Annotated in this window: 115 protein-coding genes and 1 riboswitch (1 of these 116 only partly in view); of the genes, 47 read left to right on the top strand and 68 right to left on the bottom strand. The window is 67.4% G+C overall.

The features are described from left to right. From I8J34_RS13665 to I8J34_RS13640, 6 genes are all read right to left on the bottom strand, one after another. On the bottom strand, positions 1–196 hold the 5' portion of the coding sequence (locus I8J34_RS13665; protein WP_214362168.1) for a HEAT repeat domain-containing protein. Its footprint begins 752 nt before the window's first position; only the first 196 of its 948 coding nucleotides appear in the window; it begins with the start codon at positions 194–196; its stop codon lies beyond the left edge, outside the window. A 10-nt stretch (positions 197–206) separates the two neighbouring features. After that, positions 207–440, bottom strand: a complete 234-nt coding sequence (locus I8J34_RS13660) for a 4Fe-4S dicluster domain-containing protein (protein WP_214362167.1) — start codon at positions 438–440, stop codon at positions 207–209. 19 nt (positions 441–459) lie between these two features. Continuing rightward, positions 460–2,190: a fumarate reductase/succinate dehydrogenase flavoprotein subunit gene (locus tag I8J34_RS13655; protein WP_214362166.1), complete on the bottom strand. Its 1,731-nt coding sequence runs from the start codon at positions 2,188–2,190 to the stop codon at positions 460–462. A gap of 68 nt (positions 2,191–2,258) precedes the next feature. Continuing rightward, complete coding sequence (locus I8J34_RS13650) at positions 2,259–3,038, bottom strand: GntR family transcriptional regulator (RefSeq protein ID WP_214362165.1); 780 nt, start codon at positions 3,036–3,038, stop codon at positions 2,259–2,261. Positions 3,039–3,091: 53 nt separating this feature from the next. Then, a complete protein-coding gene (locus I8J34_RS13645; protein WP_214362164.1) occupies positions 3,092–4,384 on the bottom strand; it encodes a sulfite exporter TauE/SafE family protein in 1,293 nt (430 codons plus the stop codon). Then, the gene (locus tag I8J34_RS13640; RefSeq protein ID WP_214362163.1) at positions 4,303–5,310 is read right to left on the bottom strand and encodes a YeiH family protein; all 1,008 of its coding nucleotides are present in this window, start codon (positions 5,308–5,310) and stop codon (positions 4,303–4,305) included. Before I8J34_RS13640 ends, I8J34_RS13645 begins: the two co-directional genes overlap by 82 nt. Before the next feature lie 97 nt (positions 5,311–5,407). Between I8J34_RS13640 and I8J34_RS13635 the strand changes: the two genes are divergently transcribed. Continuing rightward, complete coding sequence (locus tag I8J34_RS13635) at positions 5,408–6,283, top strand: LysR substrate-binding domain-containing protein (RefSeq protein WP_214362162.1); 876 nt, start codon at positions 5,408–5,410, stop codon at positions 6,281–6,283. A 104-nt stretch (positions 6,284–6,387) separates the two neighbouring features. Here I8J34_RS13635 and I8J34_RS13630 read toward each other — a convergent pair whose 3' ends face one another. After that, positions 6,388–6,975, bottom strand: coding sequence for a LuxR family transcriptional regulator (locus I8J34_RS13630; protein WP_230411829.1), 588 nt, complete (start codon positions 6,973–6,975; stop codon positions 6,388–6,390). 136 nt (positions 6,976–7,111) lie between these two features. Between I8J34_RS13630 and I8J34_RS13625 the strand changes: the two genes are divergently transcribed. From I8J34_RS13625 to I8J34_RS13615, 3 genes are all read left to right on the top strand, one after another. Beyond that, positions 7,112–8,287 (top strand): acetyl-CoA acetyltransferase, encoded by a 1,176-nt coding sequence (locus I8J34_RS13625; protein WP_214362161.1) that lies wholly within the window; start codon positions 7,112–7,114, stop codon positions 8,285–8,287. Between the two features lie 8 nt (positions 8,288–8,295). Then, on the top strand, positions 8,296–9,816 hold the full coding sequence (locus I8J34_RS13620; protein ID WP_214362160.1) for a class I adenylate-forming enzyme family protein: 1,521 nt from the start codon (positions 8,296–8,298) through the stop codon (positions 9,814–9,816). 179 nt (positions 9,817–9,995) lie between these two features. After that, positions 9,996–10,595: a 2-hydroxychromene-2-carboxylate isomerase gene (locus I8J34_RS13615; RefSeq protein ID WP_214362159.1), complete on the top strand. Its 600-nt coding sequence runs from the start codon at positions 9,996–9,998 to the stop codon at positions 10,593–10,595. Positions 10,596–10,611: 16 nt separating this feature from the next. On the opposite strand, the gene I8J34_RS13610 is transcribed toward I8J34_RS13615, so the two are convergent. Continuing rightward, positions 10,612–12,621: a C13 family peptidase gene (locus I8J34_RS13610; RefSeq protein WP_214362158.1), complete on the bottom strand. Its 2,010-nt coding sequence runs from the start codon at positions 12,619–12,621 to the stop codon at positions 10,612–10,614. A 143-nt stretch (positions 12,622–12,764) separates the two neighbouring features. On the opposite strand from I8J34_RS13610, the gene I8J34_RS13605 reads away from it, so the two are divergent. From I8J34_RS13605 to I8J34_RS24680, 9 genes are all read left to right on the top strand, one after another. Beyond that, the gene (locus I8J34_RS13605; RefSeq protein WP_214362157.1) at positions 12,765–13,841 is read left to right on the top strand and encodes a calcium/sodium antiporter; all 1,077 of its coding nucleotides are present in this window, start codon (positions 12,765–12,767) and stop codon (positions 13,839–13,841) included. A 67-nt stretch (positions 13,842–13,908) separates the two neighbouring features. Then, positions 13,909–14,784, top strand: coding sequence for an NAD(P)-dependent oxidoreductase (locus I8J34_RS13600; protein ID WP_214362156.1), 876 nt, complete (start codon positions 13,909–13,911; stop codon positions 14,782–14,784). A 57-nt stretch (positions 14,785–14,841) separates the two neighbouring features. Continuing rightward, positions 14,842–14,939: riboswitch (S-adenosyl-L-homocysteine riboswitch) on the top strand. Between the two features lie 81 nt (positions 14,940–15,020). Next, a complete protein-coding gene (ahcY, locus tag I8J34_RS13595) occupies positions 15,021–16,430 on the top strand; it encodes an adenosylhomocysteinase (protein WP_214362155.1) in 1,410 nt (469 codons plus the stop codon). 73 nt (positions 16,431–16,503) lie between these two features. Continuing rightward, complete coding sequence (locus I8J34_RS13590) at positions 16,504–17,160, top strand: GNAT family N-acetyltransferase (RefSeq protein ID WP_214362154.1); 657 nt, start codon at positions 16,504–16,506, stop codon at positions 17,158–17,160. Then, positions 17,157–18,032: a carbon-nitrogen hydrolase family protein gene (locus I8J34_RS13585; protein ID WP_214362152.1), complete on the top strand. Its 876-nt coding sequence runs from the start codon at positions 17,157–17,159 to the stop codon at positions 18,030–18,032. The genes I8J34_RS13590 and I8J34_RS13585 overlap by 4 nt, the downstream gene beginning before the upstream one ends. A gap of 28 nt (positions 18,033–18,060) precedes the next feature. After that, positions 18,061–18,906: a TlyA family RNA methyltransferase gene (locus I8J34_RS13580; RefSeq protein ID WP_214362150.1), complete on the top strand. Its 846-nt coding sequence runs from the start codon at positions 18,061–18,063 to the stop codon at positions 18,904–18,906. Continuing rightward, positions 18,903–19,739 carry a methylenetetrahydrofolate reductase [NAD(P)H] gene (gene metF / locus I8J34_RS13575; protein WP_214362148.1) on the top strand — a complete coding sequence of 279 codons (837 nt, stop codon included), beginning with the start codon at positions 18,903–18,905 and terminating at the stop codon, positions 19,737–19,739. Before I8J34_RS13580 ends, metF begins: the two co-directional genes overlap by 4 nt. Before the next feature lie 143 nt (positions 19,740–19,882). Next, positions 19,883–20,248, top strand: coding sequence for a TfoX/Sxy family protein (locus I8J34_RS13570; RefSeq protein WP_214362144.1), 366 nt, complete (start codon positions 19,883–19,885; stop codon positions 20,246–20,248). A gap of 146 nt (positions 20,249–20,394) precedes the next feature. Then, positions 20,395–20,874, top strand: a complete 480-nt coding sequence (locus tag I8J34_RS24680) for an REP-associated tyrosine transposase (protein WP_230411828.1) — start codon at positions 20,395–20,397, stop codon at positions 20,872–20,874. 543 nt (positions 20,875–21,417) lie between these two features. Here the strand turns inward: I8J34_RS24680 and I8J34_RS13560 are convergent. Both I8J34_RS13560 and fabG read right to left on the bottom strand, forming a co-directional pair. After that, positions 21,418–22,944 (bottom strand): class I adenylate-forming enzyme family protein, encoded by a 1,527-nt coding sequence (locus tag I8J34_RS13560; protein WP_214362143.1) that lies wholly within the window; start codon positions 22,942–22,944, stop codon positions 21,418–21,420. Positions 22,945–23,045: 101 nt separating this feature from the next. Beyond that, positions 23,046–23,789 (bottom strand): 3-oxoacyl-ACP reductase FabG, encoded by a 744-nt coding sequence (gene fabG, locus I8J34_RS13555; RefSeq protein WP_214362141.1) that lies wholly within the window; start codon positions 23,787–23,789, stop codon positions 23,046–23,048. 128 nt (positions 23,790–23,917) lie between these two features. On the opposite strand from fabG, the gene I8J34_RS13550 reads away from it, so the two are divergent. Further along, positions 23,918–24,823, top strand: a complete 906-nt coding sequence (locus I8J34_RS13550) for a LysR family transcriptional regulator (RefSeq protein WP_214362140.1) — start codon at positions 23,918–23,920, stop codon at positions 24,821–24,823. A gap of 7 nt (positions 24,824–24,830) precedes the next feature. On the opposite strand, the gene I8J34_RS13545 is transcribed toward I8J34_RS13550, so the two are convergent. Together I8J34_RS13545 and I8J34_RS13540 are read right to left on the bottom strand one after the other, a co-directional pair. Then, positions 24,831–25,127, bottom strand: coding sequence for a hypothetical protein (locus I8J34_RS13545; RefSeq protein ID WP_214362138.1), 297 nt, complete (start codon positions 25,125–25,127; stop codon positions 24,831–24,833). Positions 25,128–25,197: 70 nt separating this feature from the next. Beyond that, a complete protein-coding gene (locus I8J34_RS13540) occupies positions 25,198–26,121 on the bottom strand; it encodes a DMT family transporter (protein ID WP_214362136.1) in 924 nt (307 codons plus the stop codon). A gap of 99 nt (positions 26,122–26,220) precedes the next feature. Here I8J34_RS13540 and I8J34_RS13535 point away from each other — a divergent pair, with 99 nt between their 5' ends. Then, positions 26,221–27,126: a LysR family transcriptional regulator gene (locus tag I8J34_RS13535; RefSeq protein ID WP_214362132.1), complete on the top strand. Its 906-nt coding sequence runs from the start codon at positions 26,221–26,223 to the stop codon at positions 27,124–27,126. Here I8J34_RS13535 and I8J34_RS13530 read toward each other — a convergent pair. After that, a complete protein-coding gene (locus I8J34_RS13530; protein ID WP_214362130.1) occupies positions 27,099–27,446 on the bottom strand; it encodes a cupin domain-containing protein in 348 nt (115 codons plus the stop codon). The genes I8J34_RS13535 and I8J34_RS13530 overlap by 28 nt on opposite strands. 62 nt (positions 27,447–27,508) lie before the next feature. Further along, the gene (locus I8J34_RS13525; protein ID WP_214362129.1) at positions 27,509–28,078 is read right to left on the bottom strand and encodes a Tll0287-like domain-containing protein; all 570 of its coding nucleotides are present in this window, start codon (positions 28,076–28,078) and stop codon (positions 27,509–27,511) included. Between the two features lie 122 nt (positions 28,079–28,200). On the opposite strand from I8J34_RS13525, the gene I8J34_RS13520 reads away from it, so the two are divergent. Beyond that, positions 28,201–30,111 (top strand): DUF1631 family protein, encoded by a 1,911-nt coding sequence (locus I8J34_RS13520; protein ID WP_214362128.1) that lies wholly within the window; start codon positions 28,201–28,203, stop codon positions 30,109–30,111. A gap of 194 nt (positions 30,112–30,305) precedes the next feature. Here I8J34_RS13520 and I8J34_RS13515 read toward each other — a convergent pair whose 3' ends face one another. After that, complete coding sequence (locus I8J34_RS13515; protein ID WP_214362127.1) at positions 30,306–30,836, bottom strand: Fur family transcriptional regulator; 531 nt, start codon at positions 30,834–30,836, stop codon at positions 30,306–30,308. A 131-nt stretch (positions 30,837–30,967) separates the two neighbouring features. Between I8J34_RS13515 and I8J34_RS13510 the strand changes: the two genes are divergently transcribed. From I8J34_RS13510 to I8J34_RS13490, 5 genes are all read left to right on the top strand, one after another. Further along, entirely contained in the window at positions 30,968–31,612 is a 645-nt protein-coding gene (locus I8J34_RS13510) for a DUF1826 domain-containing protein (RefSeq protein ID WP_214362125.1), read from the top strand. A gap of 139 nt (positions 31,613–31,751) precedes the next feature. After that, the gene (locus tag I8J34_RS13505; RefSeq protein ID WP_214362123.1) at positions 31,752–32,456 is read left to right on the top strand and encodes an ABC transporter ATP-binding protein; all 705 of its coding nucleotides are present in this window, start codon (positions 31,752–31,754) and stop codon (positions 32,454–32,456) included. Beyond that, positions 32,456–33,850 carry an ABC transporter permease subunit gene (locus tag I8J34_RS13500; RefSeq protein ID WP_214362122.1) on the top strand — a complete coding sequence of 465 codons (1,395 nt, stop codon included), beginning with the start codon at positions 32,456–32,458 and terminating at the stop codon, positions 33,848–33,850. The genes I8J34_RS13505 and I8J34_RS13500 overlap by 1 nt, the downstream gene beginning before the upstream one ends. A 10-nt stretch (positions 33,851–33,860) precedes the next feature. Continuing rightward, the gene (locus tag I8J34_RS13495; protein ID WP_214362120.1) at positions 33,861–35,327 is read left to right on the top strand and encodes a DUF3526 domain-containing protein; all 1,467 of its coding nucleotides are present in this window, start codon (positions 33,861–33,863) and stop codon (positions 35,325–35,327) included. Positions 35,328–35,359: 32 nt separating this feature from the next. Next, the gene (locus tag I8J34_RS13490; protein WP_214362118.1) at positions 35,360–37,492 is read left to right on the top strand and encodes a TonB-dependent receptor; all 2,133 of its coding nucleotides are present in this window, start codon (positions 35,360–35,362) and stop codon (positions 37,490–37,492) included. A 140-nt stretch (positions 37,493–37,632) separates the two neighbouring features. On the opposite strand, the gene I8J34_RS13485 is transcribed toward I8J34_RS13490, so the two are convergent. Both I8J34_RS13485 and I8J34_RS13480 read right to left on the bottom strand, forming a co-directional pair. Further along, positions 37,633–39,147, bottom strand: a complete 1,515-nt coding sequence (locus tag I8J34_RS13485) for a helicase HerA-like domain-containing protein (RefSeq protein ID WP_214362117.1) — start codon at positions 39,145–39,147, stop codon at positions 37,633–37,635. A 109-nt stretch (positions 39,148–39,256) separates the two neighbouring features. Beyond that, entirely contained in the window at positions 39,257–39,856 is a 600-nt protein-coding gene (locus I8J34_RS13480; RefSeq protein WP_214362115.1) for a hypothetical protein, read from the bottom strand. Between the two features lie 147 nt (positions 39,857–40,003). On the opposite strand from I8J34_RS13480, the gene I8J34_RS13475 reads away from it, so the two are divergent. After that, positions 40,004–40,729, top strand: coding sequence for a YebC/PmpR family DNA-binding transcriptional regulator (locus I8J34_RS13475; RefSeq protein ID WP_214362114.1), 726 nt, complete (start codon positions 40,004–40,006; stop codon positions 40,727–40,729). A gap of 146 nt (positions 40,730–40,875) precedes the next feature. Here I8J34_RS13475 and I8J34_RS13470 read toward each other — a convergent pair whose 3' ends face one another. Next, positions 40,876–41,340: a hypothetical protein gene (locus I8J34_RS13470; RefSeq protein WP_214362112.1), complete on the bottom strand. Its 465-nt coding sequence runs from the start codon at positions 41,338–41,340 to the stop codon at positions 40,876–40,878. Here I8J34_RS13470 and I8J34_RS13465 point away from each other — a divergent pair. From I8J34_RS13465 to I8J34_RS13440, 6 genes are all read left to right on the top strand, one after another. Next, positions 41,309–42,439 carry a branched-chain amino acid ABC transporter substrate-binding protein gene (locus I8J34_RS13465; protein WP_214362111.1) on the top strand — a complete coding sequence of 377 codons (1,131 nt, stop codon included), beginning with the start codon at positions 41,309–41,311 and terminating at the stop codon, positions 42,437–42,439. The two genes, I8J34_RS13470 and I8J34_RS13465, sit on opposite strands and share 32 nt — an antisense overlap. Positions 42,440–42,693: 254 nt before the next feature. Then, positions 42,694–43,626, top strand: a complete 933-nt coding sequence (locus I8J34_RS13460; RefSeq protein ID WP_214362109.1) for a branched-chain amino acid ABC transporter permease — start codon at positions 42,694–42,696, stop codon at positions 43,624–43,626. A 14-nt stretch (positions 43,627–43,640) separates the two neighbouring features. Next, positions 43,641–44,729, top strand: coding sequence for an ABC transporter permease subunit (locus I8J34_RS13455; RefSeq protein WP_214362108.1), 1,089 nt, complete (start codon positions 43,641–43,643; stop codon positions 44,727–44,729). Further along, entirely contained in the window at positions 44,729–45,502 is a 774-nt protein-coding gene (locus I8J34_RS13450; protein ID WP_214362107.1) for an ABC transporter ATP-binding protein, read from the top strand. Before I8J34_RS13455 ends, I8J34_RS13450 begins: the two co-directional genes overlap by 1 nt. Continuing rightward, a complete protein-coding gene (locus tag I8J34_RS13445) occupies positions 45,492–46,220 on the top strand; it encodes an ABC transporter ATP-binding protein (RefSeq protein ID WP_214362105.1) in 729 nt (242 codons plus the stop codon). The genes I8J34_RS13450 and I8J34_RS13445 overlap by 11 nt, the downstream gene beginning before the upstream one ends. Positions 46,221–46,430: 210 nt before the next feature. Beyond that, positions 46,431–47,048: a DUF4760 domain-containing protein gene (locus I8J34_RS13440; RefSeq protein WP_214362103.1), complete on the top strand. Its 618-nt coding sequence runs from the start codon at positions 46,431–46,433 to the stop codon at positions 47,046–47,048. 13 nt (positions 47,049–47,061) lie between these two features. Here I8J34_RS13440 and I8J34_RS13435 read toward each other — a convergent pair whose 3' ends face one another. The 14 genes from I8J34_RS13435 to I8J34_RS13370 form a co-directional block, all read right to left on the bottom strand. Beyond that, positions 47,062–47,673, bottom strand: coding sequence for a hypothetical protein (locus I8J34_RS13435; protein WP_214362101.1), 612 nt, complete (start codon positions 47,671–47,673; stop codon positions 47,062–47,064). Between the two features lie 102 nt (positions 47,674–47,775). Continuing rightward, complete coding sequence (locus I8J34_RS13430) at positions 47,776–49,758, bottom strand: UvrD-helicase domain-containing protein (RefSeq protein ID WP_214362099.1); 1,983 nt, start codon at positions 49,756–49,758, stop codon at positions 47,776–47,778. A 162-nt stretch (positions 49,759–49,920) separates the two neighbouring features. Further along, a complete protein-coding gene (gene maiA, locus I8J34_RS13425) occupies positions 49,921–50,565 on the bottom strand; it encodes a maleylacetoacetate isomerase (RefSeq protein WP_214362097.1) in 645 nt (214 codons plus the stop codon). 10 nt (positions 50,566–50,575) lie between these two features. Beyond that, positions 50,576–51,280 (bottom strand): fumarylacetoacetate hydrolase family protein, encoded by a 705-nt coding sequence (locus I8J34_RS13420; RefSeq protein ID WP_214362095.1) that lies wholly within the window; start codon positions 51,278–51,280, stop codon positions 50,576–50,578. A 28-nt stretch (positions 51,281–51,308) separates the two neighbouring features. After that, entirely contained in the window at positions 51,309–52,349 is a 1,041-nt protein-coding gene (locus I8J34_RS13415) for a cupin domain-containing protein (protein ID WP_214362093.1), read from the bottom strand. A gap of 22 nt (positions 52,350–52,371) precedes the next feature. Further along, entirely contained in the window at positions 52,372–53,088 is a 717-nt protein-coding gene (locus I8J34_RS13410; RefSeq protein WP_214362091.1) for an ABC transporter ATP-binding protein, read from the bottom strand. Then, positions 53,085–53,840, bottom strand: a complete 756-nt coding sequence (locus I8J34_RS13405) for an ABC transporter ATP-binding protein (protein WP_214362090.1) — start codon at positions 53,838–53,840, stop codon at positions 53,085–53,087. The genes I8J34_RS13410 and I8J34_RS13405 overlap by 4 nt, the downstream gene beginning before the upstream one ends. Positions 53,841–53,917: 77 nt before the next feature. Continuing rightward, positions 53,918–54,889 (bottom strand): branched-chain amino acid ABC transporter permease, encoded by a 972-nt coding sequence (locus I8J34_RS13400; RefSeq protein WP_214362089.1) that lies wholly within the window; start codon positions 54,887–54,889, stop codon positions 53,918–53,920. A gap of 3 nt (positions 54,890–54,892) precedes the next feature. Continuing rightward, complete coding sequence (locus tag I8J34_RS13395) at positions 54,893–55,813, bottom strand: branched-chain amino acid ABC transporter permease (protein ID WP_214362087.1); 921 nt, start codon at positions 55,811–55,813, stop codon at positions 54,893–54,895. Positions 55,814–55,820: 7 nt separating this feature from the next. After that, positions 55,821–56,981, bottom strand: coding sequence for an ABC transporter substrate-binding protein (locus tag I8J34_RS13390; protein WP_214362086.1), 1,161 nt, complete (start codon positions 56,979–56,981; stop codon positions 55,821–55,823). Between the two features lie 74 nt (positions 56,982–57,055). After that, complete coding sequence (locus I8J34_RS13385; RefSeq protein ID WP_214362084.1) at positions 57,056–57,370, bottom strand: non-heme iron oxygenase ferredoxin subunit; 315 nt, start codon at positions 57,368–57,370, stop codon at positions 57,056–57,058. Positions 57,371–57,381: 11 nt separating this feature from the next. Beyond that, positions 57,382–57,855, bottom strand: a complete 474-nt coding sequence (locus tag I8J34_RS13380; protein ID WP_214362082.1) for an aromatic-ring-hydroxylating dioxygenase subunit beta — start codon at positions 57,853–57,855, stop codon at positions 57,382–57,384. A 2-nt stretch (positions 57,856–57,857) separates the two neighbouring features. Beyond that, positions 57,858–59,111 carry an aromatic ring-hydroxylating dioxygenase subunit alpha gene (locus I8J34_RS13375; protein ID WP_214362080.1) on the bottom strand — a complete coding sequence of 418 codons (1,254 nt, stop codon included), beginning with the start codon at positions 59,109–59,111 and terminating at the stop codon, positions 57,858–57,860. Between the two features lie 24 nt (positions 59,112–59,135). Next, positions 59,136–60,122 carry a 2Fe-2S iron-sulfur cluster-binding protein gene (locus I8J34_RS13370; protein ID WP_214362078.1) on the bottom strand — a complete coding sequence of 329 codons (987 nt, stop codon included), beginning with the start codon at positions 60,120–60,122 and terminating at the stop codon, positions 59,136–59,138. A gap of 116 nt (positions 60,123–60,238) precedes the next feature. On the opposite strand from I8J34_RS13370, the gene I8J34_RS13365 reads away from it, so the two are divergent. Both I8J34_RS13365 and I8J34_RS13360 read left to right on the top strand, forming a co-directional pair. After that, a complete protein-coding gene (locus I8J34_RS13365; protein WP_214362076.1) occupies positions 60,239–61,141 on the top strand; it encodes a LysR family transcriptional regulator in 903 nt (300 codons plus the stop codon). Between the two features lie 70 nt (positions 61,142–61,211). Further along, a complete protein-coding gene (locus I8J34_RS13360; RefSeq protein WP_214362074.1) occupies positions 61,212–61,808 on the top strand; it encodes a Yip1 family protein in 597 nt (198 codons plus the stop codon). A gap of 36 nt (positions 61,809–61,844) precedes the next feature. On the opposite strand, the gene I8J34_RS13355 is transcribed toward I8J34_RS13360, so the two are convergent. From I8J34_RS13355 to I8J34_RS13295, 13 genes are all read right to left on the bottom strand, one after another. Further along, positions 61,845–62,525 carry a DUF4197 domain-containing protein gene (locus I8J34_RS13355; protein WP_214362073.1) on the bottom strand — a complete coding sequence of 227 codons (681 nt, stop codon included), beginning with the start codon at positions 62,523–62,525 and terminating at the stop codon, positions 61,845–61,847. Between the two features lie 82 nt (positions 62,526–62,607). Next, on the bottom strand, positions 62,608–62,901 hold the full coding sequence (locus I8J34_RS13350) for a TfoX/Sxy family protein (RefSeq protein WP_214362072.1): 294 nt from the start codon (positions 62,899–62,901) through the stop codon (positions 62,608–62,610). Continuing rightward, a complete protein-coding gene (gene lipA / locus I8J34_RS13345) occupies positions 62,882–63,829 on the bottom strand; it encodes a lipoyl synthase (RefSeq protein ID WP_214362070.1) in 948 nt (315 codons plus the stop codon). Before lipA ends, I8J34_RS13350 begins: the two co-directional genes overlap by 20 nt. Before the next feature lie 28 nt (positions 63,830–63,857). Beyond that, positions 63,858–64,499 carry a lipoyl(octanoyl) transferase LipB gene (gene lipB, locus I8J34_RS13340; RefSeq protein ID WP_214362180.1) on the bottom strand — a complete coding sequence of 214 codons (642 nt, stop codon included), beginning with the start codon at positions 64,497–64,499 and terminating at the stop codon, positions 63,858–63,860. Positions 64,500–64,505: 6 nt separating this feature from the next. Next, a complete protein-coding gene (locus tag I8J34_RS13335; protein WP_214362068.1) occupies positions 64,506–64,778 on the bottom strand; it encodes a YbeD family protein in 273 nt (90 codons plus the stop codon). Further along, positions 64,768–65,628 carry a D-amino acid aminotransferase gene (locus I8J34_RS13330; RefSeq protein ID WP_214362067.1) on the bottom strand — a complete coding sequence of 287 codons (861 nt, stop codon included), beginning with the start codon at positions 65,626–65,628 and terminating at the stop codon, positions 64,768–64,770. Before I8J34_RS13330 ends, I8J34_RS13335 begins: the two co-directional genes overlap by 11 nt. 13 nt (positions 65,629–65,641) lie before the next feature. Continuing rightward, on the bottom strand, positions 65,642–66,769 hold the full coding sequence (locus tag I8J34_RS13325; RefSeq protein ID WP_214362066.1) for a D-alanyl-D-alanine carboxypeptidase family protein: 1,128 nt from the start codon (positions 66,767–66,769) through the stop codon (positions 65,642–65,644). Positions 66,770–66,876: 107 nt separating this feature from the next. Beyond that, positions 66,877–67,845, bottom strand: a complete 969-nt coding sequence (locus I8J34_RS13320) for a septal ring lytic transglycosylase RlpA family protein (protein WP_304513387.1) — start codon at positions 67,843–67,845, stop codon at positions 66,877–66,879. A gap of 12 nt (positions 67,846–67,857) precedes the next feature. After that, positions 67,858–68,997 (bottom strand): rod shape-determining protein RodA, encoded by a 1,140-nt coding sequence (rodA, locus tag I8J34_RS13315; RefSeq protein WP_370661888.1) that lies wholly within the window; start codon positions 68,995–68,997, stop codon positions 67,858–67,860. 13 nt (positions 68,998–69,010) lie between these two features. Then, positions 69,011–70,900 (bottom strand): penicillin-binding protein 2, encoded by a 1,890-nt coding sequence (mrdA, locus tag I8J34_RS13310; protein WP_214362065.1) that lies wholly within the window; start codon positions 70,898–70,900, stop codon positions 69,011–69,013. 82 nt (positions 70,901–70,982) lie between these two features. After that, entirely contained in the window at positions 70,983–71,504 is a 522-nt protein-coding gene (gene mreD, locus I8J34_RS13305; RefSeq protein WP_214362064.1) for a rod shape-determining protein MreD, read from the bottom strand. Between the two features lie 3 nt (positions 71,505–71,507). Next, positions 71,508–72,383, bottom strand: coding sequence for a rod shape-determining protein MreC (mreC, locus tag I8J34_RS13300; RefSeq protein ID WP_214362062.1), 876 nt, complete (start codon positions 72,381–72,383; stop codon positions 71,508–71,510). Between the two features lie 69 nt (positions 72,384–72,452). Beyond that, positions 72,453–73,496 carry a rod shape-determining protein gene (locus I8J34_RS13295; protein WP_214362060.1) on the bottom strand — a complete coding sequence of 348 codons (1,044 nt, stop codon included), beginning with the start codon at positions 73,494–73,496 and terminating at the stop codon, positions 72,453–72,455. Between the two features lie 90 nt (positions 73,497–73,586). On the opposite strand from I8J34_RS13295, the gene gatC reads away from it, so the two are divergent. The 9 genes from gatC (at position 73,587) to I8J34_RS13250 (ending at position 81,562) form a co-directional block, all read left to right on the top strand. After that, on the top strand, positions 73,587–73,874 hold the full coding sequence (gene gatC, locus I8J34_RS13290) for an Asp-tRNA(Asn)/Glu-tRNA(Gln) amidotransferase subunit GatC (protein ID WP_144175935.1): 288 nt from the start codon (positions 73,587–73,589) through the stop codon (positions 73,872–73,874). A gap of 27 nt (positions 73,875–73,901) precedes the next feature. Then, on the top strand, positions 73,902–75,356 hold the full coding sequence (gene gatA, locus I8J34_RS13285; protein ID WP_214362058.1) for an Asp-tRNA(Asn)/Glu-tRNA(Gln) amidotransferase subunit GatA: 1,455 nt from the start codon (positions 73,902–73,904) through the stop codon (positions 75,354–75,356). A 14-nt stretch (positions 75,357–75,370) separates the two neighbouring features. After that, positions 75,371–75,979 carry a hypothetical protein gene (locus I8J34_RS13280; protein WP_214362056.1) on the top strand — a complete coding sequence of 203 codons (609 nt, stop codon included), beginning with the start codon at positions 75,371–75,373 and terminating at the stop codon, positions 75,977–75,979. A 57-nt stretch (positions 75,980–76,036) separates the two neighbouring features. Continuing rightward, positions 76,037–77,494, top strand: a complete 1,458-nt coding sequence (gatB, locus tag I8J34_RS13275) for an Asp-tRNA(Asn)/Glu-tRNA(Gln) amidotransferase subunit GatB (protein WP_214362054.1) — start codon at positions 76,037–76,039, stop codon at positions 77,492–77,494. 67 nt (positions 77,495–77,561) lie between these two features. Then, entirely contained in the window at positions 77,562–78,083 is a 522-nt protein-coding gene (locus I8J34_RS13270) for a DUF3617 domain-containing protein (protein WP_214362052.1), read from the top strand. Between the two features lie 8 nt (positions 78,084–78,091). Next, positions 78,092–78,532, top strand: coding sequence for a DUF1499 domain-containing protein (locus tag I8J34_RS13265; protein ID WP_214362044.1), 441 nt, complete (start codon positions 78,092–78,094; stop codon positions 78,530–78,532). A gap of 28 nt (positions 78,533–78,560) precedes the next feature. After that, positions 78,561–79,382: a class II glutamine amidotransferase gene (locus tag I8J34_RS13260; protein ID WP_214362042.1), complete on the top strand. Its 822-nt coding sequence runs from the start codon at positions 78,561–78,563 to the stop codon at positions 79,380–79,382. 77 nt (positions 79,383–79,459) lie between these two features. Beyond that, complete coding sequence (locus tag I8J34_RS13255) at positions 79,460–79,876, top strand: HIT family protein (RefSeq protein WP_214362040.1); 417 nt, start codon at positions 79,460–79,462, stop codon at positions 79,874–79,876. A gap of 93 nt (positions 79,877–79,969) precedes the next feature. Further along, entirely contained in the window at positions 79,970–81,562 is a 1,593-nt protein-coding gene (locus I8J34_RS13250) for a cyclic-di-GMP receptor FimW-related protein (protein WP_214362038.1), read from the top strand. A 24-nt stretch (positions 81,563–81,586) separates the two neighbouring features. Here the strand turns inward: I8J34_RS13250 and phoR are convergent, their stop codons facing one another. Both phoR and phoB read right to left on the bottom strand, forming a co-directional pair. Next, positions 81,587–82,891, bottom strand: a complete 1,305-nt coding sequence (gene phoR, locus I8J34_RS13245; protein WP_230411826.1) for a phosphate regulon sensor histidine kinase PhoR — start codon at positions 82,889–82,891, stop codon at positions 81,587–81,589. A gap of 51 nt (positions 82,892–82,942) precedes the next feature. After that, positions 82,943–83,653 (bottom strand): phosphate regulon transcriptional regulator PhoB, encoded by a 711-nt coding sequence (gene phoB / locus I8J34_RS13240; RefSeq protein ID WP_214362036.1) that lies wholly within the window; start codon positions 83,651–83,653, stop codon positions 82,943–82,945. 174 nt (positions 83,654–83,827) lie between these two features. On the opposite strand from phoB, the gene I8J34_RS13235 reads away from it, so the two are divergent. From I8J34_RS13235 to I8J34_RS13220, 4 genes are read left to right on the top strand one after another with little or no spacing between them, the layout of a single operon-like run. Next, positions 83,828–84,256 (top strand): gamma-butyrobetaine hydroxylase family protein, encoded by a 429-nt coding sequence (locus tag I8J34_RS13235; RefSeq protein ID WP_214362034.1) that lies wholly within the window; start codon positions 83,828–83,830, stop codon positions 84,254–84,256. After that, positions 84,256–84,996 (top strand): bifunctional demethylmenaquinone methyltransferase/2-methoxy-6-polyprenyl-1,4-benzoquinol methylase UbiE, encoded by a 741-nt coding sequence (ubiE, locus tag I8J34_RS13230; RefSeq protein WP_214362032.1) that lies wholly within the window; start codon positions 84,256–84,258, stop codon positions 84,994–84,996. Before I8J34_RS13235 ends, ubiE begins: the two co-directional genes overlap by 1 nt. Positions 84,997–85,008: 12 nt before the next feature. Beyond that, complete coding sequence (locus I8J34_RS13225; protein ID WP_214362030.1) at positions 85,009–85,836, top strand: Tim44 domain-containing protein; 828 nt, start codon at positions 85,009–85,011, stop codon at positions 85,834–85,836. Positions 85,837–85,838: 2 nt separating this feature from the next. Continuing rightward, positions 85,839–86,426: a ubiquinone biosynthesis accessory factor UbiJ gene (locus tag I8J34_RS13220; protein WP_214362029.1), complete on the top strand. Its 588-nt coding sequence runs from the start codon at positions 85,839–85,841 to the stop codon at positions 86,424–86,426. Positions 86,427–86,495: 69 nt separating this feature from the next. Here the strand turns inward: I8J34_RS13220 and I8J34_RS13215 are convergent, their stop codons facing one another. The 16 genes from I8J34_RS13215 to tpx all read right to left on the bottom strand — a co-directional run bounded on the left by I8J34_RS13215 (position 86,496) and on the right by tpx (position 100,432). Continuing rightward, complete coding sequence (locus tag I8J34_RS13215; protein WP_214362176.1) at positions 86,496–86,921, bottom strand: F0F1 ATP synthase subunit epsilon; 426 nt, start codon at positions 86,919–86,921, stop codon at positions 86,496–86,498. A gap of 54 nt (positions 86,922–86,975) precedes the next feature. Then, positions 86,976–88,376: a F0F1 ATP synthase subunit beta gene (gene atpD / locus I8J34_RS13210; protein WP_214362028.1), complete on the bottom strand. Its 1,401-nt coding sequence runs from the start codon at positions 88,374–88,376 to the stop codon at positions 86,976–86,978. 25 nt (positions 88,377–88,401) lie between these two features. Continuing rightward, on the bottom strand, positions 88,402–89,271 hold the full coding sequence (gene atpG / locus I8J34_RS13205; protein ID WP_214362027.1) for a F0F1 ATP synthase subunit gamma: 870 nt from the start codon (positions 89,269–89,271) through the stop codon (positions 88,402–88,404). Positions 89,272–89,292: 21 nt separating this feature from the next. Then, positions 89,293–90,831: a F0F1 ATP synthase subunit alpha gene (gene atpA, locus I8J34_RS13200; protein ID WP_214362025.1), complete on the bottom strand. Its 1,539-nt coding sequence runs from the start codon at positions 90,829–90,831 to the stop codon at positions 89,293–89,295. A gap of 10 nt (positions 90,832–90,841) precedes the next feature. Then, positions 90,842–91,378, bottom strand: a complete 537-nt coding sequence (locus tag I8J34_RS13195; RefSeq protein WP_214362023.1) for a F0F1 ATP synthase subunit delta — start codon at positions 91,376–91,378, stop codon at positions 90,842–90,844. Between the two features lie 3 nt (positions 91,379–91,381). Further along, positions 91,382–91,855, bottom strand: coding sequence for a F0F1 ATP synthase subunit B (locus I8J34_RS13190; protein ID WP_214362021.1), 474 nt, complete (start codon positions 91,853–91,855; stop codon positions 91,382–91,384). 47 nt (positions 91,856–91,902) lie between these two features. Continuing rightward, positions 91,903–92,151, bottom strand: a complete 249-nt coding sequence (atpE, locus tag I8J34_RS13185; protein ID WP_214362019.1) for a F0F1 ATP synthase subunit C — start codon at positions 92,149–92,151, stop codon at positions 91,903–91,905. Positions 92,152–92,214: 63 nt separating this feature from the next. Beyond that, positions 92,215–93,045, bottom strand: a complete 831-nt coding sequence (gene atpB / locus I8J34_RS13180; RefSeq protein WP_214362018.1) for a F0F1 ATP synthase subunit A — start codon at positions 93,043–93,045, stop codon at positions 92,215–92,217. Positions 93,046–93,047: 2 nt separating this feature from the next. Beyond that, entirely contained in the window at positions 93,048–93,389 is a 342-nt protein-coding gene (locus I8J34_RS13175) for an ATP synthase subunit I (RefSeq protein WP_214362016.1), read from the bottom strand. A 247-nt stretch (positions 93,390–93,636) separates the two neighbouring features. Further along, positions 93,637–94,485 (bottom strand): ParB/RepB/Spo0J family partition protein, encoded by an 849-nt coding sequence (locus I8J34_RS13170; protein WP_214362013.1) that lies wholly within the window; start codon positions 94,483–94,485, stop codon positions 93,637–93,639. Between the two features lie 22 nt (positions 94,486–94,507). After that, complete coding sequence (locus I8J34_RS13165; protein WP_214362006.1) at positions 94,508–95,278, bottom strand: ParA family protein; 771 nt, start codon at positions 95,276–95,278, stop codon at positions 94,508–94,510. Then, positions 95,278–95,913: a 16S rRNA (guanine(527)-N(7))-methyltransferase RsmG gene (gene rsmG, locus I8J34_RS13160; protein ID WP_214362004.1), complete on the bottom strand. Its 636-nt coding sequence runs from the start codon at positions 95,911–95,913 to the stop codon at positions 95,278–95,280. Before rsmG ends, I8J34_RS13165 begins: the two co-directional genes overlap by 1 nt. Next, positions 95,910–97,820: a tRNA uridine-5-carboxymethylaminomethyl(34) synthesis enzyme MnmG gene (mnmG, locus tag I8J34_RS13155; RefSeq protein ID WP_214362002.1), complete on the bottom strand. Its 1,911-nt coding sequence runs from the start codon at positions 97,818–97,820 to the stop codon at positions 95,910–95,912. The genes rsmG and mnmG overlap by 4 nt, the downstream gene beginning before the upstream one ends. 156 nt (positions 97,821–97,976) lie before the next feature. Further along, a complete protein-coding gene (locus tag I8J34_RS13150) occupies positions 97,977–98,921 on the bottom strand; it encodes a DUF481 domain-containing protein (protein ID WP_214362000.1) in 945 nt (314 codons plus the stop codon). Positions 98,922–98,953: 32 nt separating this feature from the next. Then, positions 98,954–99,841 carry a DMT family transporter gene (locus tag I8J34_RS13145; protein ID WP_214361998.1) on the bottom strand — a complete coding sequence of 296 codons (888 nt, stop codon included), beginning with the start codon at positions 99,839–99,841 and terminating at the stop codon, positions 98,954–98,956. 90 nt (positions 99,842–99,931) lie between these two features. Continuing rightward, on the bottom strand, positions 99,932–100,432 hold the full coding sequence (gene tpx, locus I8J34_RS13140) for a thiol peroxidase (RefSeq protein ID WP_214361996.1): 501 nt from the start codon (positions 100,430–100,432) through the stop codon (positions 99,932–99,934). A gap of 136 nt (positions 100,433–100,568) precedes the next feature. On the opposite strand from tpx, the gene I8J34_RS13135 reads away from it, so the two are divergent. From I8J34_RS13135 to I8J34_RS13125, 3 genes are all read left to right on the top strand, one after another. Continuing rightward, positions 100,569–101,618: an extracellular catalytic domain type 2 short-chain-length polyhydroxyalkanoate depolymerase gene (locus I8J34_RS13135; RefSeq protein WP_214361995.1), complete on the top strand. Its 1,050-nt coding sequence runs from the start codon at positions 100,569–100,571 to the stop codon at positions 101,616–101,618. Between the two features lie 5 nt (positions 101,619–101,623). Further along, positions 101,624–103,429, top strand: a complete 1,806-nt coding sequence (locus tag I8J34_RS13130; RefSeq protein ID WP_214361993.1) for an SLC13 family permease — start codon at positions 101,624–101,626, stop codon at positions 103,427–103,429. A 210-nt stretch (positions 103,430–103,639) separates the two neighbouring features. Beyond that, positions 103,640–104,164, top strand: coding sequence for a hypothetical protein (locus tag I8J34_RS13125; RefSeq protein ID WP_214361991.1), 525 nt, complete (start codon positions 103,640–103,642; stop codon positions 104,162–104,164). Between the two features lie 33 nt (positions 104,165–104,197). Here I8J34_RS13125 and I8J34_RS13120 read toward each other — a convergent pair whose 3' ends face one another. Further along, positions 104,198–104,758 (bottom strand): NADPH-dependent FMN reductase, encoded by a 561-nt coding sequence (locus tag I8J34_RS13120; RefSeq protein WP_214361990.1) that lies wholly within the window; start codon positions 104,756–104,758, stop codon positions 104,198–104,200. 213 nt (positions 104,759–104,971) lie between these two features. Continuing rightward, positions 104,972–106,039 (bottom strand): methyl-accepting chemotaxis protein, encoded by a 1,068-nt coding sequence (locus tag I8J34_RS13115; RefSeq protein WP_230411825.1) that lies wholly within the window; start codon positions 106,037–106,039, stop codon positions 104,972–104,974. A 274-nt stretch (positions 106,040–106,313) separates the two neighbouring features. Between I8J34_RS13115 and lepB the strand changes: the two genes are divergently transcribed. After that, positions 106,314–107,234, top strand: a complete 921-nt coding sequence (lepB, locus tag I8J34_RS13110) for a signal peptidase I (RefSeq protein WP_214361986.1) — start codon at positions 106,314–106,316, stop codon at positions 107,232–107,234. Between the two features lie 69 nt (positions 107,235–107,303). Here lepB and I8J34_RS13105 read toward each other — a convergent pair whose 3' ends face one another. From I8J34_RS13105 to I8J34_RS13095, 3 genes are all read right to left on the bottom strand, one after another. Further along, positions 107,304–109,841, bottom strand: coding sequence for an EAL domain-containing protein (locus I8J34_RS13105; RefSeq protein WP_214361985.1), 2,538 nt, complete (start codon positions 109,839–109,841; stop codon positions 107,304–107,306). A gap of 289 nt (positions 109,842–110,130) precedes the next feature. Beyond that, positions 110,131–110,682, bottom strand: a complete 552-nt coding sequence (locus I8J34_RS13100) for a hypothetical protein (RefSeq protein WP_214361983.1) — start codon at positions 110,680–110,682, stop codon at positions 110,131–110,133. A 104-nt stretch (positions 110,683–110,786) separates the two neighbouring features. Next, a complete protein-coding gene (locus I8J34_RS13095; RefSeq protein WP_214361981.1) occupies positions 110,787–111,182 on the bottom strand; it encodes a tautomerase family protein in 396 nt (131 codons plus the stop codon). Positions 111,183–111,696: the final 514 nt, after the last annotated feature.

The raw sequence follows: 111,696 nt of genomic DNA, 5'->3' as shown, positions 1-111,696 counted from the left end.
CTTCCGGTTCCTCAAAACCTTCGAGCGCGCGGACCGCTTCGGTGCGCACGGTGGCATCGGGGTCGGCCAGGCGCGGCAACAGCAGCGGCACGATGTCGTCCTCGTCGCTGTAGGGCAGGTCGATCACCGCCAGGCGACGGACCTCGGCATCCTCGCTGGCGAGGCGCTCGGCAATGGAGAAGCTGGTGATATCCATGGCCATGTCCTCAGCGCAGCAGGTAGGGGATGCTGACCTTGACCGCATCGGTCGGGCAGTCGGTTTCGCAGGGCAGGCAGTACCAGCATTCGTCGTACTTCATGAAGGCCTTCTTCTTCAGCATGTCGATGGCGAGCACGTCGAGCGGACACACATCGACGCACACGGTGCAGCCCTTCTCGGCGATGCACTTGCTCTCGTCGACGACGACGGGCGCTTGGGTGAGGGTGGTGGCGATACTCATGTCGGGTTCCTCCGGGCGATCAGGCGGCGGCTGCGCTGCGTTCGACACGCAGGCGTTGGTAGGCGGTGCGCTCTTCTTCGTCGATGGGCACGATGTAGGGCTCGATCGCCTTCTTGCGCACGCTCATGCGGCCGTCGGCATCGCGGCTGAGCAAGGTGTGGCAGAACCAGTTCTCGTCGTCGCGCTCGGGGTGGTCGATGTTGTAGTGGTACAGGCCCCAGCGGCTCTCGGTGCGGAACATCGAGGCGCGCGCGGCCATCTCGGCGCAGTCGAGAATGGAGAGCGCCTCCATGGCGCGCATCAGCTCGTGCGGGTTGGTGGCCATCATCGCGGTGGCGTCTTCGCGCACTTCGTCGAAGCGGCGCAGGCCGATCTCGTACTTGCGCGTGATCTTGGGCGGCTGCAGGTAGTCGTTCACCAGGCGGCGCGTCTTGTATTCGATCTGGAAGGGGGTGAGCCCTTCGCTGCGCGCCAGGGGCGCGCCGATGCGCGCCTCCTCGGCGGCAATCGCGCCGTCGTCGATGCACCCCTTGGCCGCCCCACCGCAGTAGTCGGCCGCGTTCTGCCCGCACAGGCGACCATAGACGAAGGCGCCGAGCATGTAGTTGTGCGGCACGCTGGCGCAGTCGCCGGCGGCATAGAGCCCCTTCACCGAGGTTTCGCCGCGCGCGTTGGTCCAGATGCCCGAGGCGCTGTGGCCGCTGCAGAAGCCGATCTCGGAGATGTGCATCTCGACCATCTGCTTGCGGTAGTCGTTGCCGCGCTTCTCGTGGAAGCGCCCGCGGCTGGGGCGCTCGTTGGTGTGCAGGATGTGCTCGATCTCGCTGATGGTTTCCGCGGCGAGATGGTCGAGCTTGAGAAACACCGGCCCGTTGCCGCCCTGCAGTTCGTTGTAGAACTCCATCATCATCTGGCCGCTCCAGTAGTCGCATTCGATGAAGCGCTCGCCCTTCGAATTGGCGGTGAAGCCGCCGAAGGGGCCGGTCACGTAGGCACAGGCGGGGCCGTTGTAGTCCTTGATCAGCGGGTTGATCTGGAAGCATTCGAGGTTCGCCAGATCGGCCCCCGCGTGATAGGCCATGGCATGGCCGTCACCGCAGTTGGTGGGGTTCTCGTAGGTGCCCATCAGGTAGCCGGAGGCCGGCAGGCCGATGCGCCCCGCCGCGCCGGTGCTGAGCACCGCCGCCTTGCAGCGGATGACGTAGAAATCGGCGGTGCGGCAGTCGAAGCCCATCACGCCGGTGATCTCGCCATCGGCGCCGGTGAGCAGCCGGGTGACGACCACACGGTTGGTGATCTCCACCCGCGCACGCTTGAGCTGGCGGTAGAGGATCTTCTTCATGTGGTGGCCTTCGGGCATCGGCAGCACGTAGCTGCCCAGGTGATGCACCTTGCGCACCGCGTAGTCGCCGGTTTCGTCCTTCTCGAACTTCACGCCCCAGCGATCGAGCTCCTGGATCATGTCGAAGCTGTTGGCCGCATAGGCCATCACCGCTTCCTGATCGACGATGCCGTCGTTGGCGATGGTGATTTCCTTGACGTACTGCTCGGGCGTGGCATGGCCCGGAATGACCGCATTGTTGAGGCCGTCCATGCCCATCGAGATCGCGCCCGAACGCTTGACGTGGGCCTTGTCGATCAGCAGCACCTTGAGCTGCGGGTTCTGTTGCTTCGCTTTCACCGCGGCCATCGGCCCACCGGTGCCACCGCCGATGACGACGATGTCGAACTCCATATCGATGCGTTTCATGATTTCTCCTGGGGGTTGAGCGAGTGCTGCACCATCCTTCAATCGCAGGGCCGTTTCTGTGCCGGTCCTCAGCTTCGGTCGATCCGCAGGCGGTACTGGAAGGCATCGCCGCGGTAGTAGAGAAACTCAAAATCGATGGGCCGCTCGCCGGCATAGGTCAGCCGCTCGATACGCAACAGCGGCGAGCCCTCGGCCACGTCGAGATGGCGGCCCAGCGACTCCTCGGCCGAGATCGCCTCGATCTGCACGTCCGCATGGGTGAGGTTGTGGCCGTAGTCGTTTTCGAGAATGACGAAGATGTCGCGGGTGGCGAGGTCTTCCTGCGTCAGGCGCTGGCCGATATCGATCGGGAAGTAGCTGACATCCACCGAAATGGGCTCGCGGTTCAGATAGCGCAGCCGCTGGATCTCGAACACCGGGCTGCCCTCGGCCAGCGCCAGGCGCTGCGCCACCACCGCGCTGGCCGGCACCTCGCGGGCGCTCAGCAACATGGCATAGGTCTCGTAGCCGGATGGCGCCATCGCCTCGCCGAAACCCTGCAAGCGCGACAGGCTCTGGAAGGCCTTGGGCTTGGCCACAAAACTGCCCTTGCCCATCACCTTGAAGATCAGCCCTTCCTTTTGCAGATCGCCGAGTGCCTGGCGGATGGTGATCCGGCTCACCCCGAAGCGCGCGATCATCTGGCTCTCCGAAGGCATCTGCGAATGCGGCGGGTAGGTGCCATCGAGAATGCTGCGCCGCAGCGCCTCGCGGATCTGGCTATACAGGGGCACCGGCGAGACGGCATCCAGCGCATGGGTTGCCTCGGAGCGCTTCGATTCGGCACGCTTGTTTCCACTTCGAACCATGTCTTTTCTTCCTATTTTTTCTGTCATGCACAGCTTGTTATGACGAGTACTAACTAGCAATTCAGATGCCAACTTTTCCGCGTCGCACAAAACTTCATCAAGCCATTGTTTTTCATTGGATTTTTAAAATTCGCGCGGCAATTTTCCGCGCCTTTTTCGGTGGTTTTTGCACCGGCCGGGTGCGGCACTGCACCAAAAGCGAAATCGCAGTGCGCCCCGCTCCGGTCGCCCCCCGGTGCCACGGCCGCGTGGGCATCGCGCGGCCAGGCCGCCATGACCCCGGCCGCGATCAGCAGCACCAGCACCACCGGCCGGAAATGACGCTTGCCCAGATGCCGATACAGCCGCGCCCCGCCGATGCCACCCACATGAAACAGGGGCGCCAGCGACAAGCCGAGCAGGATATCCGCCCATGAAAGCAGGCCCAGCGCCGCCACCGCCAGCACGGCCACCGGGTACAACACGGCGAAGAAGACGATGAAGTTGGCGCGCGCGCGATGCCCATCCGGCTCGACGCCCAACAAATAGAGAATGGCGGGCGGCCCGCCCACGCCGCCAAAGCCGGTCAGCACGCCGCTGAGCATGCCGACGCCGAGCGACAGCCGCAGCGAACGCCCCTTGACCAGGATCGCCCCCGACATCAAGCCGATCGCACTCAGGATCACTGCCCCGCCGACCACCATGCCGAAAGCCTGCGCCGGCAAGGCACCGACCAGGGCGATGCCGCAGGGCACCCCCGCGAACGCCGCCATGCTCATCGGCAACATCACTTGGCGGTCGATCGCGCGGCTGGCGGTGCGCAAGGCGGTGCGCCCCATCGGCAGGGCATTGAGCAAGGTGACCAGGCACATGGTCTCCCGGGCGCTCAGCACCAGCGACATCAAGGGCGCCATCAACAGCGCCGCGCCGAAACCGGTCAGCCCGCGCAGCGCGCCACCGGCCAGCGCGGCCAACAACACCACCGCCCAGGTCAAGGCATCGCGGGCGGCAAGAAAATGGGTGATTTCGTTCAAGGTCGTCCTTTCCGTGAATGGCGCGGCCGGCTGCGCAGGCCGTTGCGGACAACGGACGGCCCATCGCGCGGCGGCGCGCACCAACTTGTTATGACAAGTCATTCCAAGCAAAAGACGCGCCATCCCGAAAGCACCGACGACCCGAGCTATCTCATTGAATTCATGGGCGAGCGCGCCGCCCCCGTGGGCCTGCCTTCGCCCTGCCACGGTGCGCCGTGGCGGGCGTTGCCATGTGCCGGTGCATGGCCTGCTCATGCCAGCCGGGCCAGCCCGTTCGCGATGCCGAGACCGGCCACCAACAGGTAGGCCCACAGCAAGGCGGCCAGCAACCACACCCGGGCGCCGGCCGCACGCACATCCACCAGCCGGGTCGCCGCGCCCAGCGCGGCCAGCCCGGCGGCCAACAGGCACTGCGCCAGACCGGCGCCGGCCGCCTGCACCGTCGGCGGCAGCACGCCACCGGCGTTCAAGGCGATGGCGGCGAAGAATGCCCACAGAAACACCGGCACCCGCACCCGCCGGCCGCCGTTGGCGCGCCCGTCGAGCCAGGCGATCCAGATCATCGCCGGCGCCAGCAGCATCACCCGCATCATCTTGGCGATCAGCGCGGTGCTCGACACCTCCGGCCCCAGGGGGCTGGCCGCCGCCACCACATGACCGAGTTCATGCACCGTGAGGCCGATCCACACGCCGAACTGCGCCGGCGGCAAGCCCACCCCGTGAAACAGCAGCGGCAGGCCGTACATGCCCAGGGTGCCGAACACCACCACCGCGGCAACGGCCGCCGACACCTGGCGTGCCCGCGCACCGAGCACCCCGTCGGCGGCGGCCACGGCGGCCGCGCCACAGATGGCGCTGCCCGCACCGATCAGCAAGGCACTGTGCCGGTCGAGCCCGAGGCGGCCACCGAGGACTTGCGCCAGCCACAGGGTCGAGGCCACGACAAACACCGCCGACAGTGCACCGGCCCAGCCCACGGCGGCGAATTCGTCCACGCCGATGCGCAAGCCGTACAAGGCGATCCCCGCGCGCATCAGCGGGCCGCGCGCCAGCGCCAGGCCGGCACGGCCGCGTGCCGGCAAGGCCGGCCACAGATTGCCCACCACCATGCCCAGCGCCACCGCCATCGGCAGCCAGCCGAGGCCGCGACTGCCGATGGCCGGAATCGCCGCCAGCAGGGCCGCCGTCAGCGTGATCGCGGCGCACGCGGTGAGGCCGAGGCGGATTTCAGGGCGGGGCAGGACGGCGCTTATGTTCATCAAGGCATATCGAAAGGCTCGGATGGCATAAGACTAAGAATCGCTCTAGTATTCGTAAATGGCATCCAAGTTACCTGTTCATAATCTGAGCTCATAGATGAACCTGCACCTGCTTCGTGTCTTCGTCACCGTGGTCGAGGCCAACAGCTTTTCGCGTGCCGCCGACCTGCTCGGCATCAGCCAGCCCGCCACCTCCAAGGCCGTCAAGGAACTCGAACACCAGCTCGACACGGTGCTGCTCGACCGCCAGGGCAAGCGCTTTGTGCCCAGCGCGCCCGGACAGGCGCTGTACGACTACGGCCGCACCATCTTCGCGCTCGAGCGCGAGGCGGACGAGGCCGTCAAGTCCTACTCCGCGCTCGAACGCGGGCACCTGGTGATCGGCGCGAGCACGACCATCGCCACCTACTGGCTGCCGCCGAGCCTGCTCGCGTTTCGCCAGCACCACCCGGGCGTGACCGTGAGCGTGATCAGCGCCAACACCGATCACATTGCCGAGCTGTTGCTCGATTGCCGGGTGGATGTGGCCCTGGTCGAGGGCGAGGTCAGCGATCCACGGATCGACATCCGCCCCTGGCGCAGCGAAGAGATGATCGTGGTGGCACCGCGGGCGTTCACCGACGAAAAGGCCGACCCCGCGTCCCTGGCCAGCTGCCTGTGGGTGATGCGCGAACGCGGCTCGGGCAGCCGCGCCGCCGCGGAGCGCATCCTCGCCGAGCAGCAGATCACCCCGGCCCAGGTAATCGAAGTCGGCAGCAACGAAGCCATCGTGCAGTCGGTCGCCGCCGGCATCGGTCTGGGGCTGGTGCCGCGCATCTGCGCCCGCGACCAGCTCGCACTCGGCCGCGTGCGCAAGCACGCCATCGGCAGCCAGGCATGCATGCGCCAGCTCTATCGCATGCGCCTGCCACGCCGCCCCGTGAGCCAACCGGCGCTGGCCTTCGAGGCCCTCCTGGCGGGCAGAACGGCATAGGGAAGACACTCGCCGACCGTGCCACTCCCGCCAGCAGTGGCCTCATTGGTGTGAGATCCGTGGACGCGGGTCGGCCATGCTGCCGGGCCGGTCGCCCGCCCACCTCAGCTGATCACGATGATCCGCGACACCAGCTCGGCGGTGTTCTTGGCCTCAAGCTTTTTCATCAGCCGCGCCCGGTGCGTCTCCACCGTGCGATGCGAGATGCCCAGCTTGCGGGCGATCTCCTTGCAGGTGAGGCCGTTGACGATGTAGGTCGAGACCTCCCGCTCGCGGGCGGTGAGGCGGACGGTGCTGCGCAGCGGCGCGTCGAGCCGCTCGAAGCTCCACACCATGAGGTCAAAGGGGTCGCGCGGAGTCAGCGTGACACCCTGCGCGCGCGCCCAGAACACCTCGCCGTTGCGATCCTGCATGAAGCGCTCGTCGGCATAGCTGCGGCTCTGGCGCAGCCAAGCCAGGCAGCGCTCGCCGATGGCGCGAAAATCGGCCATCGACGGATACAGCTTGAGGATCAGCTGGCCCTGCAGCTCGGCGGCCGGATAGCCGAACAGGCGGGCAAAGGCGTCGTTGAACTTGACCATGAGCCGGTGGTGGGTGATCACCTGCGCCGTGGGCGAGACCCGGAAGACCAGTTGCTCCAGCTCCGCCGCGCTCATGCGGGCGAGCGCGGCGCCGTCGACATCATTGAACATGTTCAAACTCGCTTGCCATCAACGAACGATACGCGCTCATGTACGTAGTTGAACGGATAGAGTGCGCGCCGGCCGGCTTCGTAAAGTGACTGCATCAGCAACGCTTCATCGCACAACGATACCGGAGGAGGACAGCATGGCAGAGAACGTTTCCATCGTCGCCAGCGGGCACACCCGCTTCGGCCGCCTGGACGGCCAGACCCTGGAAGATCTGATCGTCGCGGCCGCGGCGGAGGCCATCGACGAGGCCGCCATCGACCCGGCCGAGATCGACGCCGTGTATCTCGGCCACTTCAACTCGGGCATGGTGGCGGACGGTTTTGCCGCCTCGCTGATCCACCAGACCCACCCCGGCCTGCGCTTCAAGCCGGCCACCCGCTGCGAGAACGCCTGCGCCTCGGGCGCCGCCGCCATCTGGGCCGGGGTCAACGCCATCCGCGCCGGCGATGCCGAGCTGGTGCTGGTGGTCGGCGCCGAGAAGATGACCGCCAACACCACCGAGCAAGTCACCCGCGCGCTGGCCGGCGCCGGCTACCAGAACAATCCGGACGAAGCCGGCCTGAGCTTTCCGCAGCTGTTCGGCATCGCGGCGCAGCAATACCAGGCACGCTACCGCGACCCGCTGCCGGCAATGGCGCAGATCGCGGCCAAGAACCACGCCAACGCGATGTTCAACCCGCTGGCCCACATGCAGCGCGAGGTCAGCGTCGAATTCTGCAGCACCGTCTCCGACAAGAACCCGCTGATCGCCCCGCCCCTGCGCATGACCGACTGCTCGCTGATCACCGACGGCGCGGCGGCGATCCTCCTGGCCTCGCCGGCACGCGCCAAGCGCTTCCCGCGTGAGGTGGGCCTGCGTGCCATGGCGCAGGTGAACGACTTCCTGCCGCTGGGCAAGCGCGACTTCCTGGCCTTTGAAGGGCCGCAGCGGGCCATCGCACAGGCCTACGCCCAGGCCGGCATCAGCGCGGCGCAGCTCGACTTTGCCGAGGTGCACGACTGCTTCACCATCGCCGAACTGCTGATCTACGAGGCCATGGGCCTGGCGCCGAAGGGCGAGGGCCATCGCGCCCTGGCCGAGGGCACGGTGCTGCGCGACGGCGCGCTGCCGGTGAACCTGTCCGGCGGCCTCAAGGCCAAGGGCCATCCGGTGGGCGCCACCGGCGTGTCGATGCATGCGCTGGGCTTCCGCCAGCTCACCGGCCGCGCCGGCGACATCCAGCGCACCGACGCCGCGCTGGGGCTGGTGTTCAACATGGGCGGGGCGGCGGTGGCCAACTACGCCTCGATCCTTGAAGCCAAGCGCGCCTGAGTGCAGCGATGAACGTCGCCAACTGGCTCCATGCCACGGCCCACCGGCATCCGACGGCGCCAGCCCTGCTCACCGGCGAGACCCTGCACGCCGACTACCTGGGCTTCGCCCGCCGCGCGGCCTCGCTGGCGCGCTGCCTGACCGAGGCGCACGGCCTGCGCCGCGGCGACCGGGTCGCGGTGTTCGCGCACAACAGCGTGGAATACCTCGAAGTGCTCTACGCCGCGTGGTGGGCGGGCGCCGTGGTGGTGCCGATCAACCACAAGCTGCACCCCACCGAGGCGGCCTGGATCGCCGACCATGCCGAAGCACGCCTGATGCTGACCGACAGCGGCGAGCGCTTCGCCGCCGGCACCCTGCCGGCGGGCTGCACCGAGCTGGCCCTGCTGGGCGAAGGCTACGCGCAGATGGCCGGCGCCCATGCCGAGCTGAGCCCGCCGCAGCTGGTGGCGCCGGACGACCTGGCCTGGCTGTTCTACACCTCGGGCACCACCGGGCGGCCCAAGGGCGTGATGCTCTCGCATGCCAACCTGACCGCCATGACCACCTGCTACCCGGTGGACGTCGACCCGGTGAGCCCGGCCGACGCCGCGCTGTACGCGGCGCCGATGTCGCATGGCGCCGGGCTGTACAACTTCATCCATGTGCGCTGCGGCGCGCGCCATGTGGTGCCGCCGTCGCGCGGCTTCGATGCCGACGAGATCCTGGCGCTGGCGCCGCGGCTGCGCGAGGTGTCGATGTTCGCCGCGCCGACCATGGTCAAGCGCCTGGTCGACGCCGCGCGGCGCAGCGGCAGCACCGGTGAGGGCATCAAGTCGATCATCTACGGCGGCGGGCCGATGTACCTGGCCGACATCCAGGCCGCGCTGGCGGTGCTGGGGCCGCGCTTCATCCAGATCTACGGCCAGGGCGAGAGCCCGATGACCATCACCGCGCTGGGCCGGCGCGAGATCGCCGACCGCGACCACCCCGACTGGGAACGCCGGCTGCTGTCGGTGGGCATGGCGCAGACCTGCGTGGACGTGAGGGTGGTCGACGTGGCGCTCAACCCGCTGCCGGCCGGCGCCACTGGCGAGATCGTGGTGCGCGGCGCCGCAGTGATGCGCGGCTACTGGCGCAACGAGGCGGCCACCGCCCAGGCGCTGAGCGACGGCTGGCTGCGCACCGGCGACATCGGCCACCTGAGCGAGGACGGCCTGCTGACGCTGACCGACCGCTCGAAGGACGTGATCATCTCCGGCGGCAGCAACATCTACCCGCGCGAGGTCGAGGAGGTGCTGGCCCTGCACGCGGGCGTGGCGGAGGTGTCGGTGGTCGGCGCGCCCGAGCCGGAGTGGGGCGAGATCGTCGTCGCCTTCGTGGTGCCGCGCGCGCCGGGCGCCGTCGATGCCGCCGCGCTCGACCAGTGGTGCCGGCAGCACATCGCCTCGTTCAAGAAACCCAAGCAGTACCACTTCTGCGACGAGCTACCCAAGAACAGCTACGGCAAAATACTCAAGACCGAACTGCGCAAACGACTGCCGGCCTGATCCCACCCCGGCGCGACGCACTGCTCCGACCCGGGACACCATGACGAGCCGCTGGGTGGCCGGCGGGGGCTCGCCAACGGCAGCCGGCCTGTGCCAGGATGTGACGCACACAAACGCGCACCGGCCGGGCCCCCGCCCGCGACCGGGCCGCGCACACCCCCGCGACAGGAACGCCGCCCATGCCCCAAGCACTCGACTACTACTTCGTCCTCAACTCCCCCTGGAGCTACCTGGCCGCCCGCCAGCTCGGCGGCATCGTCGAGCGCACCGGCGCCGAGCTGCGGCTCCGGCCGGTGCAATTGCCCAAGCTGTTCGCCGCCACCGGCGGCCTGCAACTGCGCGACCGGCCGCCGGCGCGCCAGGCCTACCGGTTGCAGGAACTGGCGCGCTGGAGCCGGCATCTGGGCGTGCCGATGCATATCCAGCCGACGCATTTCCCGGTCGACGAGCGCCTCGCCGTCGGTGCCGTGCTGGCCGCGCTGGCGGCCGGGCATGAGGCTTTGCCGCTGACCGTCGCCTTCGGTCAGGCCTTGTGGACCGACAACCGCAACCTGGCCGACGAGGCGGTCGTGGCCGACCTGCTGGCCAGCGCGAATCTGCCGGCGAGCCTGCTCGCCGAGGCGCGCGACCCGCGCCATGACGCGACGCTGGCGGCCAATACCGAGGCGACCATCGCGGCGAACGTGTTCGGGGTGCCGAGCTGCGTGATCGGCAACGAGGTGTTCTGGGGGCAGGACCGGCTGGATTTCGTGGAGCGGGCGCTGACGCAGCCCGCCTGACCGGCGACCGACCCGGCTACTGCCGCTGCGGCGCCTGGTCCGGCGCCGCGACCTCCGCCATCCGCCGCTGCCCCATGGCATCCACCTGCAACCGCCGCTCGATGGCGGTGAGCACCGGCGCCACCGCCTCACCCATGGCGATCTGCGGCTCGGACGGCGTATAGCCCTCGGCGGCTTCGCGCTCGGCGACCGCGACGCTGGCCTGTTCGAAGGCGGAGTCGAAGGCATAGGTGTCGCGCAGCGCCTCGTTGAACAGCGCGCGGCCGAAGAAGGTCCAGTCGGCGCTGTGGCTGCAGCCGTGGGAGTTGCGGTCGGCGCGCGAGGCGGTCATCACCAGGGTGTCGGGGCCGGCCAGCGGCGGCACGAAACCGCCGGAGTAGCAGGCCGAGACGATCAGCGCGCGGTAACGGATGCCGGCCTCGTCGAGCAGGCCGCGCAGCACCTCAGGGCTCAACTCGTCGAAGCGGTAGGGCCACAGGCTGAGGTCGAAGCGGTGTTCTTCGGAGCCGTGGGAGGTGAGGAAGACCACCAGCACGTCTTCGTCGGCATTCATGCGCTGACCGAAAACCTTGAGGCTGCGCGCCAGCGCGGTGACGCTGGCGATGGGCAGGGTGTCGACGGTGGTGGGGTTGTTGACCAGCACCAGGCTGCGGCCTTCGGCATCGAAACGCTCGCGGAATAGCGCATCGACGGCGCGCACCTCACGCAGGAACACATCCTGGTTGCCATGGCCGCCGACCGACAGCACGAACAGCTCGGGCACGCCGGGGCGCCCGGGCGCGATGTCGGCGAGCGCGGCGTCGAGCAGGGCGGGTTGAGTGTAGAGGATGGCCTCCTGGGTGACCGCCGCATAGCGGGCCTGGGCCGCGTCGCTCTCGGCGGCCGCCGCCGTTTCGTCGTAGCGCGGTATCCACAGACTGCTGCCGTCCTTGAACAGCCACTGCGGCGCAATGAGCAGGCCGAGCACCGCCAGCACCGCGCCCATGCGCTGCTCGGGCAGGAGTTGCTGCGCCCGTGCGAGGGCAACGATGGAGGCGATGATCAGCCAGCCGATGAAGCCCCAGTAGAGATAGGCGTTGGCCATCGCGAACGCGTCATCGAGCCGCTGAAAGCCAAGGATGGCGGCGTACTGGATGACGGTACCGACAATGCCGACGGCGACCAACGCGACGGCGCCGGGCAGCGTTTTGCGGTCGTCGTCCGCAGCGCGTGCCGAGGCCCATGCGGCGAGCAGCAGCAGCGGCACCCAGAACACCGCCGAAGCCATGCCGTAGCGGTTGAACTCGCTGTCGGTGCCGACCAGCAGCCAGTTGCCGAAGGCGATGAGCAGCAGGTCGACCAGCAACAGCCAGACCAGCTGTGCCGCCGACACTTTGAGCCGGGCGGTCGCCTTGGCGCGCACCAGCAGGAGGCCCACACCCGCGGCGAGGTTGCTGGCCAGATCGCGCCAGGGCTGCGTCTGATCGGCAACCTCCGGCACGGGCGGCGGCGCGCCGACGGTGACGCGGCAGCCACTGAGCGTTTCGAGGCGGGCCAGCCAGGCGTCGGTGTCCGGCGCGAGGCCAGCAAGGGGCACGATCAGCACTTCGAAGGTGGTCAGATGAATGAGCAACAGGTCGCCGATGCGCTCGAGCGCCTCGATGCTGCGCCACTGCACGCGGCTGATCGCCTCGTCATGCGCGACCTCCAGCGCGTCGTCGGCGAGGGCGATCTGAAAACGGTCGGGCTGCCGGGCGGCAACGCGCCGCGACAGCCGGCGCTGCGCGCGCTGCATGAGGACAATGCCCGCCAGCACGATCATCGCTAGCGGGAACCACTGACCGCCGGGCAAGGCCTCCATCTGCGCGCTGAAAAACCCGATCAGCGCCCCCACCACCAGCCACAGCGCCACCGTGACGAAGAAGGCGCGCCAGGGCCGACCGCCCTGACGCTGCAGGCGCCGACCCGCCGCGCGCACGCCGACCATGCGCTGGTCGACCGTGGTGTCGAGCGTTACGGGGGTCGAGAGGACGTCGGCGTCGGTCATGGCTCAGGTCGTGGCTGCAAAAAAACCTCAGTGTATACCGGTGGGATGAAGCGCGCGGATACTCCGGCGACGACAGGCAACTGACGGAACTTGGCGTGGCAATAGCACTCGAAGGCCCCACGATTCCCTCTGGCACCGTCGTCATGCTCACTCAACTCGGTTTCTTCGTTCTCGGCCTCGTGGCCCTCATTGCCGGCGCCGAAGCGCTGGTCCGCGGCGCGGCGCGCATGGCGCTGTCTTGGGGCATCTCGCCGCTGGTGATCGGCCTCACGGTGGTGGCCTTCGGCACCAGCGCGCCCGAGGTGGCGGTGTCGGTGGGGGCCGCACTCGACGGCAATCCGGATCTGGCGATCGGCAACGTGCTGGGCAGCAACATCGCCAACGTGCTGCTGATCCTCGGCATTTCGGCGCTGATCGTGCCGCTGGCGGTGTCGGAGCAGATCATCCGCCAGGAGGTGCCGATCCTGATCGGCGTGTCGGCCCTGCTGGTGGGGCTGTCGGCCGACGGCGGACTCAGCCGTCTCGAAGCCGGACTGCTGCTGTCGTTGGCCGTCATCTACACCGTGTTCCTGATCGTGCAGGCGCGCCGCGGCTCGGCGAAGGCGCAGGAAGAGGCCATGCACGAGTTGCCCGAGCCGGCGGGCTGGGATGCCTCGCCGGTGGCGCAGGTGCTGCTGGTGCTCGGCGGCCTGGGCCTGCTGGTGCTGGGGGCCGACTGGTTGGTCGGCGCGGCCACGCATTTCGCGCGCGCCTTCGGCGTGAGCGACCTGGTGATCGGCCTGACCATCGTCGCCATCGGCACCTCGATGCCGGAGATCGCCACCTCGATCATGGCCGCCGTGCGCGGCGAACGCGACATCGCGGTGGGCAATGTGGTGGGCAGCAACCTGTTCAACATTCTTGGCTGCCTGGGCGCGGCGGGGCTGGTGTCGAGCACCGGCCTGCCGGTGTCCGAAGCCGCCCGCGATTTCGACATGTGGGTGATGCTGGCGGTCGCCTTCGCCTGCCTGCCGGTGTTCATCACCGGGCGCGAGATCGCGCGCTGGGAAGGCGCGGTGTTCCTCGGCTACTACGTGGCCTACACGGCCTTCCTGGTGCTCTCGGCCCAGCACCATGCTGCCGCGCCGATGCTCTCCTCGGCCATGCTAAGCTTCGTCATCCCGCTCACCGTGCTGACGCTGGCGGTGAGCCTGTGGCGGCATCGGCGCGCCGGGGCGTAGCGGACGCGGCGCGCAGCGGGTAGAGTCATCGCACCCCGCCCGAGGCGGCTTCTTCGAGGAACACGCCATGCGCGTCGGCATCATCGGCATCGGCAACATGGGCCTGGCCATGGCCCTCAACCTGCGCGAACGTGGCGTGGACGTGACGGTGCGCGACCTGTGCGACGGGCCGGAAACCATCGCCTGCACCGCCGGCGCCACAGTGGCCGACTCTCCGGCTGCGCTGGCCGCGGCGGTGGATGTGGTGATCACCGTGGTCGGCACCGGTGCCGAGACGCACCAGGTGCTGCTCGGCCCCGACGGAGTGGCCAGCATCGACGGCGCCGGGCGGGCGGTGATGATCTGCAGCACCATCGCGCCGAATGACGTGATCGACTGCGCCGCCGGTCTGGCCAGGGCCGGCTGGCAGACGCTCGACGCGCCGATCTCCGGCGGCCCGGCACGGGCGCGCGATGGCGGCATGAGCATGATGCTGGGCGGCGACCCGGCACTGGTCGAAGCGCTCGCCCCGCTGCTGGCGATGCTCGCCAAGTCACGCTTCGTCATCGGCCCGCATCCGGGCGACGGCGCCAAGGCCAAGCTGGTCAACAACTTGCTGGCGGCAGTCAATCTGGCCGCGGCGGGCGAGGCCTTTGCCCTGGCCGAGCGGCTCGGGCTGGACGCGAAGACCGTGCTCGACGTGGTGTGCGCCAGCTCCGGCCAGTCGTGGATCACCGCCGACCGCATCCCGCGGGCGCTGGCGGGCGATTTTGCGCCGCGCGCCCATGCGCGCATCCTGACCAAGGACATCGGCCTGGCGCTGGACTGCGCCCGCGCGGTCGATCAACCGCTCACGCTGGGCGCGGCGGCGCAGGCGGTGTTCCAGCGCACCTGTGCGCTGGGCTGGGCCGAGGAGGACGATGCGGCGGTGCTCAAAGCCTGCCGGCAGAGCAACCCCGGCTGAGGCACCACCGATCCGCGAACGCTTCATGTTTTTCAGGCGCTTGCGTATACTGGCCTCCTTTCCGAGGAGCGCTGCGAGGTCGTCAGGTCGCCCTGACCGACGCCCCAGGCTCGGAAGCCGCCGCTGGCGGTGAGAATCAACGGCGCTCACGACATCAACCCGTGCCGGGCACGGGAGGTGCGTGAGAAGGCCCGAATGCCGATCCCCCTCCCCCCGGTCATAGCATGGAGCAACCCATGAACGCTGTGACTGACTTCAACGACTACGTGATTGCCGATCTCAAACTGGCCGACTGGGGCCGCCGCGAGATCAAGATCGCCGAGACCGAAATGCCGGGCCTGATGGCGATCCGCGAGGAATTCGCCAAGACCCAACCGCTCAAGGGCGCGCGCATCACCGGCTCGCTGCACATGACCATCCAGACCGCGGTGCTGATCGAGACGCTGACCGCGCTGGGCGCCGAAGTGCGCTGGGCCTCGTGCAACATCTTCTCGACCCAGGACCATGCCGCCGCCGCCATCGCCGCTGCCGGCGTGCCGGTGTTCGCCGTGAAAGGCGAATCGCTCAAGGACTACTGGGACTACACCCACCGCATCTTCGAGTGGGCCGACGGCGGCTACAGCAACATGATCCTCGACGACGGCGGCGACGCCACCTTGCTGCTGCACCTGGGCGCCAAGGCCGAGAAGGACATCGCCGTGCTGGCCAAGCCGACCAGCGAGGAGGAGACCCTCCTGTTCGCCGCCATCCGTGCCAAACTGGCCACCGACCCGAGCTGGTACTCGACCCGCCTGGCGCAGATCAAGGGCGTGACCGAAGAGACCACCACCGGCGTGCATCGCCTGTACCAGATGCATGCGCGCGGCGACCTGCGCTTCCCGGCGATCAACGTCAACGACTCGGTCACCAAGAGCAAGTTCGACAACCTCTACGGCTGCCGCGAATCGCTGGTGGACGGCATCAAGCGCGCCACCGACGTGATGATTGCCGGCAAGGTGGCGGTGGTGTGCGGCTACGGCGACGTGGGCAAGGGCTCGGCCCAGGCCCTGCGCGCGCTGTCGGCCCAGGTGTGGGTCACCGAGATCGACCCGATCTGCGCACTGCAGGCCGCCATGGAAGGCTACCGCGTGGTGACCATGGAATACGCCGCCGACAAGGCCGACATCTTCGTCACCACCACCGGCAACTTCCATGTGATCACCCATGACCACATGGCCGCCATGAAGGACCAGGCCATCGTCTGCAACATCGGCCACTTCGACAACGAGATCGATGTCGCCTCGCTCGAAAAATACGAGTGGGAAGAGATCAAGCCGCAGGTCGACCATGTGATCTTCCCCGACGGCAAGCGCATCATCCTGCTGGCCAAGGGCCGGCTGGTGAACCTGGGCTGCGGCACGGGCCACCCGAGCTATGTGATGAGCTCGTCCTTCGCCAACCAGACGATCGCCCAGATCGAGCTCTACAGCCGCACCGAGGAGTATCCTGTGGGCGTGTACACGCTGCCCAAGCACCTCGACGAGAAGGTCGCCCGTCTGCAGCTCAAGAAGCTTGCCGTCACGCTCACCGAGCTGACCGACGAACAGGCGGCCTACATCGGCGTGCCCAAGGCCGGCCCGTACAAGCCGGAACACTATCGGTATTGATCCAATCCGCGGGCCGGACCACCGCCATGACACCAGGCGGCGGTCCGGCCGCCCGGTTCATGAGGAGTTCTGCATGAAACGACCCTGGGTGCGCCAGACACGCAAGGAAGACATCCCGGCGCTGATCGAACTGCAGGCACGCGTCTACCCCTCGATTCCGCCCTGGAGCCGCCGCAAGCTGCGCGAGCAGCTCGACGTGTTCCCCCAAGGCCAGGTGGTGGCCGAGACCGACGACGGCGTGGTCGGCTGCGCCAGTTCGATGATCGTGCGCTGGGACGACTGGGCCGAGTCCCATTCCTGGAAGGAAATCACCGGCGCCGGCACCTTCGAGAACCACGACCCCGACGGCCGCACGCTGTACGGCGCCGAGGTCTTCGTCGCGCCGGAAATGCAGGGCACGGGCATCGGCCATCTGCTGTACGAAGCGCGCCGCAAGCTGTGCCGGGCCATGAACCTCAAGCGCATCATCGCCTGCGGCCGCCTGCCCGGCTACCACCGCTACGCCGACGAAATGAGTGCCGAGTTCTATGCGCAGAAAGTCGTCTGGGGCGACCTGCGCGACCAGGTGCTGAGCTTCCAGCTCAAGGAAGGCTTCAGCTACTGCGGGGTCATCGACGACTACATTCCAGAGGACGAAGAATCCCGCGGCTGTGCCTCGATCATCGTGTGGCTCAATCCGGGTTACGACCCGCAGCGACCCACCGTCGTCCCGAAGGAGATCGCCCTGTGATAGTCCGCATCGCTGCCGTTCAATACCTGCTGCGCCAGATCCACGACTGGTCCGGCTTCGAAAACCAGGTCCGCTTCATCATGAAGGCCGCGGGCGACTACAAACCGCAGTTCGTCCTGCTGCCCGAGATCTTCACCAGCCAGCTGCTGTCCTTCATGGACACCACCGACGTGCGCGAAGCGGTGCGCAACATGCATGACTACACCCGCCGCTACAAGGATCTGATGCAGGAGCTGGCCGCACAGTGGAACGTGCACCTCATCGGCGGCAGTCACCCGCACCTGACCGAAGACGGCCGCCTGCTCAACACCGCCTTCTACTTCACCCCCACCGGCGAGATCTACGAGCAGGACAAGATCCACCGCACCCGCTGGGAACGCGAGAAGTGGAACACCGACGCCGGCGACCAGCTGCGCCTGTTCGACACGCCCTTCGGCAAGATCGCCATCCTGATCTGCTACGACATCGAGTTCCCTGAACTCGCGCGCATGGTGTGCGAGGCCGGCGCCGACATCCTCTTCGTGCCCTCGTGCACCGACGATCGCCAGGGTTTTTTGCGCGTGCGCTACTGCTGCCACGCCCGCGCCATCGAGAACCAGGTGTTCGTGGTCATGACCAGCACCGTCGGCAACCTGCCGGTCGAAGGCCTCGGCCTGCACTACGGCCAGGCCAGCATCATCACCCCCTCCGACTTCGCCTTCGCGCGCGACGGCATCGCCGCCGAGGGCACGCCCAACATCGAGCAGATCATCGTCGCCGAAGTCGACCTGGCCGACTTGGAGAGCAACCGCCTCAACGGCACCACCATCCCGCTCTACGACAAGCGCAAGGACGTCTACGAGCACCCGGTGGAAGTGGTCAAGGTCAAATGACAGCGACGCCTGCCCGGAATCCGCACCGGTGAAATCCTTCCACCGCCGCACCGCCCGCCCGGCGCCGACGCCGGCCCCCGCCAGCCCCCCGGAGGTCGACCGCCACGGCCTGCAGCGGGTCGACAGCCTGCTCGTCGCGCGCGGTCTGGCCCCGTCGCGCACCGCCGCCCAGCGCATGATCGCCGCCGGCCGCGTGCGCAGCGCCGAGCAGCCGGTCACCAAACCCTCGCTGGCACTGCCCGACGACGCCGAGCTCACCGTCATCCCCGACCAGGAAGACCGCTATGTCTCGCGCGGCGCCCTCAAGCTGGCCGGCGCCATGGCGCGCACCGGCTTGGCCGCGCACGGCCTCACCGCCCTCGACATCGGCCAGTCCACCGGCGGCTTCACCGACTGCCTGCTGCAGGCCGGCGCACGCCATGTGGTCGGCGTCGAAGTCGGCCACGACCAGCTGCACTCCTCGCTGCACGAGCACCCGCGCATCACCTGCCTCGAAGGTCTCAACGCCCGCGACCTGAGCGCCGACGACCTGGGCGACGCCTGGCCCGAAGGCGGCTTCGACCTGCTGGTGTGCGACGCCAGTTTCATTTCGCTGACCCTGCTGATGCCCCGCTGGCCGACGCTGCTACGCCCCGGCGGCCGGGTGCTGGCGCTGGTCAAACCGCAATTCGAAGTCGGCCGCGAGGGCCTGGCCAAGGGCGGCATCGTGCGCGATGCGAGCCTCTACGCCGGCGTCGAGGCCCGCATCCGAGCCGCCGCCGAAGCGGCCGGCCTGACGGTCGACGACTATTTCGACAGCCCGATCACCGGCGGCGACGGTAACCGGGAATTCTTCCTCGCCGCCCACCTCCCCGACACCACAGACGACGCATGAGCCCGACACCCTTCTCCATCGAATTCTTCCCGCCGCAAACCGCTGCCGGCGTCGACAAGCTGCGCGCCACCCGCGCCCAGCTCGCGCAACTCAAGCCCGAGTTCTTCTCCGTCACCTACGGTGCCGGCGGCTCGACGCAAGAGCGCACCTTCGAAACCGTGTTCGAGATCCAGGCCGAAGGCCTCGCCGCCGCGCCGCACCTGTCCTGCGTCGGCGCCACCCGCGACAGCATCCGCCAGATCCTCAAGCGCTATCAGGACAAGGGCATCCACCGCATCGTCGCCCTGCGCGGCGACCTGCCCTCCGGCGTGGTCGACCCGGGCGAGCTGCGCTATGCCAACGAACTGGTCGAATTCATCCGGAGCGAAACCGGCGACTGGTTCAACATCGAAGTGGCCGCCTACCCCGAGTACCACCCACAGGCACGCACCGCCCAGGCCGATCTGGCCGCCTTCAAGCGCAAGGTCGACGCCGGCGCCAACTCGGCCATCACCCAGTACTTCTACAACGTGGACGCCTACCTGCACTTCCGCGACGAATGCACCGCCATGGGCGTCGACATCCCCATCGTGCCCGGCATCATGCCCATCGTCAGCTTCACCAAGCTGGCCCGCTTCTCCGACGCCTGCGGCGCCGAGATCCCGCGCTGGATGCGCCGCAAGTTCGAAAGCTTCGGCGACGACGCCGACGCCATCAAGGCCTTCGGCCTCGACGTGGTCACCGACCTCTGCGCCCGCCTGATCGAAGAAGACGCCCCCGGCCTGCATTTCTACTGCATGAACATGGCCGGCCCCACCAGCACCATCGTCGAGCGCCTCGGCCTCACGGCATGATGTCACCCATGTAGCCGGGCGAGGTGCCCGGCTATACCGACGTTCCCGGGGTCGCTTCGCTCGCCCGGGCTACAGACCGAACCGTAGCCCGGTCGAGGGCCGCAGGCCCGACACCGGGAACACAGCTCAACGAGGCCCCAAGCATGCCCCGCAAGCCCCCCGAAATCGTCACCCACGCCCTCGAGCTCTTCGCCCCGCTCGGCGCCGTGCGCGTCAAGTCGATGTTCGGCGGCTGGGGCTTCTACCTCGACGACCTCTTCTTCGCCCTCGAAGCCTGGGAAACGCTCTACCTCAAGGCCGACACCGAGAGCGAAAAAGCCTTCATCGACGCCGGCTGCAGCCGCTTCATCTACACCCAGAAAGACGGCAAGACTTTTTCGATGGGCTACTGGACAGCGCCCGAAGAAGCCCTCGACAGCCCCGCCGCGATGGCGCCCTGGGCACGGCTGGCGATCGAATGCGCGCTGCGGAACCGAAAACCGAAGAAGCCGCGACGCAAACCTGGGTAACCCGGGTAGCCGCGTAGCCCGGCCGAGGGCCGACAGGCCCGACGCCGGGAACGGTGCCCCACCCACCGACGCTCCCGGGGTCGCTGCGCTCGCCCGGGCTACGCATGACAATCGCTTGATCCGCCGCCATCGGCTATCCTCGCCGGATGGTCAGATACCGACGCAACCATGTTCCGGGCGGCACCTATTTCTTCACCGTCACCCTGCGGGACCGGCGTTCGGATTGGCTGATACGACACATCGACCTGCTGCGTGTCGCCATCGCGCGCACCCAATCGCGCCATCCGTTCCGCATCGACGCCATGGCGGTACTGCCCGAACATCTGCACATGGTCATGACGCTCCCCGACGGCGATGCCGACTACTCGCTGCGCTGGCGACAGATCAAGGGCTCGTTTACATGCGGTTTGCAGCAGCAGGGGCTGGCGACTCGGGGCGTCTGGCAGAGCCGGTTCTGGGAGCACACGGTGCGCGACGAGGATGACCTGAAACGCCATGTGGACTACATCCACGGCAATCCGGTGAAGCATGGCCATGTCGGGAAGCCGACCGACTGGCCGTATTCGACGATCCATCATTTCATCGCGAGCGGACGCATCGCCGCCAACTGGGGCACGGACACGTAGCCCGGCCGAGGGCCAACGGCCCGATACTGGGAGCGGTGCCCGATTCCACCGACGGCCCCGGGGTCGCTACGCTCGCCCGGGCTACGGGTGCATCGCCTCGATCACGCCGGCGGTTTGACGTAGCCCGGCCGAGGGCCGCAGGCCCGACACCGGGAGCTGTGCCCGATTCCACCGACGGCCCCGGGGTCGCTGCGCTCGCCCGGGCTACAGGTGCATCGCCTCGATCACGCCGGCACTTCGACGTAGCCCGGCCGAGGGCCGCAGGCCCGACGCCGGGAACGGTGCCCGGCGCCACCGACGGCCCCGGGGTCGCTTCGGTCGCCCGGGCTACGGGTGCATCACCTCGATCACGCGGGCGGTTCGACGTAGCCCGGCCGAGGGCCGAAGACCCGACGCCGGGAACGGTGCCCCGCTCCACCGACGCTCCCGGGGTCGCTACGCTCGCCCGGGCTACGGGTGCATCGCCTCGATCACGCCGGCGGTTCGACGTAGCCCGACCGAGGGCCGAAGGCCCGACGCCGGGAACGGCGTTCGTAGCGGGAACTAGATCTTCACTTCGCGCCCCGCCCAATACGGCTCGCGCAATTCCCGCTTGAGGATCTTCCCCGCCGCGTTGCGCGGGAACTGGTCGACGAGGTCCAAGGTGGACAGCCGCTGGTAGCGGGCACCGACCCGGGTGTTGGTCCATTCGCGCAGGGCGTCGGCCTCGATGTGCTGGCCGGCCTTGAGGGTGACGGCGGCGGCCGGGGTTTCGCCCCATTTGTCGTCGGGGATGCCGAACACCACGGCTTCGAGCACCGCGGGGTGCTGGACGATGACTTCTTCGATGTCGCGCGGGTACACCTTCACGCCGCCGGAGTCGATCATGTCTTTCTTGCGGTCGACCAGGCTCAGGTAGCCATCCTTGTCCACGAAACCGAGGTCGCCGGTGTATAGCCAGCCGTCGCGAATCGCGTCGGCGGTGAGGTCGTCCCGCCGGTAGTAGCCGGGCATGAGAATCGGGCCGCGGCCGACGATTTCGCCGATCTCGCCGACGGCCGCGGTCTTGCCGTCTTCGCGCACGATCTTCATCTCGAAGAAGGGCGGCGGCACGCCGACGGTGCCGCGTTTGCGCTGGGCGTCGTCGCGGTCGAGGATGGTGACGAAGCCTTCGGTGAGGCCGTACAGCTCGTAGAAACGCCCGGGCAGTGCGGCTTCGAGGATGTCCTTGTGCGCCACCGACAAGGGTGCGCCGAGCGAGAGCAGCATCTCGAGCGACTGCAGGCGTGCCGGGTCGAAGTTGGGCACATTGAGCATGGCGACGATCTGCGAGGGCACCATCATGGTGTGGGTCACGCCCTCGGCGGCGATAGTGTCGATCATCGCCTGGGCGTCGAAGCGCTCGGCCAGCACATAGCGGGCACCGAGGGTGAAGGCCGGCATGAGGGTGACGAAGGCGCCGTTGAAGACGATGGCGCCGGTGTGCAGCACCACCGATTCCGGCCCCATGCGCCAGGCATTGGCGAACAGCGTGCCGTAGTGGGCGCGAATCCGGTGGGTGTGCACGATGCCCTTGGGCAGGCCGGTGGTGCCGCTGGTGTACATGATGTTGAACACATCGTCGGGCGCGATCTCGGCGCCGATGTCGCGCTCGGAGCGCTCGGCGGTGAAGTCGGCATAGGGGCGGCAGCCATCGGCCAGGGCGCCGACCAGCACGCAGCAGCGCACCGACTTGAGTCTTGGCTTGACCGGCAGCAACTGGGCCGCCGTCTCGCGGGTGCCGAACACTGCCATCGGCGCAGCATCGCGCAGCAGCGATTCGAGCCCGCTGGCGGTGAGCAGCGGCGACAGCGGCACCACCACGGCGCCGAGCTTGGCGCAGGCCCAGTAGATGTCGAGCAACTCCAGGCAGTTGGGCAGCACGGTGGCGACCCGCTCGCCCTTGGTCACGCCCGAGGCACGCAGCGCATGAGCGAGGCGATTGACGCGGCGGTTGAACTGGTCCCAGCTCAGCCGCTGCTTGCCGAACACCACCGCGGTGTGCTCGGGGCGATAGCGCGCGTGATGCGCGATCAGTCCGTCGATCTGCATGTTGTCTCCTCCTTCATGGCCGGCGGCCTCTGCGGGCCGCCTCGGCCGGGTCATCGGGGCGCTTGTCAGGGGGCCACCCCTGCCATCGCCCCAGGCCTGCCTCAGATGGTCAAGCCGCCGGTCACTTCGAGCACCGCGCCGTTTACATAGCTGGCGTCCGCCGACAGCAGGAAGGCGGCCACCGCGGCGATCTCCGCCGGCTCACCCATGCGGCCCAGCGGCACTTCGGATTCCATGGTCTTGAGCACGTTATCGGGCATCGAGGCAAGGATCGGCGTTGCGATGAAGCCGGGGCAGATGGCATTGCTGCGCACGCCTTTGCGGCCCAGTTCCTTGGCCCAGGTCTTGGTCATGCCGAGCACGCCGGCCTTGGCGGCGGCATAGTTGGTTTGGCCGAAGTTGCCATACACGCCCACCACCGAGGAGATGTTCACGATCGAGCCGCTGCCCTGGGCCAGAAAGGTGTCGACGAAGGCACGGGTGCAGTTGTAGACGCCTTTCAGATTGATGCTGATGACGCGGTCCCACTGCTCTTCGCTCATCTTCTTGAGCTGGGCATCGGCAACGATGCCGGCGTTGTTCACCAGGCCGTCGATGCGCCCGAAGGCGGCCACCACCTCGGCCGCCGCGGCGCTCACCGCCGCGCTATCGGCCACGTTCACCGCCCAGCCGCTGGCCGTCACGTTGTAGGTTTCGCTCAGTTCGGCGGCTTTGGCCTTGGCGGCCTCGGCGCTCAGGTCCCACACGACGACGGTGGCGCCGTCGGCCGCACAGCGTCGGGCGATCGCCTCGCCAATGCCTTGGGCCGCACCGGTCACGACCACCACTTTGTCCTTCAGTTTCATGCACCTATCCTCTTCTGACGGGCTGCGCGGGTTGCAGCATGCAAGGACCTTATCACCCCATAAAAGCAGAACAAAGCGCATACTCACCGTATCGTTGTGCGTATATGCACAGCAGCGCGGAGCGGCCCATGAACATTGACTGGACGGATTTCCGGCACTTTCTCGAAGTGGCGCGCACCGGCACGCTGACCGCCGCCAGCGCCCGCCTCGGCGTCGACCACACCACCGTCGCGCGGCGCCTGTCGCGGCTCGAGACCGCACTCGGCGCCACCCTGTTCGACCGGCGCCGCGACGGCTATGTGCTGACCGACACCGGCCAGGCATTGCAGGCCCACGCCGAAGCGATGGAGAGCGCAGCGCTGGGCGCGGAGGAATCGGCCGGCGGCGTCGGCGGCGCGATCGCCGGCACGGTGCGCCTCGGCGTGCCGGAGGTGTTCGGCACCCGGGTGCTGACGCCGCGGCTATCGACGCTGATGACCGCCCACCCCGAGCTGTCGGTCGAACTGCTGCTGCAGCATCGCTTCGTGAGCCTGGCCAGCCGCGAAGCCGATCTGGCCGTCACCCTCGACCCGCCCACCAGCGGCCGCTATGTGGTCACCCGGCTGACCGCCTTCCACTACCTGCTGTACGCCTCGCCCGCCTACCTCGCCCAGCACCCGCCCATCCGCAGCCGCGCCGACCTGGCCGGCCATGCCTTCATCGACTATGTGCAGGATCAGCTGATGAGCGACGAGCTGCGCTATCTGGACCGCCTGATCGAACGCCCGCGGCGGGTGTTCTCCTGCACCGGCATGCTGGCCCAGACCCAGGCCGCCGAAGCGGGCATGGGCCTGGCCATGCTGGCGCCCTACGCAGTGGCGCCCGACAGCCCGCTGGTGCAGGTGTTGCCCGGCGAAGTGGTGGCCGACAGCGTGCTGTGGCTGGCCGCCCCGGCCGACCTGTTCCGCCTGCGCCGGGTGCGGGTGCTGTGGGATTTTTTGCGCGCGCTGGTGGCCGAATCGCCCGCCTTGTTCGGCGGGCCGTCATCGGGCTGAACGCAGCTCACCCCATGCCGTGGCGCCGCATCCAGGCGCGTACGTCTTCGCCCGCGCCCCTGTCCTGCAAGCGCTGGACATTGAGCAGCATGTTTTCGACCATGGCATGGGCAGCGATGGCAGCCATCACCTCCAGCCGGGCTTCGGCGTCCAGGCCGCTGGACGCGAGCTGGCGATCGACCTCGCAGAAGTGGTTGGCCATCAGGCAGCGGGCTTCGTGCTCGTCCATCGACAACATGCCGAAGTCGAGCGGATCTTCGCGCTCGATGTCTTCCATCAACGCTTCCATGGTTTCCGGGCTCATGGCGGGGCTCCTTGCGGGTGGCTCGTCCCTGTAGGACGCGCACTTGGCCGAAAAGCTCCCGGCGCGGGCCTCAGCGCTTGCTGCGCGCCATCACCAGCACGCCGCCGACCACCATCGCCGCGCCGACGAGCTGCGCCGCGCCGATCGATTCGTCCAGCAGCAGCGCGCCGAGGCCCAGCGTGATCACCGGTCCGAGGCTGCCGGTCAGCGCCACCGGGCCGGCGCCAATGCGGCGGATGGCCTCGCTCAGGCACCAGATCGGCAACACCGTCGAGAACAGCGCCATGGCGGCGGCCAGGCCGATCACCGGCGCCGGCTGCAGCAGCGTGGCCACCGGTCGCATCAGCAGAAACTGGCCGATGCTGAGCACGCAGGCCACGGTGGACGCCCAGGCCGTGACCCGCGCTGCGCCGAGCCGGCCGACCACCTCGCCGTTGCCCATCAGATACAGCGCATAGGCCACCGCACTGCCAAACACCAGCGCGCTGCCGATCAGCACCTCGGTGGTCTCGCCGCCCACGCGCAGGTCGTGCGCCACGGCGAAGGCCACGCCGAGGTAGCACATCACCAGCGCGACGAGGACGCGCCGAGTCAGCGGCTTGCCGAGGAACAGCGCCGAGAGGATCACCACGATGCTCGGATAGGCGAAGAGGATCAGCCGCTCGAGCGCCGCGGTGATGTAGCCCAGGCCGAGGAAGTCCAGGTAGCTGGCCAGGTAGTAGCCGAACAGGCCGAGCAGGAACAGGGCGATCCAATCCCGCCCCGCCAGCGGCTGGGCGGCGCGCCGGCTGCCATGCCAGCCCATGAGGAGGAAGAAGGGCAGGCTGATCAGCATGCGCAGCGCCAGCAGGGTTTCGGCATCGACACCATGGCGATAGGCCAGCTTGACCAGGATCGCCTTGAACGAGAAGCCGACCGCGGCCAGGGTGGCGAGCAGCAGGCCGGCCATGGGCAGGCGGCGGGGCAGGGGCAAGGCATCGGTGGCGGGCGTCATGACGGGGTTTCCTGAGCGGTCCACCCCGATTTAGCCACCATCCCCCGCCGCCAACAATTGCTAAGATGCCAAGCCTGTGTTCGTCAAATCCGAAACCGAATGCGCTACGACCTGATCGACCTGCAACTCTTCCTGGCGGTGGCCGACGCCGGCAGCCTGTCGCTCGGCGCGCGCCGCTGTCATCTGGCCACCTCGTCGGCCAGCCATCGCATCGCCCGGCTCGAAGCCTCGGCGGGCGTGGCATTGCTGGAGCGCCGGCCGCGCGGCATGGCGCTCACGCCGGCCGGCGAGGTGATGCGCGAAGGCGCCCGCCAGGCGCTCGCCCGGCTCGAACAGATGCATGCCGACCTACTGCCCTACGCGGCCGGCGTACGGGCCCAGGTTTCGGTGTGGGCGAACACCAACGCCACTAACATCTTCCTGCCGGACGATCTGGCCGGTTTTTTGTCGGCCCAGCCGCAGGTGCGCGTGACGCTGCGCGAGGCGACCAGCCCCGAGGTGGTGCACGCGGTGGCCTCGGGCGAGGCACAGATCGGCGTGGTGGCCGGCGACGTGAGCACCGGCGAGCTGCAGGTGCTGCCCTACCGGCGCGACCGGCTGGTACTGGTGGTACCGCCCGGCGACGCGCTCGGCGTACGGGCGCGGATCCGCTTTGCCGAGGTGGCGGATGCGCCCTTCGTCACCCTGCACAGCGGCACTGGCATCCACACCTTTCTGATGGGCCTGGCCGGCGAGCGCGGGCGACCGCTGGACGTGCGCATCCAGGTGCACAGCTTCGAGGCGGTGCTGGGCATGGTGGCGGCTGGGGTGGGTTACGGGCTGGTGCCGGCCTCGACGGTGGCCCGCATGGGCCAGCCGACCCGGGTCGTCACGCTGGCGCTGGACGACGACTGGGCGCGGCGTGACCTGCGCCTGTGCGTGCGCGAGGCGACTACGCTGTCCGGCCACGCGCAGGCGCTGCTCGCCCACCTGGCGCGTCACGGCGGGGCGTCGACCTCCGAATAGGCCTCAGGCACGAAGCGCGGCGTGCACACGGCGAGAAACACCAGATCCGTTGCGCCGGTATTTCGGATGCGCTGGCGCTGGCCGGGCGCGATCAGCACTGTGTCGCCCGCGCGCACCGACCAGGGCGGCGCCTCACCCAACCACATCTCGCCCTCGCCGGACTCGATCAGGTAGCGCTCGACGATGCCCGCCAGCACATGCCAGCGGGTGGTGACGCCGACCGGCACCCGTGCCCGCGCCACCGACACGGCCGGATCGTCGGCGCGGTTGTGCAACTCGGTGATGAAGCAGCCTTCTTCAAAGTAGTACTCGTCCGCCATGCGTCGCTCCCCTGCGGCGCCGATCGGCCGGCGCCGCTGCGAGGATACGCCGCGAACAGCCTTTACAGTGGGCGCTCGACGGTCAGCGCGCCGCGGATCTGACCTTTGGTGTAACCGGTGGCGCGGTCCTGCGGATAGCTCTTCGCCAGCTCGGCCTTGAGCTCCGCGCCGATGTCGGCCGGATCGCCGTGACAGCTCAGGCACACGTCGCCGACCGGGATGGCGCGCATGTAGCGGAAGGTCTTGTGGCCTGCCGCGTCGCTGACAATTTCACCGACCTCCAGCTGCTCTGCCGGTTCGCCGGCCGCGGCGCGCAGGTCGAAGGCGGTGAGCTGGGCGGTTTCCCAGGCGTCGGGCGTGCCGCGCTCGGGGTTGCGGGTTTTCAGGCTGACCCGGCGGATCTGCCAGCCGAGCTCCTCAGCGCGCGCCTTGAGCAGCGCCGGCGCCTTGTCCTTGCACACCGGAATGGCGCCGGCCACGCCCTTGTCGGTGACCGTGTCCTTCATCATCTTGACCACCTTGGGCAGCACCGGCAGGGCTTTCTCGCGGGTGTCGCGCTTGAGAGCATCGATATCTTCGGCGATGGCCGGGCCGGCCAACAGCAAGGCCGCAATCAGAACGGTGGGGCGCATGACTTTCTTCATTAGTAAAAGCTAATATTATAAGCACAAGCCCACCGCCGCGTCAGCCAATGGACGTGCGGTGCGCCCGAAGAGCGCTTACACTGCCAGCGACTCGTTCGCCAATGCCCATCATGTCGACAATCGCCACATCCGCCGTCGCCGACTGCAGACGCCATCTGCTCAACATGCTCGACACCGTCTTGCGCGAACTCGGCTTTCGCGACGACGCCTGGGTCGCGCACGCGCTCGACGCCGCCGGACAGCGCTATGACGAGCTGACCGGCGTGCGCGACCGCCGGGGTTTCGATGCAGTGCGCAGCCTGACCGCCTCGCGCATCAGCCTGATCCACGAGGACGACCTGGCCTACACCATCGACCTCTCCGATCTGGCCCGCCGCCTGCGCGAGGCCTGCGCCCCGTCGCTGGTGCGGGTGCATCTGCGGCTGCTCACCGTGTTGGGCCAATCGGATCTCGAACCCGAGATGTCGCCACTGGCCCCCGAAACGGCCTGCGAAGCGCTACGCGCCCTCGCCGATGCGGCCGATCTGTCGGCGGAGGCGCGCGAGCGGCTGCTGGTGCGCGCCGAACAACCGCTGCGCCAAGCGCTCACCGGCCTTTACGCGACACTCGACACCCTGCTCGCCGCCGCCGGAGTCACCCCCCCGCCGCCACGCCCCAGCACTGCCGCCACGCCCCCCCGGCGTACCGGCGGATCGAACGATGGCGGCGGCCTGGGCAGCCTGCGCCACAGCCTTGCGGGCCCGACCGCCACACCGACGGCATCGGCACCCGCCGTCGATCCGCGCCGGCTGGCCGAGGCCATCGAGCGCCTCGAAGCGAGGCTCGTCGGCACCACGCCGGGCGACGCCCACGAACTGCGGCTCGGGCTGCGGGAAATCGCCGGCCTGCTGACGCCCGACCGGGCCCTGGCGATCGAGATCGTCGACGCCTTGTTCCAGGTGATCGCCGACGACACCGCCGTGCCCCCGGATTTGCGCCAGCACCTGGCCGCCCTGCACACGCCGACCCTGCGCCGGGCCTTGCGTCACCCCGATCTGCTCGACGATTCCGACAGCCCCTTGCTCAAACTGCTCGAATCGACTCTCCGGCTCGGCTGCGCACTGCCCGCCAACCGGCACGGCACGCTGCTGCCGCGCATCGGCGCCGCACTCGACGAGCTGGCCGCGGCCCCGGATCTGGACGACGCGCAATGCGGTCGCGCGCAAGCCACGATCGACCTCATGCAGGCCGAGCTGACCAACCTCTTTGCCGAACAGCTGGCGCGCTACGCGGCGGCGGCGGCACGGGCCGAACGCAAGGAAATCGCCTTGCAAAGCGCCTCCAACGCCATCAACGCGATGATGCTGGCCGAGACCCACCCGGTCTTGCTGACCCTGCTCGAACGCTACTGGGTGCAGGCCCTGGCGCAAGCCGCCCAGCACCGCGACCGGGACGACCGGCTATGGCGCGCTCGGCTCGACACCGCCAACCGCCTGATCCACAGCGCCCCCAGCCAGACCGACCCAGCCACCCGAGCCAGCCTGCTCAAATCCCTGCCCGCCCTGGTCGGCGAGCTGCGCAGCGGTCTCACTCAACTCGGCCTCGACGAAGACACCATCACACGCGCACTGGCCCCGTGCATGGAGTTGCACTCAGCCGTCATGCGCGGCGCCACCCTGCCCAAGATCCGTCACACCCCCACCCACCGTCCCGCCGCGCTGCGCACCACGCCCGAAGGGCTGCTGCTCCTGCAACACCACGGGCATGTGGGCCGCACACCGGGCCTGCCCGCCGCTTGGTCCGCCTGCACCGAGGGCGACCGCATCGCGCTCTCCCTGCCGGACGGCAGCATCTTCGAAGGCGTTCTCGCGGGTCGAACGCCGCTCGGCCAGATGCGCTTGTTGCTTGCCCCCGCCGACGGCCACGTCCTCGCCGTCAGCCTGCGCGCCCTCGCCACCGCCAACCAGCTCACCCTCGGCCGGCCGAACCTCTCCCGGCGCGCGGCCGAACACCTGCGCGCGAGCCGGGCCGGCGCGGCCTGAGGGTTCGGGGGAAGGCACCGCAGACGCGGCGCGTTGGGCGGTACCGCACGGGGCTATATCCTCGGCCGGGACTGCCGCTGAACGGTCCATGCTCGGACACGGGCCACTGACCAACGCCCGCCAGTCAACGCCTTGACATGGCTGTCGCCGGCACGGCGGCGGCCTCCGAAATCTGTCAAACGGTCTGTGCGGATCTACTGGCCCGGGATGTCACCTGCGCCGGGACGACCCGACGGCACACCATCCTCCCCGTCGACACCGCTCGCCAAACGACACATCGGGCAGACCGAGGAAATTTCGACCTCATGGCAATCGAGTGCGTGGCCTGCCTGGGCAATGCTTTGCGCCAGGGCTTGCATGAGCGCCGGATCGTGAAGTTCGCTGACCTTTCCGCAGCGCGGGCAGACCAGGAACAGGCCGGGGACGCGATGCGATTCATGGCGACAGGCCACGAACTGGTTGATCCGTTCGATCTTGTGGACGAGGCCCTGTTCGATCAGGAAGTCCAGTGCCCGGTAGACGGTGGGCGGGGTGGCGTTGCGCCGGATCTGTTTGATCCTCGCGAGCAGATCATAGGCCTTCAGGCCGTTCTCGTTGTGTAGGAGCAAGTCCAGAACGTCGCGGCGAATCGGCGTGAGCCGCGCCCCCCGCGCCTCGCAGCTTGCGGCCGCGCGGTTCAGAAAGGCTTCGCTCCCGTCGGCGGCGCTGAGGCACTTGGTGGTCATGCCGGCAATTTTAAGGGGCTTGCTTGGAATGCACAAATGTAATGTTATAACATTGCATTCACGCATTCCTTCTCTGACACCCGTTTGATCACGGCCGCGGCGCGCGGCCCGACGATCCCGGACACTCCCCGATGAACGCTCCTCTTCCTCTTGACACCACGACATGCGCCGGCATCACGAGCGATGCCCTGGGGCTGACCTGCATTTTCGAGCCGGAGATACAACTCGCCCAGTGGCGAAGAGCCCCGGATGCCGAGATTGCCGGCTGGCTCGAAACGCATGCCGACCGGCTCGGTCCCGGTCTGCGCCAGACCCTGTCGCCGGGCCAGCGCCCCGACCTCGGCCAGTTCCCCGCAGGGGCCGGGCGCGATGCGCTGGCCGAGGATCTGGCGCTGCTTGCCGAGATGCTTGGCGAACTGCTCGACGCGCCCACCATCGGGCTGCGCCTGGAGCAGATCCGACGGCCGATGTGTCCGCGCCTGCACGTTGACCGTGTCGGCATCCGAATGCTGTGCACCTACCGCGGCCCGGGAACCGAATGGGTCGAGGAGCACCTGGTCGACCGCCGCTTCCTCGGTGCCGGCGCTGGCGGCCGCCCGGACGAGACGTCCGGGCTGTTGCCACCGGGTCACCGCATCGAAACCGTCCCGCCCTTCGCCGTCGCCCTGCTCAAGGGCAGCCTGTGGCAAGGCAACGCCGGGCGCGGCATCGTTCATCGCTCGCCGGCGGTACCGAATCCGCCTCGGGTGCTGGCCACCTTCGATGCCGGATGGTAGGGCGCCCCTACCCTCGGCGCGTTCCTGCCCCTTCGCCAGGTCGAACGCATAGCGGCGCGCAAGGCAGCGTCCTTGCGCACACCGCCTCCCCCTCTCCTTCTTCCATCGCCGATCGGCAACAGTGAGGAACCTGCCCGCCATGCTCGAAGCCATCGCAGTCAGCAAGCAGTTCAACGAAAAGAAAGCGGTCGACACGGTCAGTCTCCGTGTCGCGCCCGGCGACATCTACTGCCTGCTCGGCGCCAACGGTGCCGGCAAGACGACCTTGATCAACCTCTTCCTCAACTTCCACCCGCCAACGACCGGCGAGTTGCGCATCAACGGGAAGGACGTCGTCCGGCATGCCCAAGAGGTCAAGCGCGACCTCGCCTACATCCCTGAGCAGGTCATGCTCTACGGCGTGCTCTCCGGCCTGGAGAATCTGGCCTATTTCGCCGAGCTCGGCACCGGCGAGCGCCAGCCTCTCGAGCGCCTGCTCGGCCTGCTGCACGACGTCGGCCTGGCGCAGGACGCGGCACTGCACCGTGTGTCCACCTACTCCAAGGGCATGCGACAGAAGGTCGGCATCGCCATCGCGGTCGCCAAGAACGCCAAGGCGTTGCTGCTCGACGAGCCGACCTCCGGTCTCGATCCGAAGGCCGCCAACGAGTTCTCGCTGCTGCTGCGCCGGGCCGCCGGCGAGGGCTGCGCCGTGCTGACGACAACCCACGACCTGTTCCACGCCAAACAGACCGCCTCACGCATCGGAATCATGCGCCAGGGGCGGCTGGTGGCCGAAATGGCCGCCGCCGATGTGAGCCATGGTGAGCTCGAAACGCTTTACCTCGACTACATGAGTGCCTGATGAAGACCCTGCTCATTGCCCGACGGGAATACGTGGAGTGCCTGCGCGATGGCCGCCTGCTGTGGGCCGGTGGCCTGACGGTGCTGTTGCTGCTGGCGGCGCTTGCCGTGGGCTGGCAGAACCGTGTGGCGGTCGAGAGCGAACGCACCGCCGCCCAGCAACTCGATTACCAGGACTGGCTCGCCCAGGCCGAGCGCCATCCGCACGATGCCGCACACCAGGGGATGCATGTCTTCAAGCCGCTGCCGCCGCTGGCGATCGTGGATCCGGGGATCACCCCCTACGTCGGCTCGACGCTCTGGCTGCAGGCGCACCGGCAGAGCGAGGTGAAGTTCCGGCCCGCGCAGGATGCCACCGGCCTGCAGCGCTTCGGCAATCTGTCGATGGCCTGGGTGCTGCAGATCCTCGGCCCACTGTTGGTCATCGTGCTCGGCTTCAATGCGATCGCCGGTGAACGCGAGCAGGGCACGCTGCGCCAGTTGATGAGCCTGGGCGTGCGTCCGCGCCAGCTTCTGGCCGGCAAGGCACTGTCCTTGGCCGCCAGCCTGGGCACCCTGCTGCTGCCGCTCGCCGTTGCGGCGGCGGGCTTCGTCGCCGCCGGCACGCCGCCGGAAGCGCGGGGAGATACCTGGCTCCGCGTGCTCGCCTTGCTGCTCACCTATGCGCTGTATTTCTCGACGATGATCTTTCTCGTTCTCGCGGTGTCGGGGTGGGCGAAGACCTCGCGGATCGCGCTGGTCACGCTGCTGGCGATATGGATTGCCGGCGCCACCTTGATGCCGCGCGCCGCCTCCGATCTGGCGCGCGAATGGCATCCGAGCCCGACACGGGTCGAGTTCAACCGCAACCTGGACGACGATCTCTCCGCCGAGCATGCGCGCGCGTGGCAGTCGCATTTCGGTGTCGACAAGCGCTGGGGCGCCGACCTGCCGCTCAACCGTTGGGGCGAGGCACTGCAGGTCGACGACCAGGCCGGCTATACGGTGCTCGATCGCCACTTCGGCAAGCTCTGGAACGCCTTCGCCGATCAGCAGCGGATGCAGGAGTGGGGCGGTGTGCTCGTGCCGCTGCTCGCCGTCCGTGCGCTGTCGATGGCCGTGGCCGGCACCGACTTCGCCCACCACCGCGATTTTTCGGTGGCCGCCGAGCAGCAGCGACGGACCATGCAGGACCTGATCAGTCACGACCTCATCCACCATGCCGATCCGCTCGGCCACCAGCATTTTTCCTACAAGGCCGGTCCTGAATTCTGGGCGACCGTGCCGCCATTCACCTATGCCGCGCCGCCGCTCGGTTTCGCGCTGCGCGAGAGCTGGCGCGCGCAGCTTGCCCTGATCGCCGCCTGCCTGCTGGCCGGCGTGCTGGCGCTGGTGGCCATGCCACGGCGCGCTTGAGGAGCGGATGATGAACGAGATACGCACATTCCTGCTGGTGGTGCGGCACGAAAGCCGGGTGCTCGTCGCCGACCGCAGCCTGGTCGCCGTGATGGTGCTGACCGCGATTCTGGTGCTGCTCGGCTTGTACAACGGCCTCGACGCATCGCAGCAGCGTGAGCAGACGATCGCGGCCCTGCTCGTCAAGCAGGATGAGACCCGGGTGAACAATGTCGCCCGCCTGCGGCGGATCATGGCCGGCGAGGAGGCGCCCGAGCCCTTCTCGAACCCGGCCAACCCGGCCCTGGTCGGGGGCGGGCAGGGGGCGCAACTGGCCGTCATGCCCAGCCTGCCGCTGGCGCCGCTGGCCTTCGGGCAGTCCGACCTGTTGCCCGATCACTACCGGGTGAGCTACCGCAACAAGGCGACGTTCATGTACGACGCCGAGATCGAAAATCCGTGGAGCCTCCTCTCCGGCCGCTTCGATCTCGCCTTCGTGCTGGTCTACCTGCTGCCGCTGATGATCTGCGCGATGAGCTACAACCTGCTCTCGGCCGAGCGCGAGCAGGGCATCCTGAAACTGCTGATGTCGCAGCCGCTGTCGCTGAGCGCGCTGGTACTGGGCAAGACGGTCGTGCGCCTGCTGCCCTTGCTCGCGATTGCGACGCTGCTGCCGGCGGCGGTATTGCTCGCGCTCCGCCCCGACGTCCGTGCGCCCGATCAGCTCGCCCTGCTTGCCGGCTGGAGCCTTCTGACCACTGCGTATGCCCTGTTCTGGTTTGCGTTGGCGGCCGCCGCCAACCTCTTCGGGCGCTCGTCGGCGACCAACGCGATCGTGCTGATCGCCGCCTGGGTCGGCCTCGTTCTGGTGGCGCCGGTGCTGCTCAACGTCCTGGTCGCCGCACTCAGCCCGGCGCCGTCGCGGATCGCACTGGCCACCGAGACACGGCTGGTCACCATCCAGGGGCTCAACCGCTACAACGAACTGCTCAGCACCGACTACCGCTACACCGACAAACCGGAACTGCTGCTGCCGCAGCAGGGGCGTTTCGACGTGCCGGCGCGGCTGCGTGCCTTCTATCTGATCCACCGCGACGTCGATCACGAGATCGAGGGCGTGCTCGCCGCGTTCGACCGGCAGCTCGCCGGCCAGCAGGCGCTGGTCGACCGCCTGGGCTGGCTGTCGCCGGCGGTCATCTTCCACGAGGCCTTGGCGTCGCTGGCCGGGACCGGTGCGCGCCGGCACCAGCATTTCAAGCGGCAGATCGATGACTTCCACCGTGAGTGGCGGGCCTATTTCGAACCGCGGGTTCAGTCCGGCACGGCGATCCAGGCGGCGGACTACTCGACGATGCCCAAATTCGTCTGGCAGGAGGCGCCGCGCGCTGAGACGGTGCGCGACCTGGCGCTGCGCCTGCTGCAGATTTTCCTGCCGGTCGCCGTGCTGAGCGGTCTGGCGCTCCGTCGCCTGCGCCGCTTTTCGGTGGTACCGACATAGTCGTTCAACTTGACCATAAGGATCTCCTACGAATGAGACAGTCTGGGCAGACGTTGTCCCCCCTGCAGCTGGCCGTGCTCGGTGCACTCGGCAGCCTGCCGACGGCGCCGGTCGGCGCCGAAGAAGCCGCGAAACTACCGGCCGTCGTCGTCAGCGACAGCCCCGACCGACGGACCCTACCGCTCGATCTGCCGGCCGACACCGCCACCCGCCTCGGCGTGCCGATCAAGGAAGTCCCGGCGAGCATCGAGGTCATCGGCCAGCAGACCATCCAGGAACGGGGTGACCGCACCGTGCTGGAGGCGACGAGCAAAGCCACCGGCTTCTCGGGCGGTTTCTCGGGCGGCACGCCGAGCACCTTCTCGGTGCGCGGCTTCCATACCAATGGGGTCGCCTGGCTCTACAACGGCGTCCGCGTGCCGGGCGGCTCGTCGATGTCGGCGCGCAGCCTCGATGCCGCCAACTTCGACCGTATCGAGGTGCTGCGCGGTCCGGCCTCGGTGCTGCACGGCGAGGGCGCGATCGGCGCCACCGTCAACCTGGTGTCGCGCATGCCGAGCTTCGCGGCGCAGCCGATCGAGGTGGACTACGCCTATTCGAGCTTCAACGCCCATCGCTTCCATACCGGGACCGGCGGCGCGATCAAGGACGGCGTTGCCGCCTATCGGGTCGACCTGTCCGCCAATCACTACGGCACCAACATCGACGACGAGCGCCAAGCGCTGGACCGCTTCACCGGCTCGCTGCTGTTCAAGCTGAGCGACCACCTGAACCTGACCTTCGAGCTCGACACCATGAAGGACGATGCCGACAACGCCTACTGGGGCACGCCGCTGGTCAACGGCAAGCTGTCGAAATCGCTGCGCGACGAGAACTACAACAAACTCGGCGACGACCGCATGTCGGCGGACACCACCTGGTGGCGCGCCAATCTCGAATGGCTGCCCGGTGGCGCCTGGGAAGTGCGCAACCAGCTCTACCACTACGATTCCTTCCGCGACTGGCGGAACGTCGAGAACTACCGCTTCAACACCGGCGGCACGGTGACCCGCAACTCCTGGGGCGCGCTCGACCATGACCACCAGTTGCTCGGCAACCGGCTCGAAGCCCTGCACAAGGGCAAGATCGGCGGTCTCGACAACCGCTTCGTGATCGGCGCCGACATCAATCGCACCGATTTCAAGACCAAGCGCAACGGATTCGGCGGGCCATCGCAGACGGTGGATGCCCACAACCCGCCCAGCACGGTTTTCCAGGGACCGGGCAGCCAACTTGCCCGCGACGTGGCGATCGACCAGTGGTCGATCTTCGTCGAGGACCAGTTGTCGCTGACGCGCGATCTGAAGCTGGTCGGCGGCTACCGGCATGACCACTTCGAGACGCGCTGGATCTACTACGATCAGGCCGGCGCACCGCGCGAGAAGAAATCGCATGCGTTCAATTCCTGGCGTCTGGGTGTCGTGTACGACATGACCCCGGGGCTGACGCTCTACGGCTCCTACGCGACGGCAGTCGAGCCCGGCGGCACGCTGCTGCTGCTCAACCGCAACCAGAGCCAACTCGATCTGACGACGGCGACACAGGCGGAGATCGGACTCAAGCAGAGCTTCTGGGGCAACCGCGCCGAATGGACCGCGGCCGTCTACGACATCGTCAAGAAGAACGTCTTCGTGCCCGATCCGGCGATGCCGACCAACCGGCTGGCCGTCGGCCAGCAGTCGTCACAGGGCATCGAGCTGAGCCTGGGCGTACGGCCGAACGCGCACTGGCAGCTCGACGCCAACATCGCCACCGTGCATGCGCGCTACGACGACTACACGACCGGCAATCCGCCGGTCTCGCGCGACGGCAACACACCGCCGTTCGTTCCCGAGTGGGTCGCCAATCTCGGCGTGCGCTATTCGCCGGTGGCGCAATGGACCTTCGGTGCCTGGGCACGACATGTCGCCGCCGTCTATATGGACGATGCCAACACGACGAAGCTGCCGTCGTACACGACGCTGGATCTGTCGGTCGACCACAAGCTCGGCAAGCAGACCGAGCTCGGTTTCCGCATCCGCAACGCGACCGACGAACTGTATGCCCACTGGGGCTACAACGGCACCAGCCAGGCGCTGATCGCCGATCCGCGGACCTACGAACTCTCGGTCAGGATGCGCTTCTGATACGAGCCGAGGCACGGCGTTCGAACGGGCCGGCCGCCGACCTTGGAAGCACAGGTCGGCCGGCGGCCCGGTTTGTTGTTGGCGGCCGGCCCGGCGGGCTCGCCCGCCGGCGGTGAGGGCGCGGGGAAAGCGCCGCGGCGCTAGCGGCGCCGGGTGCTGCCGCCGAGGATGGAGCCGAGCACGCCGCGAATGATGGCGCGGCCGACCTGGGTGCCGATGCTGCGCGCGGCGCTCTTGGCGGCGGACTCGATGATGCCGTCGGAGCGGCTCGAACGCCCGCCGAACATGCCGCCGAGCATACCGCCCAAACCGCCGAGCAGGCCGCCATCGTCGGCGGCCGGGGCGCTGGCAGGGGCCTCGGCCACCGCGGTCTCCTGGCCGAAACCGGCCTGGAGTTTTTCGTAGGCCGACTCGCGGTCGAGGACTTTTTCGTAGTGCCCGTAGAGCAGCGAGCCACGGATGGCCTGCTGGCATTCGGCGGTGTCCATCGGACCGAGGCGCGAGCCGGGGGCGATGACGAAGCAGCGCTCGGTGATGTTGGGCCGGCCCTTTTCGTCGAGGAAGGAAATCAACGCCTCGCCCACGCCCAGTTCGGTGATCGCTTCGGCGGCATCGAAGGCGGGGTTGGCGCGCATGGTGTCGGCGGCGGTCTTGACCGCTTTCTGGTCGCGCGGGGTGAAGGCGCGCAACGCATGCTGGACACGGTTGCCGAGCTGCCCGAGGACCGAGTCGGGGACGTCGAGCGGGTTCTGCGTCACGAAATAGACGCCGACGCCCTTGGAGCGGATCAGGCGCACCACCTGCTCGACCTTTTCGAGCAGGGCCTTGGGGGCGTCATTGAACAGCAGGTGGGCTTCGTCGAAGAAGAACACCAGTTTGGGCTTGTCGGGGTCGCCGACCTCGGGCAGTTGCTCGAACAGCTCGGCCAGCAGCCACAGCAGGAAGGTGGAGTAGAGCTTGGGGTTGTTGTAGAGCGTGCCGGCGGCCAGCACGTTGATGACGCCCCGCCCGGCCGCGTCGGTCTGCATCAGGTCATGGATATCGAGCATCGGCTCGCCGAAGAAGACGTCGCCGCCTTGCTCTTCGATGCCCAACAAGCCGCGCTGGATGGCGCCGATGGAGGCGGTGGAGACATTGCCGTACTGCGTCTTGATGGTCTTGGCGTTGTCGCCGACGAACTGCACCATGGCGCGCAGGTCTTTGAGGTCGAGCAGCAGCAGGCCGTTGTCGTCGGCCACCTTGAAGACGATCTGCAGCACGCCGGCCTGGGTGTCGTTGAGGCCCAGCAGGCGCGCGAGCAGCAGCGGGCCCATGTCGGAGACGGTGGCGCGCACCGGATGGCCGGACTGGCCGAACACATCCCAGAAGACCGCGGTGTTCTTGACCGGCTCGAAGCTGTCGATGCCGATGGCGTTGAGCCGCTTCATCAGCTTGTCGGAGGCGGTGCCGGCGGCGCCGATGCCGGACAAGTCACCTTTCACGTCAGCCAGGAACACCGGCACACCGATGCTGGCGAAGGACTCGGCCAGGCGCTGCAGGGTGACGGTCTTGCCGGTGCCGGTGGCGCCGGTGATCAGGCCGTGGCGGTTGGCCAGGCGCGGCAGCAGACACACGTCGCGGCCGTCGGCCTTGGCGATGACGAGCGGTTCGGTCATGGGTGGCGTCCAGAGCGGGAGGAGATGCGTAGTCTAGCCGAGCCGGGCGCCCGTCCGACAGGGGAGGGCGCCGGCACGGAGCGCCACGACACGCGCTGTGACACCGGCGCTAGCGGGCGCAGTCTGCCTGGCAACGGTCGTAGGCGCGTTGGCAGCTGTCGCTGCGGCCGCAGTGGAACAGGCGGTCGCCGCAGCGGTGCACGCAGCGGTTCCAGGCCGGATCGCTGGGCGGTATGGCGCGGCGCACCTGGCAGGCGGTGAGATCGAAGCCGCGCGCCGGGCCCGGCACCCGTGCCCATTGCTCGGGCGACAGCACCAGCGACGATTGCAACCGGACCACGTCTTCTCCCGACACCAGCATGCCCGAGCGTTGCAAGGTGGCCAGCCCCTCGCAGTCGGCGCGACGGGCAGCGTCGGCAGACGGCGTGTCGCGCACGATGCCCAGGCTGTGGCGGGCGCATTCGTGCGCATAGAAAAAGGCGCGCACGGCGTCGGACACCTCCGGCAGGGCGCGCGGGTTGTAGACGATGAGCGGGCCGGAGGCACTCATCTGTGTGGTGACCAGCGTCGGGGCCTCGGTATCGAGCCGGCTGGGCACGGCACGGCCGGCGCTGTCGGTGCAGCCGCGGAAGGTCAGGTCCTGGGCGCTCGCCGGCACGGCGAAGAACACCAGCCCGCACAGGGCCAGCAAGGAAAACAAGGACTTCATGGGGCTCCTCTCGATCCGGTCGTCATGCGCATGCGTGCAATCTAGCAGAGTCGCCGGTGCTTGTGCGGGGAGAGGGGTCGGCATCCTCGGGCGGGTAGGTATAATGGCGGTTTTCCGAACAGCACGATTGCAGGAGTCGAGGGCGCTATGGCGGGTCATTCCAAATGGGCCAATATCCAGCACCGCAAAGGCCGTCAAGATGCCAAGCGGGGCAAGGTCTTCACCAAACTGATCAAGGAAGTCACCGTGGCCGCCAAGATGGGCGGCGGCGATCCGGCCTCCAACCCGCGCCTGCGCCTGGCCATCGACAAGGCGCGTGCCGAGTCCATGCCCAAGGACAACATCGAGAACGCGATCAAGCGCGGCACCGGCCAGCTCGAAGGCGTCAACTATGAAGAGTCGCGCTACGAGGGCTACGGCATCGGCGGTGCGGCGGTGATCGTCGATTGCCTCACCGACAACAAGGTGCGTACCGTGGCCGACGTGCGCCACGCCTTCAGCAAGTACGGCGGCAACCTGGGCACCGACGGCTGCGTGGCCTTCCAGTTCGATCACTGCGGCCAGCTGATGTTCGCCCCCGGCACCGACGAGGATGCGCTCATGGAGGCCGCCCTCGAGGCCGGCGCCGAGGACGTGATCGCCAACGACGACGGCTCCATCGAGGTGATCACCGGGCCGGCCGAGTTCAGCGCCGTCAAGGACGCGCTCGACGCTGCCGGCTTCAAAGCCGAATTCGGCGAAGTCACCATGAAACCGCAGAACGAAACCGAGCTGTCGGGCGACGACGCGGCCAAGATGCAGCGCCTGCTCGATGCACTGGACAGCCTGGACGATGTGCAGGAGGTCTACACCAGCGCCGTGTTCGGCGACTGAGCCGGACCGCCGGCATGCCCTCAAAAAACCGCCAGCCTGCTGGCGGTTTTTTTCTTTCCGCCCCGGTCACGATGCACCACGACAACCCGCAAGGGCCCGCCAGCCGGGGAAATCCGGGCCGCAGCGGACACAGAACGGCGGGCGTATTAGGGAAATCCCGTACTCGGCCTTTTTGCTGCACCGCATTCACTGCATTCTTGGTTGATCACAGCCCCCATCCCTTGAGAACAATACCTTTTCAGGAAATATTTCCAGAAAATATCGCTCCGCCAAAGAACGATCCTGCCGGGATATTGCGCTGCGCCATACCATCGGCACCCGAACCCGTCGGAATTCAGGCAAAAATTTTTCTTTCGCTCCGGGATTTTTTGCAGAATAAGCACACCTTTGCCTTTGCGCCTTTCGTACCATTCGCCCACCCCGTCAGAAGGGTGGGTGAGGACAAAGATCAAAGTCCAGTCACCTGGTCGCGGCGATCCCGCCACCAGACGGCCAAGCGCCACACCGGCCGGTTCATTTCGATCCGGGCGGAATCGGAACCACCCAAACTCACCAAGAGTCAGCTGGAGGAATCGAGACATGAAGAAAACCGGTATCGCAATCGCGATCATGGGCCTGGGCTTCGGCCTGTTGAGTAACGGCGTCAGCGCCGCAGACATGGTCGTCAAGCTCGGCCACGTCGGCCCGCTTACCGGCAGCATCTCCCACTTGGGCAAGGACAACGAAAACGGTGCCCTGCTGGCCGTCGAGGAATACAACGCCAAGGGTGTGACCATCGGTGGCAAGAAGGTCAAGTTCGAGCTGGTCGGCGAAGACGACCAGGCCGACCCGCGCACCGGCACCACCGTGGCCCAGCGTCTGGTCGACGCCGAAGTGGTCGGCGTGGTCGGCCACCTCAACTCCGGCACCACCATCCCGGCCTCGCGCATCTACAACCAGGCCGGCATCCCGATGATCTCCCCGTCGGCCACCAACCCCAAGCTGACCCAGCAGAACTACGCCGGCGTGTTCCGCACCATCGCCAACGACGTGCAGCAGGGTAGCGCCATCGGCAAGTTCGCCACTGGTGCCCTGGGTGCCAAGAGCATCGCCATCATCGACGACCGCACCGCCTACGGCCAGGGTCTGGCCGACGAGGTGGAGAAGGCGGCCAAGGCCTCCGGCGGCAAGGTGGTCGCACGCGAATTCACCACCGACAAGGCCACCGACTTCATGGCCATCCTCACCAAGATCAAGGCCCAGAACCCGGACGTGATCTTCTTTGGCGGCATGGACGCCCAGGGCGGCCCGATGCTGCGCCAGCTCAAGCAGCTGGGCATCAACGCCAAGTTCATCACCGGCGACGGCGGCTGCACCGGCGAGATCATCAAGCTGGCCGGCGACGCGCTGGGCTCGACCTCCTACTGCACCCAGGCCGGCCTGCCGCTGGACAAGATGCCGGGCGGCAAGGACTTCAAGGAGCGCTACAAGAAACGCTTCAACCTCGACGTGCAGATCTACGCGCCCTACGCCTATGACGCCGCGGCCGCGATGATCGAAGCCATGAAGGCGGCCGACTCGACCGCACCGGCCAAGTATCTGCCGGCGCTGAAGAAAATCAACTTCCAGGGCGTGACCGGCAATGTCGCCTTCGACGACAAGGGCGACATCAAGGAAGGCGCCATCACGGTGTACCAGTTCAAGGACGGCGGCTGGAATCCGGTCAACTAAGCTGAACTGACATAGAACGTGGGCTCGCCCACACGCCCGGGGGCTGCGATCGGCAGTGGTTGCGGCCCCCGGCATTTTCGGCCCTGCCTCTGCTTGCCATGGGGGGCTCGGACCGCACAAGCCGCAACCAACCCGCAGCGCGGGCTTGAGAACAGCACCACGGCACCCCGCCCCGACGCCCCACCAGGCAACATCGACCGGGATCCGCCCGGCACCGGAGCGGCGGCCGTGACTCACCAAGCGAAAGGTGTGATATGGAAACCTTGCTACAACAGATCGTGAACGGTCTGGTCGTCGGCAGCGTGTATGCGCTGGTGGCACTGGGCTACACGATGGTCTACGGGATCTTGGGCCTGATCAACTTCGCCCATGGCGAAGTGGTCATGGTCGGCGCGCTCACCGCGCTGCAGACCCTGCTCTTTCTGATGGGCGTTGCGCCCGACATGGCGCCGCTGCTCAAGCTGGCCATCGCCGTGCTGGTCGCCGTACCGGTATGCATGATCCTCGGCTTCCTGATGGAACGACTGGCCTACCGCCGGCTGCGCGGCGCGCCCCGCCTGGCGCCGCTGATCACCGCCATCGGCATGTCCTTCCTGCTGCAGACCCTGGCCATGATCATCTGGGGCCGCAACTATCACACCTTCCCGCAGCTGATCTCCACCGACCCGCTGCAGCCGATCGACGGCGTCTTCATCACCCCGGTACAGATCGCCATCGTGATCATCTCGGCGCTGATGATGGCCGGCCTGATCCTGCTGGTCACCAAGACCCGCCTCGGTCGCGCCATGCGCGCCACGGCCGAGAACCACCGCGTGGCCAGCCTGATGGGGGTGGACACCAACGCCATCATCGCCCTGACCTTCGTCATCGGCGCCGGCCTGGCGGCCGTGGCCGGCGTGATGTTCGCCAGCAACTACGGCATCGCCCACTACGCCATGGGCTTCATGCCCGGCCTCAAGGCCTTTACCGCCGCGGTGCTCGGCGGCATCGGCAACCTCGGTGGCGCCATGCTCGGCGGCATCGTGTTGGGCCTGGTCGAGGCGGTCGGTGCCGGTTACATCGAAACCATGACCTTCGGTTTCCTCAACTCCAGCTATCAGGACATCTTCGCCTTCGTCATTCTCGGCATCGTGCTCATCTTCCGGCCCACCGGCCTGTTGGGTGAGCGGGTGTCTGACCGGGCCTGAGGGGGGATCACACCATGAACGAACTCGTAGAAGCCATCCCCTTCCTGGGCAAGCGCTACCCCAAGGCCACCAAGTGGCTGATCATCATCCTCGCTGCCGTGGCGCCGCTGATCGCGGCCTACTTCGGCCGCAGCTGGATGCGCATCCTCGACTTCGCGCTGCTGTACATGATGCTGGCGCTGGGCCTGAACCTGGTGGTCGGCTTCGCCGGCCTGCTCGACCTGGGCTACATCGCCTTCTATGCGGTCGGTGCCTACACCTGGGCCTTCCTCGCCTCGCCCCATTTCGGCATTCACATGCCGTTCTGGATCGTGCTGCCGCTGGGCGCCGCCTTCGCGGCCCTGGCCGGCATCATGCTGGGCTTTCCGGTATTGCGATTGCGGGGGGACTACCTGGCCATCGTGACCCTGGGCTTCGGGGAGATCGTCCGGATCTTCATGAACAACCTGAACCATCCGATCAACATCACCAACGGCCCGCAGGGCATCAACGCCCTCGACTCGCTCAACCTGTTCGGCTGGAACCTCTCGCAGAGCATCAAGATCGGCGACTTCCAGATCCACTACCTGTACCTGTACTACTACTTCTTCCTGCTGTGCGTGATCGGCTCGATCATCTTCATCAAGCGCCTGCAGATCTCGCGCGTCGGCCGTGCCTGGGCCGCGATGCGTGACGACGAGCTGGCGGCCAAGGCGATCGGCATCAACACCCGCAACATGAAGCTGCTGGCCTTCGCGCTCGGCGCCACCTTCGGCGGCGTGGCGGGCGGTCTGTTCGGCTCCTTCCAGGGCTTCGTCTCGCCGGAATCCTTCTCGCTGATGGAATCCATCGCCGTGCTCACCATGGTGGTGTTCGGCGGCATGGGTAACATCGCCGGTGCGGTCGTCGGCGCACTGGCCTTGACGGCCCTGCCCGAGATCCTCCGCAACATCGCGCTGCCGGTCCAGCAAGCCGTGTTCGGCACCGTGATTCTCGACCCCGAGGTACTGCGCATGCTGTTGCTGTCGCTGGCCATGATTCTGATGATGTTGCTGCGTCCGGCCGGCCTGGTGCCCGCCCACGCACGCTACTCCCGTCCCGAGCTGCTCAAGGGAGGCGCTTGATGATCAAGTTGCTCGAAGCCCGCGGTGTGGGCAAACGTTTCGGCGGCCTGACCGCCCTGTCGGATGTCTCGCTGACCATCAACAAGGGCGAGGTGTATGGCCTGATCGGCCCCAACGGTGCCGGCAAGACCACGTTCTTCAACGTGCTCACCGGCGCCTATGTGCCCGATGACGGCGAATTCGTCTTCAACGGCACCGAGCTGCCCACCGGCAAGCCGCATCTGGTGGTCGAGCAAGGCATTGCCCGCACCTTCCAGAACATCCGTCTGTTCGGCCAGCTCACCGCGCTGGAAAACGTCATGGCCGGCCATCACATCCGCACCAAGGCGGGCCTGTGGGGCATCCTGACGCAAAGCAAGCACGCCATCGAAGAGGAGCGCCTGACCACCGAACGCGCCTTCGAGCTGCTCAAGTACGTGGGCATCGAACGCTTCGCCCATACCATCTGCAAAAGCCTGTCCTACGGCGACCAGCGCCGCCTGGAGATCGCCCGCGCACTGGCCTCCGAACCGCAGCTGCTGGCGCTGGACGAGCCGGCGGCCGGCATGAACGCCACCGAAACCACCCAGCTCAAGGCGCTGATCGAACAGATCCGCCATGACGGCGTCACCGTGCTGCTCATCGAGCATGACGTCAAACTGGTGATGGGCTTGTGCGACCGCGTGGCGGTGCTCGACTTCGGCAAGAAGATCGCCGAAGACGTGCCGGCCGTGGTGCAGAAGAACGATGCCGTGATCAGCGCCTACCTGGGAGGTCCCAAGCATGCACACTAACCCCGCCTCCCCGCTGCTGCAGCTCGACGGCGTCAAGATCGCCTACGGCGGCATCCAGGCCGTCAAGGGCATCAGCCTCGAGCTCTACAAGGGCGAAATGGTCTGCCTGATCGGCGCCAACGGCGCCGGCAAGACCACCACCCTCAACGCCATCTCGGGCACCCTCGGCCTGGCCGGCGGCAGCATCATGTACGACGGCGACGACATCGGCACCCTGCCGACCCACAAGCGCCTGCGCAAGGGCATCGCGCTGGTGCCGGAAGGGCGTGGCATCTTCACCCGCCTGACGGTCGAGGAAAACCTGCGCATGGGTGCCTACATCCGCAACGATGCCGCGGCCATCGACGCCGATCTGGAGCGGGTCTACACCATGCTGCCGCGGGTCAAGGAGCGCCTGGCCCAGGTGGCCGGCACGCTGTCCGGCGGCGAACAGCAGATGGTCGCCATCGGCCGCGCCCTGCTCTCCCGGCCCAAGCTGCTCTTGCTCGACGAGCCGTCCATGGGCCTGGCCCCGCTGGTGGTCGAGAAGATCTTCGAGGTGGTGCAGACGGTCAAGAACGAGGGCGTCACCATCCTGCTAGTCGAGCAGAACGCCAACCTGGCGCTCGAATTCGCCCAGCGCGGCTACGTGATGGAAAGCGGCCAGCTGACCATCACCGGCAGCGGCCGGGAATTGCTGGCCGATCCCAAGGTGCGCGCCGCGTACCTGGGCGAGTAGGCCGGTCTCGTCGGCCCATACCACCATGGTGTGGGCCGGCGGATGTCGAACCGTGCCGGCGCACGCTTGCCGATTCGACAAACCCAGGGTCGAGTGCTAGCATCTCCACATCTTCCGCCAGAATGGCGGGCTGACAGGAGGGGTTTGAATGAGAGAAGGCACTGGTTCTTGCTGAACTAAATGCAACTATCCCGAATCCTCATAGCCGCAATGATCTTCGTTATCGTTGCGGCTTTTTGCATTCCGGTCGGGCTCTGGCTTCTCCGACTTGATCCGACACTGGGCGTTCAATCACTCGACGCCAAGGAGTGGATCGGGCTGTATGCACTTCTCGCCGCCATTTTGGGATGGCTCTTGGCTGCCTGGGTGCAGGTGCGCAATTCCATCAAGCAGCACACCGTCAACACCATGCTTCAGTCCCGGCTGTCGACCGCCTACCAGGACAAAGCCGCAAAGTTCCTCGCCACCTACCCCTCGTTGCCGGAATTCAAATGCGTCCAGCCCGGCGACTGGCTTCACCACAATGTCACGCTGAACGAAGGGATCGAGGCGGCGCGGTATCTGCTGAACTACTATGAGTTCATCGCCGTCGGTATCCGCAATGGCGATTTCGACGAGAAGCTGATGCGCCAGTCGTGGCGGAAAATCGTGGTCAACCTGTGCGTCCAAACCCATGTCTTCATTCAATACATGCGCAGGGAAACCGGTTCGGGGACAGCGAATCAACCCAAAGTGTATGAACACTTGCTTTGGCTCGTCGATCGCTGGGCCGCCCCGGGCGAACGCGCCCAACTCCCGTGGCTCGATCGGAAAATACCGGTCAACTGACACCGGCAAGCTTTCAGGGCAGCAGCCCCTTGGCCAGCAAGTCCTTGATCATGCCGTCGGCGAGACGGCGCACCACGCCCTCCAGCTCGGCCGAATCGACCACCTCGGCATTGGTGCTCCACAGCAGGTGGTCGCCCGCCAACGCATACAGGCTCAGCTCCACCACCACCACGCGCACCTTCTGGTAGTAGCCCGGGTCCATCATGAAGGGGTGGCCGATGAAGCCGTGGCGGCCGTAGTAGCCCCAGCCCGGTGCGAACATGTAGCCCGGCCCGGGGCGGTAGATTACCTCGTCCCGGCTCGACACCGGGCGCAGCACCAGCGCCGAACCGTAGCCCAGCTCACGCGCTTTGGCCCGCGCCTTGGCCAGGGCGTCGCGGTCGGGCGGCGCCTCGCCGACCACGCCATAGGCGGCCGTCACGTCCATGGCCGGCGCCAGCACCTGGGCGAACAGGTCTTCCGCGCGTCGCCGGTCGGCCTCCGAGGCCAGCATGGCGAAGGCCACCGTCTTGCCGAGCGGATGGGCCTGCGCATCGGGCGCGACCCAGGCTTGTTGGAAGGCGCTCGTGGCGCAACCATTGAGCGACACCAGACACACCAGCAGGATCACGACGCGAGACCACATCACACGACTCCAGTCAGGCTGCGCAACGGGATGCCGCGCAGGACGTGCAGGGTTCGACACGTCGGCCGGCCATGAATTCCCGACCGGGCGCCATCGCGGCCGCTACGGCTTGGCCGCCAGCATCGCACGCAGATTCGCCAGCCGCTCGCGCCCCACATCCTGACTCACCGGCGCGTCGTCCTTCTTCGCCACGGCGACGCCTTCGCCCATTTCGCCGATGAAGCGCGAGGCTTCGCAGACGCGCACGTCGGCGCCGGCCTTGCGCCGCTCGCACCAGGTGACGGTGAGCGAGCGCTGGGCGCGGGTGATGCCGACATACATCAGCCGCCGCTCTTCGGCCAGATTGCCCTCGTCGAGCGCCGATTGGTGCGGCAGCAGGCCCTCTTCGACGCCGACCAGGAACACATGCTTGAATTCCAGGCCCTTGGACGCATGCAGGGTGGCCAGCTGCACGCCGTCGAACTCGGCGTCTTCCTTGTCGAGCATGGAGATCAGGGCGATGGTCTGGGTCAGTTCGAGCAGGTTCTTGTCGTCCTGGTCGCCCTTGCGGCCGAGCCATTCGACGAAATCGCGCACATTGGCCCATTTGCCCTCGGCCTCACGCGTGTCGCAGCTGGCGAGCAACCAGTTTTCGTAGTGGATCTCGTGCAGCAGCACCTCCAGCACCTCGGCGGCGCGCTCGCGCGCGGCGCGGTCGGCCAGGCGATTGATGAACTGGCCGAATTCGCGCACCGCCTCAAGCTGGCGGCCGTTGAGGTGCTCGGTCACCCCTTCTTCGAAGGCGGCTTCGAACAGGCTCACATGGCGCATGCCGGCGTAGCGGCCGAGCGCCTCGATGGTGCCGGGGCCGACGCCGCGGCGCGGCGTGGTGATGGCGCGGATGAAGGCCAGGTCATCGTCGCCATTGACCATCAGGCGCAGGTAGCTGATCAGGTCGCGGATCTCGGCCTTGTCGAAGAAGGACTGACCGCCGGAGATCACGTAGGGAATCTTGTTGTTGCGCAGCTGCTTCTCGAACAGGCGCGCCTGGTGGTTGCCGCGGTAGAGGATGGCGTAGTCGGAGAACTTGGTCTTGAACTCGAAGCGGTGGGCCTGGATGCGCATCGCCACCAGCTGCGCCTCGGCTTCCGGGTCGCGCGCGGCGACCACGCGGATCGGGTCGCCGGCGCCGTGCTCGGACCACAACTTCTTGTCGAAGAGCTTTTCGTTGTTGGCGATGAGCGTGTTGGCCGCCCCCAGGATGCGCGCGCTGGAGCGGTAGTTCTGCTCCAGCTTGATGACCTTGAGGCGCGGGTAGTCGGTCTGCAGCAGATTCAGGTTTTCGACGTCGGCGCCGCGCCAGGCGTAGATCGCCTGGTCGTCGTCGCCCACCGCGGTGAAGGCGCCGCGCACGCCGGCGAGTTGGCGCAGCAGGCGGTACTGGGCGCGGTTGGTGTCCTGGTATTCGTCGATCAGCAGATAGCGCAGACGGTTTTGCCAGCGTTCGCGCACTTCCTCGTTTTCTTCGAGCAGGCGCACCGGCAGACCGATGAGGTCGTCGAAATCGACCGCCTGATAGGCACGCAGCGTCCGCTCGTATTCGCCGTAGACCTTGGCGGCGGCGGCGGAGATGTCGTCGTTGGCCAGCTTGACCGCCTCTTCGGGCGGGATCATGGCGTTCTTCCAGCCCGAGATGGTCCACTGCAGCGAACGGGCGTAGGCACGGTCCGAGTCGGTCACGAGATCGGCGACGATCTGGTTGGCGTCGGAGGCGTCGAGAATCGAGAACTGCGGCTTGAGCCCGCAGTGCTTGGCCTCCTGGCGCACCATGCGCACCCCGAGGGCGTGGAAGGTGCACACCGTCAGCCCCTTGGCCTTGCCACCGCCGAGCAGGCCGCCGACCCGCTCCTGCATCTCCTTGGCCGCCTTGTTGGTAAAGGTGATGGCGGCGATGTTGTGCGGGCTGAAGTCGCAGGTCTCGACCAGGTGGGCGATCTTCTGCGTGATCACCCGCGTCTTGCCGCTGCCGGCACCGGCGAGCACCAGGCAGGGGCCGTCGAGGTAACGGATCGCTTCGCGCTGAGGGGGGTTGAGGAGTGCGGACATGGGCCTGCGAGCAAAAAAGGCGCACCGCCCGCAGGCGGTGCGATGGCAACGGAAGAGGATTCTAGCGCAGCGAGGGCATGGCGGCCGCCGGGCGACCGACCGGCGGCCCCCGCCCAGTGCTCCGTGCGGGGGTCTCGGCGTCCGCGTGGAGGCCGGGGCGTATCAGGCGGACGGCGTGTCGGGCTGGGCGCCCGGCGTGGCGCGGCAGAAGGCCTCCAGCGCCGCGCAGGCGCGGTCCACGGCGAGGATATTGGGGTAGGGCGCCAGATCCACGCCGAAGCGGCGCGCGCTCGCCACCTGGGGCACCAGGTAGGCGTCGGCCACGGTGGGCGCGCCGCCGAAGCAGAAGGCGCCGCGCGCGGGGTCGGCCGCGAGCATCTGCTCGAGCGCGGCGAAGCCGGGGGCGATCCAGGCGGTGCACCAGGCGTTCACGGCCGCCTCGTCACAGGCGAAGGTGTTGCGCAGGTATTCGAGCACGCGGCGGTTGTTGAGCGGATGGATGTCGTAGCCGACGATCGCGGCCATGGCGCGCACGCGGGCGCGGGCCAGCGGATCGGCGGGCAGCAGCGGCGGCTCGGGGTAGCGCTCCTCGAGCCACTCGATGATCGCCGGCGACTGGATCAGGGTCGCCTCGCCGGTGTCCAGCGCCGGCACCAGTTGCTGCGGGTTGATGGCGCGGAAGCGCTCGCCGAGGTGTTCCTCGCGGCGCAGGTCCACCGCCAGGTAGTCGTAGTCGACGCCCTTGAGCGCAAGCACGATGCGCAGGCGATGGGAGGTGCCGCTGCGGAAGAAGTTGTAGAGCTTCATGCGGGCCCCGTCATTCGGCTTCGCCGATGCTCAGCGCCACCTGCCCGACGCCGTCCACCTGGCCGGCGATGCGGTCGCCCGGGCTCACGGGGCCGACGCCCTCGGGCGTGCCGGTGTAGATCAGGTCGCCCGGCGCGAGGTGATAGAAGCCGGACAGGTCGGCGATGATCTCGCGGATGTTCCAGATCAGGCGGGAGAGGTCCGAGGACTGCTTCGTCTGGCCGTTGACCTGCAGCGCGATGGCGCCCGCTTCGAGCACGCCCGTGGCCGGCACGATCTCGCCGCACACCGCCGAGCGCTCGAAGTTCTTGCCCAGGTCCCAGGGCCGGCCCTGCTCGCGCGCGGTCAGCTGCAGGTCGCGGCGGGTCATGTCGAGGCCGGCGGCGTAGCCATAGATGAGCGCGTGGGCGTCCGCCTCCGTGACGCGAAAGCCGGGCTTGCCGATCGCCACCACCAGTTCCATCTCGTAATGATAGTTGGCGGTGCCGGCCGGATAGGGCACGGTGGCGCCGGATTCGACCAGGGTGGAGGGGTCCTTGAGGAAGTAGAAGGGGCGCGCGGTGGCCTTGTCCACCGGGCGGCCCATCTCCTCGGCGTGGGCGTGGTAGTTGCGCCCGACGCAGAAGATGCGGCCCACCGGCAGGCGGCGCGTGCTGCCGCGCACCGGCAGCGAGTACGGCGGCGGCGGGTTCCACAGGTAGTCGGTCTGGCTCATGTCTTGTCTCTCGGTTGGGGATGGGGGTTCAGGCGCGCGTCTCGTAGACGCCGAGCTTCTTGTGCAGCGGGCTCTCGTCGACGACGAACAGGAAGGCGGGCTCGCTCGCCGAGCGATTGGCGAGCGTCACCGGGGTGTAGCCGGGCGCGCAGCAGGTGTCGGCCGGCGCGAGGGTGAAGGATTCGACCTCGATGTCGACGCGCGCGCCGCCTTCGATGAGGTGGAACACCATCGCCGGGGAGCGCGCCGGCAGGCGCAGGGTCTCGCCGGGGCGCAGCATCAGCGCGAAGTAGCCGAGCACGTTCTGCACGTCGGCGCCGGTCTCGGGGTTCACGTAGGCGAGCTGCGCCGCCTCGATGTCCGGCTCGCTGGCGGCCAGCGCGAGCAGCGCGGCGCGCGCCTCGGCCCAGGGGTAGCGCAGCATCGGATAGGGGCGGCTGCCTTCGCGCGAGAACACCGGCGACGGCAGCAGGCCGCCGCGCGCGTAGCTGCGCTCGGCGAGCGTGGCGGTGACCGGCTGCGCCGCGCCGTTCTCGTGGTAGGAGGTCTCGGTGTAGTAGATCAGCGGCAGGTCGAGCACGTCGAGCCAGATCACCGGGTCGGTGCCGTCGTGGCCGTGCTCGTGCCACAGGCCGGTGGGCGTGAGGATCAGGTCGCCGCGCCTCATCGGGCACCTCTCGCCGTCCACGGTGGTGTAGGCGCCCTCGCCTTCCACGATCATGCGCACCGCGTTGGGGGTGTGGCGGTGGGCCGGCGCCCATTCGCCGGGCAGCAGCAGCTGCATGCCGAGGTAGATGCTGGCGCTGGCCTGCATCTTCTCCAGCCCATGGCCGGGGTTGGCGAGCACCAGCACGCGGCGCTCGGCCTTCTCGATCGGGGTCAGCTCGCCGGCACGCATCAAGAGCGGGCGGATGGCCTCGAAGGGCCAGTGGATGGGACGGGTGCGGATGGCCGGGCGGCCCGGCGGCAGCAGCGCACGCAGGCTGGGCCACAGCGGGACCAGGTTGTGCGCGGCGAGCGTCTCGCGGTAGTCGGCGGGCAGCTCTTCGAGGGTGCCGAGTGCATTCATGTCGGGTTTCCTTGGGTTGGGTTCAGACGCCGAGGTAGTCGTACACCACGCGCGCCTCGGCGCGCAGCGCCGCCGAGTCGCCGGACCACACCACCTTCCCCTTCTCGATCACGTGGTGGCGGTCGGCCAGCTCGAGCAGCGGGCCGAGGTTCTTGTCGATCACGATCAGCGACAGCCCCTCGGCCTTGAGGCGGGCGAGCGCCTGCCAGATCTCGCGGCGGATCAGCGGCGCGAGCCCCTCGGCGGCCTCGTCGAGCACCAGCAGGCGCGGATTGGTGAGCAGCGCGCGGCCGATGGCGAGCATCTGCTGCTCGCCGCCGGACAGCTGCGAGCCGAGGTTGGCGCGCCGCTCGTGCAGGCGCGGGAAGAACTCGTACACCCGCGCCAGCGTCCACGGCGCCAGCCCGTGCGCGCGGCGTTCGCGCGCGGTGGCGACGAGGTTCTCCTCGACGGTGAGGTTGGGGAACACCTGGCGGCCTTCGGGCACCAGGCCCAGGCCGCGCTGGGCGATGCGGTAGGAGGGCAGGCCGGCGACCGGCTCGCCGGCGAAGTCGATCGCCCCGCCGCCCACGGGGAGCAGCCCGAACAGGCACTTGACGGTGGTCGAGCGGCCCATGCCGTTGCGCCCCAGCAGGGTGGCCACCTCGCCCTCGCCGAGCGAAAAGTCGATGCCGAACAGCACCTGGGCGCGGCCGTAGCCGGCGGTGAGGCCCGACACCTGCAGCAGCGGTGTGGTCATTGATGCAGCTCCTCGTCGCCGAGGTAGATGGCGCGCACCTCGGGGTCGTTGCGGATCTCGTCCGGGGTGCCGGTGACCAGCAGGCGGCCGTAGACCAGCACGCTGATGCGGTCGGCGAGCGCGAACACCGCGTCCATGTCGTGCTCGACCAGCAGGAGGGTGTACTTGCGCTTGAGGCCGCGCAGCAGCTCGACCACCGCCGCCGACTCCTGCGCGCTCATGCCGGCCATGGGCTCGTCGAGCAGCAGGAAGCGCGGCCCGGCGGCGAGCGCCATGGCGAGCTCCAGCTGGCGGCGCTCGCCGTAGCCGAGGTCGGCGGCGATCACCTGGGCGCGCGCGGCGAGGCCGGTGGCGGCGATCGCCGCGTCGGCGGCAGCCACCGCGGCGGCATCCTGCAGCAGGCCGCGCCAGAAGGCGAAGGCGTGGCGGCGCGCACCGCGCGCGGCCAAGGCGGCGTTCTCGCGCACGGTGAATTCGTCGAACACCGAGGTGATCTGGTAGGAGCGCAGCAGGCCGCGGCGGGCGCGCGCGGCGATGCCGGTGGCGCTCAGGTCCTCGCCGGCGAAGCGCACGCGCCCGGCATCGGCGGCCAGCTCGCCGGAGAGCTGGTTGATCAGGGTGGTCTTGCCGGCGCCATTTGGGCCGATGATGGCGTGCAGCTCGCCCTCGCGTATGTCGAGCGAGACCGCGTCGGTGACCACCAGCGCGCCGTAGCGCTTGGTGAGCCCTTCGGTATGAAGCAGCGTGTTCATCGTACGGCCCTCCGGTCGCTGCGCGACCACCTCCCCGGGGGAGGGAGCGCCGCCTTCGGGCGGCCGTGCGCCGGCGCTCATGCGCGCCCCTCCGCGAGCCGCGGCGACCGACGGGCCGGAACCCTGGCGTCGAGACGGGCGAGCAGCCCGGCGATGCCCGACTTGCCGAGCAGCGCGACGGCCAGGATCAGCAGGCCGAAGATCGCCATCCAGTGCTCGGTGAGGCCCTTGAGCAGCTCCTCGATGCCGAGGAAGGCGAGCGCGCCGAGGAGCGGCCCGAACACCGAGCCCATGCCGCCGAGCACCACCATCACGATCAGCTCGCCGGAGACCATCCAGGACATGCTGCTGGGCGAGGCGTAGGCATTGAGGTTCGCCAGCAGCATGCCGGCGAGGCCGCACAGCACCGCCGAGAGCACGTAGGCGGCGAGCTGGTAGCGCGGCAGCGCCAGGCCGACCGAGGCCACCCGGCGCGCGTTCTGGCGGCCGGCGCGCAGCGTCATGCCGAAGGGCGAGACGCGCAGGCGCGCGACCCACGCGGTGAGCGCGAGCAGCAGGCAGAAGGCGGCGCCATACACGGCCTCGGCCGAGGCGAGCTCGAGACCGAAGAAGCGGCTCGCCCCCGCGATTGGCAGCCCGTCGTCGCCGCCGAACTGCTTGAGGCTGACGACGAGGAAGTAGCCCATCTGCGCGAAGGCCAGCGTGATCATGATGAAGGCGATGCCGCTGGTGCGCAGGCTGATGGCGCCGGTGACAAGGCCCACCAGGCCACAGGCGGCGACGCACAGGGCCAGCTGCAGCCAGCCGTCGTCGATGCCGAAGTGGGCCGGCAGGGCCACGCTGTACATGCCCAGGCCGAGGAACAGCGCGTGGCCGAGGCTCACCATGCCGCCCATGCCGAGCGCGAGGTTGAGCGCGCTGGCCGCCACCGCGTAGATCAGCACGCGGGCGAAGAAGGCGGTGTAGTAGCTCTCTGCGGCGAAGGGCAGCACCGCCAGCGCGGCGAGCAGCAGCAGCGGGATGAGCGTGGAAGGTCGTATCGTGGTCATCTCTTATCCCCGGTGGGCAGGAAACAGGCCCTGCGGGCGCAGCGCCAGCACCACCGCCATGAGCAGATAGATCAGCATCGAGGCGAGCGCCGGGCCGGCCGCGCTGGCGATCTCGCGGCTGGCGAACTCGCGCATCAGCAGCGGCAGGTAGGTACGCCCCAGGGTGTCGGTGAGGCCGACGATCAGGGCGGCGTAGAAGGCACCGCTCACCGAGCCGATGCCGCCGATCACGATCACCACCAGGGCGGTGATCAGCACCGGCTCGCCCATGCCGCTCTGCACCGACAGGATGGGGCCGGCCATGGCGCCGGCGAGCGCGGCCAGCGCCGCGCCGAGCGCGAACAACAGCGCGTTGAGCAGGCGGATGTTCACCCCCAGCGCGCCGACCATCTGCGGATTGACCGAGCCTGCGCGGATCAGCATGCCCAGGCGGGTGCGATGGATCAGCCAGGCGCTGCCCAGCGCCACCGCCAGGCCCACGGCGATGATCAGGAAGCGGTAGGCGGGGTAGAAGAAGCCCATCAGCTCCACCGTGCCGGAGAGCGCCTCGGGCAGCGCCACGAACAGCGGCTGCGGCCCCCAGACCATGCGCGTGAGCTCGTTGAAGAACAGCACCAGGCCGAAGGTGGCGAGCACGTGGTCGAGGTGGTCGCGGCGGTACAGGCGCGAGGCCGCGGCCCACTCGAGCAGCGCGCCGACCACGATGCCGGTGGCCAGCGCCGCGGCCACGCCCAGCGCGAAGGAGCCGGTGGCGCCGGACACCACCGCCAGCGCATAGGCGCCCAGCATGTACAGCGAGCCGTGCGCGAGATTTACGAAGCTCATGATGCCGAACACCAGGGTCAGCCCGGCGGCGAGCAGGAACAGCAGCACGCCGTACTGCAGGCCGTTGAGCAGCTGGGCGATCAGAAGCGAGGCGCTCATCTCGGACTCACATCGCGCACTGCGCGGCGTAGGCGTCGGCGTGTCCGGCCAGCGGGGTGCCGATCTTCCGCGGCGTGACCTTGCCGCCCTGCTTCACCGTCTCGAAGGCGTAGTAGTTCTGCACCGGCATGTTGTTGCTGCCGAAATGGAAGGGGCCGCGCACGGACTTCAGCTCGGCGCCGGCCGCCTTCACCGCGGCGGCCAGTGCGGTGCGGTCGCCACCGGCCCTGGCGAAGGCCAGGTCGAGCAGGCGCGCGGCGTCGTAGGCCACCGCCGCGTAGGCGCTCGGCGCGCGGCCGTACTTGGCGGTGAACGCGGCGATGAACTCGGCGTTGCCCGGGGTGTCGAGGCCGACGTCCCACATCGCGCCGGAGACCGTGCCGAGCGCCGCCTCGCGCAGCGATGGCAGCGTGGTGCCATCGACGGTGAACGCCGACAGCAGCGGGATGCGGCCGGCGAGGCCGGCCTGGCTGAACTGCTTGACGAAGTTAACCCCCATGCCGCCCGGATAGAAGACGAACACCGCCTCCGGGTCGGCGGCCTGCAGCTGGGCGATCTCGGCCGAGTAGTCGGGCTGGCCCACCGCGGTGTACACCTCGTCGAGGATCTCGCCGCGGTAGAAGCGCTTGAAGCCGCCGATGAAGTCCTTGCCGGCCTGGTAGTTGGGCGCCATCAGGTACACGCGCTTGTAGCCGGCATCCTGCGCGTACTTGCCCATCGCCTCGGCCGAGCCGTCGTTCTGCCAGGCGACCGAGAACACGTTGGACGCACAGCGGGCGCCGGCCAGCACCGAGGGGCCGGCGTTGGTGGCGATGGCCACCGTGCCCGACTCGACCAGGCGCGGCAGGCTGGCCATCAGCACGTTGGAGAAGCCCAGGCCGACCACGGCGTCGACCTTGTCGTGGTCGACGAACTTGCGCGCGATCTGGTTGCCGAGCTCGGGCTTGAGCTGGTCGTCCTCGCGCAGCACGGTGACCTTCTGGCCACCGAGCTTGCCGCCCAGGGTCTCGATGCCGAGCATGAAGCCGTCGTACTGGTCCTGGCCGACGGCGGCCACCGGGCCGGACAGCGGCGCCGAGAAGCCGATGGTGAGGTCCGCCCGCGCCGGTCCCGCGAGCATGAGCGCCGCGCCGAGCGCGACGGCGGTGGTCTTGCCGATGCTGTTCATCTGTCTCTCTCCTTGGGGGGGTGAATCCGCCGCGCCGGTGCTGTGGTTGTGGAATGCCGTGCGCGGCCGGTGGCTCAGCTCATGTCGATGAATACCCTGCCGTCCTCGATCTTGACGGGGTAGGTGCGGATGTCCTCGGTCAGCGGCGCGCACAGCGCGCGGCCCGAGCACACGTCGAACTTGCCCTGGTGCAGCGGGCACTCGATCTGGCGGCCTTCGAGGAAGCCGTCGGACAGGCGGGCGTGGCCGTGGGTGCAGATGTTGTCCGAGGCGTACACCTCGCCGTCGACCTCGTACAGGGCGATGTCCCTGCCCTCCACGCTGACGCCGATCACGTCCGCTTCGGGCAGCGCCTCCAGCGCGAGCGCAGCGATCCAGTTGCCGGGCATGCTCTCCTCCTTCAGATGGGGTAGATGACCGAGTTGGCGATCATCTCGGTGTCGTAGATGCACAGGCGCGAGCGGAACTTGAGGCCGGCCGGCGTGCGCACGATCTCGTCGCGATAGTGGCCGGCGCTGAACACGGTGGCCTCGCCGTCGTACTTGGTGCGCATCACCGCGTAGTTGGCCTGCGCGCGGATGGTGTCGCCGTCCACCGCGATCACGCGCGGCATGCCGACGATGTGGCGCTGGTAGTAGGGGTCGTGGTAGAGGGTCTCCTTCACGCCGTACACGCGGTCGCGGATCATCGCGCGGCTCTCCAGCGCGAGCAGGCACAGCGGCAGGCCCTGCTCGAAGTTCTCGCGCGGCTGCAGGCGGTAGGTCCCCTCCTCGACGAAGAAGTCGGGCCACTTCTCCCACTCGGCCGAGTCGCAGGCCATGGCGTAGTCGCTGTACAGGGCCTGCAGTTCGTAGAAGGTCGCGAAGTCGAGCATCGTCACTCCCCCATCACCTGGCGCCAGTAGGCGTACATGCCGCGGATCAGCGTCTCGGTGACCATGTGGTCGGTGTCGCCGATCTCGTGGCCGCCCATCTCGATCAGCGTGCGGTGGGCCGGCTTCTGCTCGAAGCCTTCCTGCGACCACTCGATGACCTCGCCGTCGTCGGCGGAGACGAAGCCGGCCGGGCCGAACAGGTTGGCCTGGATCAGGCGGCGCTGCTGCATCTCCTCGGAATCCTCGGCGAAGCCGAAGTGGGTCCACACGAAGTCGAAGGAGCCATGGCCGTTGGGCTGGATGTGGCGCATCGACACGCTGTTGACCTGCTGCTGCACGATCAGGCTGGGGAAGATGGTGGTCATCACCGCGGTCGGCCCGCCCCACCAGGGCTCGGGCACGATATCGAGCAGGCGGGGGTCGTTGACCTGCATGTGGTCCTTGAAGCTGTCCACGCCGCCGACCACCTCCTCGTTCTTGCCGCCCTGGCCGCGCGTGGAGATCATCGCGGCGTGGCGGTGGCGGGCGTCCATCTTCAACTCCGACTTGTTGTCGGCGCGCCACAGGCCGAAGGTGGAGAACCAGGTGTGCAGCAGGCCCGGGTGGTAGGGGTCCTTGATGTTCTCCTGCATCAGCTTCCAGTTGCCCGGGATGCGCTGGCGCCGGTAGCCGAGCACGGTGAGCTCGCGGCCGTCGAAGACGCGGTCGAAGTAGGCGAGGATGGTCGGGCCGAGGAAGTCCTCGAGCGGCTCGACCTCATGGTCGAAGGCGGCGAACACCACGCCGCCGCGCCGCGCGACCTTCAAGCGGGTGAGGCCGTGTTCTTCGACCCGGAAATCCTTCGGCATGCCGCCATTGACCTTGCCGTCCTGCTTGACGCCGCGGCGGAAGGGCACGCCCTGCAGTTCGCCCTTGAGGCTGTAGTTCCACTGGTGGTAGGGACAGAGGAAGTCCTTGCGGTTGCCGTGGCGCTCGCGGCAGAAGCGAAGCCCCCGGTGGGCGCAGACGTTCTCGACCACGTTGATGGCGCCGTCCGCATCGCGCACCATGATCACCGAGCGCTCGCCGATCACCGTGCGGCGGAAGTCGCCCGGATTGGGGATCTCCGCCTCCAGGCCGACGTAGCACCAGTGGCCGGCGTAGAAGAAGCGCTCCAGCTCCTTGCGGTACAGGTCGTCGCGGGTGTAGGCCCAGAACGGGACGCGGTGGGTGCCCTCGGCGGGCCACTCGTGCGCGGCGGGAAATGCGCTGCTCATCGCGAGTTCTCCTCTGTTGTGCTCTCAGGTGCCGGTGGGGTAGAAGGCGTCGGCATGGATGTGGCTTTCGCGCATGCCGAGCCGGCGCGCCAGCAGGTCGAGCGCCTCGACCATCGGCGGCGCGCCGCACAGGTAGGCGCGGGCGCCGGCCAGCGAGGCGAAGTCGGCCTCGATCGCCTCGGTGACCAGGCCGCGGCGCAGCCCGTCGGGCACCGCGCCGTTGGCCACCACGATGTTCAGCGCGAGGTTGGGGTGCGCCGCGGCGAGCGCCTGGAGGCGCTCGGCGTCGTACAGGTCGGCCGCGCTGCGCACGCCGAAGTACAGGTGGATCGGGTTGCCCATGCCGGCATCGAGCGCGCCGCGCACGATGGACAGCACCGGCGCCAGCCCCGTGCCGCCGCCCACGCACAGCATCGGCCCCTCGTGGCGGCGGCGCAGGTAGGCGGTGCCCAGCGGGCCGCTGACGCGGATGCTGGCGCCCTCGCGCAGCTCGTCGAAGACGTAGCCGGTCACCCGCCCGCCGGGGGCGAGGCGGATCTGAAACTCCAGCTCCTCGTCGCCGGGCAGGCCGGCCATCGAGTAGGGGCGCACATGCGCGGGCGAGAACTGCAGCATCGCGTACTGGCCGGGCGAGAAGGCCAGCGGCTTGGCCGGGCGCACGCGCAGGCGGCGGATGTCGTGGGTGGGTGCCTCGATCGCGCTCACCGTGCCCTTGATGATGCGCGCCGGGTGCACCACGATCTCGTCCGCCTCGGGGATCTCGATGGTGCAGCTGCCCGAGAGCACCGACTGGCAGGCCAGCACGTAGCGCCCGCCGCCGTTCAGCGGCCGGCCCGACTCCGGGCCGCTGTCGAGCACCTCGCCGTCGATCACCCGGCAGCGGCAGGTGCCGCAGCGCCCCGACAGGCAGCTGTAGGAGACCGGCACCTCGTTGGCGCGCAGCACCTCCAGCAGGTTCTGCCCGCTTTGGAAGCTCAGGCGCAGGTTGTTGGGTTTGACGACCAGTTCCATGGGAGCGCAGACGGCTTGCTGTCGAACACGGAACCGATGATGGAGACCTGCGCGTTATTCGTCGATAAACTACATCTGATCTATAAAATCACCACGATGAATAAGACAGGCCTGCCATGGACTTGCGCGATATCGACCTGAACCTGCTGGTGGTGTTCAACCAGCTGCTGGTGGACGGGCGCGTGTCGACCGTCGCCGAGAACCTGGGCCTCTCCCAGCCGGCGGTGAGCAACGCGCTGCGCCGCCTGCGCACGCTGCTCGGCGACGAGCTGTTCCTGCGCACCTCGCGCGGCATGGAGCCGACCCCCTTCGCGCAGCAACTCGCCGAGCCGGTGGCCTACGCGATGTCCACCCTGCACAGCGCGCTCAACCAGCGCAGCAGCTTCGACCCGGCCACCAGCGAGCGCACCTTTTCGCTGGCGATGACCGACATCGGCGAGGTCTACTTCATGCCCACGCTGATGGACGCGCTCGCGCAGCATGCCCCGCGGGTGAAGATCAGCACCGTGCGCAACACCGCGACCAGCCTGCGCGAAGACATGGAGGCCGGCGTGGTGGACCTCGCCATCGGCCTGCTGCCGCATCTGCAGGCGGGCTTCTTCCAGCGCCGCCTGTTCCATACCCACTACGTGTGCCTGTACCGCAAGGACCACCCGGTCGCCCGCGCACCGATGTCGATGGCGACCTTCAGCGCCCTCGATCATCTCGGCGTGGTCGCCGCCGGCACCGGCCACGGCGAGGTCGACGCGCTGCTCGAGCGCGCCGGCATCGAGCGCAACATCCGCCTGCAGGTGCCCCACTTCACCGCGGTCGGCCACATCCTGCAGCGCACCGACCTGATCGCCACCGTGCCCGAGCGCCTCGCGCAGCGCTGCGTCGAGCCCTTCGGCCTGGCATTCTCGGCCCACCCCGCGCCGCTGCCGAGCATCGCGATCAAGCTGTTCTGGCACGCCAAGTACCATCGCGACCCGGCCAACCGCTGGCTGCGTCAGTTGGTATTTGATCTATTCTCAGAGTGAGTTGCGGCGAAACCTAGCGCCCCGCGCACGGTCTCATAGCCACGTGACAACTCGCACGAGGAGACACACCATGACACTCGCAGATCTTCCCCGAATGCTGGTTTCCGAATCCCGGGGCTGGCACGACATCGAGCGCATGCACCCGAGCGTCACCAAAATGCTGCTGGCGGTGGTGATACCCCTGTCGCTGCTGCCGCCGCTGATGTACGCCTTCGCCAACATGACCTATCCCGGCGCCGTCTTTCCGCTGCTCGAACCGGCACTGGGGACCGGTGAAGCGATGGTGGTGGGCGGCATCTTCTTCGTCGTCGAGGTGGCCATGGTGTTCATGATGGCCGACCTGATCCGCCAGATCGCCGCGGCCCACTCCGCCAGCCCGAGCTATGCGCAGACCTTTGCGCTGGCGGCGATCGCGCCGGTGCCGCTGTGGCTGACCGCGCTGGTGCTGTTCGTGCCGAGCCTGTGGTTCAACGTCGTCGTGCTGGCGCTGGCCTGGGTCGCCACGCTCGCCCTGATCCGCCACGGCGTCAAGCCCTTGCTGCAGATCAGCGACGGCGAGCTGGCACACCGCATCGCCAATCGGATCACGCTGGTCGGCATCGGTGCCTGGATCGGCCTGATGATGATGATGGCGCTGATCGTCAGCATCGTGCTCGGCTGGCGCTGAGCCGGCGGGGGCGGGCAGCGGCCCGCCCCGAGTCACCTACTTCAACGCGCCGAACACCTGTTTGGCCAGCGATCCGGCCGCCTGCAGCGGGTTCTGCCGGATCGCCCGCTCCTGCTCGGCGATGGTCAGGTACAGACCATCGAGCGCGCGGGCGGTGACATAGCGCTCCACCGACACCTCGTCGCCTTCGAGCAGGCCGGTGGCCGAGGCCTTGTCCGCCAGTTTGTTGTATTGCTTGGCCAGCGACAGGCGGTTGGTCTGCGCCGTCACCACCGGCAGGAAGCGACCGGTGAGCGCCTCGCGCGTCTTCGACTCGAAATAGCGCGTCACCGAATCCTCACCGCCGGTGAGAATCGCCTTGGCGTCGTCCACGCTCATCTGTTTCACCGCATCGACCAGCAAGGTCTTGGCCTCGGGCACCGCCGCCTCGGCGGCCCGGTTCATGGCGGTTTCGAGTTTTTCCATGTCCTTGCCGCGACCGAGCAGGCTGAGCACCGGCTTGGCCTTTTCGAGCACGCCGGGCAGCGGGATGCGCACCTTGGCGTTGTCGAGGAAGCCGCCCTCGCGCCCCAACTGGCTGACCGCGGCACGGGCACCCTGATCGAGCGCCTGGCGCAGGCCGGTGGTGGTCTGGCTGCCGGTGAGGCTGTCGAGCCCGCCGGCCCAGGCCGGCAGCGCGATGGCCAGCAGGGCCACGCATCGCATCAGTGTTTTCATCAAACGCTCCGGGAATGACCTCAGTGAAAGGCTCACTCTAGCACCGGCGCCACATGGCGGCCGGGCGCGCTCACGCTTGTTTTCAATCGATGTTGTCGTCGAGGGCCAGCAACAGGCGCAGCCGCTCGTGGCGAGCCACCGCCTGCCACGGCCGATCGGTCAGCGCGCCTTCGAGTGCCCACAACAGATTGAGCGAGGCGGCTGGCTCGGCATGACGCACGCGCCGGAAGGCGGCGACGGCGCCCATGTCGTGCAAGGCCTGGACGGAAAAAATGCCCGCCTTGGCGAGCATGCGGGCCGAGGCCGGCCCGAGGTTGCGCAGACGGGCCAGCGCGGCCGGCCCGTCGGTTGACGCGTCAGACGACGCCGGCACCATGCGCCTGCTGGTCGGCCCAGTAGGAGGAGCGCACCATCGGACCGCAGGCAGCGTTCTTGAAGCCCATCTTGAGCGCTTCGGTCTCGAACATCTTGAAGGTGTCGGGGTGCACATAGCGCAGCACCGGCAGATGTCCGTCGGAGGGCTGCAGGTACTGACCGATGGTGAGCATCTCGACATCGTGGGCGCGCAGGTCGCGCATCACGTCGAGGATCTCCTCGTCGGTCTCGCCCAGGCCGACCATCAGGCCGGACTTGGTCGGCACCTCGGGGTGACGCGCCTTGAAGGCGCGGAGCAGTTCGAGCGAGTAGGCGTAGTCGGAACCGGGGCGGGCCTGCTTGTAGAGGCGCGGCACGGTTTCGAGGTTGTGGTTCATGACATCGGGCGGCGCCTGCTCGAAGATCTCGAGGGCGATGTCCATGCGGCCGCGGAAGTCGGGCACCAGCACTTCGATGCTGGTTTTGGGCGAGGCCTGGCGCACGGCCTGGATGCATTCGACGAAGTGCTGGGCGCCGCCGTCGCGCAGATCGTCGCGGTCGACCGAGGTGATCACCACATAGTTGAGGCGCATGGCGGCCACGGTGTTGGCCAAGTCCCGCGGCTCGTCGGCGTTGAGCGCCTCGGGGCGGCCATGGCCGACATCGCAAAAGGGGCAGCGACGAGTGCAGATGTCGCCCATGATCATGAAGGTGGCCGTGCCCTTGCCGAAGCATTCGTGGATGTTCGGGCAGGAGGCCTCTTCGCACACGGTGTGCAGCTTCTGGTCGCGCAGCGTGGCCTTGATTTCGTTGAAGCGCTCGGCTTCGGCGCCGGCGCCGAGCTTGATGCGGATCCACTCGGGCTTGCGCAGGCGCTCGGCCGGCACGATCTTGATCGGGATGCGGGCGGTCTTTTCGGCGCCACGCTGTTTGCGGGAGGGGGTTTCCATCCGGATTTCCTTCATGAGTCCGACGCCCTCACGCGGGCGCCACGCCGGGCCGCAGCGGCGGCAGCTGGCGTTCGAGATGTGCGACGAGACGCTCGGCGACGATCACCTGGTCGGTGCCGATGCCGTGGTCGCGAAGCTGGGTTGTCTGCAGGCCACTATAGCCGCAGGGGTTGATCCAGGTAAATGGTGTCAAGTCCATATCGACATTGAGCGCCAGACCGTGGTAGCTGCAGCCGTTCTTGACGCGCAGGCCGAGCGCGGCGATCTTGGCCTCGCCCACGTACACGCCCGGCGCGCCGGCGCGGCGCTCGGCCGCCAGGCCCTCGTCGGCCAGGGTGTCGATCAGCGCCTGCTCCATCAGGTTCACCATCTCGCGCACCTTGAGGCCGCGCCGGCGCAGGTCGACCAGCAAATAGACCACGATCTGGCCGGGGCCGTGATAGGTGATCTGGCCGCCGCGGTCGATGCGCACCATGGGAATCGCCGTCTCGCACAGCAGGTGTTCGGGCTTGCCGGCCATGCCGAGGGTGTACACCGGCGGGTGCTCGAGCACCCACAGCTCGTCGGGCGTGTCCGGCCCGCGTTCGTCGGTGAAGACCTGCATCCGGCGCCAGGTCGGCTCGTAGGGCACGCGGCCGAGCTCGCGCCGCAGGCAGGCGTCGGCCACCATCGTCACTTAGAGGACGACCTTGACCATCGGGTGACTGGTCAGCTCGCGGTAGAGCGCGTCGAGCTGCGGCTGCGAGACGGCCCACACGGTACAGGTCAGCGACAAGTAGGTGCCTTTGCTGGAGGGGCGCATCTCGATGGTGGCCGGGTCGAAAGACGCGTCGTGGCGCAGCACCACCTCGGCCACCGTCTGCGCGAAGGCATCGACCTTGACGCCCATGATCTTGAGCGGAAAGGCGCAAGGGAACTCGATCAGCGAGGCTCTGGGTTCATCCGCCACGGCGCATCACCTCTTGCTTGAATTCCTGGTACCACTCGCCCATCTGCGCGGCCATCGGCCCGGGCTTGCCCTTGCCCACCGGCCGGCCGTCGAGACGGGTGATGGGCAGCACTTCCTTGGTGGACGAGGTCATCCACAGCTCGTCGGCGGCGCGCACCTCTTCTTCGAGCACTTCGCGCACCTGACAGGGCATGCCGCGATCGCGCGCCAGTTCGAGCACCACGTCATAGGTGATGCCGGGCAGCATCAAGTGGCTCTTGGGCGGCACGCGCAGCACCCCGTCGTGCACCACGAAGATGCTCGAGGCGGCGCCTTCGGTGAGGAAGCCGTCGCGGAACAACACGGTTTCCATGCAGCCCTGTTCGGCCGCCAGTTGCTTGAGCATGCAGTTGGCCAGCAGCGAGACGGTCTTCAGATCACAGCGCAGCCAGCGGAAGTCGGCCGAACTGACCGCCGACACGCCCTCGGCACGCACCTCGTCGGAGGGCGTGGTGAGCGCTTCGCTCATCAGGAACACCGTCGGCGTCACCTCGGCCGGATAGGCATGGGTGCGCACCTCGGCCACGCCGCGCGTGACCTGCAGGTAGATGGACTGGTCCGGCCACGGATTGCGCGCGACGATGCTGCGCACGACATCCCGCCAGGCCTCGCGGCTCATCGGGTTGGGCAGGCCGAGGTTGGACAGCGTGTTTTCCAGTCGGCGCAGGTGCTCGTCGAGCCGGAACACCTTGCCGGAATACGCCGGCAGCACCTCGTAGGCGCCGTCGCCGAACAGGAAGCCCCGGTCCATCGGCGAGATGCGCGCCTCGGACAGTTCCATCCAGTCGCCATTGAGATAGCACACGCTCATGCCGCGCTCCGCCTCAGAGATTCTTGATCCACCAGCGGATCGCGTCCCACATGCGGCCGAACCAGCCGGCCAGGGTGACTTCCTCGAGCGCGACCACCGGATAGGTGCCAATCGTGTTGCCATCCAGCGTCAGGGTCAGCGAGCCGACTTCCTGGCCCTTGCGCACCGGCGCCTCGATCGGCTGGAGGCTGTCGAGTTTGACCTGCAGCTTTTCGGCCTGGCCCTTGGGCACCGACAGCACGAAATCCTGCAGGAAGCCCACCGGCACCTCTTCGGCCGTGCCTTTCCAGACCCGGAAGCGCGACACTGGCGTGGCGTTTTCGTACAGCTTGACGGTATCGAAGAAGCGGAAGCCGAAGTTGAGCAGCTTGAGCGATTCCTGCGCCCGCACATTGTCCCCGTCAGTGCCCAGCACCACCGAGATCAGGCGGCGCGGACCGCGCACCGCCGACGACACCAGGCAGTAGCCGGCCGCTTCGGTGTGGCCGGTCTTGACGCCATCGACCGTGCCGTCCATCCACAACAGGCGGTTGCGGTTGGGCTGGCGGATGCCGTTGTACGTGTATTCCTTCTCCGAATACAGCCGGTAGTCCTCGGGGAAGTCGCGCATCAGCGCCGCGGCCAGGATGGCCAGATCCTTGGCGGTGGTGTAGTGCTGGTCGTCCGGCATGCCGGTCGAGTTCATGAAGTGGGTGCCGGTCATGCCGAGGCGCTTGGCCTCGCGGTTCATCAGCTCGGCAAAGGCTTCTTCGGAACCGGCCAGCACCTCGGCCAGCGCCACGCTGGCGTCGTTGCCGGACTGGATGATCATGCCGTGCACCAACTGGTCGGCGGTCACTTCATGGCGCGGCTCGATGAACATGCGCGAGCCGCCCATCTTCCAGGCCCGCTCGGAGACCGGAACCACCTGGTCGCGGGCCAGCGTGTTGGCTTTGAAGGCCGAGAAGGTCAGGTAGGCGGTCATCAGCTTGGTCAGCGAGGCCGGTTCGACCCGCTGGTCGGCGTTCTGCGCGGCGAGCACCTGGTTGGCGCCGTAGTCGAGCAGCAACCAGGCCTTGGCGGCCAGCGCCGGCGGCTGAGGGCTCTGGGCCAGCGCGGACAGGGACATCAAGGAAAACAGCAGTGCAGCAAGAAAACGCATGAGCAAAAGAACTTCCTGAGTGAATTCGGGGGATTGGCAAGGGGGCCGGATATGGCCGGACGATTATAGGCCGGGCACTGTCCCTGACCCAAATCAAGGCTGTCGGTTCAACGCGACACGAGAAACGGTTGCAGATCGAGCGCGTCGGCGATGCGGGCGGCCACCGCGCGTGCCGCCGCGGCGCTGGCATAAGGGCCGGCCTGCAGCCGGTAGCGGCCGCCGTCGTCGAACACCGCGAGCTGCTCGCGCAGCCAGTCCAGCTCGGCCATCACATGGCCACGAAAGCCCTCGGCGTTGTCGCGGGTCTGAAAGGCACCGAGTTGGAGGTAGACGCCCTGGCCCGGCGCCGCGGCCGCCGTGGTGTCCGCCGCCGGCGCGGCAGCACCGTTGAGGATGGCCGCCGGGTCCACCGTAGGCGGCGGTGTGTCGGCCGCGGTGCTGACCGGCAGCGGCGCGGCGCTCGGTGCCGCGGCCTGCAGCATCGGCATGTCGTCCGGACCGACCGTTTCGATCTCCACCTCGGTGCTGCCCTGGCCCAGGTAGCCCAGCTTGTAGGCCGCCGCGTAGGAGAGATCGATGATGCGGCCCGAATGGAAGGGACCGCGATCGTTGAGCCGCACGATCACCGACTTGCCGTTGGACAGGTTGGTGACACGCACATAGCTGGGCAGCGGCAGCGTCTTGTGCGCCCCGCTCATGGCATACATGTCGTAGGTTTCGCCGTTGGAGGTGCGCTGCCCGTGGAACTTGCGGCCGTACCAGCTGGCCCGGCCGCGCTCGCGGAAGGGGGTGCGCTGGGTCATCGGCGTGTAGCCCCGGCCGAACACGGTGTAGGGCCGGGTCGAGGCACGGTGCACCGGCTCGTCGCGCGGGACCGCGTCGGGGATCGCATGCAGGTCGGCCGGGACGTTGTCGCCCGGGCCGTCGTCCTTGTAGTAGCCGCCGCCACTTCGCGGCAGCTTGGGCGTCGCGCCCGGCGCAGCGCCCGTGTCGCTGCGCGTCGGCGGCGCACTCGAGCAGGCCGCCAGCGCGGCGGCAAGAACGATCGGCAACAGGTGGACGAAACCTAGCTTCATGACGCGGCCCGCTCAGGACTGGCTCTGGGCACGTTCGCGCTGGACGCTCATCAGGATGCCGACCCCGATGCACAGGGTAACCAGCGCCGTGCCGCCGTAACTGATGAAGGGCAGGGGCACCCCGACGACGGGCAGGATACCACTGACCATGCCCATGTTCACGAAGGCATAAGTGAAGAAAATCATGGTGATGGCGCCGCTCAGCAGCCGCGTGCCGAGCGTCGGTGCGGTCGAGGCGATCATCAATCCGCGCAGCAGCAGCAGGAACAGCACCACCAGCAACGCCACCGCGCCGATCAGGCCGAACTCCTCGGCCATGACGGCGAAAATGAAGTCGGTATGGCGCTCGGGGATGAAGGACAGGTGGGTCTGGGTGCCGAGCATCCAGCCCTTGCCGAACAGGCCGCCCGAGCCGATGGCGATGGTGGACTGGATGATGTGGAAACCCTTGCCGAGCGGGTCTGAGGTCGGGTCGAGCAGGGTGCACACCCGATGCTTCTGGTACTCGCGCAGGATCTGCCAGTCGACATCGGGCTGACACAGGGTATCGCCGAAGGCGACGACCGAACCGAGCCCTACCACCGCCACCACCACCAGCGGCACGATCAGCTTCCAGCTCAGGCCGGCGAAGAAGATCACATACAACCCGGCGGCCGCCACCAGCAGGCTGGTGCCCAGGTCCGGCTGGGTCACGATCAAGCCGACCGGCACCGCGAGCAGCACGCCGGCGACCAGGAATTCGACCAGGCCGATGGCGCCTTCGCGTTGCTGGAAGTACCAGGCGAGCATCAGGGGCATGGCGATCTTCATCAGCTCCGAGGGCTGGATGCGCGCCACGCCCAGATCGAGCCAGCGCTGAGCGCCCTTGGAGATTTCGCCGAACAAGGCCACGCCGATCAGCAGCACCACGCCCAATACATACAGCGGCAGGGCGAGCGAGAGCAGTCGCGCCGACGGCACGCGGGCGGTGATCCACATCAGGGTGAGGGCCACGCCGGTGTTGACCAGCTGAGCCTCCATGCGCGCCGGCGACGCGCTCTGCATGATCACCAGGGCCGCGGCCAGCAGCACCGCCAGCAGCAGGAACAGCGGCGGGTCGATCGGCCGCAGGATGGCCCGGATGATGGCCACCGGATGCACGCGAAATTCCATCAGCGCGCCCTCCTCATTCGCCGTCCTCCGCCTCTTCGTCTTCCGACGCCTGTCCGGGCGGGCGCTTGCCGAGCAAGTAGTAGTCGATCACCTGGCGTGCGATCGGCGCCGCCGAACGCGAACCGAAGCCGCCGTTCTCGACCAGCACCGCCATGGCGATCTTGGGCTTGTCGGCCGGGGCGAAGGCAATGAACCACGAGTGGTCGCGCAGGCGCTCGGCCACATTGCCTTCCTTGTACTTGGTCCCGCGCAGCGAATACACCTGCGCCGTGCCGGTCTTGCCGCCGACGGTGTACGCCGCGCCGGCAAAGGCACGAGCACCGGTGCCGCGGAGGTTGACGTCCACCATGGCCGCACGCACCGCGGCCAGATGCTCGGGCTTGAGCGGAATCCGGCGCACCGGCTGCGGCTCGACCTCGCGGCGCGCGCCGGTCTGCGGGTCGACCACGTACTTGACCACATGCGGCTTGAACATGACGCCGTCGTTGACCACCGCCGACAGCGCCGTGGCCAGCTGCAGCGGCGTGTAGGCGTTGTAGCCCTGCCCGATGCCCACCGAAATGGTTTCGCCGCCGAACCATTTTTGCTGCGCCGGGCGCTTGAAGCGCTTGCGCTTCCACTCCGGCGAGGGCAACACCCCCTCGGCCTCGCCGGGCAGATCGATGCCGGTGATCTGCCCGAAACCGAAGGGGCGCATGAAAGCGGCGATGGCGTCGATGCCCAGGTCGTTGGCCAGCTGGTAATAGTAGGTATTGCAGGACTGCACGATGGAGGTGTGCAGATCGACCATGCCGTGGCCGCCGACCTTGTCGTCCATGAAGCGATGCCCGCCGAACATGAAGAAGCCGGGGTCGGCAATGGCCTGCTGCGGCGTGCGCTTGCCGAGCGAGAGCCCGGCCAGCGCCATGAAGGGCTTGAAGGTCGAGCCCGGCGGGTAGGCGGAGTAGATGGCGCGGTTGAGCAGCGGGCGGTCGGGCGACTCGTTGAGGCCTTTCCAGTCGGCCACCGAGATGCCGTCGACGAACAGGTTGGGGTCGAAACTGGGGGCCGACACCAGCGCCAGCACCCCGCCGGTGGACGGCTCGATGGCCACCAGCGCACCGCGCCGGTTGCCGAAGGCCTGGCCGGCCACCGCCTGCAACCCCGCGTCGACGGTGAGGATCAGGCTATTGCCCGGCACCGCCGTCTGGCGGCTGAGCAGGCGCACCTTGCGCCCGCCGGCGTCCACCTCGACCTGCTCCGATCCGGTGCGCCCGTGCAGTTCGGCCTCGTAGCTCTCTTCCAGCCCGCGCTTGCCGATGTGCTCGGTGCCGCGATAGTTGGCCGTCTCGCCGCGCGCTTCGAGCTGCTCCACGTCGCGGCTGTTGATGCGGCCCATGTAGCCGACCACATGGCCGAACAGGTCGCCCTGGGGGTACTCGCGGAACAGGCGCGCCTGCACATCCACCCCCCGGAACATATAGCGCCGGGCGATGAAACGCGCCACCTCCGCATCGGTCAGCTTGGTGCGGATCGGCACGCTCTCGAAGTACTTGGTGTCTTCGCGGAATTTCTTGAACCGGCGTCGATCGTAGTCGGAGATCTCGACGATCTCGGCCAGACGCTCGATCGTGTCGTCCAGATCATCGACCTGCGACGGCGTGATTTCGAGCGTGTAGGCAGCGAAATTGCGGGCCAGCACCTTGCCGTTGCGATCGACGATGGTGCCGCGGTTGGGCGGCACCGGCACCAACGCGATGCGGTTGTCCTCGGCACGCGTGTGGTAGTAGTCGAAGCGCATCACCTGCAGGTAGAAGAAGCGCGCCGCCAGCAGGCCGAGGCAGACCAGCATGAACAGCCCGGCCACCACCAACCGAAAGCGCAGCCGGCTGATTTCCTGTTCGGGAGAACGGAATTCGGTCATCTCAGCGCCACCGGGCCGCCCCAAGGGCGCGCGCCGCCCCCTCGGGGGGCAGCGAACGAAGTGAGCGTGGGGGCGTTCAACATCAGATCGGCCGGTTGTTGTCGCGCTCTTCGGGCTGGTACTGCGGTAGCAACAACACGAAATGCAACGGCAGCCACAACAGGGTGCCCGTCACGCTGCTGAGGAAATACCCCCAGCCCGGAAATTCGGCGCCAGCCAGCATCCGCACCACCACCATCACCAACTGCGCGCCGAGCAGCAGCGGCAGGATCTGGATCGACTGCTGCAGCGGGGTGAACCACAACACCCGCCGCGACACCGCGTTGGCCGCGTAGGCCAGCAGCACATAGGCCAGCGCATGCTGCCCCATCGCCGCGCCATAGCCGATATCGACCAGCACGCCGAAAATGAAGCCCGCTCCCATGCCCACATGCTGGCGCTCACGCACGCACCAGAAGGCCAACAGCAAAGCCACCCAGTCGGGCACACCGGGCACCTGACCGGTGGGCACGTAGGACAGCAGCAAGGCCACGCACAGCGACAGGTAAACAAACCAGATGCGGACCGGGCGCAGGATGCGGCGGGAGCGATGGGTCGGCTGCATGGGTCAGTCCTTGCTCGCCTGGGGCGGCGGCACCTGGCGCTCGGGCGCCGGCTGGGCACGGCCGAGGATCAGCACCTGGGCCGCCTGACCGACACCGGCCAGCGGCTCGCAGACGATCTGGGCAAACGCCTGCAACTCGCGATTGACGCTGACCACGCGCGCCACCGGCAGCCCGGGCAGGAAGAGGCCGTCGAGCCCCGAAGTCACCAGCCGGTCGCCCGGCTGCACGTCGGCATTGGCCAGCAGGTAGCGCAACTCCAGCAAGCCCTCGCCCGCGCCATAGGCCACGGCGCGCTGGCCGGTCCGCTCGATGCGCACCGGCACCGCCTGCGCCTTGTCGGTCACCAGCGTCACTTCGGACTGGATCGGATACACCCGGGTCACCTGGCCGATCACCCCCTGCTCGTCGACCACCACCTGGCCGGCCGTCACATCATGCTGCGAGCCACGATCGACGATCACCTTGCGCGAGAACACATCGCGCGCCTCGTACAGCACATCGGCCGCCACCGAGGTCACCGACACCCGCTCGGCCATCGCCAGCAGGCCGCGCAGGCGGCCGTTTTCGCGCTCCAGCTCGGTCTGGCGCAACAGGCGCTCGGCATCGGCCAGGGCCTTGCGGCGCAGCTCGCGATTCTCGCGCTGCACCTTGATCAGGGTGGCGAAATACTTGGACGCGTTGCGGACAAACTCGGCCGGCGTCGCGGCCGCCATCTCGACCGGGTAGAGCACCACCGACAAGGTCTGGCGCACCACTTCGAGATAGCGGAAATGCAGGTCGGCCACCAGCATCGTCAGGCAGACGATGACGAAGACCCACAGGCGCACCCGGGGCGCCGGTCCACGGCGGAAAATCGGTGGCGGAGCGTGACCTACCACGGCGTCATTTCAAGGCTTCAGTGGCAACCGGTGCCACGGGCGCAGGCAGTATGCGCCCGTTCGCATCGATCATTCAGAGGTGAAGATGGAGCCCAGCTTGTCCATCTTTTCGAGCGCCATGCCGGAGCCGCGCGCCACGCAGGTGAGCGGGTCTTCGGCGACGATCACCGGCAGGCCGGTCTCTTCCATCAGCAGGCGGTCGAGGTCGCGCAGCAATGCACCGCCGCCGGTCAGCACCATGCCGCGCTCGGCGATGTCGGCACCGAGTTCGGGCGGGGTCTGTTCGAGGGCGATCTTGACCGCCGAAACGATCTGGTTGAGCGGTTCGTTGAGCGCTTCGAGGATTTCGTTGGACGAAATGGTGAAGCTGCGCGGGATGCCCTCGGCCAGGTTGCGGCCTTTCACTTCCATCTCCTTCACTTCGGAGCCCGGGAAGGCGGAGCCGATTTCCTTCTTGATGTTCTCGGCCGTGGTGTCGCCGATCAGCATGCCGTAGTTGCGGCGGATGTAATTGACGATGGCGTCGTCGAACTTGTCGCCGCCGACCCGCACCGAACCCGAATACACCATGCCGCCGAGCGAGATCACGCCCACCTCGGTGGTGCCGCCGCCGATGTCGACCACCATCGAGCCGGTCGCATCGGCCACCGGGAGGCCGGCGCCGATCGCCGCGGCCATCGGCTCTTCGATCAGATACACCTGGCTGGCGCCGGCCGCCAGGGCCGCGTCGCGAATCGCACGGCGCTCGACCTGGGTCGAACCGCAGGGCACGCAGACGATGATGCGCGGGCTGGGCGAGAACAGGCGCGTGTCGTGCACCCGCTTGATGAACTGCTTGATCATCTGCTCGGTGACGACGAAGTCGGCGATCACGCCGTCTTTCATCGGCCGGATGGCAGTGATGTTGCCCGGCGTCTTGCCCAGCATCTGTTTGGCCGCATGGCCGACCGCCTGGATCGTCTTCTTGGCGTTGGGCCCGCCTTCGGTGCGGATCGCCACCACCGAGGGTTCGTCGAGGACGATGCCTTTGGCCCGAACGTAGATCAGGGTATTGGCGGTACCCAGGTCGATGGCCAGATCATTGGAAAAATAGGAGCGCAGAAAACCGAACATGAAGATCCCGGGAGGTGCTGAGGGCCGGTGGGAAGATAAACGATTATGATAACCTACAAACCCTTGTGATTTAAGCAGGTTTGTTTCCCCATGTCTCTGTCCATCGACGAGGTTCGTCACATTGCGCGGCTGGCCCGTATCGAGCTGGGCGAAGGCGAGGCGCAGGACACCCTCGACAAACTGAACAACATCTTCGGCCTGATCGAGCAGATGCAGGCCGTCGACACATCCCAGGTCGAACCCATGTCGCATCCGCAGGACGTCGCCCAGCGCCTGCGCGACGACATCGTCACCGAATCCGACCGCCGCGACGCCTACCAGCGCGTGGCCCCACAGGTCGAAGCCGGGCTGTACCTGGTCCCCAAAGTCATCGAGTAACCCGCCCGCGCGGCCCCCACCGAAGCCATGATCGAAGCCAGTCTCAAAGACCTCGCGGCCGCCCTGCGCGCCGGGACGCTGTCCAGCGTCGAACTCACCACGCTCTTTCTCGACCGCATCGACGCGCTCAATCCGTCGCTCAACGCCTTCATCACGGTCGACCGCGACGGCGCGCTGGCCGCCGCGCGTGCCGCCGATGCCCGCATCGCCGCCGGCACGGCCGGCGCCCTGACCGGCATCCCGCTGGCGCACAAGGACGTGTTCTGCACCGAGGGCCTGCGCACCACCTGCGCCTCGAAGATGCTCGCCGACTTCGTCAGCCCCTACGACGCCCATGTGGTCAGCCAACTCAAGGCGGCCGGCGCGGTGATGCTCGGCAAGACCAATATGGACGAATACGCGATGGGCTCGTCCAACGAGAACTCGCATTTCGGCCCGGCCAAGAACCCCTGGGACGCGACCCGCGTGCCCGGCGGCTCCTCCGGCGGCTCGGCGGTGGCGGTGGCCGCGCGCCTGGTGCCGATGGCCACCGGCACCGACACCGGCGGCTCGGTGCGCCAGCCGGCGGCGCTGACCGGCGTCACCGGCATCAAGCCGACCTACGGCGTGGTCAGCCGCTACGGCATGATCGCCTACGCCTCCTCGCTCGATCAGGGCGGCGCCTTCGGCCGCTCGGCTGAAGACTGCGCGCTGCTGCTCTCGGCCATGGCCGGCTTCGATCCGCGCGACTCGACCAGCGTCGAGCGCGAGGCCGAAGACTACAGCCGCGCGCTCGGCCAGCCGCTGGCCGGCCTGCGCATCGGCCTGCCCAAAGAGTTCTTCGCCGAAGGCATGGACGACGACGTGCGCGCCGCCATCGACGCCGCGCTTGAGCAATACCGTCAGCTCGGCGCCACCACGGTCGAGGTCAGCCTGCCCAATGCCAAGCTGGCGATCCCGGCCTATTACGTGATCGCCCCGGCCGAAGCCAGCTCCAACCTGTCGCGCTTCGACGGGGTGCGCTACGGCCACCGCGCCGCCGAATACGGCGATCTGGCCGACATGTACGGCAAGAGCCGCGCCCAGGGTTTCGGCGCCGAGGTCAAGCGACGCATCCTGGTCGGCACCTATGTGCTCTCGCACGGCTACTACGACGCCTACTACCTGCAGGCACAGAAGCTGCGCCGCCTGATCGCCGAGGATTTCGCCGCCGCCTTCACCCAATGCGACGTCATCGCCGGCCCGACCAGCCCCACCGTGGCCTGGCCGATCGGCGAGAAGAGCGACGATCCGGTGCAGATGTATCTGCAGGACATCTACACCATTGCCGTCAACCTCGCCGGCCTGCCCGGCCTGTCGCTGCCCTGCGGCACCGGCGCGGGCGACCTGCCGGTCGGCCTGCAGCTGATCGGCAACTACTTCGACGAAGCCCGGTTGCTGAATGTGGCGCACGGCTTCCAGCAAGCCACGGACTGGCACCGGCGCACGCCGGCGCTCGGCTGAGGCCCGACGACACCGTGCTGGCAAGCGCTCCCGCACCGATCGCCCCGCGCCCGGCCGGCCGGTGGGCAGCGCTCGGCGCCGGCCTGCTGCTGGCCGCCTGCGGCACGCCGCTGTCGCCGCCTGCCGAACGCGCACCCGACGCCCCGGTGAGCCTACCGGGCGTGCCCGAGGCGCCGCCGGCAGCGATCCTGCGCGAACTACCGGCCGAGCCGCTGGCCGCCACACCACCGGCCCCGCCCGCGCCGCGCGCCGGCCGGCCGCGCCATGCCATGAAGGCCCGGCCGATCAACCTGTCGATGCGCTGCGCCGCCCGCGACGAGCGCCGCCACACCGTGCAGGCCGACGTAGACGTGGCCGACGGCCAGGTGCGCTACCTGCGCGCCCGCGTGGCCCAGCCCAAGGGGGCCTGCGAATTCGCGCTGCCCGACTTCGAACAGACCCGCACGCTGCCGAGCATCGAGCTGCGCGCCCGCAACCGCAGCGGCTGCACGCTGATGCTGTGGGAACAAGGCCCACAGGTGGTGCTGGCCTACAACAATTGCGCGGCCTACTGCCAGCCGCAGACCATCTTCACGGACGCCCTGCCGATCCTCTTCGACCTGCGGGTCGGCCGGTGCGATTGACGAATGCAAACCCGGCGCCACCTGTGCGCGCCGCATGAACACAACGAGCGAAACACCATGAGCCGACAGAATTGGGAAGTCGTCATCGGGCTGGAGATTCACGCCCAGCTCAACACCGCCTCGAAGATCTTTTCGGGCGCCAGCACCGCTTTCGGCGCGGAGGCCAACGCCCAGGCCAGCGCGGTCGATATCGCCCTGCCCGGCGTGCTGCCGGTGCTCAACCGCGGCGCCGTCGAGCGGGCCATCCGCTTCGGCCTGGCGATTGATGCCGAGATCGCACCGAAGAGCGTCTTCGCCCGCAAGAACTACTTCTACCCTGACCTGCCCAAGGGCTACCAGATCAGCCAGTTCGAGCTGCCGGTGGTGGTCGGCGGCGAAGTCACGGTGCGCGTCGGCGAGGGCGAAGCGGCCTACGACAAGACCATCCACCTGACCCGCGCCCACCTCGAAGAAGACGCCGGCAAGAGTCTGCATGAAGACTTCCACGGCATGAGCGGCATCGACCTCAACCGCGCCGGCACACCGCTCTTGGAGATCGTCTCCGAACCCGACATGCGCTCCGCCGCCGAAGCCGTGGCCTACGCCCGCGCCCTGCACACCCTGGTGCGCTGGATCGACATCTGCGACGGCAACATGCAAGAGGGCTCCTTCCGCTGCGACGCCAACGTCTCGGTGCGCCGCCCCGGCGAGCCGCTGGGCACGCGGCGCGAGATCAAGAACCTCAACTCCTTCCGCTTCCTGCAGCAGGCCATCGACTACGAGATCCAGTGGCAGATCGACACCATCGAGGACGGCGGCAAGATCCAGCAGGCCACTGTGCTGTTCGACCCGGACACCGGCGAGACGCGCATGATGCGCTCCAAGGAAGACGCCCACGACTACCGCTACTTCCCCGATCCCGACCTGCTGCCGCTGATGATCGGCGAGGACTGGATCGCCCGCACCCGCGCCGCCATGCCCGAGCTGCCCGGCGCCATGCGCGCGCGCTTCGAAGCCGACTGGGGCCTGTCGGCCTACGACACGGTCACGCTCACCGTCAGCCGCGACACCGCCGCCTACTTCGAAGCGGCCGTGGCCGCCGCAGGTGACGCGCAGGCCAAGCCCTGCGCCAACTGGATCATGGGCGAGCTGGCCGCGCGTCTCAACAAGGCCGAGCGCGACATCGCCGATTCGCCGGTCAGCCCGGCGCAACTGGCCGCGCTGGTCGGTCGCATCGCCGACGGCACCATCTCCAACAACGCCGGCAAGAAGGTCTTCGACGCGCTGTGGAACGGCGCCGGCAGCGAGGTCGATGCCATCATCGCGGCCGAGGGCCTCAAGCAGATGAGCGACACCGGCGAACTGGAGCGCATCGTCGACGAGGTGCTGGCCGCCAACCCGAAGTCGGTCGAGGAATTCCGCGCCGGCAAGGAAAAGGCGCTCAACGCCCTGGTCGGCCAGGTGATGAAAGCCTCGCGCGGCAAGGCCAACCCGGCCCAGGTCAATACCGTGCTGCGCGCCAAGCTGGGCGCCTGAGCGACACGGCGCCACCGGCGCCGCTTTGCTATGCTGGTGGCCTCGACATCGCATCGAAGAGACCGCCATGCGTCACCTTATCTGCCACGCCGCGCTGCTCGTGCTTGTCGGCACGCCGGCGCTGGCCAACACCGACATCCCCAAACGCAAACCGGGCCTGTGGGAACACGCCATGCAGATGGACCAGCTGCCCGGCCTGACCCATCGCGCCCAGGTCTGCGTCGGCGAAAACCTCGACGATCTGGCCCGCCATGAAGCCGCCGGCCGCTGCGACAAGACCGACATCCGCCGCGACGGCGACCGGGTTCTGATCGAATCCGTGTGCCACGCCGAGGGCAGCAAGGTCACCACCCGCGGCAGCTTCAGCGGCAATTTCGACAGCCGCTATGCCGGCCAGCTCACCAGCACCTTCGAGCCGCCGATGAACGGGCTGCGCAGCAGCCAGGTGCGCATGGAAGCCAAATGGCTCGGCCCCTGCCGGCCGGGCCAGAAACCCGGCGACACGATCCTGCCCGACATGCCTCAGGGCATGGGCGGCATCGACCTGAACAAGATGATGCAGAACCTGCCCAAGTTGCCGGGCCGATGAAACCCCTGGTGATCGCCGCCCTCACGCTCATGAGCCAGATCCCACCGGCCACCGCCGCCACCGCCTGGCACAGCTGCAGCGGCCCCGACGTGGCCGACGCCGCCGTCGAACTGCTGCCTTGCACCGACCGCCCCAACTGCATCTCCTCCGGGCACTCCGACCCGGCGCGTCGCCTGCTGCCACCGGCCGGCCTCGACCTGGACGCCGTGCGCCGGGCCGCGCTGGCCGAGCCGCGCAGCCAGCTCATGGCCGAAGGCCCCGGCTGGTTCATCGTCCACTTCCGCTCCTGGCTGTTCGGCTTCGTCGACGAAGCGCATTTCATCCAGCGCCCCGACGGCCCGCTCGCCGCGCGCAGCGGTGCCTGTAGCGGGTACTGGGATTTCGGCGTCAATCGCCGCCGCCTGCAGCGCATCTTCGCGCGGGCCTCCGGCGCACAGGGCCTAAAATAGGGAAAGACCCACCGCCGAGGATGCCGCCATGTGCCAACTGCTGGGCATGAACTGCAATGTGCCGACCGATATCTGCTTTTCCTTCACCGGCTTTCAGGCCCGCGGCGGCCTCACCGACATCCACCAGGACGGCTGGGGCATTGCCTTCTTCGAGGGGCGCGGCTGCCGGGTGTTTCTCGACCCCCGGCCGAGCACCGATTCACCGGTGGCCGAGCTGGTGCGCAGCTATGCGATCCGCTCGCTCAACGTCATCGCTCACATCCGCAAGGCCACGCACGGCGACATCAACCTCGAGAACACCCACCCCTTCATGCGCGAGTTGTGGGGCCAATACTGGCTGTTCGCCCACAACGGCGACCTGAAGGACTATGCGCCGACGCCCGGCAAACGCTTCCGGCCGGTCGGCAGCACCGACTCCGAGCGCGCCTTTTGCCAGATCCTCAATACCCTCGCCTTGCGCTATCCCGACGGTCCGCCCCCCGTGGCCGAGCTGCATGAGAGCCTGCGCGCACTGGCCGCGGAGATCGGCGGCTTCGGCGAGTTCAATTTCCTGCTCTCCAACGGCGAGGTGCTGTTCGCCCACTGCGCCTCGCGGCTCAGCTACATCATCCGCCAGGCGCCGTTTGCCGAGGCGCACCTGACCGATCAGGACGTCACCATCGACTTCAACCAGGTCACCACACCGCGCGACCGGGTGGCCGTCATCGCCACCACGCCGCTGACCGACAACGAGCGCTGGGAGACCATCGCGCCGGGCACCCTGCTGACATTTCGCGACGGCGCACCGGTCGAAATGCAAAATTGCGCAACACGCCCCTTTTTCCGGCCAACATCCTGCCCCTCGCCGTGACATGGCGTCACGACAGTGACCTCGTTTGGCCGCATACTGAGGTCGATGCATGTTGATCCAACTGCCCAGGAGGCCGTATGAGTTGCCCGTTGTGCCAACCCGACGCCGAACGCGTGCTGTGGCGCGATGAGCGCTGCCGGGTGATCCGGGTCGACGATGCGCACTACCCCGGCTACTGCCGGGTCATCTGGCAGGCCCATGTGGCTGAGATGACCGATCTGTGCGCCGACGACCGCGCGCATCTGATGCGTATCACCTTCGCCACAGAGTCGGCGCTGCGCCATCTGTTCGAGCCGGCCAAGATCAACCTGGCCAGCCTCGGCAACATGGTGCCGCACCTGCATTGGCACGTGATTGCCCGTTATGCCGACGATCCGCACTTTCCCGACGCCATCTGGGCGGCACCGCATCGCGGCAGTCGTCGCGCCGCCGCGGTGAGCGACACCCAGCTGGCGACGGCGCTGATCGAACGGATTGGCCAAACGGATGATTGATCCGGCGCGCCCGGCAGGTCATCATGCAAGGTGGTCAGACGAAGTGCACCATGGCCTGCGCTCTATAACAACAAGGCGCCCAGAAGGGACACCATGAACTATTCCGATCCGACCGTCGCACTGGCGACACTGCGGACCCTCAATCCGGTCAATGTGGTCGAAAGCCACGCCACGCTGGCCGCCATCGTGGCCGCCCTGCATGCTACGCCGCCGTCGCCCGAGCTGCATTTCGAGGTCCTCGAAACCGCCCGCAGCGCGATCGCCTTCGTCCAGGACGAGCTGGCCAAGCGCTATGCCGACCATCCCCTGCCGCCGGACAGCGTCGAAGAAGCCACCCTCGATCGCGTCGTCCGGCTATGGCAGGAGCTGGCGCGCTCCTATGCTCAGATCGCCCAGCGCGACGCAACCCGCGAGGCGCTCGCCGCCCAGCGTCCGACGCTGCTGCAGCGCCGCTTGCACTATAGCGGCAATGTCCTGCTCGAATACTTCCGCGCCCATCGGGCCGTGCCCAAGGGCCTGTGGCTCGATTTCCACGCCGGCTACGCGGTGGCCGAACAACAAGGCGTGGCCCGCACCCGGGTGGCCGACCCGCTCAACGAAATCTGGAAGGCGCAAAGCAGCGTCGAGGCCTATGTGGCCGTCCTGCTGGTCGACCTGTCCAACCCCTTCGGCCGCAGCCAGCGCGAGCTGACCTGGGTCTGCCGCTGGGCCCAGCGCTTCGCCCCGTATTGCACCCTGAGCCTGCCGCAGGAGGGCGAAAAGCCCGGCACCTACGCACTGGACCTGAGCCGCGACCACGGCCTGCGGCCGATCGCCACGCTGAGCGAATCGCCGCACCTGCGCCGCTTCGACGGCAGTCGTCTGGCCAGCCAGATCCAGGCCGTGCTGACCCAGTTCAAGCAGGGCGTGACACCCACCTCGCTGGGCCTGGGCGACGATTGCTCGACCGAGGCCGGCGGCCGCCTGCTGCTGTCCCTCTACCGCCCCTGGGGCTTGGCCTCGGCCGGGCGCCGCTACACCCGGCGGCCGACACGCGGGCGACTGGGCCTGTGCACCGAGTGGGACGCCATTGGCTTCTACGTCCTGGGCAAGCCGTTCGAACCCCCGAAGGCAACCGCCTTCAATCCGCTGCAGACCGACATCGCGGCCATCACCTTCGGCGAGCGCGCCGAAGAAGTGCCGATGCAGCCCGAGGCGCTCAAGCGCCTGGCCATCGAGCGCGGCTACATTCCGCAACTGTGGGAGATCATCGATCAATCGGTCGGCGGCTTCCGGCTCCAGTCGCAACCGAGCGCCCAGCGCTTCGAGCACCATCAACTGGTCGCCATCCGCCCGCCCGACGGCGAGCACTATCTGCTGGCGCACATCAGCTGGCTGATGTATCGCCCGGACGGCGTGATGGAGCTGGGCGTACACGTGATGCCCGGCTTGCCCGAAGGGGTGGCCGTGCGTCTGATCGGGCTGCGCGCCCAGGCCAACGACCCGTACCGGCTCGGTTTCCTGCTACCGGCCGTGCCGGCCCTGAAGGCCCAGCCCAGCCTGGTGCTGCCGGGCGGCTGGTTTCATGCGCAACGGATCGTGGAGCTGAAGATGGGCAGCGAGACGATGCAGATCCGGCTGACCCGGCTGGTGACCCGCGGCAGCAATTTCGACCGCGCCGAATTCACCACCCTCGGGCGCGCCTGAGCACCCCCGACGGTTCGCCCGCGCTCAGCGGGCGGCAACCGGGATGACCCGGCGTGCCGGCAGCACGGCACAAAAGCAGCTGCCGGTGCCGGGTTCGCTGGTCACCTTCAGTTCGGCCTGATGCCGCGTCAGCACATGCTTGACGATGGCCAGGCCCAGCCCGGTCCCCCCGGTCTCGCGCGATCGACCGCGATCGACCCGATAGAAGCGCTCGGTCAGGCGCGGGATATGCTCGGGCGCGACCCCGATGCCGTTGTCGCTCACGCAGAACTCGCCGGCACCGGAATCGAGCACCCGCCAGCGCAACTCCACCTTGCCGCCGGACGGCGTGTAGCGGATCGCATTGCTGGCCAGGTTGGCGAAAGCGCTGTGCAACTCCTTGGCGCTGCCCTGGATGCGGCAGGCGTCCGCCGCCGTCACCGTGACCTGGTGGCGGCCGGCAGACAAGGCCTCGGTCTCGCGCGCCACCTCGCGGACCAGGCCGGCGACGTCGAACACGTCCTCCACCGGCTGCGGCGCGCCGGTCTCGAGCGCCGACAACACCAATAGATCCTGGATCAGGCGCTGCATGCGGGCCGCCTGCTCATGGGCCATGGTCAGGTAGCGCTGCAGTTCCTCATGCGGCACATCCTCCAGGCCGTCGAGCACGGTCTCGATGAAGCCCGACACCACGGTCAACGGGGTGCGCAGTTCATGCGACACATTGGCCACAAAGTCGCGGCGCATGGTCTCCAGCTTTTCGATCTGGGTCACGTCGCGCGAGATGATCATCCGGCGCCCGTCCCCGAAGGTGATCACCTGCACCAAGAGCGCCGCACCGCGTCGCCGCACCGGGTGGAACAGAAAGGGTTCGCTGTACTCGCCGGCCTCGAGGTAATGCACGAAATCGGGCTGGCGCACGAGATTGGTGATCGGCGCGCCGCGGTCGCGCTGCGGGTCCAGCCCCAGATCCTCGGCGGCGCGGCGGTTGATCCATTCGATGGCGCCGGTCAACGACAGGTACATCACCCCGTCGGGCATGGCCTGGCTGGCATCGCGGAAGCGATCGAGCTCCGCGCCCAGCTTGGCGCGCTCGGCACTGGCGAGGCGCACCAAGCGATTGATGTCGGAGTACACCAGATCCCACAGCCCCAAAGCCTGGGGCAGGGACGTGCCGACCGGCGCGTGGGTCCACCGCACCAGACGCGCCACGCCGGCGTAGTGGCGGACCATCAGCCACAGCAGCCCGCCGATCGCCAGCAGGCATCCGGTCAGCGGCGACATGAACAAACCCACGGGCACCGCCAACGCGGCGATCAACAGCAGCGAACTGGCAAACGCCGTCCACACATAGCGCTCGGAGTGAATGATGACCCCCTGTCGATTCGAATGACGACCGGATTATCGCACGGCCGTTTCTTCGTCCGGCTGGGCCGACAAGCGATAGCCGCTGCCGCGCACGGTCTGGATCAGGCGATCGTGCTCGGTGGGCTCGAGCGCACTGCGCAGGCGCCGGATGTGCACGTCGACCGTGCGCTCCTCGACGAACACATGGTCGCCCCACACCTGGTCGAGCAACTGGGTCCGCGAGTGCACCCGCTCCGGGTGGGTCATCAGAAAATGGAGCAGGCGGAATTCGGTCGGGCCGAGCGAGATGCGCGCCTCGCCGGCGGTGATGCGATGGGTCGCCGGATCGAGGTGCAGGCCGCCGATCACCACCGGGTCCTCGGTCGCCTGCGGGGCACGACGGCGCAGCACCGCCTTGATCCGCGCCACCAGCTCGCGCGGGCTGAAGGGCTTGGTGATGTAGTCGTCCGCACCGGTCTCCAGGCCCTGCACCTTGTCCTGCTCTTCGCCGCGCGCGGTCAGCATGATCAGCGGAATGTCGCGCGTGCGCTCCTCGGCGCGCAGACGGCGCGCCAAGTCGATCCCCGGCATGCCGGGCAGCATCCAGTCGAGCAGGATCAGGTCGGGCAGCGCCTCGCGCACGATGCGCTGAGCCGCTTCGGCATCGGCCGCGCGGATCACGTGATGGCCGGCACGGCCGAGGTTGGCGGCGATCAACTCCTGGATCGCGGGTTCGTCTTCGACGACGAGAATATTGGCAGACATGTCGGGCACTCCAAATCGTTCGGCCACAGTCTATTGCAGGTATTTGACGCTTTCATGACACGTCATCGCATCGCAACCTGAGGCCCCCGATACCGGTCAAAGCTTCAGTCCCGGCATCAGGTATCATTGCACACTCCATCGACTCTACCGGCCCTTGCGGCCCGGGTTGCGATCATGGCTGGCCTCGATTCGACCACCCCCCTGCCCACCGATATCGTCCTGCGCACCCAGTCGCGCGTGCTCGAAATCGCCTTCGACAACGGCCTGCGCTGTGCGCTGCCCTTCGAGTTTCTGCGGGTCTATTCGCCGTCGGCCGAGGTCCGCGGCCATGGTGTCGGACAGGAGGTGCTGCAGACCGGCAAGCGCGACGTGATCCTCGAACGCATCGAGCCGGTCGGCAACTATGCCCTCAAGCTGGTGTTCTCGGACGGCCACGACAGCGGGCTGTATTCCTGGGACTACCTCGCCATGCTCGGCGAGCAGCACGACACCCTGTGGCAACACTACCTCGACCGGCTTGCCGAAGCAGGCGCCAGCCGGGACATCGACAGCACCACACCGCCCAAAACCGGCGGCAGTTGTGGCTCGGGACGCAAGCACTGATGAACGACAAGACCACCCATTTCGGTTTCGAATCCGTCGCCGAGGCCGACAAGGCCAAACGCGTCGCCGGCGTGTTTTCGTCGGTGGCCAGCCGCTACGACATCATGAACGACCTGATGTCGCTCGGCCTGCACCGCGTCTGGAAGGCCTTCACCATCCAGCTCGCCGGCGTGCGCGCCGGCCACCGGGTGCTGGATGTAGCCGGCGGCACGGCCGACCTCTCGCTGGCCTTCGCCAAGCGTGTCGGCCCCACCGGCCAGGTCTGGCTCACCGATATCAACGGCGCCATGCTCTCGCATGGCCGCGACCGTCTCATCGACCGCGGCTACCCGCTGCCGGTGGCGCAATGCGACGCCGAGAAACTGCCCTTCCCGGACGACTACTTCAATCTCGTCACGGTGGCCTTCGGCCTGCGCAACATGACCCACAAGGACCAGGCACTGGCCGAGATGCGCCGGGTCCTCAAACCGGGCGGCCAATTGATGGTGCTGGAGTTCTCCCAAGTCTACAAGCCACTCGCCCCGGTCTACGACCTGTACTCCTTCAAACTGCTGCCCTGGCTCGGCAAGCAAGTCGCCGGCGATGCAGACAGCTACCGCTACTTGGCCGAATCCATCCGCATGCATCCCGGCCAGGACGAATTGAAAGCCATGATGGAACAGATCGGGCTGGAGAAGGTCGACTACTTCAATCTCACCGGGGGCGTCGTTGCGCTGCACCGGGGTTTCAAGATCCACTGACAGGAGTCACCCATGATTCGCAGTATTGTTGCTTTGCTTGCCTGCGCCATGACGCTGGGCCTATCCGCAGGTGACGCTGAAGCCAAGCGCTTCGGCGGCAGCAAATCTTTCGGCATGCAGCGCAGTGCGCCGACCGTCGCCCCCAAAGCCCCCACCGCAGCGCCCAAAGCCGCGGCCGGGCCGAACACGGCACCCAAGCGCAACAGCTGGCTCGGCCCCATCGCCGGCCTCGCCGCCGGCCTGGGTCTGGCCGCACTCTTTTCCCATCTCGGCCTGGGCGAGGAGCTGGGCAGCCTGCTGCTCATCGCCCTGCTCGCATTTGCCGCCTTCGCACTCTTCCGCCGCTTTTCGCGCGCCTCGCAAAGCCAGGCGCCACACCGCATGCAGTACGCCGGCCCGACGCCGACGCATGAACCGCAGCCGATGTCCGCCGGCAGCGCTGCCGGCGCGCCGGTGGCCAACGCCGAGTTCGCCGACTTCGACCAAGCCGGGTTCGTGCGCCAGGCCAAGATCAACTTCATCCGCATGCAGGCCGCCTACGACGCCGGCAATCTGGACGACATCCGCGCCTTCACCACCCCGGACGTCTTCGCCGAGGTCAAAATGCAACTCGACGAACGCGCCGATACCGGACAGCAGACCGATGTGATCGACCTGACCGGCGACATCGTCGAAGTGGTGCGCGAGGGCGAGCGCTATATCGTCAGCGTGCGCTTCCATGGGCTGATCCGCGAAGAGCGCGGCAGCGAGCCGCAACCCTTCGACGAAATCTGGCACCTCACCAAGCCGGTCAGCGGTGACGGCGGCTGGCTGGTCTCGGGTATCCAGCAAGCCCACTGAGCATGCTGTCGTCGGCGGCCACGGCCACCCTCAATCACCTCCTCGCACAGGCCGACTGGGCGCGCGTCCGCCTGCGCGAGCACGCGGGTGCGGCCGCCGATCTCACCGTCGGCGGGCGCGTGCTGCGCCTCGGCATCGCCGCCGACGGCTACTTCTGTGCGCCTGCGCCGGACACCGCCCCGTCGGTCGCCATCGTGCTCGATCCGGCAGCCTTGGCCAAACTCCCCGACGGTGTCGACGCCGCCATGTCGCAGGTGAAAATCAGCGGCCAAGCCGATCTGGCCGACACGCTCAGCTTCGTCTTCCGCCATCTGCGCTGGGACAGCGAAGCGGACTTCGCCCGCCTGCTCGGGCCGGTGATCGGGCGACGCGCGCATCTTGCCGCCGCCCACCTCGCCCGCGCCGTCCCTGAAACCGGCGCCCGCCTGGCGGCCAATGCGGGCGAATATCTGACGCACGAAGGACGTCTGCTGATCCCGCGCAAGGAACTGGCCGCACACGCCGAACACCTGCGCCAGCTGCGCGACACCATGAGCCGCCTCGACAAGCGCATCAAGCGCCTGGGCACGGCAACACCCGGCAACGACTGAGACCGTCACCGAGCACCCAAAGAAAAAGCAGCCCGAAGGCTGCTTTTTCTTTGGGACCGTGCCAGACGTTCAGTGACGCGGGTTGCGCAGCTTCTTGATCGCTGCCAACTGGGCAATCGCTTCGGCCAGTTCGGCTTGCGCCGCGGCGTAGTCGATTTCCGCATTCTGGTTCTGCAAGGCTTCCTCGGCACGACGCTTCGCCTCGAGGGCTTTCGCTTCGTCGAGATCCTTGCCGCGAATGGCGGTATCCGCCAGCACCGTGACACGACCCGGCTGAACTTCCAGCAAGCCGCCCGCCACGAACACCAGCTCTTCCTCGGCCCGGTTCTGCACCTTGACGCGAACCGCACCCGGTTTGATCCGGGTCATCAGCGGCATGTGGCCGGGCAGAATGCCGAGCTCACCCGCCTCACCCGGCAGGGCGACAAACTCCGCCAAGCCGGAAAAGATTTCCTCTTCTGCGCTGACGATATCTACATGTACGGTCATAGCCATAGCTTTATCCTCCGATTCTGCCCCGCCCGCAAGGGGGCGGGGCATGGGGCATGCTTACTGGAGGGTCTTGGCCTTCTCGATGGCCTCTTCGATGCCACCAACCATATAGAAGGCCTGCTCCGGCAGCTGATCGCACTCGCCGCTGACGATCATCTTGAAGCCCTTGATCGTGTCCTTGAGCGGCACGTACTTGCCCGGCGAACCGGTAAACACTTCGGCCACGTGGAAGGGCTGCGACAGGAAGCGCTGGATTTTCCGGGCGCGGGTCACGGCCAGCTTGTCTTCCGGCGACAGTTCGTCCATGCCCAGAATCGCGATGATGTCGCGCAGTTCCTTGTACTTCTGCAGGGTCTGCTGGACTTGACGCGCCACGTTGTAGTGCTCTTCGCCAACGACCAGCGGATCGAGCTGGCGGCTGGTGGAGTCGAGCGGATCGACCGCCGGGTAGATACCCAGGGAGGCGATGTCACGCGACAGCACGACGGTGGAGTCGAGGTGCAAGAAGGTGGTTGCCGGCGACGGGTCGGTCAAGTCATCGGCAGGCACATACACGGCCTGGATCGAGGTGATGGAACCCACCTTGGTCGAGGTGATCCGCTCTTGCAGACGACCCATTTCTTCGGCCAGCGTCGGCTGGTAACCCACCGCGGACGGCATCCGGCCCAGCAGCGCGGACACTTCGGTACCGGCCAGGGTGTAGCGGTAGATGTTGTCGACGAAGAACAGGATGTCGCGGCCGTCGTCACGGAAACGCTCGGCCATGGTCAGACCGGTCAGCGCCACGCGCAGACGGTTGCCCGGGGGCTCGTTCATCTGACCGAACACCATCGCGACCTTGTCGAGCACGTTGGAGTCTTTCATCTCGTGGTAGAAGTCGTTCCCTTCACGGGTCCGCTCGCCCACGCCGGCGAACACCGACAAGCCCGAGTGCTGCTTGGCGATGTTGTTGATCAGCTCCATCATGTTCACGGTCTTGCCCACACCGGCGCCACCGAACAGGCCGACCTTACCGCCCTTGGCGAACGGGCAGATCAGATCGATCACCTTGATGCCGGTCTCGAGCAGCTCGACCGAGGGCGACAGTTCGTCGAACTTCGGCGCTTTCTGGTGAATCGGGCGCAGCTCGTCGGACTCGATCGGGCCGGCTTCGTCGATCGGGCGACCGAGCACGTCCATGATGCGACCCAGGGTGCCGTGGCCGACCGGCACGGAAATGCCCTGGCCGGTGCCCTGAACTTTCATGCCGCGACGCAAGCCGTCGGAAGATCCCATGGCAATCGTACGTGCCACACCGTCACCCAGCAGCTGCTGAACCTCGAAGGTCAGCCCGGCTTCGGCGAAGGAGCCGGCCGTGTCCTCAAGCTTCAGGGCGTCGTAAACCTTGGGCATCGCGTCGCGCGGGAACTGGATGTCCACCACCGCACCGATGCACTGAACGATCGTACCAGTACTCATCGTTTTTCCTTAAATCAATAATCCGTTAGACCGCAGCGGCGCCGGCGACGATTTCCGAGAGCTCTTTCGTGATGGCTGCCTGACGGGTCTTGTTGTAGACCAGTTGCAACTCGCCGATCACGTTCTTCGCGTTGTCGGAAGCCGCTTTCATTGCGACCATCCGCGCGCTCTGTTCGGACGCCATGTTCTCGGCCACAGCCTGATACACCAGGGCCTCGACGTAACGCACCAGCATTTCATCGATGACCACCTGGGGATCGGGCTCGTACAAGTAGTCCCACGACCCTTCAGGCGCACCCAGACGGTCACCGGTCAGCGGCAACAGCTGCTCGACCTGCCCTTCCTGCTTCATCGTGTTCACGAAGCGGGTGTAGGCGATGTAGACCACGTCAAGCTCGCCATTCTGGAACGCGTCCAGCATGACCTTGACCGGGCCGATCAGCTTTTCGAGGTGCGGGGTATCACCGAGCTGGATCGCGTGCGAGGCCACCTTGACGCCCACACGCTGCATGAAGCCGTAACCCTTGTTGCCGATGCAGGTGGCCCGAATATCGGTCACACCCTGGGCTTGCCACTGCTTCATCTCGGCCATGGTCTGGCGCAGGATGTTGGTGTTCAAGCCGCCGCAGAGGCCCTTGTCCGTGGTCACGACGATGACGCCGACACGCTTGACGTCATCTTTCTTGACCAGGAACGGGTGCTGATACTCGGTGATGTTCGCCTGAGACAGGTTCGCGGCGAGTCGGCGGATCTTCTCGGCGTACGGACGGGCGGCACGCATGCGTTCCTGCGCTTTGCGCATTTTCGATGCGGCCACCATTTCCATGGCCTTCGTGATCTTTCGAGTGTTCTGAACACTCTTGATCTTCGTACGGATTTCCTTACCGCTTGCCATATTCCGTCTCCGTACGCTGCGTTAAGCCCAGCTCTTCTTGAACTCTTCGATCGCAGCCACCAGGGTCTTCTCGTCGTCACCGTCGAGATTCTGGGTGGTGGCGATCTTTTCGATCAAAGCCGAGTACTTGGTCTTGATGAACTGATGCAGCGCCGATTCGCAGGCCAGCACGCGGGACACTTCGACGTCGTCGAAGTAGCCGTTGTTCGAGGCGAACAGCGTCACCGCCATGTCGGCCACCGACAACGGGGCGTATTGCGGCTGCTTCATCAGCTCGGTCACCAGACGGCCACGCTCCAGCTGCTTGCGGGTCGCTTCGTCGAGGTCGGAAGCAAACTGCGCAAACGCCGCCAGTTCGCGGTACTGGGCCAGTGCCAGACGCACACCGCCGCCGAGCTTCTTGATGACCTTGGTCTGGGCAGCGCCACCGACCCGCGACACCGAGATACCGGCGTTGATGGCGGGACGGATACCGGCGTTGAACAGGTCGGTTTCCAGGAAGATCTGGCCGTCGGTAATCGAGATCACGTTGGTCGGCACGAAAGCGGACACGTCACCGGCTTGGGTTTCGATCACCGGCAGGGCGGTCAGCGAACCGGTCTTGCCCTTGACTTCACCGTTGGTGAACTTCTCGACGTAGTCGGCGTTCACACGCGCGGCGCGCTCAAGCAGACGGGAGTGCAGGTAGAACACGTCACCCGGGTAGGCTTCACGGCCCGGCGGACGGCGCAGCAGCAGCGAAACCTGGCGATAGGCCCAGGCTTGCTTGGTCAGATCATCATAGACGATCAGCGCGTCCTGGCCACGATCGCGGAAATACTCGCCCATGGTGCAGCCGGAGTAGGCCGACAGGTACTGCATGGCGGCCGATTCGGAAGCGGTGGCGGCAACGACGACGGTGTATTCCATCGCGCCGTTCTCTTCCAGTTTGCGCACCACGTTGGCCACGGTCGAGGCTTTCTGACCGATCGCAACATAGACGCAGAACATGTTCTGGCCTTTCTGGTTGATGATCGCATCGACGGCGACGGCGGTCTTGCCCGTCTGGCGGTCGCCGATGATCAGCTCGCGCTGGCCACGGCCGACCGGCACCATCGAGTCGACCGACTTCAGACCGGTCTGCACCGGCTGCGAGACGGACTGACGATCGATCACGCCCGGGGCGACCTTTTCGATCTTGTCGGTCAGCTTGGCGTTGATCGGGCCCTTGCCGTCGATCGGCTGACCCAGCGCATTGACGACGCGACCGATCAGCTCAGGGCCGACGGGCACTTCGAGAATGCGGCCGGTGGCCTTGACGGTGTCGCCTTCGATGATGTGCTCGTACTCACCGAGCACCACCGCGCCGACCGAATCACGCTCGAGGTTGAGCGCCAAACCAAAGGTATTGCCGGGGAACTCCAGCATTTCGCCTTGCATCACGTCGGCAAGACCGTGAATACGACAAATACCGTCCGTAACGGAAACGACGGTACCTTCGTTGCGCGACGTGGCGGCAAGCTGCAGGTCCTGAATCCGGCTCTTAATCAGATCACTGATTTCAGAGGGGTTAAGTTGCATTCCAATGCTCCTAATTCTTAAGCGCAGCGGCCATGTTCGCGAGCTTGCCGCGGACCGAGGCATCGATAACGTCATCGCCAATGGTGATAGTGACCCCACCGATCAGGTCGGGATCCACCGACACCGACACGTTCAGCTTGGCCTTGAAACGGGCTTCAAGCTGTTCGGTCAGCGTCTTCAGCGCTGCGTCGTCGAGCGGGAAGGCGGAGACGATGTCCGCATCCAGCACGCCTTCGTGTTCGTTCTTACGTTCAACGAACAGGTCACGGATCTCGGGAAGCACCTGCAGACGTTCATTTTCGATCAACACGCGCACGAAGTTCTTCTGTGCGTCGTCGAAAGAACCACCGACGGTCCCGATGAACAGCTCGGCGAGCTTGTCAGCGCTGAGCTTGGGATCGTTGATGCATGCTTTCATCTGCGAATCGGTGGCGGCAAAGGCCAACCGATCCAGAGCTTCCGACCAGGGCCCCAGCGCACCAGCCCCTTGTGCCAGCTTGAATGCGGCTTCGGCGTAGGGGCGCGCGATGGTGACGTTCTCGGCCATGACTTATTGCAGTTCCTGTTTCAGGTTTGCCAGCAGTTCGGCGTGAGCCTTGGCATCCACTTCCTTGCGCAGGATTTTTTCCGCGCCGGAGAGGGCCAGGATGGCAATTTGATCGCGCAGGGCTTCCTTGGCGCGTTGGGCGGCAGTGGCGGCTTCGCCTTCTGCAGCTTCACGCGCGGCGGCGATGATGCGGCCAGCTTCGGCACGGGCCTCGTCGATCAGAGCGGCAGCCTGCTTTTCAGCGGAGGTGCGCACATCGCCAGCGGATTCGCGGGCCTTGCGCATTTCCTCGACAACCTTCTTCTCGGCGTGGGCCAGATCGGCCTTCGCTTTGTCCGCAGCCGCCAGCCCGTCCGCGACCTTCTGTGCCCGTTCGTCGAGCGCCTTCACAATGGGCGGCCACACGAATTTCATCGTGAAGGCGACCAGAATGAAGAACACCACGAGCTGAGCGATCAGGGTAGCGTTCAGATTCACGTTGCGATGTCCTTATGGTTCGTTGGGAAAAACAAACGACCCGGAGATCAGGCGAGCTGGAACGGGTTGGCGAACGCGAACATCATGGCAATACCGACACCGATCAGGAACGCGGCGTCGATCAGACCGGCCAGCAGGAACATCTTGGTTTGCAGGGCGTTCATCAGCTCGGGCTGACGGGCCGAAGCTTCGAGGTACTTGCTACCCATGATGCCGATACCGATACATGCACCGATCGCACCCAGACCAATGATCAGACCAGCGGCCAGCGCAACAAAGCCCAGAACGTGTTCCATGACAACTCCTTCAAAGAAAAAACGGTTTTCTGTTGAAACCCGGGGTTAAAAAGAAACTTGTAATTAGTGGCTCTCGTGAGCCTGCCCGATGTACACCAGCGCCAGCATCATGAAGATGAAGGCCTGCAGGGTGATGATCAGGATGTGGAAGATCGCCCAGATCGAACCGGCGATGACATGACCGACAAAGCCCATCACCGTGGCCGTACCGCCGAGCAAGGCGATCAGCATGAACACCAGTTCGCCAGCATACATGTTGCCGAACAGTCGCATGCCATGCGAGACGGTCTTGGCCAGGAACTCGATCATCTGCATGAGGAAGTTCACCGGGTAGAGCAGGGGATGGCTGCCGAAGGGCGCGGTGAAGAGTTCATGCACCCAGCCGCTCACGCCCTTGATCTTGACGTTGTAGTACAGGCACACCAGCAACACGCCGATCGACATGCCGAGCGCGCCGTTCAGGTCGGCCGTGGCCACCACGCGCATGTAGGGGATGCCGAACATCTCGCCGATGCGCGGCAACAGATCGACCGGCAGCAAGTCCATGGCGTTCATCAGGAAGATCCAGACGAACACGGTCAGCGCCAGCGGGGCAACGTATTTGCGGGATTCGGCGGAATGGACGATGCCTTTGGCCTGGTCGGCCACCATTTCGACCAGCAGCTCGACCGCCGCCTGGAAGCGGCCCGGCACACCGGAGGTCGCCTTGCTGGCGGCACGCCAGAGGAAGTAAAGGGAAATGGCACCGATCAGGACTGAATAAAACAGCGTGTCGATATTGAGGATCGACCAGTCGATGACGTTTTCTTGTGCATGACCCGACGTGTTCAGCTGCGTCAGGTGATGGACGATGTACTCGGAAGCGGTGGGAGCGTGCCCTGCAGTAGACGACATGGTTAGTTCTTCACCCAGAATGCAAACAAATTCGCTTTGAGCGCCAGCACCATGCCGATCAGAAGCGCCCCCCAGTGGAGGCCTTCGATCAAGGTGGCAGCCAACGCCAGTAATCCCACAATCGCGGCGACTTTAATGAACTCGCCGACGAAAAATGCAGCAGGGTAAGACTCGGGCTGCCGCCGACTGGTGGCTGCTAGTTTCAAGGCAAAGACCGCGTTCGGCACCACGCATGCCAAACCGCCAACGGCGGCTGACAAAGCCCCTTTCGGCCCGAACAGCGCTGCGGCCAGCGCCGCGGCAAGCAGTGTCGCGACAAGCTGAAAACCGACAGCCTTGAACATCCCTATCCTTACACCGCGATCGGCGAAGATGCCGACCGATCGCTCAAAAAATCCCGGCAATACTAGGGGTTTACCACAGCAAAGTCAAACCGATTCTGCACCGCAACAAGGCATGCAAAAATCGTCAGACGTCGCCCCTGCTTCACGCGAAATTGCCGGAATCCCCGCGAAATAAGGTTTGTTGCTTTGCAGCACCGCCACCGAAACGCCGCGCCTCATTTCGGTGCGTCGAATCGAAAAATGCCCCTCAACGGAGCTTGCCGAGCAAACCGTCGAGCTGATCGAGGCTGCCGAAGCCGATGCTCAGCGTCCCGGCCCCCTTGCGATTGGCCTTGACCTTCACCGTCGCCCCGAGCGCGTCGGACAGCTCTTCTTCCAGGCGCTGCAGATCCCGGTCGGGCGCGGCCTTGGCGCGCAGGCTGCGCGGCTTGAGTTCGTGATGCACCAGTCGCTCGACCTCGCGCACCGACAGGCCACGGCCGGCGGCCCGGTTGGCGAACTGGATCTGCCCGGCCGGGTCGAGCGGCAGCAAGGCGCGCGCATGGCCCATGTCGATGTCGCCGGCCATCAGCAACTCCTGCACCGGCGAGGCCAGCTGCAGCAGGCGCAACAGGTTGGTGGCGGCGGGGCGGGAGCGGCCGACGGCGTCGGCGGCCTGCTGGTGCGTCATCTCAAACTCGTCGATCAGTCGCTGGATGCCGGCGGCTTCTTCGAGCGGATTGAGGTTTTCGCGCTGGATGTTTTCGATCAGCGACATGGCCAGCGCGGCCTCGTCGGGGATCTCGCGCACCAGGCAGGGCGCGGCATCGAGGCCGGCGATCTGCGAGGCGCGCCAGCGCCGCTCGCCGGCGATGATCTCGTAGCGCTCGGGCGCGATCGGCCGCACCAGGATCGGCTGCATCACCCCCTGTGCCTTGATGGAGGCGGCCAGCTCTTCGAGCGAGCCCGGGTCCATGCGCGTACGCGGCTGGTACTTGCCGGGCTGCAAGGCGGCCACCGACAGCATCTGCAACTCGCCCTTTTCGCTCTCGTCGGCATTCGCGGCGAGGAGGGCATCCAGGCCGCGGCCCAGGCCTTTGAGTTTCGGTGGCGCCATAGTCGATCTCGTGTCCGAAAGGTTAGAGGGTCTGCACCCGTTTGATCATTTCCTTGGCGAAGGCCAGGTAGGCCAGCGCGCCCTTTGCGCCGGGGTCGTACACCACGCCCGGCATGCCATGGCTGGGCGCTTCGGCCAGGCGCACGTTGCGCGGCACCACGGCCTTGAACACCTTGTCGCCGAAATGCGATTCGAGCTGCGCCGACACCTGCTGCTGCAGCGTCATGCGCGGATCGAACATGACCCGCAGCAGGCCGATGATCTTCAGGTCGCGATTGAGGTTGGCGTGCACCTTCTTGATGGTGTTGACCAGGTCCGACAGGCCCTCGAGCGCGTAGTACTCGCACTGCATCGGGATGATCACGCCATGTGCCGCGCACAGCCCGTTGAGGGTCAGCAGCGAGAGCGAGGGCGGGCAGTCGATGAGCACGAAGTCATACTCGTCGGCAACGCTCGCCAGCGCGGTCTTGAGCCGGTGCTCGCGACCTTCGAGACCCACCATCTCCACTTCGGCGCCGGCCAGATCGCGGTTAGCCGGCAGCACGTCGTACTTGCCGCTGGGCGAACTCACCCGCACCGCGTGCAGGTCGGCCAAACCGACCAGCAGGTGATACACCGAACGGGTCTGCGTGCGCTTGTCGATGCCGCTGCCGCCGGTCGCGTTGCCTTGCGGATCGAGATCCACCAGCAGCACCCGCTGCTTGCGCGCCACCAGCGCGGCGGCCAGATTCACGCAGGTGGTGGTCTTGCCCACGCCGCCTTTCTGGTTTGCCACACAGAAGATTCGGGCCATCAGGCGTCTGCGCTCCGTTCGATGATGATCAGGTGGCGATGGGCGTCCAGCGCCGGCACGACGAGTTCGATCGCCTCGACCACCACGAAGCCGTCGGGCAACCGCTCGATTTCCTCGTGAGGGTACACGCCTTTCATGGCATAGAAGCGTCCGCCCGGTGCCAGCAGGTGGGCGGTGAGCCGGATGAAATCGGCCAGTTCGGAAAACGCCCGCGAGATGATGCCGTCGAAACCGCTCTCGCAACGCACTTCCTCGACCCGCGCGCAGACGGGCTCGAAATTGGCCAGCTTGAGTTCGATCTTGGCCTGCTGCTGGAAGGTGGCCTTCTTGTTGACCGTCTCGATCGAGGTCACGCTCATGTCCGGCCGGGCGATGGCCAGCGGAATGCCGGGCAGCCCGCCGCCGGAGCCGACATCGGCCAACTGCGTCACGCCCGCCAGATGCGGCAACACCGACAGCGCGTCGAACAGGTGATGGCTCATCATCTGGCCTGGATCGCGGATCGCCGTCAGGTTGTAGACCTTGTTCCACTTGGCCAGCAGTGCCGCATAGGCCACCAGCTTGTCATGGGCGGATTCGGGCAGGTCGATGCCCATCGCGGCCAGGCCGCGTTCCAGTGAAGCCCTGTCGCTCATGCGCTTTTCTGATCCCCGTCCAGGGCTGCGGCCCCTTGTTTGCGTTTGAGGTACACCAGCAGCAGCGAGATGGCCGCCGGTGTCACGCCCTGGATGCGCCCGGCCTGGCCCAGCGTCTCGGGGCGGTGTTCGGTGAGTTTCTGCTGCACTTCCTTGGACAGGCCGCGCACCTGGCTGTAGTCGAGGGTCAGCGGCAGCGGCGTGGCCTCGGCCTGGGCGGTGCGCGCCACCTCGTCCAGCTGGCGATCGATATAGCCCTGGTACTGGGCCGCGATCTCGAGTTGCTCGACCACCTGGGCGTCGGTTTCCGGCGCCTCGGGCGCGGTCGGCAGGCTCATCAGCGCGGCGTAGCGCACGCCGGGGCGGCGCAGCAGGTCGAAGAAGGTGTATTCGCGCTCCAGCGCCTTGCCCACCACCCGCTCGGCCGCCTCCGCCGGGATGCGCTGCGGATGTGCCCAGGTCGCCTTGAGACGCGCGGTTTCGCGCTCGATGGCCTCGCGCTTGGCGCAAAAAACCGCCCAGCGCGCATCGTCCACCAGCCCCAGCGCGCGGCCCTGCTCGGTCAGGCGCAGATCGGCGTTGTCCTCGCGCAAGGAGAGGCGGTACTCGGCGCGCGAAGTGAACATGCGGTAGGGCTCGGCCACGCCGCGGGTGATCAGGTCGTCGACCAACACCCCCAGGTAGGCCTCGTCGCGGCGCGGGCACCAGGGCTCGCGCCCCTGCACCTGCAGCGCCGCGTTGGCGCCGGCCAGCAGGCCTTGCGCGGCGGCCTCTTCGTAGCCGGTGGTGCCATTGATCTGGCCGGCGAAGTAGAGGCCGTGAAAGCTCTTGGTCTCCAGGCTGCGCTTGAGGTTGCGCGGGTCGAAGTAGTCGTACTCGATGGCGTAGCCAGGGCGCAGGATGTGCGCGTTTTCCATGCCGGCGATGCTGCGCACCACCTGCAGCTGCACGTCGAAGGGCAGCGAGGTGGAAATGCCGTTCGGATACAGCTCGTGGGTCTCCAGCCCCTCGGGCTCCAGGAAGACGTTATGGCTGGCCTTGTCGGCGAAGCGGTGGATCTTGTCTTCGATCGACGGGCAATAGCGCGGGCCGACGCCCTCGATCACGCCGGAATACATCGGAGAGCGATCCAGATTGTTGCGGATGATCTCGTGGGTGCGCTCGTTGGTGTGGGTGATCCAGCACGGCAGTTGCGCCGGGTGCTGGGCCACCGAACCGAGGAAGCTGAACACCGGCACCGGATCGTCGCCCGGCTGCACCGTCATCACCGAGAAATCGACGGTGCGCCCGTCGATGCGCGGCGGCGTGCCGGTCTTGAGCCGGCCTTGCGGCAGCTTGAGTTCCTTGAGGCGCTGGCCGAGCGAGACCGAAGGCGGATCGCCAGCCCGGCCGCCGGCATGGTTGGCCAGGCCGACATGGATCAGGCCGTTGAGGAAGGTGCCGGCGGTCAGCACCACGGCCGGCGCCTCGAAGCGGATGCCCAGTTGGGTGATCACCCCGGTGACCCGCTCGCCCTCGACGGTGATGTCGTCCACCGCCTGCTGGAACAGCGTGAGGTTCGGCTGGTTCTCCAGGCGCTTTCGGATCGCCGCCTTGTACAGCACGCGATCGGCCTGGGCGCGCGTGGCGCGCACTGCCGGGCCTTTGGAGGCGTTGAGGATGCGGAACTGGATGCCCGCCTCGTCGGTGGCCGCGGCCATGGTGCCGCCCAGCGCGTCGACTTCCTTGACCAGATGGCCCTTGCCGATACCGCCGATGGACGGGTTGCAGCTCATCTGACCGAGGGTCTCGATGTTGTGGGTGAGCAGCAGCGTGCGCACGCCCATGCGCGCGGCGGCGAGGGCGGCTTCGGTGCCGGCGTGGCCGCCGCCGACAACAATGACATCGAATCGATCGGGATACAGCATGGCGCGTCCTGCGCGTGACTACGGCAAAAAGGCAAGGCGGTGATTCTAACCGCTTGCGCTGCACAAGGCCAGAGCGCGGGGCGAATGTTTCACGGACTTACGCCGTTAAAACAGCGTGTTACACAGGGCAATCGGCCGCACTCGGGCGGCACCGCGCTACAGGCGCCAGACCAGCGCGCTGGTGTAGTTGAAGTCGTTGCGGCCCATGCCCGGCTCGCGCGCCGAATCGTATTCGTTGGTCACGCCGAACTGCAGACCGGCGCCCAGGCTCTTGTCGAGGTCGATCACCCAGTCCATCGAGGTGATGTTGCGGAAGGTGCCGCGGTCGCGGATGTTCGGGTGATAGGCGTTGCTGAAGGTCAGCGTGTGCTGGCGCGTCATGCGCCAGTTCATGTCCACGCCGAACAGCAGCTCCGGCGCCACATGGCGGCCCTCGTCGCCGCCCCAGGTCTGGCTCACGCCGATACCGCTGCGCCCCAGCAAGCGCCAGCGCTCGGTGGACACGAACTGGTAGCCGACGCCGGTATTCACCGCCAGGCGGTTGCCCCAGTCGCTGTAGTCGTCGCGCACGAACTGGCCGCCGGCAAAGGTGAAGCGCGGCGAGCCGGGTTCCAGCCCGTCGCGGTTGAGCGACACCGACAGGCTCTGCGCGCTGACCTCGCCGTCGGACTGCCGGCGGTAGAAGCGTGTGCGGTGGCTCCAGCGCTCTTCGGTGTCTTCGAAATCGGCCATGAAACCGAGATTGACGCGCTGGCTCTCCGACTTGCCGGACGCGCCGCTCACCCCCACTTCCATGCGCCGCCGCCAATCGGTGAGCCAGCCCGAGCCGAGCAGGCCGTTGTCCGGCACGCTGGCGATGGTCGGGCGCGGTCGCGCCGGTGCCACCGTGTCGCCGGCTTCCAGCTGGCGGATCTTGTCGCGTGCCACCACCACGTCGCCCAGCACCGGATGGCGTAGGCGCAGCTCGGCCGGGGTCTCGGCCACCACTTCGCCGCGCAGCCGATCGCCGTTGTCCAGCGTCACCGTCACCACCGCCGCCCACGCCTGGCCGGCCAGCATCAGACCCGCCAGCGCGAGCCCCGAGCGCCACGTCCGCCCCATCCTTCGTCCTTTCACGCAAACACGCCGATCGGTCACTGTCGGGCAGCCCGGCGGCGCCCCGCCAGCAGGGTCGCTGCCAAGGCCACGACGATCAGCGCCGCGGCAAAATAATCTTCAACAAACGGCTGCTCGCCGGTCAGCACCATCGCCGAACTCAAGCCGATCACCGGGATGAACATGATCGACAAGCCGCTGGCCACCGGCGGCACATCGCGGGCGATCGAAAACCACAGGATCTGCGCGATGCCGTAGTTGATCGCAACGCCATAGGCCAGCGCCGCCCACATGGTCGGGCTGAAATCGAACACCGGCACCGGCTCCAGCGTCACCGCCAGCAGCCACACCAGCGGCACGGTCAGGCCGATCATCCACACCGTCAGCGCCTCGGTGGACAGCGGCACAGACACGCGCTTGAGCAACAAGGTTCCGAGCGCCCAGCTAAAGGCCGCCGAGAGCATCCACGCCAAGCCCACCGGCCGCCCCGACAGCACGGCCAGCTCATGCCACAACAGCAACACCACCGCCCCTGCCGAACAGGCCGTGGCCAGCCACAGGCGCGGTGTCATCTTCTCGCGGAAGAACAGCACGCCGATGATCACCACCCAGATCGGCATGGTGAAACCGACGATCGCCGCCCGCCCCGAGGCCAGCGCCTGCACCCCGAAGATCGACAAGGCATGCCAGCCCAGGATGTTCGGCACGGCCAGCATCACGACCTGCGGCAGGGCCGTGGGCGGCAGGCGCAAACTCGCGCCGCGCGAACGATACCAGCTGATCAGCAGCAACAGGCCACCGCTCATCGTCAGGGCACGGAAATACAGCGGCGACAGCTCGCGCAGCGAGATTTTCATCACCGGCCAGTTGATCCCCCACATGAGGGTCAACACCGCCAGCGCGAGCAGATTGCGGGCGGGGATCATCGCGCCCCCCGGGAAATCGTCAAGGTCAGGCTCCAGAATCCATGAAAAACGGCGGACCGCAGTCCGCCGTGTGCTTTGCCGGTCGGGCGTCTATTTGAGTGCGGCCAGGGCGGCGGCGTAGTCGGGCTCGTTGCCGATCTCGCCCACCAGTTCGGCATGCACCACCTTGTCGGCCGCATCGAGCACCACCACCGCGCGGGCGGTGAGGCCGGCGAGCGGGCCAGAGGCCAGGGCCACGCCCCAGTCCTTGGCGAAGGCCGGGTTGCGGAAGTTGGACAAAGTCACCACGTTCTTCAGACCCTCGGTCTCGCAGAAGCGCTTGGCGGCGAAGGGCAGGTCGGCCGAAATCACCAGCACCACGGTGTTGTCGAGGCCCGAGGCCTCGGCGTTGAACTTGCGGGTCGAGGTGGCGCAGGTGGGGGTATCGAGGCTGGGCACGATATTCAGCACCTTGCGCTTGCCGGCATAGGCATCGAGGCCGACATCGGCCAGATCGGGACCGGTGAGCTTGAAGGCGGGCGCCGTGTCGCCGGCCTGCGGCAGGCGGCCGACCACCTCCACGGGATTGCCGCGCAGTGTTACCGTCGTCATGAAAATTCTCCTGTTGAAGTCGGGGGTGTGCGCCCCGCTGTGTCGCGAAGTCGCCTGTGTCAGTGTGGCACAGCCGGCTTGCCTTGGACACCTCGGACACCGGATCATGCCCCTGTCACCGCCTGCGGACCCGCCCATGCGTTTTCATGCCCTGCCGCTGTTCGCCGTCGTGCTGTCTGTCGCGGCACACGCGGCGCCGCCCTTGCCGGCGCTCGGCGTCCAGGCCGGGCATGTCACGGTCTCGGGCGTCTCCTCGGGCGGCTTCATGGCTGTGCAGTTCCATGTCGCCCACTCGACCCTCGTCGATGGCGCCGGCGTGCTGGCCGGCGGGCCCTACGAGTGCGCCGAAGGCAGCGTCTGGCAGGCTCAGTCCAACTGCATGGCGCCCGACGCCGGTCATCCGGTGCCGAGCACCGCCGTCAGCCTGGCCCGGATCGACGAAGACGCCGCCGCCGGCCGCATCGACCCACCCGCCGGCCTGGTCGGCGACCGCGTGTGGCTGCTCGCCGGCGGGCAGGACCGCACCGTCGACCGGTCGGTGGTCGACGCCCTCGACGCCTTCTACCGGCACTGGCTCGCCGCCGACCAGCTCGCTTACGTAACGGTGCCCGACGCCGGCCACGCCATGCTCTCGCTCGACGACCCGCAGGCCAATGCCTGCGCCAGCACCGAGCCGCCCTACATCAACCGCTGCGAGGGGGTCGACGCCGCCGGCCAGCTCCTCGCCCATCTGCTCGGACCGCTCCAGCCCAAGGCCCCCCGGGCCGCCGGCCAGTTGCTGGCCTTCGACCAGCACCCGTTTGCCGAAGCCGCCGACAGCGCCGGCCTCGGCGCCACGGCCTATGTGTACATCCCCACCGGCTGCCGGGCCGGCGGCTGCCGCGTGCATGTGGCCTTCCATGGCTGCCGCCAGAGCGCCGACCAGATCGGCGAGCGCTTCGTCACCGGTGCCGGCTACAACCGCTGGGCCGAGGCCAACCGCCTCGTGGTGCTCTACCCGCAGACCACGCCGCGCTATGGCTGGGCACGGTCGGGCCTCTGGCCGCGCTGGGTGTTCAATCCCCGCGCCTGCTGGGACTGGTGGGGCTATGAGTCGGTCGACTACGCCACCCGCAAGGGCCCGCAGATCCTCGCCGTCAAGGCCATGCTCGACCGCCTCGCCGCCCCCGCGAGCGGCCGGCCCTGACACGCATGCAGACCGACCAGCTCATCCTCTTCGCCATTCTCGCCACCACCATCGGCCTGTTCCTGTGGGGCCGCTGGCGGCATGACGTGGTGGCGCTGGCCAGCCTGCTGGCCTGCGTGCTGGCCGGGCTGGTGCCCTCGGTCGAGGCCTTTGCCGGCTTCGGCCATCCGGCGGTGATCACCGTCGCGGCGGTGCTGGTGCTCAGCCGCGGCCTGCAGAACACCGGCGCGGTCAATGCCCTGGCCCAGCGCCTGCTCGCCCCGGAGGCCGGCCCCACGCTCGGCATCGCGGTGCTGATCGGCGTCGGCGCGGTGCTGTCGGCCTTCATGAACAACGTCGGCGCCATGGCGCTGCTGATCCCGGTGGCGGTGCAGACCGCCAGCCGCCACGAGCTGCCGCCCGGCAAAGTGCTCATGCCGCTGGCCTTCGGCACCCTGCTCGGCGGCATGACGACGCTGATCGGCACACCCCCCAACCTGATCGTCTCCAGCTTCCGCCACGGCACCGGCGCGGGCAGCTTCGGCATGTTCGATTTCACCCCGGTGGGCCTGGCCGTGGCGCTGGGCGGCGTGCTCTTCCTCGCCGTACTCGGCTGGCGCATCGTGCCGCACCGCGACACCCGCGGCGCCGCCAGCTTCGACACCGGCAACTACCTGACCGAAGCCTGGGTCACCGCCGACGGCAAGGCCGTGGGCAAGCATCTGCACGAGATCGAACGCGCGCTCGAGGCGGCCGACGCCCAGGTGGTCGGCATGGTGCGCAATGCGTTTCGGGTCACCGCCCCCAACCCCTGGCGCCTGCTGCGCGAGGGCGACATCCTGGTCATCGAGGCCGATCCCGAGTCGCTCACCACGGCGCTGTCCGAGCTCGGCCTGAGCCTGCAAGCGCCGGAGAAGGATGAGGACGAACCCAAGCGACGCAAGGACGACGACGAGAAGAAGTCCAACGATGCCGACGAAACCCAGCTGCAGGAGCTGGTCGTCATGCCCACCTCCTCGCTGATCGGGCGCAGCATCGGCAACATCCACATCGGCACCCGCTTCGGCCTCAATCTGCTGGCCATCTCGCGCCAGGGCCGGCAAAGCATCAAGCGCCTGCGCTCGACCGCGATCCGCGCCGGCGACGTGCTGCTGATGCAAGGCACGCCCGAAGCGCTCGGCGCCTTCGCCAGCAGCTTCGGCGGCGTGCCGCTGGCCCCGCGCGACATCGCCATCCCCAACCGCGGCCAGGCCACCACGGCCGTCGGCATCATGGCGCTGGCCATCGCCGCCGCCGCCTTCGGCCTGCTGCCCACCGCCATCGCCTTCGCCTGCGCGGTGCTGGCTTTCGTGCTGCTGCGCATCGTCACGCCCGACAAACTCTTCGACGCGGTCGACTGGCCGGTGGTGGTGCTGCTCGCCGCGCTCATCCCGGTGGCCGGCGCCATGGCCAGCACCGGCGCCGCCGACGCCCTCGCCCAGGCCCTGCTCGGCGGCATCGCCCAAGGCCATCCGGTGGTCGCCCTGGCCTTGATTCTCATCGTCACCATGACGCTGTCGGACTTCATGAACAACGCCGCCACCGCGGCCGTCATGTGCCCCATCGCCATCAGCATCGCCGGCCAGCTCGGCGCCGCCCCCGACGCCTTCCTGATGGCGGTCGCCATCGGCGGCTCCTGCGCCTTTCTGACACCCATCGGCCACCAGAACAACACCCTCATCCTCGGCCCGGGCGGCTTCCACTTCGGCGACTACTGGCGCCTCGGCCTGCCGATGGAGGTGCTGGTGGTCACCATCAGCGTGCCGATGCTGCTGTGGGTGTGGCCGTTGTAGGCCACGGCAGATCAAGCGCGACCGGGGGGGCGCATCGGCCTGGCCCGCTCAGCTCACCGGCTCGCCCAGCACGGCTTGCATCCAGAAACGAATCAGCATGAACTTCGCCCCGCCCCGGCTTTCGGACTTTGTACATGCACCAGGAAGTCGTTGTGCGGCAGGGGGTTACCGTGTGTGCCCCGCCCGCATCGACGCTCGAAGGAGGCAAGCATGAGTACGATGAACCTGATGGGCGAACGCTCCAAGACCCTGATCGTGGCCGTATTCGACAGCGCCAACCGCGCCGGGCGCATTGCGGAGGATCTGCGCAAGCGCCTCGAACCGTGGCAGGTCAGCGTGGTTCAGCCAAACGACCCGGAACTCGCCCGGAAAATCGAACCGGAGCAGCGCGGCATCTTCCGGACCATGAAAGGCGCGCACCTCAAACTCGGCGTGGGGGGGCTGATGTTGGGCCTGCTCGTCGGCTTTGCGCTGTACGCGTCCGGGGCGCCGGCATTCGCCTCCACCCCGGTCATGACCGTCGTCGCCGGCGGGCTGTTCGGTGCCTTCGCCGGCCTTCTGCTGGCGGGCCTGTTGGGCATGCGGCCCGACCATGATGTGGTGACGGCCAAAGTGGCCGAAGCGGCCAAGTCCGACCAATGGACGGTGGTGACCCACCCCACCAACGAGGAACAGGCCAGTTCCATCCGCTCCGCCCTCAAGGAGGCCGGCGGCGAGGTGATGCGCTCGCTGTAACCCGAGCCCGCACCGGCGCCCCGGCGGCGCCTCTCACCGCACGAGCGGGAACGACGGCCCTTGCTCCGGCAGCCCCAATGCCGCGACCTTGTACAGGGCGGCGAGTGATTCGCGAATCGCCCGGGCAACCGGCGGGTAGTCCACCATGCCGTCTTCGGTGAGGCCCGCGCCGAGCAAGGGAATCGTCACCGACGCGGACTCGACGATGACCGCGGACATGGTCTTGAGCGTTTCGCGGAGCGCCGAGTCGGCATGGTGCGCGCGCGGCGAGACATTGAGCACGGCAACCGGTTTGTCCACGAACGGCTCGAAGCTGACAAGCCAGTCCAGCAGGTTCTTGATCGTGCCCGTGACGCCATGGGCGTACTCCGGGCTGGCGATCAAGAGCGCGTCCGCCGAGGCGACCTGCGCCTGAAGCTGCACGACGCTCGACGGCAGTTGGCGCTCCAGATCCGGATTGAACAGCGGCAATTCGCCGACCACCGGGCACAGCACGACCGCGACCTCGGGCGGCGCCAGGCGCTTTGCCGCGCGCAACAGCGCGGTGTTGATCGACGCAGCACGAAGGCTGCCGGAGATGGCCAGGACGTTCATGGATTCCCTGCGTGCGCTTTGGTCACGGCCCGTGGTGGGGAGTCTTGGATTGTAGGCCCTGCGCGGTCGCCTTGCCTGCGCCGGGACTTCCGCAGGGATGTCGGACGCAGACGGGCGACGCCCGTCGCAGCGGTTGGGGCGATCGAATCGGCCGACGCCGGCATTCAGATGCAGGTTTGCCGGGGACGCGTCTGGCGCAGCCCCCGGGGGTGCTCAGCCCCCCCGGTCGTCGCGGGCCCGGCCCAGACTGACTTGCAGGGCTTCGGACAGCGCCGCCTGCTCGTCCATCCGGCTGCGCGCGTTCTTGACCACGCCGGCACGCACGATCTGGCCTTCCTTGATGTCGCGCATGGCCGCCAGCGCCTGGCCGATGTGTTCGTTGCCGGTGCGCACGCTGCCGTCCGCCTGGCTCACCCCGGCAGAGGCTTCGCCCGTGGTGTGGGCGAGATTGGCGGCGATTCGGCGGATCTCCTCGCTCGACACGCTGGCGCGTTCGGCCAGCTTGCGTACCTCGTCGGCCACCACCGCAAAGCCGCGCCCGCTCTCGCCGGCACGGGCGGCCTCGATCGCGGCGTTGAGCGCCAGCAGGTTGGTCTGGCTGGCGATCTCCTGGATGCTGGTAACGATCGTGCCGATCTGTTGCGACTGCTCGGTCAGCCCGCTGAAAACGGTGTTGAGCTGCCCGGTGTAGGCCACCAGTTCGCCGAGGGTGGTGTGCGTGTTCACCACCGCGGCCTCGACGAGGTCGACCTTGCCGGCAGCCTCGCGGGCGATGACGCCGGCCTGTTGGGTGAAGCTCATGCTTTCGTGCAGGGAGCGCTGCAAGGCGGCGACCTGATCGGCCGCCTCATCCATCGCCCGCTGCTGCTGATCGAGCCGCGCCTGGAGACGATCGGCGGTGGCCTGGGCGGCCGCCAGGGCGGTGCGCGTGGCGTCCAGTTCGCGCGCCGACGCGTCGAGCGCCGTACCTTGGCGATTGAGGCATTGAACCAGCGGCTGCAGCGGGCTGTCGCCGGACACCGTCGCGAAGGCCGCGCGGGCCTGGGCGTCCCGCCCGTCGCGCAGCGCATCCTTGGCCATGGCCAGCGCCGCGGCATCGTCCCGGCGAATCGCCCCGCCGGCACCGGCTTGCAGGACATGGCCGAGGACAATGCACACGCCCGCCAGCGCGGCGATCATCCACGCCGTCGTCGTGGCCGCGAGGGCTGCCATCGCCAGCAGCGCACCGATTGCGAGGGCATGCGCAGCGATCGCCTGCCAGGGTTGTAGCTTGCCGAACATGGCCATTCTCCGGATGGATCCGACGGTATCCTCCGCCGAAGCGGATCGGACAGCCATAACGAATCGGCACTAGCAGATAGTCCGATCGTCGATCGCGGCGGGCGGCAGGGAACGCCGTCGATGGATCGGAAAAACGGCGGATTCGGCGGGCAGAACTCTCGGCTCCCCGGCGAACCGGCGGGCGACGCCTTGCACCGACCGCCTCCCGCACTGCGGCGGTGAACACCGCCCCGGTTTTCGTATATCGTCCCGTCATTCCCCGATACCGGCCCGCATGATGAGCTCCCGCCCCCCCAACAAATGGTTTGCCGCCCTGCTCGGCCTCGTCGCACCGCCGGTGGGCTTGCTGTATGCCGGCAGCGCGCGCTGGGCCGGGGTGTATCTGTGTCTGCTGGTGATTGCGGCCGGGTCGATCGCGCTGGGCGCGGGCGTCGTGGTGGTCGGCGCGGTGAGCCTGGTGCTGTCGGTCGCGGCAGCGATACAGGCCTGGCGGCGGGCCGGGCGCTGGCCGGCGGGGCGGGCGCGGCCGTGGTACAGCCGCTGGTACGGGGCACTGGCCGCGGCGGTCGCGGTCGGCTTGGGGGTCTTCGGGTTGCGGGCCTTCGTGGTCGAACCGTTCTCGATGCCGAGCACCTCGATGCTGCCGGGCATCGCGCCCGGGTCGGTACTGGTGGTGGGCAAGTGGGGCTACGGCAACTACGGCAGCTTCGGCATCGATGTGGCACAGCGACCGGTGTCGGCGCCGATCCGCCATGGCGATGTGATCGTGTTCGAGTATCCGCCCGAGCCGCTGATCCGCTATGTGAAGCGCGTGGTGGGTCTGCCGGGCGACACGGTGCGCTATCGCCGGGGGCAGTTGAGCATCAACGGCCTGGCGGTGACGCGCTCGCCGGTGGCGGATTTCATGCCGCCCGACGGCGAGCCGATGCACCAGTTCGAGGAGCAGCTGTCGGGCGAGCGCTACCGGGTAGTGTATGCGCGCGACGAGCGGCCGTTTTTCCAGGTGATCCAGGATTTCCCGCTGCGCGACAACTGCCGCATCGACCCCGAAGGCATCGAATGCCTGGTACCCGAGGGGCACTACTACGTGATGGGCGACAACCGCGACAACAGCAGCGACAGCCGCGTGTGGGGCTTCGTGCCGGCGCCGCGCGTCGTCGGCAAGGTCCTGCTTTTGCTACCGCCACGCTCGTAAGCCGGCCGGAACGTCGGCGCCGACGCGTGCCCTCAACCCCCAGCGGAGACGCCCCCGCGGCCCACCCGCTCAGCCCGGCAATACGAACCGCCCGGCCTCGATCGGTTTGCTGAAGTGGAAGCCCTGTGCCAGATCGCACCCGTGGCGGGCGAGGATTTCGAGTTGCGCGGCGGTCTCCACGCCTTCGGCCACCACACGCAGGCCGAGGCTGTGGGCCAGCTTGACGATCGCCTCGGCAATCGCCGCATCGTTGTCGTTGCGGTCGATATCGCGGATGAACAGGCGGTCGATCTTGAGTTCGTCGATCGGGAAGCGCTTGAGGTAGGCGAGCGAGGAATAGCCGGTGCCGAAGTCGTCCAGCGCCAGGTGCACGCCCAGCGCGCGCAAGCCTTCCAGCACGCCGATGATGTGTTCGCTGCCGTCCATCAGCATGGTCTCGGTGAGCTCCAGCGTCAGCTGTGCGGCGGGCATACCGGTCTCGGCGATGACCCGGGCCACCGTGGCGGTAAAGCCTTCGTGGCGGAACTGGCGCGCCGAGATGTTCACCAGCATGCGCAACTCGCCATGACCGGCCGCGCGCCATTGCGCATGCTGCAGGCAGGCGGCGCGCAGCACCCATTCGCCGATCGGCACGATCAGGCCGGTTTCCTCGGCCAGCGGGATGAAATCCGCCGGCGGCACCAGCCCCAATTCCGGGTGGCGCCAGCGCAGCAGGGCTTCGGCGGCCACCGTACGCTGCGTGCCGATGTCGACCAGCGGCTGGAAATGCAGCACCAGCTCCTCGCGCGCCAGGGCGCGGTGCAGGGCGCTTTCGAGCGCCAGGTGCTCCAGCGAACGGGCATTCATGGCCGGCTGGTAGAGCTGGAAGGCGTTGCGCCCTTCGTCCTTGGCGCGGTACATGGCGGTGTCGGCGTTCTTGATCAGCGCCACCGGGTCGCGGCTGTCGTCCGGAAAGATGCTGATGCCGACGCTGGTGGTCACCGTCAGCTCGTGTGCGTCCACCTGCACCGGGCGGCGCAGCGATTCGATGATGCGGGTGGCGGTGTGTGCGGCGTCGTCCGGGTCGGTGAGATCGCTCAGCACCACGATGAACTCGTCGCCGCCCATGCGCGCCACGGTGTCGTCCTCGCGCAGGCAGGCGCACAGCCGACGGGCGACCTCCATCAATAATTTGTCGCCGACCTCGTGCCCGAGGCTGTCGTTGATGCGCTTGAAGCGGTCCAGATCGATGAACAGCACCGCGGCGCGATTGCGGTTGCGGTGGGCGTGGGCCAGCGCGACCTGCAGGCGGTCTTCGAGCAGGCGGCGGTTGGGCAGACCGGTGAGCGGGTCGAAGTAGGCGAGGTGGCGGATGTGCGCCTCGTTCTCCTTCAGCTGGCTGATGTCGCTGAACACCGCCGCGTAGTTGGTCAGCGTGCCGTCGCGGTCCTTGATGGCGGTGATGGTGAGCAGCTCGGGGTAGAGCTCGCCGCTCTTGCGGCGGTTCCAGATCTCGCCCTGCCAGTGGCCGTCGGCCGACAACTTCACCCACATCTCGCGGTAGAAGTCGGGGCCCTGGCGGCCCGAGTTGAGCAGCGAGGGATTGCGGCCGACGACCTCTTCCGCCTGGTAGCCGGTGAGCCGGGTAAAGGCCGGATTCACGGAGATGATGCGCACCTTGTCGTCGGTGATCAGGATGCCTTCGAGCGAGCTTTCGATGACCTTCTCGGCCAGGTGCAGGTTGCGCTGCGAGGCATTGAGCGCCAGGTCGCGCTCGCGCAGCGCGTGCTGCAACTCATGCACATAGGCCAGCTCCATGCCCGACAGGATGTCGGCGAAGCTCACCAGGTCGGCCAGGCTGCCGTCGCGACGCACCACCCCCACATGACGCACCCGGCGGTCGGTGAGCATGCAGCGCACATGGTAGAGGCTGGCGTCCTCGCTCACCGTGAGCAGCGGGCGGCTGGCGAACTCGCCCACCGCACGGTTGGCGGCGCGCTCGGCGACCAGGCGGGTCAGGTCGCGCTCGGTGAGGATGCCGTGGCCGCCGTCGTCGTAGGCCACCACCACCGCGTCCCGCCCCGTGCTGCACATCTGCCGCACGGCCTCGCCGAGCAGGGCCGCCTCGGGCAAGGGCTGCAGGCTGCCCTTGATGATGGAGTCGAGCTTGCGCAGCTTCAGGTAATGCTCGATGCCCTGGTTCAGCACCACATCGGTCTGGGTGACGATGCCGCAGCGGCGGCCGTCCTCATCCACCACCAGATAGTGGCGCATGTGTTCGTCGCGAAAACGGATCGCCAGTTCCTGCAGGCTCAGGTCGCGAGTGACCGTACCCACCGGAGCGCTCATCACCTCACCGATCGGCCGGGTGAAACTGTCGGGGCGGTCGAAATCGATGGCCAGCGCATCGCGTTCGGTCCAGATGCCGACGGGCATGTCGCCCTCGACCACGAGAATCGAGCTGACACGCGCCAAACTCATGCGCCGAGCCGCTTCGTGGAGGGCAAGATCCGGCGCGCATTCGAGAATGCTGCCCCGGACGATCTGCCCCACCCTCACCTCGGTGGAGATCAGCGCGCCGAGTACGGCGTCATCGGCGGGTTCGGCGTAAGCCACTGTGTCATCCATCTCGGAGCGTTCGCGATCGTTGCGGATACCTGCCGCAGCATCGTCTGCCTGCAGCGCCAAGCCCCGCCTGGCGGCCGGATCGGCCTCGTGCAGAGCGCGCGACACCATAGCACCGCGGGGGAAGTCCCGCTACCGGATAGATCAATCGGTGAGCGCAAGGGAAACGCACCCCTGCCGCATGGGCGATGCGGCGCGCCAAGGCGCGTCGGGAGGATGCGCAGGGTTCATCGGCGATGGTGCAAGCGCAGCCTGCCGGTTTCCTCCTCGACGGATCAGTCGGACCTTGCGGTCACTGTTCGTCCTCCGGGCGAAGCGGAGAACACTGCCACGAGAATGCGGACAGGAGCGTCTTGGCGTCTTCGTCAAACTCTTTACGGTAGTGATGCAAGTGCGGGCTGGGAATGATCGGCCGGCCTTCGGAGAAGCCGAGTGAATCAAGCGCACGGCCGAAGCACTCGACCGGGCCGTAGCCATAGATCAGGTTATGACGATCCCAGACGATCGTTCCTTTGGCTCTCGGCGAATGCACCCAGAGATCGAAACGCGCATCGCCAGCGAAGAACGAGGCGAACCGGGAGACAAACGATTGAAGTGCGTCAAGGTCGAGCTCTGGGCTTTGATAACGGCCGGGATCACCTTCACCCCGCGGTGTGTGCAAGACGTAGAGAACGAAGAACGGCGGCGTAAGACACTCGACGAGCTTGAGCAATACGGAAGAATCCCCGTCGGGCACCCCTGCGACAAGCCGTGATGTTTCGGCCGATGTGGTTTCGGTGATAAAGCGTGGGGCATAGGAATGCGGCAGCCACTCTTCCGCAGACTGCCAGTCGAGCTTATGCATGTACGGCCCAGTGTCTGAATTCGTCGGCCTGCGCGGCTTTATCGCGCAGCGTCCGGTGGCGCGCATGGTTGTCTGCCCGGTTGACCGAGGTGCTGGGCGGCACTTCAGACCTCAACCTCGTAATCGAGATCAATTTCCGAACCAGGCTTCCCGCCAGCCAAGCCCCAGTTCTCGCGGGGTACTTCATTGATCATGATCTTGACGTGATCACTCGGAATTCCGACCTCTGATAGGCGGAGAACCAACGCCCGATAGAGATTGCGTTTCGCCTCAAGTGAACGGCCAGAGAAAGCACTAACCGTGACAAGGGTGTAGAGCTCAGGCTGGCTCTTGTCCTGAGGCACGACGAATCGATGCGGCTCATATGTGACGAGCCGAATGCATCGGTCGTCTTGGGGAATCTTGAAGCCTTCGACCAATGCAGCCTGAACGGCTTCGATGAGGCCGACTTCCTGCTCCGGCGAGTAGCTACGGCGGACTTCGATAAGTGTACTTGGCATGACAATGTGAACGGGTTGATGTGCGGCGGATCGGCTCGGACGCAACGCGAGTGACGCCTATAAGTCGACACCAAATGGTGCCGGAAACGTTTTAACGACAGGCGTACACTCTGCCTCCAACCTTCCTGGATGCCTTCGACACCGCCCAGGCGCCCTGAGTACACTACTAAATGCCAACAACATCCCTTTCGCTGCCATCGCGCCAAAGCGCCGCTTGTTCGCCGTGGTATGACGCACGAGGCAGTGCATGGATATGCGGAACAGCCTCCGCTTTGCGACCCGATTTGGCGCGACGGCTGCATTCCGAAAGGATTGGATACGAAATTCGGTGCGATGACAAGCCGTGGCTTCTGCGCCCGACGCTACCCCGGCAGACTGAATCGCCCCGGGTTTGGTGGAGGCTCTCCCTCTTGAGAAGATAGAGCCATGAACACCATGAAGAAGAAACCCGTGAAGTACTCCCCCGAAGTCCACGAGCGCGCCGTGCGCATGGTTGCCGAGTGTCGAGGCGACC

Source organism: Denitromonas iodatirespirans, from assembly GCF_018524365.1.
GTDB classification, from domain to species: Bacteria; Pseudomonadota; Gammaproteobacteria; order Burkholderiales; family Rhodocyclaceae; genus Nitrogeniibacter; species Nitrogeniibacter iodatirespirans.
Note: the sequence above shows the minus strand (reverse complement) of the source record. Positions and strands in the feature narration are given on the sequence as shown.

Coding starts and splice junctions, on each gene's coding strand:
- I8J34_RS13175 (WP_214362016.1), bottom strand. CDS start 93,389: ATGTTCAAGGCTGTCGGTTTTCAGCTTGTCGCGACACTGCTTGCCGCG.
- I8J34_RS13510 (WP_214362125.1), top strand. CDS start 30,968: ATGAACGCTCCTCTTCCTCTTGACACCACGACATGCGCCGGCATCACG.
- fabG (WP_214362141.1), bottom strand. CDS start 23,789: ATGAAACTGAAGGACAAAGTGGTGGTCGTGACCGGTGCGGCCCAAGGC.
- phoB (WP_214362036.1), bottom strand. CDS start 83,653: ATGTCTGCCAATATTCTCGTCGTCGAAGACGAACCCGCGATCCAGGAG.
- I8J34_RS13465 (WP_214362111.1), top strand. CDS start 41,309: ATGAAGAAAACCGGTATCGCAATCGCGATCATGGGCCTGGGCTTCGGC.
- I8J34_RS13490 (WP_214362118.1), top strand. CDS start 35,360: ATGAGACAGTCTGGGCAGACGTTGTCCCCCCTGCAGCTGGCCGTGCTC.
- I8J34_RS13400 (WP_214362089.1), bottom strand. CDS start 54,889: ATGACCACGATACGACCTTCCACGCTCATCCCGCTGCTGCTGCTCGCC.
- I8J34_RS13615 (WP_214362159.1), top strand. CDS start 9,996: ATGCCCCAAGCACTCGACTACTACTTCGTCCTCAACTCCCCCTGGAGC.
- I8J34_RS13410 (WP_214362091.1), bottom strand. CDS start 53,088: ATGACCACACCGCTGCTGCAGGTGTCGGGCCTCACCGCCGGCTACGGC.
- I8J34_RS13130 (WP_214361993.1), top strand. CDS start 101,624: ATGCAGACCGACCAGCTCATCCTCTTCGCCATTCTCGCCACCACCATC.
- I8J34_RS13445 (WP_214362105.1), top strand. CDS start 45,492: ATGCACACTAACCCCGCCTCCCCGCTGCTGCAGCTCGACGGCGTCAAG.
- I8J34_RS13095 (WP_214361981.1), bottom strand. CDS start 111,182: ATGCCAAGTACACTTATCGAAGTCCGCCGTAGCTACTCGCCGGAGCAG.
- gatA (WP_214362058.1), top strand. CDS start 73,902: ATGATCGAAGCCAGTCTCAAAGACCTCGCGGCCGCCCTGCGCGCCGGG.
- I8J34_RS13545 (WP_214362138.1), bottom strand. CDS start 25,127: ATGAGCCCGGAAACCATGGAAGCGTTGATGGAAGACATCGAGCGCGAA.
- I8J34_RS13535 (WP_214362132.1), top strand. CDS start 26,221: ATGCGCTACGACCTGATCGACCTGCAACTCTTCCTGGCGGTGGCCGAC.
- I8J34_RS13460 (WP_214362109.1), top strand. CDS start 42,694: ATGGAAACCTTGCTACAACAGATCGTGAACGGTCTGGTCGTCGGCAGC.
- I8J34_RS13640 (WP_214362163.1), bottom strand. CDS start 5,310: ATGAACATAAGCGCCGTCCTGCCCCGCCCTGAAATCCGCCTCGGCCTC.
- I8J34_RS13355 (WP_214362073.1), bottom strand. CDS start 62,525: ATGAAAACACTGATGCGATGCGTGGCCCTGCTGGCCATCGCGCTGCCG.
- I8J34_RS13500 (WP_214362122.1), top strand. CDS start 32,456: ATGAAGACCCTGCTCATTGCCCGACGGGAATACGTGGAGTGCCTGCGC.
- lepB (WP_214361986.1), top strand. CDS start 106,314: ATGATGAGCTCCCGCCCCCCCAACAAATGGTTTGCCGCCCTGCTCGGC.
- atpD (WP_214362028.1), bottom strand. CDS start 88,376: ATGAGTACTGGTACGATCGTTCAGTGCATCGGTGCGGTGGTGGACATC.
- mrdA (WP_214362065.1), bottom strand. CDS start 70,900: ATGACCGAATTCCGTTCTCCCGAACAGGAAATCAGCCGGCTGCGCTTT.
- tpx (WP_214361996.1), bottom strand. CDS start 100,432: ATGACGACGGTAACACTGCGCGGCAATCCCGTGGAGGTGGTCGGCCGC.
- I8J34_RS13600 (WP_214362156.1), top strand. CDS start 13,909: ATGCGCGTCGGCATCATCGGCATCGGCAACATGGGCCTGGCCATGGCC.
- ubiE (WP_214362032.1), top strand. CDS start 84,256: ATGAACGACAAGACCACCCATTTCGGTTTCGAATCCGTCGCCGAGGCC.
- I8J34_RS13430 (WP_214362099.1), bottom strand. CDS start 49,758: ATGTCCGCACTCCTCAACCCCCCTCAGCGCGAAGCGATCCGTTACCTC.
- I8J34_RS13100 (WP_214361983.1), bottom strand. CDS start 110,682: ATGCATAAGCTCGACTGGCAGTCTGCGGAAGAGTGGCTGCCGCATTCC.
- I8J34_RS13650 (WP_214362165.1), bottom strand. CDS start 3,038: ATGGTTCGAAGTGGAAACAAGCGTGCCGAATCGAAGCGCTCCGAGGCA.
- I8J34_RS13375 (WP_214362080.1), bottom strand. CDS start 59,111: ATGAGCAGCGCATTTCCCGCCGCGCACGAGTGGCCCGCCGAGGGCACC.
- I8J34_RS24680 (WP_230411828.1), top strand. CDS start 20,395: ATGGTCAGATACCGACGCAACCATGTTCCGGGCGGCACCTATTTCTTC.
- I8J34_RS13610 (WP_214362158.1), bottom strand. CDS start 12,621: ATGACCGACGCCGACGTCCTCTCGACCCCCGTAACGCTCGACACCACG.
- rsmG (WP_214362004.1), bottom strand. CDS start 95,913: ATGAGCGACAGGGCTTCACTGGAACGCGGCCTGGCCGCGATGGGCATC.
- I8J34_RS13505 (WP_214362123.1), top strand. CDS start 31,752: ATGCTCGAAGCCATCGCAGTCAGCAAGCAGTTCAACGAAAAGAAAGCG.
- atpB (WP_214362018.1), bottom strand. CDS start 93,045: ATGTCGTCTACTGCAGGGCACGCTCCCACCGCTTCCGAGTACATCGTC.
- I8J34_RS13365 (WP_214362076.1), top strand. CDS start 60,239: ATGGACTTGCGCGATATCGACCTGAACCTGCTGGTGGTGTTCAACCAG.
- I8J34_RS13105 (WP_214361985.1), bottom strand. CDS start 109,841: ATGGATGACACAGTGGCTTACGCCGAACCCGCCGATGACGCCGTACTC.
- I8J34_RS13550 (WP_214362140.1), top strand. CDS start 23,918: ATGAACATTGACTGGACGGATTTCCGGCACTTTCTCGAAGTGGCGCGC.
- I8J34_RS13630 (WP_230411829.1), bottom strand. CDS start 6,975: ATGTTCAATGATGTCGACGGCGCCGCGCTCGCCCGCATGAGCGCGGCG.
- rodA (WP_370661888.1), bottom strand. CDS start 68,997: ATGGAATTTCGCGTGCATCCGGTGGCCATCATCCGGGCCATCCTGCGG.
- atpA (WP_214362025.1), bottom strand. CDS start 90,831: ATGCAACTTAACCCCTCTGAAATCAGTGATCTGATTAAGAGCCGGATT.
- I8J34_RS13195 (WP_214362023.1), bottom strand. CDS start 91,378: ATGGCCGAGAACGTCACCATCGCGCGCCCCTACGCCGAAGCCGCATTC.
- I8J34_RS13250 (WP_214362038.1), top strand. CDS start 79,970: ATGAACTATTCCGATCCGACCGTCGCACTGGCGACACTGCGGACCCTC.
- I8J34_RS13165 (WP_214362006.1), bottom strand. CDS start 95,278: ATGGCCCGAATCTTCTGTGTGGCAAACCAGAAAGGCGGCGTGGGCAAG.
- I8J34_RS13605 (WP_214362157.1), top strand. CDS start 12,765: ATGCTCACTCAACTCGGTTTCTTCGTTCTCGGCCTCGTGGCCCTCATT.
- I8J34_RS13235 (WP_214362034.1), top strand. CDS start 83,828: ATGGCTGGCCTCGATTCGACCACCCCCCTGCCCACCGATATCGTCCTG.
- I8J34_RS13390 (WP_214362086.1), bottom strand. CDS start 56,981: ATGAACAGCATCGGCAAGACCACCGCCGTCGCGCTCGGCGCGGCGCTC.
- I8J34_RS13625 (WP_214362161.1), top strand. CDS start 7,112: ATGGCAGAGAACGTTTCCATCGTCGCCAGCGGGCACACCCGCTTCGGC.
- I8J34_RS13470 (WP_214362112.1), bottom strand. CDS start 41,340: ATGATCGCGATTGCGATACCGGTTTTCTTCATGTCTCGATTCCTCCAG.
- lipA (WP_214362070.1), bottom strand. CDS start 63,829: ATGGAAACCCCCTCCCGCAAACAGCGTGGCGCCGAAAAGACCGCCCGC.
- atpG (WP_214362027.1), bottom strand. CDS start 89,271: ATGGCAAGCGGTAAGGAAATCCGTACGAAGATCAAGAGTGTTCAGAAC.
- I8J34_RS13125 (WP_214361991.1), top strand. CDS start 103,640: ATGAGTACGATGAACCTGATGGGCGAACGCTCCAAGACCCTGATCGTG.
- I8J34_RS13360 (WP_214362074.1), top strand. CDS start 61,212: ATGACACTCGCAGATCTTCCCCGAATGCTGGTTTCCGAATCCCGGGGC.
- maiA (WP_214362097.1), bottom strand. CDS start 50,565: ATGAAGCTCTACAACTTCTTCCGCAGCGGCACCTCCCATCGCCTGCGC.
- I8J34_RS13440 (WP_214362103.1), top strand. CDS start 46,431: ATGATCTTCGTTATCGTTGCGGCTTTTTGCATTCCGGTCGGGCTCTGG.
- I8J34_RS13530 (WP_214362130.1), bottom strand. CDS start 27,446: ATGGCGGACGAGTACTACTTTGAAGAAGGCTGCTTCATCACCGAGTTG.
- I8J34_RS13320 (WP_304513387.1), bottom strand. CDS start 67,845: ATGAAGCTAGGTTTCGTCCACCTGTTGCCGATCGTTCTTGCCGCCGCG.
- metF (WP_214362148.1), top strand. CDS start 18,903: ATGAGCCCGACACCCTTCTCCATCGAATTCTTCCCGCCGCAAACCGCT.
- I8J34_RS13350 (WP_214362072.1), bottom strand. CDS start 62,901: ATGGTGCCGGCGTCGTCTGACGCGTCAACCGACGGGCCGGCCGCGCTG.
- atpE (WP_214362019.1), bottom strand. CDS start 92,151: ATGGAACACGTTCTGGGCTTTGTTGCGCTGGCCGCTGGTCTGATCATT.
- I8J34_RS13325 (WP_214362066.1), bottom strand. CDS start 66,769: ATGCGTTTTCTTGCTGCACTGCTGTTTTCCTTGATGTCCCTGTCCGCG.
- I8J34_RS13295 (WP_214362060.1), bottom strand. CDS start 73,496: ATGTTCGGTTTTCTGCGCTCCTATTTTTCCAATGATCTGGCCATCGAC.
- I8J34_RS13525 (WP_214362129.1), bottom strand. CDS start 28,078: ATGCGCCCCACCGTTCTGATTGCGGCCTTGCTGTTGGCCGGCCCGGCC.
- I8J34_RS13660 (WP_214362167.1), bottom strand. CDS start 440: ATGAGTATCGCCACCACCCTCACCCAAGCGCCCGTCGTCGTCGACGAG.
- I8J34_RS13395 (WP_214362087.1), bottom strand. CDS start 55,813: ATGAGCGCCTCGCTTCTGATCGCCCAGCTGCTCAACGGCCTGCAGTAC.
- ahcY (WP_214362155.1), top strand. CDS start 15,021: ATGAACGCTGTGACTGACTTCAACGACTACGTGATTGCCGATCTCAAA.
- I8J34_RS13370 (WP_214362078.1), bottom strand. CDS start 60,122: ATGGAACTGGTCGTCAAACCCAACAACCTGCGCCTGAGCTTCCAAAGC.
- gatC (WP_144175935.1), top strand. CDS start 73,587: ATGTCTCTGTCCATCGACGAGGTTCGTCACATTGCGCGGCTGGCCCGT.
- I8J34_RS13150 (WP_214362000.1), bottom strand. CDS start 98,921: ATGGGGCGGACGTGGCGCTCGGGGCTCGCGCTGGCGGGTCTGATGCTG.
- I8J34_RS13450 (WP_214362107.1), top strand. CDS start 44,729: ATGATCAAGTTGCTCGAAGCCCGCGGTGTGGGCAAACGTTTCGGCGGC.
- I8J34_RS13485 (WP_214362117.1), bottom strand. CDS start 39,147: ATGACCGAACCGCTCGTCATCGCCAAGGCCGACGGCCGCGACGTGTGT.
- I8J34_RS13420 (WP_214362095.1), bottom strand. CDS start 51,280: ATGAGCCAGACCGACTACCTGTGGAACCCGCCGCCGCCGTACTCGCTG.
- I8J34_RS13120 (WP_214361990.1), bottom strand. CDS start 104,758: ATGAACGTCCTGGCCATCTCCGGCAGCCTTCGTGCTGCGTCGATCAAC.
- I8J34_RS13215 (WP_214362176.1), bottom strand. CDS start 86,921: ATGGCTATGACCGTACATGTAGATATCGTCAGCGCAGAAGAGGAAATC.
- I8J34_RS13475 (WP_214362114.1), top strand. CDS start 40,004: ATGGCGGGTCATTCCAAATGGGCCAATATCCAGCACCGCAAAGGCCGT.
- I8J34_RS13260 (WP_214362042.1), top strand. CDS start 78,561: ATGTGCCAACTGCTGGGCATGAACTGCAATGTGCCGACCGATATCTGC.
- I8J34_RS13540 (WP_214362136.1), bottom strand. CDS start 26,121: ATGACGCCCGCCACCGATGCCTTGCCCCTGCCCCGCCGCCTGCCCATG.
- I8J34_RS13385 (WP_214362084.1), bottom strand. CDS start 57,370: ATGCCCGGCAACTGGATCGCTGCGCTCGCGCTGGAGGCGCTGCCCGAA.
- I8J34_RS13495 (WP_214362120.1), top strand. CDS start 33,861: ATGAACGAGATACGCACATTCCTGCTGGTGGTGCGGCACGAAAGCCGG.
- gatB (WP_214362054.1), top strand. CDS start 76,037: ATGAGCCGACAGAATTGGGAAGTCGTCATCGGGCTGGAGATTCACGCC.
- I8J34_RS13570 (WP_214362144.1), top strand. CDS start 19,883: ATGCCCCGCAAGCCCCCCGAAATCGTCACCCACGCCCTCGAGCTCTTC.
- I8J34_RS13635 (WP_214362162.1), top strand. CDS start 5,408: ATGAACCTGCACCTGCTTCGTGTCTTCGTCACCGTGGTCGAGGCCAAC.
- I8J34_RS13590 (WP_214362154.1), top strand. CDS start 16,504: ATGAAACGACCCTGGGTGCGCCAGACACGCAAGGAAGACATCCCGGCG.
- I8J34_RS13380 (WP_214362082.1), bottom strand. CDS start 57,855: ATGCTCGACTTCGCGACCTTCTACGAACTGCAGGCCCTGTACAGCGAC.
- I8J34_RS13255 (WP_214362040.1), top strand. CDS start 79,460: ATGAGTTGCCCGTTGTGCCAACCCGACGCCGAACGCGTGCTGTGGCGC.
- mreD (WP_214362064.1), bottom strand. CDS start 71,504: ATGCAGCCGACCCATCGCTCCCGCCGCATCCTGCGCCCGGTCCGCATC.
- I8J34_RS13515 (WP_214362127.1), bottom strand. CDS start 30,836: ATGACCACCAAGTGCCTCAGCGCCGCCGACGGGAGCGAAGCCTTTCTG.
- I8J34_RS13405 (WP_214362090.1), bottom strand. CDS start 53,840: ATGAACACGCTGCTTCATACCGAAGGGCTCACCAAGCGCTACGGCGCG.
- I8J34_RS13270 (WP_214362052.1), top strand. CDS start 77,562: ATGCGTCACCTTATCTGCCACGCCGCGCTGCTCGTGCTTGTCGGCACG.
- mnmG (WP_214362002.1), bottom strand. CDS start 97,820: ATGCTGTATCCCGATCGATTCGATGTCATTGTTGTCGGCGGCGGCCAC.
- I8J34_RS13330 (WP_214362067.1), bottom strand. CDS start 65,628: ATGAGCGTGTGCTATCTCAATGGCGACTGGATGGAACTGTCCGAGGCG.
- I8J34_RS13415 (WP_214362093.1), bottom strand. CDS start 52,349: ATGAATGCACTCGGCACCCTCGAAGAGCTGCCCGCCGACTACCGCGAG.
- lipB (WP_214362180.1), bottom strand. CDS start 64,499: ATGGTGGCCGACGCCTGCCTGCGGCGCGAGCTCGGCCGCGTGCCCTAC.
- I8J34_RS13480 (WP_214362115.1), bottom strand. CDS start 39,856: ATGAAGTCCTTGTTTTCCTTGCTGGCCCTGTGCGGGCTGGTGTTCTTC.
- I8J34_RS13170 (WP_214362013.1), bottom strand. CDS start 94,485: ATGGCGCCACCGAAACTCAAAGGCCTGGGCCGCGGCCTGGATGCCCTC.
- I8J34_RS13145 (WP_214361998.1), bottom strand. CDS start 99,841: ATGATCCCCGCCCGCAATCTGCTCGCGCTGGCGGTGTTGACCCTCATG.
- I8J34_RS13225 (WP_214362030.1), top strand. CDS start 85,009: ATGATTCGCAGTATTGTTGCTTTGCTTGCCTGCGCCATGACGCTGGGC.
- I8J34_RS13115 (WP_230411825.1), bottom strand. CDS start 106,039: ATGTTCGGCAAGCTACAACCCTGGCAGGCGATCGCTGCGCATGCCCTC.
- I8J34_RS13455 (WP_214362108.1), top strand. CDS start 43,641: ATGAACGAACTCGTAGAAGCCATCCCCTTCCTGGGCAAGCGCTACCCC.
- I8J34_RS13560 (WP_214362143.1), bottom strand. CDS start 22,944: ATGCAGATCGACGGACTGATCGCGCATCACGCGCGCTATCGCCCCGAG.
- I8J34_RS13620 (WP_214362160.1), top strand. CDS start 8,296: ATGAACGTCGCCAACTGGCTCCATGCCACGGCCCACCGGCATCCGACG.
- I8J34_RS13435 (WP_214362101.1), bottom strand. CDS start 47,673: ATGTGGTCTCGCGTCGTGATCCTGCTGGTGTGTCTGGTGTCGCTCAAT.
- I8J34_RS13520 (WP_214362128.1), top strand. CDS start 28,201: ATGTCGACAATCGCCACATCCGCCGTCGCCGACTGCAGACGCCATCTG.
- I8J34_RS13220 (WP_214362029.1), top strand. CDS start 85,839: ATGCTGTCGTCGGCGGCCACGGCCACCCTCAATCACCTCCTCGCACAG.
- I8J34_RS13655 (WP_214362166.1), bottom strand. CDS start 2,190: ATGAAACGCATCGATATGGAGTTCGACATCGTCGTCATCGGCGGTGGC.
- I8J34_RS13135 (WP_214361995.1), top strand. CDS start 100,569: ATGCGTTTTCATGCCCTGCCGCTGTTCGCCGTCGTGCTGTCTGTCGCG.